Annotated in this window: 89 protein-coding genes, 1 pseudogene and 1 CRISPR repeat array (2 of these 91 cut by a window edge); of the genes and pseudogenes, 29 read left to right on the plus strand and 61 right to left on the minus strand. The window is 70.8% G+C overall.

Features of this window, described 5'->3' with window-relative positions:
- Together C7456_RS10555 and C7456_RS10560 are read right to left on the minus strand one after the other, a co-directional pair.
- Nucleotides 1-734, minus strand: the 5' end (the start) of a protein-coding gene (locus C7456_RS10555; protein WP_109723715.1) for a TonB-dependent receptor family protein. The gene continues 1,402 nt to the left of window position 1, outside the view; the window shows 734 of its 2,136 coding nt (coding positions 1-734); the start codon lies at nucleotides 732-734; the stop codon falls past the left edge of the window.
- A gap of 10 nt (nucleotides 735-744) precedes the next feature.
- Nucleotides 745-2,670 (minus strand): CocE/NonD family hydrolase, encoded by a 1,926-nt coding sequence (locus C7456_RS10560; protein ID WP_109723716.1) that lies wholly within the window; start codon nucleotides 2,668-2,670, stop codon nucleotides 745-747.
- A 353-nt stretch (nucleotides 2,671-3,023) separates the two neighbouring features.
- Between C7456_RS10560 and C7456_RS10565 the strand changes: the two genes are divergently transcribed.
- Nucleotides 3,024-3,443: a YchJ family protein gene (locus C7456_RS10565; RefSeq protein WP_211306307.1), complete on the plus strand. Its 420-nt coding sequence runs from the start codon at nucleotides 3,024-3,026 to the stop codon at nucleotides 3,441-3,443.
- A 59-nt stretch (nucleotides 3,444-3,502) separates the two neighbouring features.
- On the opposite strand, the gene C7456_RS10570 is transcribed toward C7456_RS10565, so the two are convergent.
- The 5 genes from C7456_RS10570 to C7456_RS10590 form a co-directional block, all read right to left on the minus strand.
- Entirely contained in the window at nucleotides 3,503-4,270 is a 768-nt protein-coding gene (locus tag C7456_RS10570) for an NRDE family protein (RefSeq protein ID WP_109723717.1), read from the minus strand.
- 199 nt (nucleotides 4,271-4,469) lie between these two features.
- The gene (locus tag C7456_RS10575; protein WP_109723718.1) at nucleotides 4,470-5,342 is read right to left on the minus strand and encodes a methylglyoxal synthase; all 873 of its coding nucleotides are present in this window, start codon (nucleotides 5,340-5,342) and stop codon (nucleotides 4,470-4,472) included.
- Between the two features lie 246 nt (nucleotides 5,343-5,588).
- Nucleotides 5,589-7,025, minus strand: a complete 1,437-nt coding sequence (locus tag C7456_RS10580; RefSeq protein WP_109723719.1) for an FAD-dependent oxidoreductase — start codon at nucleotides 7,023-7,025, stop codon at nucleotides 5,589-5,591.
- Nucleotides 7,026-7,188: 163 nt separating this feature from the next.
- Nucleotides 7,189-11,646 carry a glutamate synthase large subunit gene (gene gltB / locus C7456_RS10585; RefSeq protein ID WP_109723720.1) on the minus strand — a complete coding sequence of 1,486 codons (4,458 nt, stop codon included), beginning with the start codon at nucleotides 11,644-11,646 and terminating at the stop codon, nucleotides 7,189-7,191.
- 257 nt (nucleotides 11,647-11,903) lie between these two features.
- Complete coding sequence (locus C7456_RS10590) at nucleotides 11,904-14,663, minus strand: TonB-dependent receptor (protein WP_211306308.1); 2,760 nt, start codon at nucleotides 14,661-14,663, stop codon at nucleotides 11,904-11,906.
- A 417-nt stretch (nucleotides 14,664-15,080) separates the two neighbouring features.
- Here C7456_RS10590 and C7456_RS10595 point away from each other — a divergent pair, with 417 nt between their 5' ends.
- Complete coding sequence (locus C7456_RS10595; protein WP_109723722.1) at nucleotides 15,081-16,274, plus strand: murein hydrolase activator EnvC family protein; 1,194 nt, start codon at nucleotides 15,081-15,083, stop codon at nucleotides 16,272-16,274.
- A 92-nt stretch (nucleotides 16,275-16,366) separates the two neighbouring features.
- Entirely contained in the window at nucleotides 16,367-17,704 is a 1,338-nt protein-coding gene (locus C7456_RS10600) for a S41 family peptidase (RefSeq protein ID WP_109723723.1), read from the plus strand.
- A gap of 49 nt (nucleotides 17,705-17,753) precedes the next feature.
- Here the strand turns inward: C7456_RS10600 and tatC are convergent, their stop codons facing one another.
- From tatC to C7456_RS10620, 4 genes are read right to left on the minus strand one after another with little or no spacing between them, the layout of a single operon-like run.
- The gene (gene tatC, locus C7456_RS10605; protein WP_109723724.1) at nucleotides 17,754-18,503 is read right to left on the minus strand and encodes a twin-arginine translocase subunit TatC; all 750 of its coding nucleotides are present in this window, start codon (nucleotides 18,501-18,503) and stop codon (nucleotides 17,754-17,756) included.
- Nucleotides 18,490-18,993: a Sec-independent protein translocase protein TatB gene (tatB, locus tag C7456_RS10610; protein WP_109723725.1), complete on the minus strand. Its 504-nt coding sequence runs from the start codon at nucleotides 18,991-18,993 to the stop codon at nucleotides 18,490-18,492. The genes tatC and tatB overlap by 14 nt, the downstream gene beginning before the upstream one ends.
- A gap of 15 nt (nucleotides 18,994-19,008) precedes the next feature.
- Nucleotides 19,009-19,251, minus strand: coding sequence for a twin-arginine translocase TatA/TatE family subunit (gene tatA / locus C7456_RS10615; protein WP_109723726.1), 243 nt, complete (start codon nucleotides 19,249-19,251; stop codon nucleotides 19,009-19,011).
- A 60-nt stretch (nucleotides 19,252-19,311) separates the two neighbouring features.
- Nucleotides 19,312-20,001, minus strand: coding sequence for a lipid-binding SYLF domain-containing protein (locus C7456_RS10620; protein ID WP_109723727.1), 690 nt, complete (start codon nucleotides 19,999-20,001; stop codon nucleotides 19,312-19,314).
- 113 nt (nucleotides 20,002-20,114) lie between these two features.
- Between C7456_RS10620 and hemH the strand changes: the two genes are divergently transcribed.
- The 4 genes from hemH (at nucleotide 20,115) to C7456_RS10640 (ending at nucleotide 24,835) form a co-directional block, all read left to right on the plus strand.
- Nucleotides 20,115-21,194: a ferrochelatase gene (hemH, locus tag C7456_RS10625; RefSeq protein ID WP_109723728.1), complete on the plus strand. Its 1,080-nt coding sequence runs from the start codon at nucleotides 20,115-20,117 to the stop codon at nucleotides 21,192-21,194.
- Nucleotides 21,191-22,051 (plus strand): alpha/beta fold hydrolase, encoded by an 861-nt coding sequence (locus tag C7456_RS10630; protein WP_109723729.1) that lies wholly within the window; start codon nucleotides 21,191-21,193, stop codon nucleotides 22,049-22,051. Before hemH ends, C7456_RS10630 begins: the two co-directional genes overlap by 4 nt.
- 46 nt (nucleotides 22,052-22,097) lie before the next feature.
- Entirely contained in the window at nucleotides 22,098-22,895 is a 798-nt protein-coding gene (locus tag C7456_RS10635; protein WP_109723730.1) for a helix-turn-helix transcriptional regulator, read from the plus strand.
- A gap of 71 nt (nucleotides 22,896-22,966) precedes the next feature.
- Nucleotides 22,967-24,835, plus strand: a complete 1,869-nt coding sequence (locus tag C7456_RS10640; RefSeq protein WP_109723731.1) for an aspartyl protease family protein — start codon at nucleotides 22,967-22,969, stop codon at nucleotides 24,833-24,835.
- Between the two features lie 147 nt (nucleotides 24,836-24,982).
- Here C7456_RS10640 and C7456_RS10645 read toward each other — a convergent pair whose 3' ends face one another.
- From C7456_RS10645 to C7456_RS10675, 7 genes are all read right to left on the minus strand, one after another.
- Nucleotides 24,983-26,188 carry an ABC transporter permease gene (locus tag C7456_RS10645; protein ID WP_109723732.1) on the minus strand — a complete coding sequence of 402 codons (1,206 nt, stop codon included), beginning with the start codon at nucleotides 26,186-26,188 and terminating at the stop codon, nucleotides 24,983-24,985.
- Complete coding sequence (locus C7456_RS10650) at nucleotides 26,185-26,919, minus strand: ABC transporter ATP-binding protein (protein WP_109723733.1); 735 nt, start codon at nucleotides 26,917-26,919, stop codon at nucleotides 26,185-26,187. The genes C7456_RS10645 and C7456_RS10650 overlap by 4 nt, the downstream gene beginning before the upstream one ends.
- Nucleotides 26,916-28,481, minus strand: coding sequence for an alpha/beta hydrolase (locus tag C7456_RS10655; protein ID WP_109723734.1), 1,566 nt, complete (start codon nucleotides 28,479-28,481; stop codon nucleotides 26,916-26,918). Before C7456_RS10655 ends, C7456_RS10650 begins: the two co-directional genes overlap by 4 nt.
- A 162-nt stretch (nucleotides 28,482-28,643) precedes the next feature.
- A complete protein-coding gene (locus tag C7456_RS10660) occupies nucleotides 28,644-28,838 on the minus strand; it encodes a helix-turn-helix transcriptional regulator (RefSeq protein WP_211306309.1) in 195 nt (64 codons plus the stop codon).
- Nucleotides 28,835-29,236: a hypothetical protein gene (locus tag C7456_RS10665; RefSeq protein ID WP_109723735.1), complete on the minus strand. Its 402-nt coding sequence runs from the start codon at nucleotides 29,234-29,236 to the stop codon at nucleotides 28,835-28,837. The genes C7456_RS10660 and C7456_RS10665 overlap by 4 nt, the downstream gene beginning before the upstream one ends.
- Nucleotides 29,237-29,266: 30 nt before the next feature.
- Nucleotides 29,267-29,863, minus strand: a complete 597-nt coding sequence (locus C7456_RS10670; protein WP_109723736.1) for a hypothetical protein — start codon at nucleotides 29,861-29,863, stop codon at nucleotides 29,267-29,269.
- Between the two features lie 9 nt (nucleotides 29,864-29,872).
- Nucleotides 29,873-30,754 (minus strand): alpha/beta fold hydrolase, encoded by an 882-nt coding sequence (locus C7456_RS10675; protein WP_245889831.1) that lies wholly within the window; start codon nucleotides 30,752-30,754, stop codon nucleotides 29,873-29,875.
- Between the two features lie 434 nt (nucleotides 30,755-31,188).
- On the opposite strand from C7456_RS10675, the gene C7456_RS10680 reads away from it, so the two are divergent.
- From C7456_RS10680 to C7456_RS10695, 4 genes are all read left to right on the plus strand, one after another.
- Nucleotides 31,189-31,728 carry a fimbrial protein gene (locus tag C7456_RS10680; RefSeq protein WP_109723738.1) on the plus strand — a complete coding sequence of 180 codons (540 nt, stop codon included), beginning with the start codon at nucleotides 31,189-31,191 and terminating at the stop codon, nucleotides 31,726-31,728.
- Nucleotides 31,729-31,808: 80 nt separating this feature from the next.
- Nucleotides 31,809-32,552: a fimbrial biogenesis chaperone gene (locus C7456_RS10685; protein WP_109723739.1), complete on the plus strand. Its 744-nt coding sequence runs from the start codon at nucleotides 31,809-31,811 to the stop codon at nucleotides 32,550-32,552.
- A complete protein-coding gene (locus C7456_RS10690; protein WP_109723740.1) occupies nucleotides 32,549-35,323 on the plus strand; it encodes a fimbria/pilus outer membrane usher protein in 2,775 nt (924 codons plus the stop codon). Before C7456_RS10685 ends, C7456_RS10690 begins: the two co-directional genes overlap by 4 nt.
- The gene (locus tag C7456_RS10695) at nucleotides 35,320-36,273 is read left to right on the plus strand and encodes a fimbrial protein (RefSeq protein ID WP_109723741.1); all 954 of its coding nucleotides are present in this window, start codon (nucleotides 35,320-35,322) and stop codon (nucleotides 36,271-36,273) included. Before C7456_RS10690 ends, C7456_RS10695 begins: the two co-directional genes overlap by 4 nt.
- 6 nt (nucleotides 36,274-36,279) lie before the next feature.
- On the opposite strand, the gene C7456_RS10700 is transcribed toward C7456_RS10695, so the two are convergent.
- The 18 genes from C7456_RS10700 to C7456_RS10790 form a co-directional block, all read right to left on the minus strand.
- The gene (locus C7456_RS10700) at nucleotides 36,280-36,606 is read right to left on the minus strand and encodes a hypothetical protein (protein WP_139942823.1); all 327 of its coding nucleotides are present in this window, start codon (nucleotides 36,604-36,606) and stop codon (nucleotides 36,280-36,282) included.
- A 304-nt stretch (nucleotides 36,607-36,910) separates the two neighbouring features.
- Nucleotides 36,911-37,711 (minus strand): hypothetical protein, encoded by an 801-nt coding sequence (locus tag C7456_RS10705; protein ID WP_139942824.1) that lies wholly within the window; start codon nucleotides 37,709-37,711, stop codon nucleotides 36,911-36,913.
- Nucleotides 37,712-37,768: 57 nt separating this feature from the next.
- Nucleotides 37,769-38,311 carry a hypothetical protein gene (locus C7456_RS10710; RefSeq protein ID WP_139942825.1) on the minus strand — a complete coding sequence of 181 codons (543 nt, stop codon included), beginning with the start codon at nucleotides 38,309-38,311 and terminating at the stop codon, nucleotides 37,769-37,771.
- The gene (locus C7456_RS17340) at nucleotides 38,308-39,261 is read right to left on the minus strand and encodes a glycoside hydrolase family 19 protein (RefSeq protein ID WP_211306310.1); all 954 of its coding nucleotides are present in this window, start codon (nucleotides 39,259-39,261) and stop codon (nucleotides 38,308-38,310) included. Before C7456_RS17340 ends, C7456_RS10710 begins: the two co-directional genes overlap by 4 nt.
- A complete protein-coding gene (locus C7456_RS10720) occupies nucleotides 39,258-39,782 on the minus strand; it encodes a thioredoxin domain-containing protein (RefSeq protein WP_139942826.1) in 525 nt (174 codons plus the stop codon). The genes C7456_RS17340 and C7456_RS10720 overlap by 4 nt, the downstream gene beginning before the upstream one ends.
- A 107-nt stretch (nucleotides 39,783-39,889) precedes the next feature.
- Complete coding sequence (locus tag C7456_RS10725) at nucleotides 39,890-40,744, minus strand: TadE/TadG family type IV pilus assembly protein (protein WP_109723746.1); 855 nt, start codon at nucleotides 40,742-40,744, stop codon at nucleotides 39,890-39,892.
- Nucleotides 40,741-41,259 (minus strand): tetratricopeptide repeat protein, encoded by a 519-nt coding sequence (locus C7456_RS10730; protein WP_170120203.1) that lies wholly within the window; start codon nucleotides 41,257-41,259, stop codon nucleotides 40,741-40,743. The genes C7456_RS10725 and C7456_RS10730 overlap by 4 nt, the downstream gene beginning before the upstream one ends.
- A complete protein-coding gene (locus C7456_RS10735; RefSeq protein ID WP_109723748.1) occupies nucleotides 41,256-41,615 on the minus strand; it encodes a DUF192 domain-containing protein in 360 nt (119 codons plus the stop codon). The genes C7456_RS10730 and C7456_RS10735 overlap by 4 nt, the downstream gene beginning before the upstream one ends.
- Entirely contained in the window at nucleotides 41,612-42,502 is an 891-nt protein-coding gene (locus tag C7456_RS10740) for a type II secretion system F family protein (RefSeq protein WP_109723749.1), read from the minus strand. The genes C7456_RS10735 and C7456_RS10740 overlap by 4 nt, the downstream gene beginning before the upstream one ends.
- Nucleotides 42,499-43,353 carry a type II secretion system F family protein gene (locus C7456_RS10745; protein ID WP_109723750.1) on the minus strand — a complete coding sequence of 285 codons (855 nt, stop codon included), beginning with the start codon at nucleotides 43,351-43,353 and terminating at the stop codon, nucleotides 42,499-42,501. The genes C7456_RS10740 and C7456_RS10745 overlap by 4 nt, the downstream gene beginning before the upstream one ends.
- Nucleotides 43,350-45,056 carry a TadA family conjugal transfer-associated ATPase gene (locus C7456_RS10750; protein ID WP_109723751.1) on the minus strand — a complete coding sequence of 569 codons (1,707 nt, stop codon included), beginning with the start codon at nucleotides 45,054-45,056 and terminating at the stop codon, nucleotides 43,350-43,352. Before C7456_RS10750 ends, C7456_RS10745 begins: the two co-directional genes overlap by 4 nt.
- A gap of 328 nt (nucleotides 45,057-45,384) precedes the next feature.
- Nucleotides 45,385-46,731, minus strand: a complete 1,347-nt coding sequence (locus tag C7456_RS10755; RefSeq protein ID WP_109723752.1) for a type II and III secretion system protein family protein — start codon at nucleotides 46,729-46,731, stop codon at nucleotides 45,385-45,387.
- A gap of 2 nt (nucleotides 46,732-46,733) precedes the next feature.
- Nucleotides 46,734-47,504 (minus strand): Flp pilus assembly protein CpaB, encoded by a 771-nt coding sequence (cpaB, locus tag C7456_RS10760; protein ID WP_109723753.1) that lies wholly within the window; start codon nucleotides 47,502-47,504, stop codon nucleotides 46,734-46,736.
- Nucleotides 47,505-47,762: 258 nt separating this feature from the next.
- Nucleotides 47,763-48,437, minus strand: coding sequence for a hypothetical protein (locus tag C7456_RS10770; protein WP_109723754.1), 675 nt, complete (start codon nucleotides 48,435-48,437; stop codon nucleotides 47,763-47,765).
- Complete coding sequence (locus C7456_RS10775; protein WP_109723755.1) at nucleotides 48,421-49,305, minus strand: TadE/TadG family type IV pilus assembly protein; 885 nt, start codon at nucleotides 49,303-49,305, stop codon at nucleotides 48,421-48,423. The genes C7456_RS10770 and C7456_RS10775 overlap by 17 nt, the downstream gene beginning before the upstream one ends.
- Before the next feature lie 12 nt (nucleotides 49,306-49,317).
- Complete coding sequence (locus C7456_RS10780) at nucleotides 49,318-50,160, minus strand: hypothetical protein (RefSeq protein ID WP_109723756.1); 843 nt, start codon at nucleotides 50,158-50,160, stop codon at nucleotides 49,318-49,320.
- A gap of 7 nt (nucleotides 50,161-50,167) precedes the next feature.
- Entirely contained in the window at nucleotides 50,168-51,739 is a 1,572-nt protein-coding gene (locus C7456_RS10785) for a pilus assembly protein TadG-related protein (RefSeq protein ID WP_170120204.1), read from the minus strand.
- Between the two features lie 218 nt (nucleotides 51,740-51,957).
- Entirely contained in the window at nucleotides 51,958-52,242 is a 285-nt protein-coding gene (locus C7456_RS10790) for a pilus assembly protein (protein ID WP_109723758.1), read from the minus strand.
- Between the two features lie 321 nt (nucleotides 52,243-52,563).
- On the opposite strand from C7456_RS10790, the gene C7456_RS10795 reads away from it, so the two are divergent.
- Nucleotides 52,564-53,571 (plus strand): OmpA family protein, encoded by a 1,008-nt coding sequence (locus C7456_RS10795; RefSeq protein ID WP_109723759.1) that lies wholly within the window; start codon nucleotides 52,564-52,566, stop codon nucleotides 53,569-53,571.
- A gap of 22 nt (nucleotides 53,572-53,593) precedes the next feature.
- Here the strand turns inward: C7456_RS10795 and C7456_RS10800 are convergent, their stop codons facing one another.
- The gene (locus C7456_RS10800) at nucleotides 53,594-54,340 is read right to left on the minus strand and encodes an FAD-binding oxidoreductase (RefSeq protein WP_109723760.1); all 747 of its coding nucleotides are present in this window, start codon (nucleotides 54,338-54,340) and stop codon (nucleotides 53,594-53,596) included.
- Between the two features lie 96 nt (nucleotides 54,341-54,436).
- Here C7456_RS10800 and C7456_RS10805 point away from each other — a divergent pair, with 96 nt between their 5' ends.
- The 3 genes from C7456_RS10805 to C7456_RS10815 all read left to right on the plus strand — a co-directional run bounded on the left by C7456_RS10805 (nucleotide 54,437) and on the right by C7456_RS10815 (nucleotide 57,754).
- A complete protein-coding gene (locus tag C7456_RS10805; protein WP_109723761.1) occupies nucleotides 54,437-55,381 on the plus strand; it encodes an ABC transporter ATP-binding protein in 945 nt (314 codons plus the stop codon).
- Nucleotides 55,378-56,154 (plus strand): ABC transporter permease, encoded by a 777-nt coding sequence (locus C7456_RS10810; RefSeq protein WP_109723762.1) that lies wholly within the window; start codon nucleotides 55,378-55,380, stop codon nucleotides 56,152-56,154. The genes C7456_RS10805 and C7456_RS10810 overlap by 4 nt, the downstream gene beginning before the upstream one ends.
- A 190-nt stretch (nucleotides 56,155-56,344) precedes the next feature.
- On the plus strand, nucleotides 56,345-57,754 hold the full coding sequence (locus C7456_RS10815) for a sugar porter family MFS transporter (protein ID WP_245889833.1): 1,410 nt from the start codon (nucleotides 56,345-56,347) through the stop codon (nucleotides 57,752-57,754).
- 322 nt (nucleotides 57,755-58,076) lie between these two features.
- Here C7456_RS10815 and C7456_RS10820 read toward each other — a convergent pair whose 3' ends face one another.
- Genes C7456_RS10820 through C7456_RS10830 form a run of 3 tightly spaced genes read right to left on the minus strand, consistent with a single transcriptional unit; the run spans nucleotide 58,077 to nucleotide 62,506 of the window.
- Nucleotides 58,077-58,784, minus strand: coding sequence for a c-type cytochrome (locus C7456_RS10820; RefSeq protein WP_109723764.1), 708 nt, complete (start codon nucleotides 58,782-58,784; stop codon nucleotides 58,077-58,079).
- 10 nt (nucleotides 58,785-58,794) lie between these two features.
- On the minus strand, nucleotides 58,795-61,389 hold the full coding sequence (locus tag C7456_RS10825) for an MtrB/PioB family outer membrane beta-barrel protein (protein WP_109723765.1): 2,595 nt from the start codon (nucleotides 61,387-61,389) through the stop codon (nucleotides 58,795-58,797).
- Between the two features lie 22 nt (nucleotides 61,390-61,411).
- Nucleotides 61,412-62,506, minus strand: coding sequence for a DmsE family decaheme c-type cytochrome (locus C7456_RS10830; RefSeq protein ID WP_245889834.1), 1,095 nt, complete (start codon nucleotides 62,504-62,506; stop codon nucleotides 61,412-61,414).
- A 277-nt stretch (nucleotides 62,507-62,783) separates the two neighbouring features.
- Between C7456_RS10830 and C7456_RS10835 the strand changes: the two genes are divergently transcribed.
- The 3 genes from C7456_RS10835 (at nucleotide 62,784) to C7456_RS10845 (ending at nucleotide 65,784) form a co-directional block, all read left to right on the plus strand.
- Nucleotides 62,784-63,746, plus strand: a complete 963-nt coding sequence (locus C7456_RS10835; RefSeq protein WP_170120205.1) for a LysR substrate-binding domain-containing protein — start codon at nucleotides 62,784-62,786, stop codon at nucleotides 63,744-63,746.
- A 97-nt stretch (nucleotides 63,747-63,843) separates the two neighbouring features.
- Nucleotides 63,844-64,542, plus strand: coding sequence for a zinc ribbon domain-containing protein (locus C7456_RS10840; protein WP_109723768.1), 699 nt, complete (start codon nucleotides 63,844-63,846; stop codon nucleotides 64,540-64,542).
- Between the two features lie 324 nt (nucleotides 64,543-64,866).
- A complete protein-coding gene (locus C7456_RS10845) occupies nucleotides 64,867-65,784 on the plus strand; it encodes a DUF2167 domain-containing protein (RefSeq protein WP_109723769.1) in 918 nt (305 codons plus the stop codon).
- Between the two features lie 157 nt (nucleotides 65,785-65,941).
- Here the strand turns inward: C7456_RS10845 and C7456_RS10850 are convergent, their stop codons facing one another.
- From C7456_RS10850 to gspE, 13 genes and pseudogenes are all read right to left on the minus strand, one after another.
- Nucleotides 65,942-68,644: a bifunctional diguanylate cyclase/phosphodiesterase gene (locus tag C7456_RS10850; RefSeq protein WP_245889835.1), complete on the minus strand. Its 2,703-nt coding sequence runs from the start codon at nucleotides 68,642-68,644 to the stop codon at nucleotides 65,942-65,944.
- Between the two features lie 80 nt (nucleotides 68,645-68,724).
- Nucleotides 68,725-71,370: an ATP-dependent helicase HrpB gene (gene hrpB / locus C7456_RS10855; protein WP_109723837.1), complete on the minus strand. Its 2,646-nt coding sequence runs from the start codon at nucleotides 71,368-71,370 to the stop codon at nucleotides 68,725-68,727.
- Nucleotides 71,371-71,565: 195 nt separating this feature from the next.
- A complete protein-coding gene (gene gspD / locus C7456_RS10860; protein ID WP_109723770.1) occupies nucleotides 71,566-73,914 on the minus strand; it encodes a type II secretion system secretin GspD in 2,349 nt (782 codons plus the stop codon).
- Between the two features lie 3 nt (nucleotides 73,915-73,917).
- Nucleotides 73,918-74,658, minus strand: coding sequence for a general secretion pathway protein GspN (locus C7456_RS10865; protein ID WP_109723771.1), 741 nt, complete (start codon nucleotides 74,656-74,658; stop codon nucleotides 73,918-73,920).
- Complete coding sequence (gene gspM, locus C7456_RS10870; RefSeq protein WP_109723772.1) at nucleotides 74,655-75,299, minus strand: type II secretion system protein GspM; 645 nt, start codon at nucleotides 75,297-75,299, stop codon at nucleotides 74,655-74,657. Before gspM ends, C7456_RS10865 begins: the two co-directional genes overlap by 4 nt.
- Complete coding sequence (locus C7456_RS10875) at nucleotides 75,296-76,429, minus strand: type II secretion system protein GspL (protein ID WP_245889836.1); 1,134 nt, start codon at nucleotides 76,427-76,429, stop codon at nucleotides 75,296-75,298. The genes gspM and C7456_RS10875 overlap by 4 nt, the downstream gene beginning before the upstream one ends.
- Before the next feature lie 11 nt (nucleotides 76,430-76,440).
- Complete coding sequence (locus C7456_RS10880) at nucleotides 76,441-77,292, minus strand: type II secretion system minor pseudopilin (protein ID WP_245889837.1); 852 nt, start codon at nucleotides 77,290-77,292, stop codon at nucleotides 76,441-76,443.
- Complete coding sequence (locus tag C7456_RS10885) at nucleotides 77,289-77,990, minus strand: prepilin-type N-terminal cleavage/methylation domain-containing protein (protein WP_425454632.1); 702 nt, start codon at nucleotides 77,988-77,990, stop codon at nucleotides 77,289-77,291. Before C7456_RS10885 ends, C7456_RS10880 begins: the two co-directional genes overlap by 4 nt.
- 131 nt (nucleotides 77,991-78,121) lie before the next feature.
- Nucleotides 78,122-78,538 (minus strand): prepilin-type N-terminal cleavage/methylation domain-containing protein, encoded by a 417-nt coding sequence (locus C7456_RS10890; RefSeq protein ID WP_109723774.1) that lies wholly within the window; start codon nucleotides 78,536-78,538, stop codon nucleotides 78,122-78,124.
- A pseudogene (locus C7456_RS10895) lies at nucleotides 78,535-78,978 on the minus strand (GspH/FimT family pseudopilin); the annotation flags it as partial. The pseudogene C7456_RS10895 and the gene C7456_RS10890, both read right to left, overlap by 4 nt.
- Before the next feature lie 152 nt (nucleotides 78,979-79,130).
- On the minus strand, nucleotides 79,131-79,550 hold the full coding sequence (gene gspG, locus C7456_RS10900; RefSeq protein WP_281268517.1) for a type II secretion system major pseudopilin GspG: 420 nt from the start codon (nucleotides 79,548-79,550) through the stop codon (nucleotides 79,131-79,133).
- A 166-nt stretch (nucleotides 79,551-79,716) separates the two neighbouring features.
- Nucleotides 79,717-80,934, minus strand: coding sequence for a type II secretion system inner membrane protein GspF (gene gspF / locus C7456_RS10905; protein ID WP_109723777.1), 1,218 nt, complete (start codon nucleotides 80,932-80,934; stop codon nucleotides 79,717-79,719).
- A 228-nt stretch (nucleotides 80,935-81,162) separates the two neighbouring features.
- Nucleotides 81,163-82,896, minus strand: a complete 1,734-nt coding sequence (gspE, locus tag C7456_RS10910) for a type II secretion system ATPase GspE (RefSeq protein ID WP_109723778.1) — start codon at nucleotides 82,894-82,896, stop codon at nucleotides 81,163-81,165.
- A gap of 228 nt (nucleotides 82,897-83,124) precedes the next feature.
- On the opposite strand from gspE, the gene C7456_RS10915 reads away from it, so the two are divergent.
- Complete coding sequence (locus tag C7456_RS10915) at nucleotides 83,125-83,919, plus strand: TatD family hydrolase (protein ID WP_109723779.1); 795 nt, start codon at nucleotides 83,125-83,127, stop codon at nucleotides 83,917-83,919.
- 600 nt (nucleotides 83,920-84,519) lie between these two features.
- Here the strand turns inward: C7456_RS10915 and C7456_RS10920 are convergent.
- From C7456_RS10920 to C7456_RS10940, 5 genes are all read right to left on the minus strand, one after another.
- Entirely contained in the window at nucleotides 84,520-85,266 is a 747-nt protein-coding gene (locus C7456_RS10920; RefSeq protein ID WP_109723780.1) for a class I SAM-dependent methyltransferase, read from the minus strand.
- Between the two features lie 134 nt (nucleotides 85,267-85,400).
- Nucleotides 85,401-85,934, minus strand: a complete 534-nt coding sequence (locus tag C7456_RS10925; RefSeq protein ID WP_109723781.1) for a pseudouridine synthase — start codon at nucleotides 85,932-85,934, stop codon at nucleotides 85,401-85,403.
- 19 nt (nucleotides 85,935-85,953) lie between these two features.
- Nucleotides 85,954-86,823: a class I SAM-dependent methyltransferase gene (locus C7456_RS10930; RefSeq protein WP_109723782.1), complete on the minus strand. Its 870-nt coding sequence runs from the start codon at nucleotides 86,821-86,823 to the stop codon at nucleotides 85,954-85,956.
- A gap of 71 nt (nucleotides 86,824-86,894) precedes the next feature.
- The gene (locus C7456_RS10935; RefSeq protein WP_109723783.1) at nucleotides 86,895-87,557 is read right to left on the minus strand and encodes an NYN domain-containing protein; all 663 of its coding nucleotides are present in this window, start codon (nucleotides 87,555-87,557) and stop codon (nucleotides 86,895-86,897) included.
- Between the two features lie 91 nt (nucleotides 87,558-87,648).
- Complete coding sequence (locus C7456_RS10940) at nucleotides 87,649-88,563, minus strand: LysR substrate-binding domain-containing protein (protein WP_109723784.1); 915 nt, start codon at nucleotides 88,561-88,563, stop codon at nucleotides 87,649-87,651.
- Between the two features lie 107 nt (nucleotides 88,564-88,670).
- On the opposite strand from C7456_RS10940, the gene C7456_RS10945 reads away from it, so the two are divergent.
- Nucleotides 88,671-88,874, plus strand: coding sequence for a hypothetical protein (locus C7456_RS10945; protein ID WP_139942816.1), 204 nt, complete (start codon nucleotides 88,671-88,673; stop codon nucleotides 88,872-88,874).
- A 389-nt stretch (nucleotides 88,875-89,263) separates the two neighbouring features.
- Here the strand turns inward: C7456_RS10945 and C7456_RS10950 are convergent, their stop codons facing one another.
- Nucleotides 89,264-91,462 carry a beta-glucosidase family protein gene (locus tag C7456_RS10950; protein WP_109723786.1) on the minus strand — a complete coding sequence of 733 codons (2,199 nt, stop codon included), beginning with the start codon at nucleotides 91,460-91,462 and terminating at the stop codon, nucleotides 89,264-89,266.
- 88 nt (nucleotides 91,463-91,550) lie between these two features.
- On the opposite strand from C7456_RS10950, the gene C7456_RS10955 reads away from it, so the two are divergent.
- A complete protein-coding gene (locus C7456_RS10955; protein ID WP_109723787.1) occupies nucleotides 91,551-92,498 on the plus strand; it encodes an aldo/keto reductase in 948 nt (315 codons plus the stop codon).
- A gap of 81 nt (nucleotides 92,499-92,579) precedes the next feature.
- Here the strand turns inward: C7456_RS10955 and C7456_RS10960 are convergent, their stop codons facing one another.
- The gene (locus C7456_RS10960) at nucleotides 92,580-93,641 is read right to left on the minus strand and encodes a TraB/GumN family protein (RefSeq protein WP_109723788.1); all 1,062 of its coding nucleotides are present in this window, start codon (nucleotides 93,639-93,641) and stop codon (nucleotides 92,580-92,582) included.
- Nucleotides 93,642-94,154: 513 nt separating this feature from the next.
- A complete protein-coding gene (locus tag C7456_RS10965) occupies nucleotides 94,155-96,380 on the minus strand; it encodes an NADP-dependent isocitrate dehydrogenase (RefSeq protein WP_109723789.1) in 2,226 nt (741 codons plus the stop codon).
- Between the two features lie 373 nt (nucleotides 96,381-96,753).
- Here C7456_RS10965 and C7456_RS10970 point away from each other — a divergent pair, with 373 nt between their 5' ends.
- The 8 genes from C7456_RS10970 (at nucleotide 96,754) to cas2 (ending at nucleotide 112,981) form a co-directional block, all read left to right on the plus strand.
- Nucleotides 96,754-97,578, plus strand: coding sequence for an SWIM zinc finger family protein (locus C7456_RS10970; RefSeq protein WP_170120206.1), 825 nt, complete (start codon nucleotides 96,754-96,756; stop codon nucleotides 97,576-97,578).
- Nucleotides 97,579-98,163: 585 nt separating this feature from the next.
- A complete protein-coding gene (cas7g, locus tag C7456_RS10975) occupies nucleotides 98,164-99,378 on the plus strand; it encodes a type I-G CRISPR-associated RAMP protein Csb1/Cas7g (RefSeq protein WP_109723791.1) in 1,215 nt (404 codons plus the stop codon).
- Entirely contained in the window at nucleotides 99,378-101,018 is a 1,641-nt protein-coding gene (gene csb2, locus C7456_RS10980) for a type I-G CRISPR-associated protein Csb2 (RefSeq protein ID WP_170120207.1), read from the plus strand. Before cas7g ends, csb2 begins: the two co-directional genes overlap by 1 nt.
- Complete coding sequence (cas3g, locus tag C7456_RS10985) at nucleotides 101,015-103,990, plus strand: type I-G CRISPR-associated helicase/endonuclease Cas3g (RefSeq protein ID WP_109723793.1); 2,976 nt, start codon at nucleotides 101,015-101,017, stop codon at nucleotides 103,988-103,990. The genes csb2 and cas3g overlap by 4 nt, the downstream gene beginning before the upstream one ends.
- Nucleotides 103,980-104,921 (plus strand): type I-G CRISPR-associated protein, Cas3-extension family, encoded by a 942-nt coding sequence (locus C7456_RS10990; protein WP_139942817.1) that lies wholly within the window; start codon nucleotides 103,980-103,982, stop codon nucleotides 104,919-104,921. The genes cas3g and C7456_RS10990 overlap by 11 nt, the downstream gene beginning before the upstream one ends.
- A 286-nt stretch (nucleotides 104,922-105,207) precedes the next feature.
- The gene (locus C7456_RS10995) at nucleotides 105,208-110,865 is read left to right on the plus strand and encodes an AAA domain-containing protein (RefSeq protein WP_109723795.1); all 5,658 of its coding nucleotides are present in this window, start codon (nucleotides 105,208-105,210) and stop codon (nucleotides 110,863-110,865) included.
- An 80-nt stretch (nucleotides 110,866-110,945) separates the two neighbouring features.
- On the plus strand, nucleotides 110,946-112,667 hold the full coding sequence (gene cas4g/cas1g / locus C7456_RS11000; RefSeq protein ID WP_109723796.1) for a CRISPR-associated endonuclease Cas4g/Cas1g: 1,722 nt from the start codon (nucleotides 110,946-110,948) through the stop codon (nucleotides 112,665-112,667).
- Between the two features lie 23 nt (nucleotides 112,668-112,690).
- Complete coding sequence (gene cas2, locus C7456_RS11005; RefSeq protein ID WP_109723797.1) at nucleotides 112,691-112,981, plus strand: CRISPR-associated endonuclease Cas2; 291 nt, start codon at nucleotides 112,691-112,693, stop codon at nucleotides 112,979-112,981.
- A gap of 228 nt (nucleotides 112,982-113,209) precedes the next feature.
- A CRISPR array of direct repeats spans nucleotides 113,210-115,343; the repeat unit is 36 nt; unit sequence GTGATCCGGAGCGATTCGCTCCGGCCTCATTGAAGC; it runs 737 nt beyond the window's last position.

The following is a 115,343-nucleotide window of genomic DNA, read 5'->3' on the forward strand; positions in this document are numbered from 1 at the left end:
AAGCCGTCCAGCACCAGCACCAGCTGCCGCCCGCGGCCGGGGTCGAAGCCCAGCCGCGCGTGCGCGCTGCGCCGGTCCACCCGGCTGTGCGCGCGGTAGCCCCCGGCGAGGAACTGCGCGGCGGCGACGTTGTAGTCCAGCGCGCCGGCCGTGCCGCGCGTGTCGACGCTGTAGCGGAAGCTGTCGTGGCTGCCGCCGTCGACGCCCAGCACGGTCTGCGGCGTCGCCGTGCCCGGCGCGCTCCACAGCTGCACCACGCCGCCGGCCGCGTTGCCGTACAGCACCGAGAACGGCCCGCGCAGCACCTCCACGCGCTCGGCCGCGTCCAGGTTGAAGTGCGAGACCTGGCCCTGCCCGTCCGGCAGCGTGGCCGGCACGCCGTCCACGTACAGGCGGATGCCGCGCACGCCGAAGGTGGCGCGCGCGCCGAAGCCGCGGATCGAGAGCTGCTCGTCCTGCGCGTAGTTCTGCCGGTCGCGGGCGAGGATGCCGGGCACGCCGGTCAGCACTTCCGAGAGATTGACGCCCGGCAACCCCGCGTCCGCCGGCGCCGCCGACACCACGCTCAGCGCGGCGGGCAGGTCGAACGGCGGGATGTCCAGCCGCGTGGCGTTCACCTGCACCGCCGGCAGCGGCGCGGCCTGCTGCGCCGCCGCCGCGGCGCCCGCGAGCGCGAGCGGCACGGCCGCCGCCACCGTCAGGCGGCGGTCCCGTCGCGGCACGGGCGGGCGCATGCGCCCGCCCTCAGCGCTCCTCCACCACCGGCAGGCTGACGTAGCTGGCCTGCCCCGGCGCGTGCCACACGCGCTGCGTGGCCTTCACGTAGTCGCCGGGCCTGGCGTCGAAGATGTTGGGCACGAAGGTCTGCGGGTTGCGGTCGTACAGCGGGAACAGCGTGGACTGCACCTGCACCATGATGCGGTGGCCGGGCTGGAACACGTGGTTCACCGTGGGCAGGCGGAAGCCGTAGGCCAGCGGCGTGTCGGGCGTGATCGCCTTGGGCTCGGCGAAGCTCTCGCGGTAGCGGCCGCGGAAGATGTCCAGCGCGATCGGCAGCTCGTAGCCGCCCATTGCGGGATTCGACGGCACCGAGTCCGGGTACACGTCGATCAGCTTCACCACCCAGTCGCTGTCGCTGCCGCTGGTGGAGGCCACCAGGTTCACCTGCGGCGCGCCGCCCAGGTGCAGCGGCTTGGCGAGCGGCTCGCTGACGTAGGTGAGCACGTCCGGGCGGCCGTCGACGAAGCGCTGGTCGTTGAGCAGCCAGCGCGTCCACGCCTCGTGGTCGGCGAAGTGCACCGGGCGCGGCTGGTAGGGCACCGGCTTGGCCGGGTCGGAGACGTACTCGTCGTACTTCGCCTCGCCCGCGGCGGGCGCGGTGAAGGAGAGCCTGCCGCCGGCCTCCAGGTACAGCGGCCGCGGCTTCGAGGCGCAGCCCCGGTCGCACGACAGCGGCCAGTGCCGGTAGCGGTCCCAGTGGTTCTCGCCGGTGTTGTAGATCAGCACCGGCGGCGTGTCCGCCTTGGGCGCGCCCGCCACCAGGTACTGGTTGAAGAACGGCAGCAGCACGTCGCGGCGGAACTCCTCGGCGGTGTCGCCCTTCCACTGCAGCGGCCCCAGCGCGCTGCCGTCGTAGTTCACCTGGCTGTGCCGCCACGGGCCCATCACCAGGAAGTTCATGCTGTTGCCCTTGTCCTTCGGCTCCACCGCCTCGTAGCAGTGGATGGCGCCCCACATGTCCTCCTGGTCCCACAGGCCCTGCAGCCACAGGGTGGGCACCTTGAGCGGCTGCTTGGCCATCACCCTGTCCAGCGCCTGTTCCGACCAGAACGTGTCGTAGGCCGGGTGCTCGTGCAGCTTGCGCCAGAACGGCAGCTGCTCGAAGCCGTTGGCGCGCGCGTAGTCGCCCGCGCTGCCGGCGGCGAGGAAGTTGGCGTAGTCGTCGAAGCCCGCGCGCGGCACGCCGTCGCCCTTGCCCTTCTGCGCGGTCTGGCCGCGGATGTAGTCGAAGTTGGTCTGGCGGAAGGCGCCGTAGTGGAACCAGTCGTCGCCCATCCAGCCGTCCACCATCGGGCTCTCCGGCGCGGCCACCTTCAGCGCCGGGTGCGGGTTCACCAGCGCCATCACCACGGTGAAGCCCTCGTAGGAGGAGCCGAGCATGCCGACGCGGCCGTTCGACTCGGGCAGGTGCTTCACCAGCCAGTCGATGGTGTCCCAGGCGTCGGTGGAGTGGTCCACCTCGCTGGAGTTGAGCGGGCCGCGCAACGGGCGCGTCATCACGTAGTCGCCCTCGCTGCCGTACTTGCCGCGCACGTCCTGGAACACGCGGATGTAGCCGGCCCTGACGAACACCTCGTCGCCCTGCGGCAGGGTGTCGAGCATGCGCGGCGAGAGCAGCCGCTCGGCGCGGCCGCTGGCGTTGTACGGCGTGCGGGTGAGCAGGATCGGCGCGTCGTGCGCGCCCTTGGGGATCACGATGACGGTGTGCAGCTTCACCCCGTCGCGCATCGGGATCATCACCTCGCGCTTGACGTAGTCGTTGGCCGCGACGGGCGCGTCGAACTTCGCCGGGATGTCCGGCGTGAGCGGCGCGGTCTGCGCCGCGGCGAGGCCGGCCGACAGCGCGGCGGCAAGGACGGAAAGGACGAGCAGGGAACGACCGGACGGCATGGGCAAACCTCCGCTGCGGGACCGGCCGTTGCCGCGGCCGGCGGTGGAACATCCGTGGGGTGGGGAGCGCGTTCCGTGCAAGGCATCGATCGAGGAGAAACCCGCAGCCCTCGCCTGCTTGCCCGGGGGCCGCCACGGCCCACGGACCCGAAGGCCGTCATTCCAGCGCAAGCTGGAATCCAGCGGCTTCTTGCGACAACGCTCCGGATGCCCGCTCGCGCGGGCATGACGCCATGCGAGGCCCGGCCGGGGTTCCCTCCGGCACTTTACGCCAGCCCGCCGCGCCGCCCGACATGACTTCCGGCACGGTCGCCCCTTGCATTTGCGCGCCGGGCGGCGAGGATGGACGGGCCATGCACGGAACCGCGACCTTGCGCGCCATCGACACCCTCACCCCCTGCCCCTGCGGCAACCCCGCCGGCTACGCCAGCTGCTGCGGCCCGCTGCACGAGGGCGCGCCGGCGCCCGACGCCGAGGCGCTGATGCGCTCGCGCTACAGCGCCTACGTGCTCAAGCGCGAGGACTACCTGCTCGCCACCTGGCACCCCTCCACCCGGCCCGCCCACCTCAAGCTCGCCGCGCAGCAGCCCGTCCCCACCTGGCTGGGCCTCGACGTGAAGCGCCACGAGGCCGACGGCGACCGCGCCGTGGTCGAGTTCGTCGCCCGCCTGCGCTACGGCGGCGGCAAGGCCCAGCGCATGCACGAGGTCAGCCGGTTCGTGCGGGAGGACGGGCGGTGGTTCTATGTGGATGGGGAGTTCCCGGAGGGGTGAAGCGGAACCCGCTCCGGGTCTCGACTACCCAAATGACGGCACCCGGCAAGCCAGACCGCTTATCCGGGCAAACCAATTCCTGACGCCGACTCTCCCTCGAATATCCCCTCCGGCCCGAACCGCCGCTCCACGATCCGCCCCGCGCCGTCGTACCCGATGGCGACCACGGTGCTCGCCCGCGTGCCGTAGTGCTCGCCACGGATGAAGGCGCTCGACAGCATGCGCTCGCGCTCCAGTCCCACGCCGGTGTCGGGCAGCTCGGCGTCGGGCGGATGCGTCTGGTCGGCCAGCGCGGCGAACAGCGGGGCGAAGTCGTCCTCGCCGCCGGCGTCGAGCCAGGCCGCGAGGCGCCGCATCAGCAAGCGGGTCTTGGGCCACGGGGTGTTGAAGTCGGCGTTGGAGAGGCCGTGGATGCCGGGCGTGACGGCCTGCGCGCGCGGCTCGGGGCGGTTGCCGAGGTAGAAGGCGTCGCGGGCGTCGAAGGTGAGCAGGTTGAAGGGACGGTAGTCGGCGGCGGTGGCGAGCAGGGCCTGCGCGTGCGCCCGCGCGTCCGCCGCGCCGGCGAGGTAGTCGGTGGCGAGCAGGCCGCGCGAGGCGCCGCGCTGCGGATCGCGCGGGTCGCGCACGTTGGTGACCACCGCGCAGCGGCCGGCGTCGGTGACGCCGAGCCAGGTGCCGCCGGCCTCCAGGTCGCGGCCGCCGATGATCGGCAGGTCGGTCCAGCGCGCGAGCGGCGCGCTGGGACGCGCGTGGAACTCGTCGCGGTTGCCGGCCAGCAGCAGGCGCCAGCGCGGGTGGGCGTTCCAGGCGAAGGCGATCAGGCACATGGCGCAAGGAGAGCGTGACTGGGCATCGGCCAAGGGTAAGGCCATGCCCTGCGTCCGTCCCATACGGTCCACGAAGCGCACCGCTCACTCGGCTGCCAAGCCGGCCGTCCCGCCATGCGGCGTGCCGATTGACGCGGCTACCCTCCGCTGCCGATCGTCTGCCTGCCTCGCGCCTGGCCTACGTCTCCTGGCTCTGACGCTATCGCTTCGCCGTGCGCCGCCGCACCGCCTCGACCCAGCGCGCCGCCACGCGCGGCGAGGTGATGCACACGGCCTCGTCGGTGCGGGTGGTGACGGCGCGTTCCAGCAGCTGGATGTCGGCCTCGTGCTGGCGCGCGACCTGCGGGTCCTCGAAGAAGATCGCGCGCTGGCAGCGGCGCTCCAGCACCAGGTCGGCGATCTGCGCGTCGCCGCCCATGGGACCGCTGCGGTAGCGCTCCACCCACGGCGTGTCGCGCGGCCAGCCGCGGCCCCAGGCCAGCTCGTTGAGCTGCTGGCCGGTGGTGCCGGTGGCGATGCGCCGCGCATAGCGCGAGAGCACGTCGAAGGCGGCGTCGGCGAAGGCCAGCATGTCCGGCTTCATCGCGTCGTGGGCGATCAGCGCGACGGTCTGCGACTCCAGCGCATGGAAAACGTCGGCGGCGGGATCGGGGGCAAGGCCGGCGTGGATGCGCTCGGCCTCGATCCAGTCGCGCGCCGAGGCCACGGTGGAGACGAAGGGCTTGCCGTGGATCACGCACTGGCGCTTGAGCGCCACCGCCTCGGGGAAGATCGAGGAGGGATCGACCGGGTCGATCAGGTAGATCGCCCCGTCCAGCGTGCGGCCGCCGTCCAGGCCCACCACCTCGGCGACCAGCTTCATCAGGCCGCCCTCGCGGCCGTAGGGGTAGCGGCGCAGCGGCGCGTAGCCTTCCAGGTGGCCGCTGCGCAGGATGGCGTCGTAGGTGCGGCCCACCGCATGCAGGCCCAGCTCCAGCTCGCGGATGCCCGCCTCGCAGGCGCGCAGCCAGCGGAACAGCGCGGCGTCGGCGTGGGCGTGGTGGAGCTGGTTGGCGGCGAGGCCGAGGCGCATGGGCGGGTTCCGTGGTGCCGTGGTCGGATGGTTGCAGGATAGCTTGGGGGTGTTGCGTCTGAAGCCTTTGCGGGGCGGGCATCCGTCGCGGCCGGAGGCCCACAGGGCTTGCCGCAACCCTGTGGAAACGGCCTTCGGCCGCGGTGGCGGGGCGGCGAGGTAGGGCACCGTATCGCAAGAGTGGCCCCCACCCCGACCCTCTCCCCGAAGGGGAGAGGGAGTTACGCTGAGGATCGAATGGAGGCGTCAGGCGTGGGCGAGCGCGGGGGCTTCGACCCGTTGCAGCATCCGCACGATGGAGGCCGCCGCCTCGCGGCCGTCGTGCACGGCGCGCACCACCAGGTCCGCGCCGCGCACGTTGTCGCCACCGGCGAACACCTGCGGGTGGGTGGTCTGGAACGGCAGGCGGCCCTCGCCGCCGGCGAGCACGCGGCCGTCCTTGTCCACCGCGATGCCGAACTCGGCGAACCACGGCGCGGGGCTGGCGCGGAAGCCGAAGGCCTGGATCACCACGTCGGCGGGGAGGTCCGCCTCGCTGCCCGGCACGTTGCGCGGGGCCAGGCGGCCGCTGCCGTCGTCGTGCAGCTCGGTGGCCACCACGCGCACCGCGCCGACGCGGCCGTCCTCGCCGAGCAGCGCGACCGGCTGGCGGTTGAACAGGAACTGCACGCCCTCCTCGCGGCTGTAGCCCACCTCGCGCGCGGAACCGGGCATGCTGGCCTCGTCGCGGCGGTACACGCAGGTGACCGAGGCGGCGCCGAGGCGCACCGCGGTGCGGTTGCAGTCCATGCCGGTGTCGCCGCCGCCCAGCACCACCACGCGCTTGCCCTTGAGGTCGAGCAGCGGCGGCGGCGGCGCGTCGTCGAGCAGGCGGTCGACGTTGGCGATCAGGAACGGCAGCGCGTCGTGCACGCCGTGCAGCTCGCGGCCGGGCAGCTTGCCGTCCACGTAGGTGTAGGCGCCGGTGCCCACGAACACCGCGTCGTAGCTTTCCAGCAGCTCGCGGAACGGCAGGTCGTGGCCGATCTCCACGCCGAGGCGGAAGGCCACGCCCATCTCCTCCAGCACCGCGCGGCGCGTGCGCACCACCTGCTTGTCGAGCTTGAACGGCGGGATGCCGAAGGTGAGCAGGCCGCCGATCTCGCGCTGGCGGTCGTACACGTCCACCGCCACGCCGGCGCGGCGCAGGCGGTCGGCGCAGGCCAGGCCCGCGGGGCCGGCGCCGACCACGGCGACGCGGCGGCCGGTCTCGCGCACGCGCGACAGGTCCGGCCGCCAGCCCTGGCGGAACGCCTCGTCCACCACCCAGCGCTCGACGCTGCCGATGGTCACCGCGCCGAAGTCGCCCTGCTCCAGCGTGCAGGCGCCCTCGCACAGGCGGTCCTGCGGGCACACGCGGCCGCAGATCTCCGGCAGCGGGTTGGTCTCGTGCATCAGCGTGGCCGCCTCGAACAGGCGGTTCTCCTGCACCAGCTTCAGCCAGTTGGGGATGTAGTTGTGCACCGGGCAGGCGTGCTCGCAGTACGGGTTGCCGCAGTCGATGCAGCGGCCGGCCTGCGCGGCGGCCTCCGGCGGCGCGAAGTCGCCGGCGATCTCGCCGTAGCCGAGCACGCGGATCGCCACCGGCACGGTGCGCGGGGTCTGCCGCGGCAGGCTGAGGAACTGGAACAGCTTGTCGCTCATGGGGCGGCTCCGGGCTGTCCGGTGGAATGGAGGAGTTCGCGTGTGGCTTGATCGCGGCCGGAGGCCGCTCCCACCGGCGCATGGGTGGAAGGTTGCGGCAAGCGGCGGCCCCTCACCCCGGCCCCCTCTCCGGAGGGGAGAGGGAGCAAGGCGTGCGGCGCGCTCATGCGGCCCTCCGCAGTTCCTCGGCCAGCGCGTCGAGGCTGGCGGCCTTGGGCTTGACCAGCCAGAAGCGCTGCAGCAGGCCGCGGAAATCGGCCAGCAGGCGCTGCGCCCAGGCGCTGCCGGTCAGCTCGATGTGGCGGGCGATCAGGCCGCGCAGGTGCTGCATGTGGTGTTCCATGCCCTCCGGGCTGATCCGCACGATGTCCACCAGCTCGTGGTTGTAGCGGTCCACGAAGGCGCGCTCCAGGTCCAGCACGTAGGCGAAGCCGCCGGTCATGCCCGCGCCGAAGTTGAGGCCGACCCGGCCCAGCACCGCCACCACGCCGCCGGTCATGTACTCGCAGCAGTGGTCGCCGGCGCCCTCCACCACCGCCAGCGCGCCGGAGTTGCGCACGGCGAAGCGCTCGCCCGCGCAGCCGGCGGCGAACAGCTCGCCGCCGGTGGCGCCGTACAGGCAGGTGTTGCCGACGATCGCCGCGTCCTGGCTGGCGTAGCGCGCGTCGGCCGGCGGGCGCACCACGATGCGGCCGCCGGCCATGCCCTTGCCGACGCCGTCGTTGGCCTCGCCGACCAGCTCGATGTGCACGCCGCCGGCGTTCCACGCGCCCAGGCTCTGCCCTGCCGAGCCCTCCAGCCGCAGCGTGACCGGTTGCGCGGCCATGCCGGCATCGCCCCAGCGCCGCGCCACCTCGCCGGACAGGCGCGCGCCGATCGCGCGGTCGGTGTTGGCGATGGCGTAGCTGAAGCTGCCGCCGGTGCCCTGCGCCACCGCCTGCGCGGTGTCCGCGGCGATGCGCGCGGCCAGCGCGGCCGGGTCGCGCATCGGGTTGCGCGCGCTGGTGCAGGCAAAGTCCACCCGCTCGCCCAGCGCGTCGGGCGCGACCAGCGGCGACAGGTCCAGCTTGCGCTGCGCCGGCGTGGCGCCGGCCTGCTGCTCGAGCAGCTCGGCGCGGCCGACCAGCTCGTCCAGCGAGCGCGCGCCCAGCCGCGCCAGGTGCGCGCGCACGTCCTCGGCGACGAAGCGGAAGTAGTTCATCACCATCTCGGGCAGGCCCACGAAGTGCTGCCTGCGCAGCACCTCGTGCTGGGTGGCCACGCCGGTGGCGCAGTTGTTGAGGTGGCAGATGCGCAGGTACTTGCAGCCCAGCGCCACCATCGGTCCGGTGCCGAAGCCGAAGCTCTCGGCGCCCAGCAGCGCGGCCTTGACCACGTCCAGCCCGGTCTTCAGGCCGCCGTCGGTCTGCAGCCGCACGCGGCCGCGCAGGTCGTTGCGGCGCAGGGTCTGCTGCGTCTCGGCCAGGCCCAGCTCCCACGGCGTGCCGGCGTACTTGATCGAGGTGAGCGGGCTGGCGCCGGTGCCGCCGTCGTGGCCGCTCACCGTGATGAGGTCGGCGCCCGCCTTCACGACGCCGGCGGCCACCGTGCCCACGCCCGCGTGGCTGACCAGCTTGACCGAGACGAGCGCGTCCGGATTCACTTCCTTGAGGTCGTGGATCAGCTGCGCCAGGTCCTCGATGGAATAGATGTCGTGGTGCGGCGGCGGCGAGATCAGGCCGATGCCGGGCTTGGCGTAGCGCAGCCGCGCGATGGTCTCGTTGACCTTGTGGCCGGGCAGCTGGCCGCCCTCGCCGGGCTTGGCGCCCTGCGCGATCTTGATCTGCAGCACCTCGGCGTTGACCAGATAGGCCGGGGTGACGCCGAAACGGCCCGAGGCGACCTGCTTGATCCTGGACATCTTCTGGGTGCCGTAGCGCGCCGGGTCCTCGCCGCCCTCGCCGGAGTTGCTGCGCGCGCCCAGCCGGTTCATGGCGATCGCCAGCGCCTCGTGCGCCTCGGGCGAGAGCGCGCCCAGGCTCATGCCGGCCGAGTCGAAGCGGCGCAGGATCGCCTCCGCCGGCTCGACCTCCTCCAGCGGCACCGGCGGGCCGAGCGGGCGCGGCCGCAGCAGGTCGCGCAGCGCCGAGGGCGGGCGGTGGTCCACCGCGTCGGCATAGGCGCGGTAGTCCGCCGGGTCGCCGGTGCGCACCGCCTTCTGCAGCGTGGCGATCACCTCGGGGTTGTACATGTGGTACTCGCCGCCGTGCACGAACTTGTACAGGCCGCCGGCGGTGAGCGGCCGCGCCTCGTCCCAGGCCTCGGCGGCGAGCACGCGGGCGTCCGCCTCCAGCTCGGCGAAGCCGGCGCCGCCGATGCGCGAGGGCGCGCCGGGGAAGCACAGGTCCACCACCTCGCGCGCCAGGCCGACGATCTCGAACAGCTGCGCGCCGCGGTAGCCGGCCACGGTGGAGATGCCCATCTTGGAGAGGATCTTGAGCAGGCCCTTGCGCACGCCGCGCCGGTAGCTGCGGCCGATCTCGGCGAGGGTGCCCTCGCCGCGCTTGAGCCGGCCCTCGCCGCCCAGCTCGAACAGGCTCTGGTAGGCCAGCCACGGGTACACCGCGGTGGCGCCGAAGCCGATCAGGCAGGCGAACTGGTGCGGGTCGCGCGCGGTGGCGGTCTCCACGACGAGGTTGCAGTGGCAGCGCAGGCCGCGCTCGATCAGGTGCGCATGGATCGCCCCGGTGGCCAGCAGCGCGTGCGCGGGCAGCGTGTCGCGGCGCGGGTAGCGGTCGGTGAGGAAGACGATCTCGGCGCCGCCGCGCACGCCCTGCTCGGCCTCGCGGCAGAAGCGCCTGAGCGCCTTCTCCAGCCCCTCGCCAGGCGCGTAGCACAGATCGATGCGCACGGTGGCGTTGAGGTACTGCGGCAGCGCCAGGATCTGGCGCAGCTTGCGCTGCGAGAGGATCGGCGAGTTGAGCAGGATCTGCCGCGCGTTCTCCGGCCCCAGCGCGAACACGTTGCCCTCGCGGCCGATCTGGGTGACCAGCGACATCACCAGCTTCTCGCGCAGCGGGTCGATCGGCGGGTTGGTGACCTGCGCGAAGGCCTCGCGGAAGCGGTCGAACAGCGGGCGCACCTGGCGCGACATCACCGCCACCGGCGTGTCGTCGCCCATCGAGCCGGTGGCCTCGGCCTCGGTCTCGGCCAGCACCTTGAGCACGCTCTCGCGCTCCTCGCGGGTGAGGCCGTACAGCTTCTGGTAGCGGTGCAGCTCGTCGGCCGGCAGCGGCTCGGCGGCGAGGCTGGGATCGATCAGGTCCTGCTCCAGGTAGCTCACGCCCGCGCGCAGCCAGTCGCGGAACGGCGCGCGGCGGCGGTTGATCTCGTCCACGTCGGCGTCGCGCAGCAGGCGCGCCTGGGCGAAGTCCACCGCGATCATCTCGCCCGGCCCCAGCCGCCCCTTGGCGATGGTGCGCGCGGCGGGCACGTCCCACAGGCCGGCCTCGGAGGCCACGATCAGGTGGTTGTCGTCCGACAGCGCCCAGCGCGCGGGGCGCAGGCCGTTGCGGTCCAGCGCGCAGGCGGCGTAGCGGCCGTCGCACATCACCAGGCCGGCGGGGCCGTCCCACGGCTCGGTGTGCAGCGCGTAGTACTCGTAGAAGGCGGCCAGGTCCTCGTCGATGTCCTCGCGCGCGGCGTAGGCCGGCGGCACCAGGATGCGCATCGCGGCGAGCAGGTCCAGGCCGCCGGCGAGCAGCAGCTCCACCGCGTTGTCCAGGCTCTCCGAGTCCGAGCCCTGCTGGCGCACGAACGGGCCGATGTCGGACAGGTCGATCAGCGGCGAGCGCCACACCGCCTCGCGCGCGCGGATCCAGCTGCGGTTGGCGCGGATGGTGTTGATCTCGCCGTTGTGCGCCAGCAGGCGGAACGGCTGCGCCAGCCGCCACTGCGGCATGGTGTTGGTGGAGAAGCGCTGGTGGAACACCACCGCGTCGCTCTCCAGCGCCGGGTGGCGCAGGTCGGCGAACACGTCGCGCAGGCGGCCCGGCGTCGCCATCGCCTTGTAGCCCACCACCTGGCAGGACAGGCTGACCACGTAGAAGTGCGGGTCGTTCGCCAGGGTCAGCTCGGCGCGGCGGCGCGCGCGGAACAGCGTGCGCTCGAAGCGCGCCTCGTCCATCCCGGTGGGCGCGTCGACGAACACCTGGCGCACGCGCGGGCAGGCGGCGGCGGCCAGCGGGCCGCAGGCGGCGGTGTCCACCGCCACCTCGCGCCAGCCGGACACCACCAGGCCCACCGAGGCCAGCTCGGCCTCCAGCACGTGCGCGGCGCGGTCGTCGCCGGCCGGGTCGAGGAACACCAGCCCCGCGGCGAAGCGCGGCGCCGGCACGATGCCCGCCTCGGCGGCCAGCGCGCGCAGCCAGCGCGTGGGCCGGCGGACCAGCACGCCGCAGCCGTCGCCGCTGACGCCGTCGGCGTTGACGCCGCCGCGGTGGGAGAGTTTCGCCAGCGCCGCGAACGCGGTGTCGACCAGCGCCGCGCTGGCGCGGCCGTCGATCTGCGCGATCAGGCCGAAGCCGCAGCTGTCGTGCTCGAAGGCGGCGTCGTAGAGCGTCTTGGCGCCTGGCGTGGCCATCCTGTCTCCCCGGATGTGGATGTGCTGGGCGGACGCGGCCCCGCGACGCTCCCGGCATCGTGGTTCCGCGCGTGGTTCGCCCCGACTACAGCACACTTGCTGCGATGCGTCAAAGGGTGGCGAACGGACTGCTGGACGTCCAAACGCTTGCCTGCCGCGACAGCCACCGCGCCGGGCCGGCGGCCGGCCCCGAAACAGGCGGGGCGCGCCGGTCCGGCCGGCGCGCCCCGCGATGGCCGCCCGGGGGCGGCGGACGGCTACAGCTTGAGCTTCACGCCGAGGTTGTAGAAGCGCCCGACCACGCCGGCCTGCGCCCAGGTCGGGTTGTAGTTGGCGCCGGGGCCGGCGTAGTTGGCCGGGTCGAGCGGCGCCTTGCGGTCGAACACGTTCATCACCGAGGCGGTGATCTCGAAGTGCTTGTTGATCTCGTAGCTGCCGGTGAGGTCGAAGTCGGTGAACGAGCCGACGCGGCAGCTGACCGGCAGCACCGAGATGCAGTCGCCGGGGCCGAAGCCGATGTCCTCGGCGTAGTTGTCCATGCCGCTGGTGTGGTACAGCGTGCCGGTGACGGTGGCCGGGCCCCACACCAGCGTGTTGCTCCACGACAGGCGGGTGCGCGGCGTGCCGGCGCCGGAGGACAGGTTGTACGGCCCGTGCGTGCCCACGTACTGCTGGCGCGTGCCGTCCGGCAGGGTCAGCACCCAGCTGAAGATCTGCGTGCCGGTGAACTCGCTGAGGTACTTCACGTTGTCGGCGAAGTCGAAGTGCGCCTGCAGGTCCACGTCGATGCCGTCGGTCTTGAGCGAATTGGCGTTGATGTAGGTGCCGACCACCTCGATCGGCCGCGGCAGCGCGTCCGGGTGGGCCGGGTCGGGCTTGTCCGGGATCACCGTCACGCCGGGCGCCTGCGGCAGGCCGGCGTAGTAGTTGTCCAGTGCCGAGGAGGTGTCGGCCTGGGCGATCACGTTGGTCTTCTTGATGTTGTAGTAGTCGATCGAGGCGTTCAGCCAGTCGGTCGGCTGCAGCACGATGCCGATGGTGTAGTTGCGCGCCTTCTCCGGCTTGATGTCCTTGTTGGCCAGGGTGTACTCGGACAGGCCGTAGGGCTGCACGTAGGCGTTGTTGCCGTGCGCGGCGGCGAAGTCGTCGGGCGGCGTGTAGGTGACGAAGCCCTGGGTCGAGCTGGAGCCGTTCTCGGCGAAGCTCGGCGCGCGGAAGCCCTTGGAGTAGGTGCCGCGCAGGGCGAACCAGTCCACCGGCTTCCACTTGAAGCCGACCTTGGGCGTGAAGCCGTTGCCGGTGTCGGTGTAGTGGTCGAAGCGGCCGGAGGCGTCGACCTCCAGCGACTCCAGCAGCGGCGCGTCGAACTCCGCGTAGGCGGCGGCGACGTTGCGCGAGCCCTTGGTCTGCGCGTTGCCCAGCCCCTGGAACTCGAAGTCGGGGTTGAGCGTGGGGTCGTCCTGCGCCTCGTGGCGGATCTGCGCGCCCACCGCCAGGCCGAGCGGGCCGCCGGGCAGGTCCCACAGCTGGCGGTTGGCGGAGAAGTCCAGCGCGTCCAGGTCGCTGGTGGAGGTCTTCGAGTAGCCCGGCGCCAGCGCGGCGCGCACCGCGGCGCTGTTGGAGCCCGGGTTCACGAAGCTGTAGCTGCCGGTGGTGATCGCGTCGATCAGCGCCTGGTAGTTGATGAAGCCGTACTGCTTGGTGTCCAGCCAGGTGTGGTTGATGACGCCGGTGACGTCGTAGTTCCACTCGCCCAGCGCGCCGGACACGCCCCCGACCATCCGCGCGTTGTGGTTGTCGTAGTCGAAGCCGCTGGGGATGTCGCCGAAGGCGTAGTTGATCAGCGCGTACTTGCCCTGCGCGGCATACGGGTTGTTCGGGTTGAGGCTGCCATCGGCCAGCGTGGGCGGCAACGCGATGTTGTTGGTGTTGTTGGGCGTGCCGGTCTGGATCTGCCGCGGCCCGCCCGGCGCCTCGGTCTTGGCCTCGAAGTAGCTGGCGGCCAGGTAGGCGCGGGTGTCGTCGTTGAGCTTGACGGTGAAGCGGCCGTAGATGCCGCCCTGCTCCATCGCCGGCTGCGCCTGGCCGAACAGCGCCAGCGGGTTCTGCTCGCAGTAGCTGCCGTTGGCGTCGGTGCGCGCGATCGAGTCCGGCCCGCACGGCCGCAGCGGCTGCGACAGCGCGCCGGGATCGGGCACGCCGCTGGTGATGTCGCCGGGGGTGGCCAGCGTGCCCGGCGTCACCGAGCCGTACACCGAGCCCACGCCCAGCGCCGGCTGGCCGATGTTGTTGTTCTGCCCGCCGATGCGGGTGAGGTCGAGCGTGTTGTACGGGAAGCCGCGGTCGCGCAGCCAGATCGCGTTGTCCTTCTGGTACTGCACCGCGAGGTAGCCGTTGTGGCCGTCCTTCTCCAGGTCGCCGCCGCCGGCGAGGAAGGTGGCCTTGCGGGTGAAGCCGCCGCCGTGCTGCGAGGTGCCCACGTCCACCGTGCCCTCCACGCCCTGGTAGTGCGGCTTGAGGATCACGTTGACCACGCCGGCGATGGCGTCGGCGCCGTACAGCGAAGAGGCGCCGTCCTTCAGCACCTCGATGTGGTCCACCGCCGCCAGCGGGATGGTGTTGAGGTCCACGAACGAGCGCTGGCCGTCGTCGGCCACCGCGTAGTTGGCGCTGCGATGGCCGTCGATCAGCACCAGCGTGGAGTTCACCGTGAGGCCGCGCAGCGCCACGCCGGAGGCGCCGGCGGCGAAGCCGTTGGAGAACGCATTGGGGATCGAGCCGCTGTTGTCCGCCGAGATCGCGCGCACCACGTCGGACAGCGTGGTCAGGCCGCTGCGCTCGATCTGCTGGGCGGAGATGGTGGTCACCGGCGAGGGCGTCTCCACGTCGATGCGCGGGATCGCCGAGCCGGTGACGGTGATGGTCTGCAGCTGGGTGGCCTGCTGGCCGGTCTGGTCCTGCGGCGGGGCGGAGGGGGCATTGCCGGTCTGGGCGAGCGCGGCGCCTGCGGGGGACAAAAGCAAACCAGCAAGCGCCAAAGCGAGCTTGTTACGCTTCATCGTCGTGTCCTCGTTGTGGGTTGCAACGCATCCGGGAGCCGGAGGGGATGTCGCGCAGGCGGCGTCCGAACCCTCGGATGGGGGGAAGTTGCGGGGCCAGTCTTCCACCATTGCCAAAACATCACAAGCGCTTAAGCGCGCCTTGATTTCTTTTTTTGCGGGCGCGCCGCGAATGGCACGGGTGATGCTTCAAGTCGTTGCGTCGCAACAAGAAACCGGCGCGCCAAGCCTCGCTTCCCCATGGATCGCCTGGACGTCCATACGTCCATTTGCCCCTGCCCCGCCGGCGCGCCCGCCGCTCCGTCCGACCGGACCGCCGGCGCCGCCCCGCGGCGCCATCTCGCCGCAACCGCGACGGTCGGGGATAATCCCCGGATGCCACCCGTCCACGCCGTCCGCCCCCGCCCCGGCCTGCTGGCCGCCCTCCTCCTGACCGGCGCGCTGCTGCAGTCGTCCGCCGCCGCGCGGCCGGCCGAGCGCCAGGACAAGGCCACCGCGCAGAAGGAACTGAACGAGGTGCGGCAGAAGATGGAGGCGCTCAGCCGCGAGCAGGCGCAGACCGCCGCGCGCCGCGACAGCATGAACGCCGCCCTCGCCAGGCAGGCCGAGGCGCTGGCCGCCGCCGCCCGCGCGGTGCGCGAGACCGACGCCGCGCTGGCCGCCAAGCAGCAGCAGCTCGACCAGCTGCAGCGGCAGCGCGCCGAACTGCAGTCCCGCCTGGACGGCCAGCGCGCCGCCATCGCCGAGCTGCTGCGCGCCACCTACGCGCTGGGCCGCGGCTCGGACCTGCGCCTGCTGCTGGGCGACCAGGACATCGCGCAGATCGCCCGCGCGCTGGCCTATTCCAAGTACTTCCAGCAGGACCGCGTGCAGCGCGTGCAGGCGCTGATGGGCGACCTGGCCAGGCTGCAGGAGCTGGAAGCCTCGATCGACGCCGAGCGGCAGGCGTTGCTGGCGACGCGCGCCGAGCGCGAGCAGCGCGCGCAGGCGCTGGCGCAGCAGCGCGCCGCGCGGCAGAAGCTGGCCGCGCAGGTCGACGCGCAGTACAAGGACCAGGCGCAGCGGCTGGCCGCGCTGAAGCAGAACGAGGCCTCGCTCAACCAGCTGCTGGCGAAGATCCAGCAGGCCATCGACGAGGCCGCCCGCGAGGCGGCGCGCCACGCCCGGCCCAGCCCGGCCGCGCCGGGCGTGCCGTCCGGCAAGGGCACCGCGAACATCCGCGGCAGCCTGCCCTGGCCGGCCGCCGGGCCGGTCAACAGCTACGGCAACGGCGTGCTGATCCGCGCCCCGGCCGGCAGCGAGGTGCACGCGGTGGCGCGCGGGCGGGTGGTCTACGCCGCCTTCCTGCGCGGCTACGGCATGCTGATCATCCTCAACCACGGCGACGGCTGGATGAGCATGTACGGCAACAACGAGAGCCTGCTGCGCGGCGTCGGCGACCAGGTCGAGGCCGGCCAGGCGCTGGGCACCGCCGCGCCGCCGCTGGGCGACAACACCGGCGTGTACTTCGAGCTGCGCCGCAACGGCCGCCCGGTCGACCCGCGCAGCTGGCTGGCGCGCCAGCGTTGACGCCCGGCCCGCGTTGGGCGGAGCATCACCGGCACGGAATTCCGGCCGCCGCCGGCGGTCGAACCACGCAGCCTTTCCCCACGGAGTCCCCCATGCGCCTTACCACCTGCGGTCTGCTCGCCCTGCTGCTGGCGGCCCCGGCGCTGCCTGCGCAGACCGCGCCCGCGGCGGCCGCCAGCGCGCCGGCCGCGGCCGGCACGGCCGCCGGCAAGCCCGACCGGGTCGACCTGGACGACATCCGCAACTTCAGCCGCGTCTACGAGGTGATCCGCCAGGCCTACGTGGAGCCGGTGGACAACAAGACGCTGATGAACGCCGCGATCAGCGGCATGCTGAGCGGCCTGGACCCGCACAGCGAGTACCTCGACAAGGAGGGCCTGGCGCAGCTGGACGAGGACACCACCGGCCAGTACAGCGGCCTGGGCATCGAGGTGCTGCAGGTGGACGGCAGCCTGCGCGTGGTCGCACCGATCGACGACACGCCCGCCTCGCGCGCCGGCATCAAGCCGGGCGACACCATCGTCAAGATCGACGGCAAGGCGGTGGACGCGGACAACGCGGACGACATGTTCAAGCGCCTGCGCGGCGAGCCCGGCAGCAAGATCACGCTGACCGTCGTGCACGAGAACGGCGACAAGCCGGTCGACTACCACCTGGTGCGCGAGAAGATCTCGCTGACCAGCGTGAAGATCCGCCCGCTCGAGCCCGGCTACGCCTACATCCGCATCAGCCAGTTCCAGGAGGACACCGCCGACGACCTGGAGAAGAAGTTCGCCGACTACGCGAAGAAGAACGGCGCGCCCAGGGGCGCGGTGCTGGACCTGCGCTCCAATCCCGGCGGCCTGCTCACCGCCGCGGTGGCGGTGAGCGACGACTTCCTCGACGGCGGCACCATCGTCACCACGCGCGGCCGCCTGCAGGACGCCAACATGCAGTTCTCCGCGCACCCGGGCGACCTGCTCAAGGGCGCGCCGATCGTGCTGCTGGCCGACAACGGCACCGCCTCGGCCGCCGAGATCGTCGCCGGTGCGCTGAAGGACAACCACCGCGCGCTGATCATGGGCCGGCGCACCTTCGGCAAGGGCGTGGTGCAGACCGTGCTGCCGCTGGACGCCGACCACGCGGTGAAGCTCACCACCGCGCGCTACTACACGCCCAGCGGCACCTCCATCCAGGCCGAGGGCATCAAGCCGGACATCGCGCTGGCGGACCTGGCGGTGAACAAGGCCGAGAGCCCGGCCACCCTGATCACCTCCGAGGCGGACCTGAAGAACCACCTGGCCAACGAGGACGGTTCGGCCAAGGACATCGACAACGACGGCAGCGCCGAGAACGCCAGGCTCGCCACCGAGGACTACGCGCTGTCGCAGGCGCTGAACGTGCTCAAGGGGCTGGCGCTGGGGCGCGGCGCGCCTTCGCCCGCGCGCTGAGCCAGCGCGGCCGGAGGCCGCTCCCGCAAAAAAGAAAAGCGGTGGTCTCCTAGCCTTGGACCGCCGCCGGCCGCAGCAGCCAGCGCACCGCCAGCACGCCCAGCTCGTAGAGCAGGCACATCGGCACCGCCAGCATGATCATCGAGGTGATGTCCGGCGGGGTGATCACCGCGGCGATGGCGAACGCGCCGACGATGGCGTAGCGGCGCCCGCTGCGCAGCTTCTCCAGGTTCACCACGCCGACCGCGGCGAGGATCACCACCGCCACCGGCACCTCGAAGCACAGGCCGAAGGCGAAGAACATCAGCATCACGAAGTCGAGGTAGTGGGTGATGTCGGTCATCATCTCCACGCCCTGCGGCGTCACCGCGGTGAGGAAGCGGAACGCCGCCGGCAGCACCAGGAAGTAGGCGAACGCGCAGCCCAGGTAGAACAGCGCCAGCGCCGCCGCCAGCAGCGGCCGCGCCAGGCGCTTCTCGTGGCGGTACAGGCCGGGGCTGACGAAGGCCCACAGCTGGTACAGGATCATCGGCATGCTGATGAACAGCGCCGCGTAGAAGGCCAGCTTGAGCGGGGTGATGAAGGGGCTGGCCACCTCGGTGGCGATCAGGTGCGCGCCCTCGGGCAGGCGCGCCACCAGCGGCGCGGCCAGCTCCGCGTACAGGCGGTTGGCGAACGGCACCAGCGCCAGCAGCACCAGCAGCACGGTGGCGCAGGCCTTGAGCAGGCGCGAGCGCAGCTCGATCAGGTGCGAGAACAGCCCCTGCTGCAGGTCGAATTCGGGCTCAGGCGCCGCCATGCGTGGGTTCCTTGCGCGGCGCGGCGGCGGAAGCCGGCGGCGCGGCGGGGGCGTCGGCGAACAGGTCGCCGGTCGGGTCCGGCTCGTCCGGCGGCGCGATCGCGGCGGCGGCGTCCGGCTTCGCGGCATCCCTGCCACCGCCGGCATCGGCCGGCGCGGGCCCGGCCCCGGACAGCGCCTCGGCGGCCTCGGCGAACGGCGCGCTCACCTCGGCGCGGGTCCGCTCGGCCGCCTCGCGCACGCCGTGCACGGCCTCGCGCACCTGCGCCTGCGCGGCCTCGGCCTGCGCCGCCGCCTCGCGCGCGGCGCGGCGGATCTCCTCCACCTCCAGCTCGCGCTCGACCTCGGCGCGCACGCTGTCCCAGCCCTGGCGCACGCGGCGCAGCAGCGCGCCCGCGGTGCGCGCGGCGCCGGGAAGCTTCTCCGGCCCCAGCACGATCAGCGCCACCAGCGCCAGCAGCAGCAGCTTGGCGAAGCTGAGCTCGATCATCGCGCCACCGCGCGCTTACTTGGTTTCGCTGGAGTCGCGCTGACCCTGCTTGGCGTCGGCGCCGGCCGGCGGGTCGGCGCGCAGCTTCTCCTGCGCGGCCGCGTCCTTGCCGCCGTCCTCGTCGTCGTGCAGCGCCTTCTTGAAGCCGCGCACCGCCTTGCCCAGGTCGGGGCCGATCTTGGTCAGCTTGCCGGTGCCGAAGATCACCAGCACCACGACCAGCAGGATGATCCAATGCCAGAAACTGTCCAGACCCATGTTCAACCTCTGTCACGGCCCGCCGCCGATGGCGGGGGCCTCGATCGTCGTTAAGGGGAATCAGCGCGCAGTGTACTCCTCCAGGCGGTCGCGGAAGTCGACCACCGGGCCGGGCACGTTGCCGACGCCGCCCTCGAAGATGCGCCGCGGGGTGATGCCGGCGCCGTAGACCGCCGCGTTGGCGTCGTAGTCGATGCGCAGCGCCGAGCCGTCCAGCGCCACGCCGGCGAACAGGCCGCGCGAGCGCGAGTAGGAGTAGATCTCGGCCTTGAGCTGGCTGTCGGTGGCCGCGCTGGCGGTGCGCCCGACCGGGCCGGCGGCGGCGGCGGCGTCCGCGCCCAGGGTGAACTTGCCGTCGACGATGGAATCCACCCCGCGCTGGGTGCGGAACACCAGGATCACGTCGGTGGAGGACACGCCGGCCTGGAAGCCGATGCTGCCGCCGGTCATGGTGATGAAGCTGGGGTTGGACCAGGTGCCGTCGGCGGTCTTCACCGAGATCAGCCCCTCGCCGCGGCGGCCGCCGAAGATGAAGCCGGCCTTGACCAGGTCGGGGATCACCGCGATCGCCTTGGCGTCGCGCAGCAGGTCCTGCGGGATCGCCTTGTCCGGCGCGGCCATGATCTCGTTGAGCACGCGCACGGCGTTCTTCGCGCGCACCAGCGGCGGATCCTCCGCGTGCGCGGCCATCGCGGGCAGCAGCAGGGCGAGGGCGAGAAGCGACAGACGGCGCAGGGATGCTTTCAACATGGGTGACTCCACTCCAGTTCCCGGAAACGACGACGCGGCTGCGACCGCGCGACACGGCGCGCCGCGAAGACCTTGTGGCAGACTCTGCGGCTCGTCCCGCCGCCGCCGCCACGATGCCAAGCAGTCACTATACCGGCCCCGCCGGCCATTCCCACGACCGCCCGCCGGCCGAGACTGGCGTACTGCTGGTGAACCTGGGCACACCGGACGCGCCGACGGCGGCGGCGGTGCGCCCCTACCTGGCCGAGTTCCTCGCCGACCCGCGCGTGATCGACTACCCGCGCTGGCTGTGGCGGCCGATCCTGCACGGGGTGATCCTGCGCGTCCGGCCGCGGCGCTCGGCGCATGCCTATGGACGCATCTGGACGCCGCAGGGTTCCCCGCTGCGCGTGGGCAGCGAGGCGCTGGCCGCGGCGCTGCAGGCGGAGCTGGACCGGCGCCGGCCGGGCGCCGCGCGCGTGGCGCTGGCGATGCGCTACGGCCGGCCCCCGGTGGCCGCGCAGGTCGAGGCGCTGCAGCGCGCGGGCGCGCGCCGCCTGCTGGTGCTGCCGCTGTACCCGCAGTATTCGGCCACCTCCACCGGCTCGGTGATCGACGCGGTGGCCGATGCGTTCAAGCGCCTGCGCTGGCCGCCGGAGCTGCGCATCGTCAACGACTACCACGACGACCCCGCGCACATCGAGGCGCTGGCGCGGTCGATCGAGCGCTGGTGGGCCGCGCACGGCCGCGGCGACAAGCTGCTGCTGTCCTTCCACGGCATCCCCGAGCGCTACGTGCGCCTGGGCGATCCCTACCTCGACCAGTGCCAGGCCACCGCGCGCCTGCTGCGCGCGCGGCTGGGGCTGGACGAGGCAGCGCTGCAGGTCAGCTTCCAGTCGCGCGTGGGCCGCGAGGCCTGGCTTTCGCCCTACACCGACGCCACCGTGCGCCGGCTCGCCGGCGAGGGCGCGAGGCGGCTCGACGTGGCCTGCCCCGGCTTCGCGGTGGACTGCCTGGAGACGCTGGAGGAGATCGCCATGCAGAACCGCGACTTCTTCCGCGCGGCCGGCGGCGAGGAACTGCGCTACATCCCCGCGCTCAACGACGCCCCCGCGCAGGTGGCGCAGCTGGCCGGCCTGGTGCTGCGCCACGCGCAGGGCTGGCCCGGCTTCGCGGCGGACGGCGCCGCGGCCGGGGCGCGACCGCCCGCATGACGCCGCGCCCGGCCGCGCCGACCGAGCTCCGCCTCGCCCTGCCGCGGCTCGCGCTGGCCGCGCAGTGCTGGGGCGACGCCGGCGCGCCGCCGCTGCTCGCCCTGCACGGCTGGCTGGACAACGCCGCCAGCTTCGCGCGGCTGGCGCCGCGGCTCGCCGCGCGCTGGCGGGTGATCGCGCCGGACCTGCCCGGCCACGGCCGCTCGGACCACCTGCCGCCCGCGGCCGGCGGCTACGCCTTCGCCGACTACGTGCGCGCCGTGCTGGAGGCGCTCGACGCGCTGGGCCTGGCGCGCTGCGCCCTGCTCGGCCACTCGATGGGTGCCGGCATCGCCTCGCTGGTCGCCGCCGCCGCGCCGGGGCGCGTGGAGCGGCTGTGGCTGATCGAGGGGCTGGGCCCGCTCGGCGACGACGGCGCGCACACCCTGCAGCGCTTCCGCGAGGCGCTGGCCGCGCCGGCCGACGGCAAGCCGCTGCGCCGCTACGCCGACGTCGGGCAGGCGGTGCGCGCGCGCAGCGTCGCCGGCGGCCTGCGCGCGGAGCTGGCGCGACCCATCGTCGAGCGCGGCCTGCGCGAGGCCGAGGGCGGCGGCTGGCAGTGGCGCAGCGACCCGCGGCTCACCCGGCCCAGCGCGGTGCGCCTGGCCGAACCGCAGGTGCGCGCCCTGCTCGCCGGCATCGAGGCGCCCGCCGCGCTGCTGCTGGCGCGCCCGGCCACGCCCTACCTGCCCGAGGCGATGATGCGCGAACGCGCCGCCTGCGTGCCGCGCATCGCGGTGGCGCACCTGGACGGCGGCCACCACCTGCACCTGGAGCATCCGGCCGCGGTCGCCAGGTGGATCGGCGCGGCCGCCTGACCGGCGCCACATGCAGCCGCCGCCGCGCCGCCCTAGACTGCCCCCCATGCGGCACCTGCAACGCGCCAACTACGGACGGCCAGACCACCTGCGCCACACGGACGGCCTGCAGGTCTCGTCCACGCCCTACGCTGGCAACGGTGCCCTGCCCCGGCACGAGCACGACGAACCCTACCTGTGCCTGGTCGCGGCCGGCGGCTACCGGCAGGATTCGTCCGCGGGCGAGCACGACTGCATGCCGGGTCTGCTGCTGACGCATCCGCGGGGACACCGCCATTCCAACCGCTTCGGACCTGCCGGCGCGCGCTGCATCAGCATCTTCTTCGACGGCCAACCCGGCGGCGGCATTGCGCGGCTGCTCTCCGACCATCGCCGGTTCCGCCTGCCCGGCGCCGACCGGCTCGCCGCGCGAATCGAAGACGAGCTGCGCGCGACCGACGACGCGGCTCCGCTGGCCCTGCAGGCGGCCGTGCTGGAACTGGCGGCGCGGGCCTGCCGGATGGAAGGCGAGCAGCGCCCCGCATGGCTGGAGCGGGTGCGGCAACGCCTGCACGACGATCCGCTCGTCGCGCCGTCGCTGCACGAGCTGGCCGCACTGGCGGGCGTGCATCCCGCGCATCTGGCGCGCAGCTTCCGGCGAGTGCACGGCGTCCCGGTGGGCGAATACCTGCGCGGCCTGCGCGTCGAGCTGGCGCGCCGGGCATTGCGCGACGCGCGCCTCTCCATCGCCGAGGTGGCGGCCGCGACGGGCTTCAGCGACCAGAGCCATTTCGCGCGAGTGTTCCGGCGTGCCGTCGGGCTGACGCCGAGAGACTACCGGAGCCGGATGCAAGGCGCGTCCTGATCGGTCACGCGCGTGCTAGACCGCGCCGCTCGCCGCCGGTGAGCATGGGACTCCCCGCGAGGAGCTTTCCCATGACGCGATGCACCCGCCTTCTCCTGCTGCTGGCCTGGCTGCCGGGCCCCGCGCTGGCGGCCGACGACGGCGCGTCCCGGCTACTGGACATGCTGCGCCAGGCGCACGGTGGCGCCCGGTGGCACGCGGTGGGCGCCCTGCTGGCCGATGGGCGCGAGTCGAGCGCGGGGCTCGACGGCCCCTGGCAGTCCGTCGTCGACCTGCGCAGCGGCCGCTACCGCGCACAGGCGCGCAACGCGCTGTTCGCCACGGCGGAAGGCGCCGACGCGTCCGGACACTGGCGGCAGGACGATTCGGGCCTGCTGCATCCGCTCGACTCCGGGGAGGCGAAGACCGCCGCCATCGGCGAGGACTGGCTGCGCCGCTACGGCTTCATGAGCGACGCCGGCGCGGTGGCCTACCGCCGGCTGCCGGACGCGGAAGAGGCCGGCCGGCGCTATCGGCGCCTGGAAGCCACGCCGGCCGGCGGCCGCGCGCTGGTCCTGTGGATCGATCCGGCCAGCCATCGGGTGGATCGCGCGGTGTGGCGGCGCTCCTTCGTGACCGTCACCCGGCGCTTCGCCGACTACCGCGCGGTCGGCGGCCTGCAGTTGCCGTACCGCATCGCCACGTCAGCCGTCACCGTCACCGGCGCCAACGACGGCGAGAGCGTGGACACGGTGACCGGCTATCGCGTGCTCGGCACGGGGGCCGTGGTCGACACGCGGCGTCCCGACAACAGGGTGACCGACGTGGCGATGGCCGGCGGCGCCCGCGCCGCCGTCACGCGGATGCGCGTCGAAGGCGGCATGGTGCTGGTGGACGTGGCCATCGACGGCGGCGCGCCGATGCCCTTCATCCTGGACACCGGCGGCCATGCCATCCTCACCAGCGACGCGGCGCGCAAGCTGGGCCTGAAGACGCAGGGCGAGGGCGTCAGTGCCGGCTCCGGTCCCGGCTCGATGCGCACCGCCTATGCCCGCGTCGGCGATACCGCGCTGGGCGCCGCGCACGTGCGCGACCTGGTCTACCTGGTGATGCCCTATCCCTACAGCTTCTACGAGCGCGGCGAGGGCAAGGCGCCGATCGCCGGCCTGCTGGGACTGGAAATCTTCGAGCGCTTCGCGGTGAGCTTCGACTACGACAAGGGCCAGCTGCGCCTGCAGCCCTACGACCAGGGCGCCGCACCGCCGCAGCCCGACGGCGACGCGCTGGCGCTGAGCTTCACCGACGACATGCCGCTGGTCGCGGCCACCCAGGACGGCCATCGCGGCGTCTTCGGCATCGATACCGGCAACTCCGGCTACCTGCTGACCTTTCCGCAATGGGCCGAGCGCGAGGGCATCGCCGCGCGCTACGCTGCCGGTGCGCCCTTGCCCACCGGCGGCGTGGGTGGCCTGTTCACCGCGCACATCGCCCACGCCCGCAGCTTCACGCTGGGCCGGCAGCGGGTGGCGCCGCTGGTGGCCATGTTGACCCGCGGCGACGCCGGCGCGACCGGCAATCCCAGCGAGGCCGGCAACATCGGCCAGGACATCCTGGCGCGCTTCAACGTGCACTTCGACTACCGCCGCCAGCAGATGGTGCTGACGTCCCGCGCGAAACCCCCGGCGTGGCACTACGGCATGGCCGGCTTTCGCGCGGCCAAGCAGGCGGGACAGCCGGACCGCTACCAGGTCATCGACGTGACGCCCGGCGGCCCCGCGCAGCTGGCCGGCCTCCGGCGGAACGACGCGATCATGGCGGTGAACGGCAGGCAGGCCGCGACGCTGGGGCTGGGCGAGCTGCGCGACCTCACCAGCCACCTGCCGGAAGGCACGGCGGTGACGCTCACCCTGGCCGACGGCCGCGTGCTGGAAATGCGGGCGCGCGATCTCGCGGCCAAGTAGCGCCCCGGCGACGGGACGGGCACGCGACGGCACCGGGGCGGCCGGGGATGCCGTCACGCACGGCGCCCCGGCCACGGCCCGTCCGGACCCCGCACGTCCTCGGCCGCGATGCGCCTCGCCCTCCCTCGGCGGGCCCGTCCACGCGCTTCAGGCCGAGATCGCCAGCCGCTCGCTGCGGTACAGCTGCACGGTGGCGCCCGCGGCGAGCAGCGCGGCCAGCGCGGTGCCGCCGAGGCACATGGCCAGCGACTGCGGCGACAGGCCGTTGCCGCGCACCAGGTCGAGGATGCCGAGGTGCTGGCCGAGCAGCGGCACCGCGTACATCCAGCCCTGCGGCTTGAACGGCAGCATCATCAGCATGATGCTCGGCAGGAGCGGCAGCATCATCAGGAACGACAGGTAGGTCTGCGCCTCGCGGTAGCTCTTGGCGAAGGCCGCCACCATCGACTGCAGCGCCGCCAGCAGCACGATCATCGGCAGCTGCAGCAGCAGCACGCGCAGGGCGAAGCCGGGGCCGAGGTCGATCTCCATGCCCAGCTTCTCGGTGGGCACGAAGCCGCCGATCACGCCGAAGGCGAGCAGGCAGATCACCAGGCTGGCGGCGGAGAACGCGCAGATCGCCGCCAGCTTGCCGAGGAAGATCTTCCAGCGCGGCACCGGGTTGGCGAACAGCGGCTCCAGCGACTGCCGCTCGCGCTCGCCGGCGGTGAGGTCGATCGCCAGGTACATGCCGCCGATGAAGATGGTCAGCACGAACAGGTACGGCAGCATGTTGAACATCAGCACCGCGCGCGACTGCGCGGTGGCCTGGTCGCGCTTGGCCACCTGCACCGGCACCGCCACCGCGGGCGACAGCCCGCGCGCCACCAGCCGCATCGCGCCCTGCTGGCGCGAGTAGGTCTCCAGCAGCTTGGTGACGCGCTCCACCGGCGTGTCGGCGCCGCGCTGGGAGGAGTCGTAGATCACCTCCACCTGCACCGGCTCGCCCTTGCGCCAGGCCTTGGCGTAGCCGGGCGCGATGCGCAGCACCAGGTCGGCGTCCTGCCGGCGCACCGCCTCCTCCGGGTCCGCGACCGCCGGCTGCGGCACGATGCCGCCGGCCTTCAGCGCGTCGACCAGGTTGGGCGCGTACTGCGCGCCGATCAGCGGTACCGCGAGCGGCTTGTCGGCCTTGTCCAGCTGCTGGTTGATCGAGATGTTGACCAGCATGACGAACAGCAGCGGCGTCAGCAGCGGGCCGGTGAGGAAGGCGCTGGTGAGCGTGCGGCGGTCGCGCAGGTTCTCGCGCACCTCCTTGAGGAACACGGTGAGGAAGCCGCGCGCGCGGCGCAGGGGCTGGGTGGCGGCGTTCATGCGGCAAGGCCCTCCTCGCTGCCGATCAGTCTCACGAAGGCGTCCTCCAGGTTGGCCTGGCCGGTCTGCGCGCGCAGCGCGTCGGGGGTGTCGTCGGCGACCACGCGGCCGCGCGCGATCACCACGATGCGGTCGCACAGCGCGCCCACCTCCTGCATGATGTGGCTGGAGAACAGCACGCAGCGCCCTTCCGCCTTCAGATGCAGCATGAACTGGCGCAGCGCGCGCGTGGCCATCACGTCCAGCCCGTTGGTCGGCTCGTCCAGGATCACGTTGCGCGGGTCGTGCACCAGCGCGCGGGCGATCGCGGTCTTCACCCGCTGCCCCTGCGAGAAGCCCTCGGCGCGGCGGTCGGCGATGTCGGCCATCTCCAGCGCGGCGACCAGCGCCTCGCGGCGCGCGCGCAGCTCGTCCTCCGGCAGGCCCTGCAGGCGGCCGAAGTAGTCGATGTTCTCGCGCGCGGTGAGGCGCTTGTACAGGCCGCGCGCGTCCGGCAGCACGCCGAGCCGGCGGCGCACCGCCAGCGGATCGGCCGCCGCGTCGACGCCGTCCACCAGCACCTGGCCGCGCTCGGGCGCCATCAGCGTGTAGAGCATGCGCAGCGTGGTGGTCTTGCCGGCGCCGTTGGGGCCGAGCAGGCCGGTGATCTGGCCGTCGCGGGCGGCGAAGCTCACCCCGTCCACGGCCTTCACCGCGCCGAACGTCTTGTGCAGGTCCTTCACTTCGATCACGGCGTGGCTCCATTGAAGTCGATGAACAGCGGGGCGGGCTGCAGCCGGTCCAGGCAGGAGGCGTCGAGCTTCTTCGGTTCGAGGTCCTCGATGAAATGCTTGACCAGCTCCGGCGCGCAGCCGGCGCCGATCACGTTGTGCCCCTGCCCCTTCAGCACCAGGTGGCGCCCGTTGGGCAGGCCCTCGAGCACTTCCTCGCCGTAGCGCGGCGGCGTCACCGGGTCGTACTGGCCCGACAGCAGCAGCGCGGGAACGTCGCTGCGCAGCGGCCGGTGGAAGTCGGCCGGGCGCGCGCCCCTCGGCCACACCGAGCAGACCGCCTGCAGCGCGTCGATCATGCGCGTGCCGAGGATGGTGCCGGCGTCCTGCGGGCGCGGCGCCAGCAGGTCGGCGTCCTCGCTGCAGATCACCGAGGACTGCATGCCGCCGTTCATGGTGTCCGACAGGTCGCCCGAGAGCAGCTTGGCCTGGCCCAGCAGCGGGCCGACGTCGCCGTGCGCGGCCGCGTCGATCGACAGCGGCAGCAGCGCCGCGGTGAGCGGCGAATAGGCGAACATGCGCACCACGCTGGCCAGCGAGGCCTCGCTCAGCGTGCGCTGCACGCTCTGGTAGGTCTGCGGGTCGCGGAAGCTGACCTTGTGCGGGTTGGCGCGCAGCGCGTCGCGCAGCTGGTACAGCGTCTGGTACGGGTCGCCGAAGCGCGCCTTGCACTCCGGCTCGGCGGTGCAGCGGGCGAACTGCGCCTTCAGCGCGTCGTCCAGGTTGCGCGCGAAGTCCTCGCCCAGCACCAGGCTGTTCGGCGCCACGCCGTCCAGCACCAGGCTGCGCACCGCATCCGGGTGGCGCATGGCGTACTGCTGCGCCACGCGCGTGCCGTAGGAGATGCCGACCAGGTCGAGGCCGGGCGCGCCCAGCGCCTGGCGCGCTTCCTCCAGGTCCTGCACCGCCACCGTGGTGGTGTAGTAGCGCGGGTCGGCCCTGGCCTCGACCTCCTTCAGGCACTGCGCGGTCTCCTCGCGCAGCTTCGCCGGGTCGAACGCGGCGTCGCCCTCGGCGCCGTCGGGCGCCTTGCAGTCCAGCGGGTTGGAGCCGCCGGTGCCGCGCTGGTCCAGCAGCAGCACGTTGCGGTGCGCCAGCAGCGGCTGCAGCGCCGGCGCCACCTGCGGCCAGGTCTCGGTGGCCGCTTGGCCGGGGCCGCCGGCCAGCAGCACCAGCATGTCCTTCGCCGGCACCTGCGCCTGCGAGCGCACCACCGCCAGTTTCAGCCTGATGCGGCGGCCGTGCGGGTCGGCGCGGTTCTCCGCCACCTCGAACGGCGCGCACCAGGCCGCCGCGCTGAGGCCGCTGTTCGGCTGGCCCAGCTCGCAGGCGGTCAGGGTGAGGCGGCCGAGCCGCCAGGTGCGCGGCCTGGCCGGCGCCGCCGGAGCGGCGGGAGTGTCCGTCGCGGTCGCGGCGGATGCCTCGGCCGGCGGCTGCGACGGGTGGAACTGCTTCCACGCCAATGCGCCGATCGCCACCGCGAACACCGCGACGCGAAAGGCCGTGCGACCCTTGCTTGCCATCTCTCGCTTGCTCCTCATGCCCAGGTTTGTCCGGACCGCGACCGCCCGTGGCGGCGGCGGCGTGCCCGCGCGCGGGCCGGCGGCCCGCCCGCCGCCGTCACCGGCGGCGCGAACGGCGTTTCACTGCGTCTTCCCACTTCCCGTCTCCCATGCGTCCGGCGCTCAGGCGTCCGGCTCGAAAATCGCCTCGATCGGCCGCCCGAACAGCCTGGCGATCTTGAAGGCCAGCGGCAGGCTCGGGTCGTACTTGCCCGTCTCGATCGCGTTGACGGTCTGCCGCGACACGTCCAGCCGCTCGGCCAGATCGGCCTGCGACCAGCCCTGCTCGCCGCGCAGCTCGCGCACCTGGTTCTTCATGCACGCAGGTACCGCCGCATCACCCACCACTTCGCCAGGCCGTAGGTGGCGAAGAAGCACGGCAGCACCCACAGCGCCACCGCCGCCGCCGACCACCGCGGCCAGCCGCCGGCGCCCAGCACCAGCCCCAGCGTGAAGAAGCCGAAGCTGGTGGACAGGGCGGCGACCGCGATCGCCTCCAGGTCGATGCGCCGCTCCAGCTCGTCCTGCTCGCGCAGCACCCGCACGAAGGCGCGGATCGCCACCGCCAGCGGCAGCAGCGGCACCAGGGCGAGCAGCGCGCGCGGCGCGGCGCCGGGAATCAGGCGCGCCACGAAGCCGTAGGCGACCATCAGCGCCACGTAGACCGCCATCGCCGGCAGGAAGCGGCGCAGGTAGCGCCTGTGCACCTCACGCATCGCGCGTCCTCCACGGACTGGCCGGGCGGGTCACGGCAGCTTCCTTCGGCGCCGGAACAGCACGACCAGCGCGGCGACCAGCAAGCTCGCGCCCATGCCGCACAACATGCCCAGGCGGAACGGATCGCGGTCGCCCTTCCACCACGCCGCCAGGCCGACGAAGCCCATCAGCGCGGCGACCAGCAGCATCCGCCGCCACATCGGCGCATGCCCGTCGTCGCAGTCCGGCGCGCCGCCGTACAGGCGCGTCATCACCCACCAGCGCGTCGAACCGTAGACCATCACCAGGGCCGGGAACACCCAGATCAGAATCGAGCCGTCCAGCGCCACCACCTTGCCGGCGGCCAGGAAGCCGCCGACCAGGCTCAGCGCGCCGACCACCGCGGTCGCCGCGCCGAGCGCGACCAGGTGGGTGCGCTGCTCCAGCTCGTCGCTATAGCGGATGCGCAGGGCCATCAGGCCGATCACGTAGAGCATCGGCAGCACCGGGACCACCGCGAGCAGGAACTTGATTCCCGTCGCGGGCGTGCCGCGCACCAGCGGCCACACCAGCACCATCAGCGCGACATAGGCGCACATCGAGATGCTGGCGCGGCGGTCGTACTGCCTGGGCGTGAGGCGGCGCATGGCGGGCCCTCAGAGCGTGTCGAGGAAAGCGTCCAGCGTCTGCTGGAACTTCGCCGGCTGGTCGAGCATCACGAAATGCCGCGCCGGGCCGATCGACGCCACCCGGGCCTTCGGCGCGCTGGCCAGCAGGCTGCGGTAGTAGTCGGCCTTCTGCTGCTCGCTCATCGCCATCGGGCCGGCGGCGAAGTCCGGCGCGTTGTAGGGCGAGATCTCCAGCACCGGCAGGTCGGCGCGCTTGAGCGCAGCGCGCAGGTCCAGGCCGAAGTCCTCGGCCATGTACTGCGCCGTGGCCTTCGGGTCGCTCTTCGCGTTGAGCTTGCCGTAGACCTCGGCCTTGGCCGGGTCGAGCACGCCGATCTTCTGCATGTAGGCGATCTGCTGCGCCTGGAACTGCGCCGGCGTGGCCGCCCGCATCCGCGCCTGCATGGCCGCGGCCATCGCCGACCGCTGCGCGGCGGGCAGGCCCTCGCTGCCGGGGAACACCGGCAGGCCGTCCACCGCCACCACGCCGCCGAGCAGCTCCGGGTGCTCGCTGGCCAGCTTCAGCGCCAGCGTGCCGCCCAGGCTGTGGCCGACCAGCACCGGCTTGTCCAGGTGCCGCTCGCGGATCAGCCCGACCAGCGCGTCCCCGGCCTGGTCCAGGTAGTTGCCGCCGGCCGGCGGCGGCGTGCCGTCGAAGCCCGGCAGGGTCACCACGTAGACCGTGTGGCCGCCCCGCAGCGCGGCGGCCGTGTCCTTCCACACCCAGGCGCCGCCGCCCAGGCCGGGCACCAGGATCACCGGGCGGCCATGGTCGCCGTGGACCTCCACCTTCAGGTCCGCCGCCGTTGCGGGCAGCGCGGCGGCCAGCACCAGGCAGCCCGCCGCCAGGCGCGCCGCGAAACGCTTCATCGACTTCGACATCTCCCCGCCCTCTGTCAAGTGAACTTGACATGCAGCGTAGGGCCGCCCGGGAGCCATGTCAAGCATGCTTGACAAAAGACGTCCCGGTTCGGCCCAGGACCGGAAAACTTGAGCTCAAAAATGTGATCCAGTTTGCATTTATCGGCCCGGTATGCCGAAAATTGTCCACTCCTTCGGTCGCAGCGCGGGTCCAGCCTGCCGGTTTCCGACCGGCAAAAGCGTTGCAATTCAAGCCCATAGCCACTCATCGCGCCACATGGCACGAGGGTTGCTTTAGGCCCGGGGAGCGACTCGGGGTATCCGACAACACAGAAAAGTGTCGGGCGTCGGGCCCAGTACAGACGCAGTCGGAGGCCATGGCCTGCTTGTCCGGGAGCGCGTCGAAATCCGCTTGACCAACCACACGTTTCGAAGGACACGGTATGAACAAGATTCTCCTTTCTACTGCCCTGGTCGCCGGTCTTGGCATCGTCGCCCTGGCTCCGCGCACGGCCTCCGCCGTGGACGGCACCATCAACATCACCGGCACCGTCAACTCGTCCACCTGCAAGATCAACGGCGACAACGGCCCGGCCACCATCGACGTCGCGCTGCCGACCGTGTCGACCACGTCGCTGAACGCCGCCGGCGCCGTCGCCGGCCGCACCCCGTTCAGCATCGCGCTGACCGGCTGCGGCTCGCTGACCAAGGCCACCACCTTCTTCGAGCCGGGCCCGACCGTGCTGTCCGACGGGCATCTGAAGAACGCCTCCGGCACCGCCACCGGCGTGGAAGTCGAGCTGCTGAACAACGACTTCAGCTCCATCAACCTGGCCGGCGCCCCGGGTTCGCAGAACTCCCAGCAGGCCACCCTGGCCAGCGGCGCCGGCACGCTGAACTACTACGCCCAGTACTACGCGACCGCCGCCGCCGGCGCCGGCTCCGTGTCGACCAGCGTGCAGTTCACGATGCTTTACCAGTAAGTCGACAGGGCGCCGGAACCCACGGTCCCGGCGCCCTTGCGACCAGCTCGGCGGCCCCTGATCCCACCGAGGAAGCTCCCATGAAAAGGTTCGTCTGCGCCCTGGGCGCGGGCCTGCTGGCCCTGTGCCTGGGCGTTCCCCACGCGCAAGCCAACGTGCTGATCGGCGGCACCCGCGTGGTGTTCCCGGCCAAGGACGGGGAAGTCACCGTCCGCCTGACCAACGACAACGACCACCCGGTGCTGGTGGAGTCCTGGATCGACCGCGGCGACGTGCATTCCACGCCCGAATCGGTCGACGTGCCGTTCCTGATCACGCCCCCGCTGTTCCGCATGGAGGCGAAGAAGGAGCAGAGCCTGCGCATCGTCTTCACCCACGAGCAGCTCCCGGCCGACCGGGAATCGCTGTTCTGGCTCAACGTGCTCGAAGTCCCCCCGAAGCCCACCGGCCCGCAGACCGAAGGGCAGAACATCCTGCAGCTGGCGCTGCGTTCGCGGCTGAAGCTTTTCTACCGTCCGGCCGGCCTGCCGGGCGACCCGCTCAAGGCGCCGGGCGAGCTGGCCTGGAAGGTCGTGGCCGACGGCAAGGGCTATGCGCTCGAAGCGCACAACCCCACGCCGTACCACGTCACGATCTCCGAGCTGTCCGTCGCCGCGGGCGGCCGCAACGCCACGGCCGAGATCGGCATGGTCGCGCCGCTCTCCGACCTGCGCCTGCCGCTGCATGACGCGGCGCAGAAGCCGGCGCCCGGCAGCGCCGTCACGTACACCGCGATCAACGACTTCGGCGCGGCCGTCAGCTTCAAGGGCACGGTCGCGCCGTGAACGCCGTGCGCGCCACGCACGGCCGCACGGACGTCCACGGCCAGGCCGTGGGTGCCCGCGCGCTGCTGTGCATGGCGATCGCCGGCGCGCTGCTCGGCTGGCACGCGCCGTCCCGCGCGGCCGACGCCGCCGCGGCCACGCCGGCCGCGACCGGCGCCGACGCCTCGTCCGGCGCCGACGCCAGCTTCGACCGCAACCTGCTGCCGGGCGCCGGCAGCAACACCAGCGACCTCTCGCGCTTCGAGCGCGGCAACCTGGTGCTGCCGGGCGTGTACCGCACCGACATCTTCCTCAACAACGGCTGGGTGGGCCGCGCCGACGTGCGCTTCGCCGCGCCGCGGCCGGATGCGTCCGCCGTCCCCTGCCTGAACAAGGCGCTGTTCGAGCAGCTGGGCCTGCCGCTGCAGAAGCTGTCGGCCGAGCAGCAGGCCAGGCTGGCCGACCCGAACGGCTGCGCGCCGATCGGCGAGCTGATCCCGGCCGCCACGGCGAGCTTCGACCAGCCCAACCTGCGGCTGGACGTGAGCATCCCGCAGGCCTGGCTGGGCGCGCGGGCGCGCGGCTACGTCAGCCCCGAGAACTGGGACGCCGGCGTGCCCGCGGCGCTGCTCAACTACAACGTCAACAGCTACCGCAACCGCAGCAACGGCGTCACCCAGACCTCGACCTTCGCGGGCTTCAACGCCGGCCTCAACGCGGGCCCCTGGCACCTGCGCCAGGATTCCACCTTCGTGATGCAGTCCGGTTCCGCCGGCACCCGTTCGAGCCACCACTGGCAGAGCATCGACACCTACGTGCGCCGCGACCTGCCCTCGCTGCGCGCGCAGCTCACCCTGGGCGACTCCTACACCAGCGGCGACCTGTTCGACAGCGTGAGCATCCGCGGCGCGCAGCTGGCCACCGACGACCGCATGCTGCCCGACTCGCTGCGCGGCTACGCGCCCACCGTGCGCGGCGTGGCGGAGACGAACGCCAAGGTGACCATCCGCCAGAACGGCATCGTGCTGTACGAGACCACGGTGGCGCCGGGGCCGTTCGTCATCTCGGACCTCTATCCCACCGGCTACGGCGGCGACCTCGAAGTGGCGGTGACCGAGGCCGACGGCCGCGTGCGCAGCTTCGCCGTGCCCTATGCCTCGGTGCCGCAGCTGCTGCGTCCCGGGCTCAGCCGCTTCGCGGTGGCGGCCGGCGAGCTGCACGACGCCTCGATCCACGCGCACCCGGCCATCGTGCAGGGCACGATCCAGCACGGCTTCACCAACCTGCTGACCGGCTACGCCGGCGTGGTGGCGCTGAACGGCTACGGCGCCGTCCAGGTCGGCACCGCCCTCAACACCCGGTACGGCGCGCTGGCGGTGGACCTGACCGACGCGCGCACCGAGATCCCCGGCCAGTCGACGCAGAACGGCCAGAGCCTGCGCCTGAGCTACAGCAAGATCCTGCCGGACACCGACACCTCGCTGACCCTGGCCACCTACCGCTACTCCACCAGCGGCTACCTCGGCCTGCGCGACGCGATGACCATGCGCGACATCGCCAACGGCTACCGCTACGTGGACCCGGCCACGCTGACCACCATCGACGGCGTGGCCGTCTCCAACCTGCTGACGCCGGACCAGCTGCGTGCGCTGCAGGGCGTCAACCAGGGCGCCTTCGCCACCTACACCAGCCAGCTCGACCGCCAGCGCAGCCGCTTCGACATCAGCCTGAACCAGCGGCTGGGCCAGCGCGGCGGCTCGCTCTACGTCACCGGCTCGGCGATCGACTACTGGAACCGCAAGGGCACCGACGTGCAGTTCCAGGCCGGCTACAACAACACCTTCCGCCGGCTGAGCTACACCGTCTCGGCCACGCGCACGCGCAACGCCTACTCGCGCATGAGCAACGAGCTGTTCGTGAGCTTCACGCTGCCGCTGGGCGACAGCGTGCACGCGCCGATGTTCGGCGGCAGCCTCACCCACGACAACAGCGGCCACACGCTGGACCAGGCCACGGTGAACGGCACGCTGGGCGTGGACAACCAGTTCAACTACGGCGCCACCGTCTCGCACGACAACGGCGTCGGCAACGGCGGCAGCAGCGGCGGCAACGCCGGCACCGTCTACGCCGGCTACCGCAGCCCCTACGCGCAGTTCAACGGCAGCGTCGGCGCGGGCAGCGGCTATTCGCAGGCCTCGCTGGGCGTGGCCGGCGCCGTGGTGGCGTACGCCGGCGGCGTCGTGTTCGGCCAGCCGACCGGCGACACCATCGCCGTGGTCGAGGCCCCGCAGGCGAGCGGCGCGCGCGTCGTCAACGCGGCCGGCGTGCGCGTCGACCACTTCGGCCACGCGCTGGTGCCCTACCTGACGCCGTACAACCTCAACACCATCCAGCTCGACCCCAAGGGCCTGCCGCTGACGGTGCAGCTGGAGGCCACCAGCGCGCAGGTCGCGCCGCACGCGGGCGCGGTGGTGCTGCTCAAGTTCAAGACCGAGAGCGGCCGCACGGCCATCGCGCGCGTGCGCCGCGCCGACGGCAGGCCGCTGCCGTTCGGCGCCGAGGTGGTGGACGCGCAGGAACAGTCCGTGGGCGTGGTCGGCCAGGCCGGGCGCATCCTGCTGCGCGGCGTGAAGGACAGCGGCCGGCTCACCGTGCGCTGGAGCGCCGAGGACGGCCAGCCGATGCGCTGCGCGTTCCCCTACCAGCTGTCCGCGCCGGCCAAGGGCCAGGCGCAGACTTACGAGAAGATCGAGGCGACCTGCACGCCTGTCGCCGACGGAAGCCGCTCATGAAACCGCTGCGCTACGCCTGCCTGCTCACTCTGCTGCTGGTGCTTTGGCCCAAGGCGACGCTGGCGAGCTGCACGATGTCCGGTGGCACGGAGACCGTCAGAATGACGATCAGCTCGCCCATCACGCTCGATCCGAACGCGGCGGTAGGTACGGTGCTGGCCACCTCGCCGGTCGTCTCGCCCAGCCCAAACACCACTCAGGTCTCCTGCTCGGGCAGCACCACCATCGGTGTCATCAATCTGGTGGGTTCGCAGCCGAGCGGCAGCTCGACGATCTATCCCACCGGCGTCTCGGGCGTCGGCTACCGCATCCTGCATCCGGACTCGAGCTACTACCTGCCGCCCTGGGGCTACGACTCGATCGATTCGGGCACCTACGAACTCTCGGTCGGCTCGGCCCTGCAGTTGGTCAAGACCGGCCCGATCACGAGCGGTGCGACGCTCAACGCCGGCACGCTGGGCTATTGGCAATACGGCGGCCGCCGCACCAACCTGCGCGCGGAGGATTTCGTCCTCGCCAACTCCGTGACGTTCGTGGCGCCAAGCTGCACGGTGACCACGCCGAACATCGCGGTGACGCTGCCCACGGTGTCCAACACCGCGCTCGCCGGCACCGGCGCCACGGCCGGCGCCACGGCCTTCACGATTGGGCTGAACTGTCCCAGCAGCGCAGCCGGGCGCACGATGGCGATCCAATTCGACACCGCCCAGTCGTTCTCCGGCGCGAACGGCGTGATCATCCCCACCGCCGGCACGGCCAGGAACGTCGGCGTGCAACTGGTGGACAGCAGCCTGTCGCCCACCGTCGTCTTCGCCCACCCCGTCACGGTAGGCACCACGCCCAGCGGGCTCTACAACCTCACCTACTACGCCCGCTACTACGCGACCGCCGCGTCGGTCACCCCGGGCAACCTGACCGCGACGGCCACCTTCACCATCAGCTATCCGTGAGCCGGCTCATTCGTAGGTCTGCGTGACCAGCTTCGGCTCGGCATTCAAGTAACCGGCGAAGTAGCCGATCAAGCGGTCGGAGGACAGCGCGCTCCCCTCCGTGACCGACAGTACGTAGGACTGTGCGGCCTGGCCGGGAGTGGCATCGGCCTGTTCGGTGCAGCGGTAGTGCCGTGCGCCCAGGTTCTGCGCCTCGTTGATGCGTCCGGCCCCGACGCTGCAGGTGGGTTCGACGATGGCGCCGCTGAAACCGATGCTCCCTCCGTCCGCATGCGCCAGCGGTGCGGCCATGGCCAACGCCAACATCCCCGCCACCGCAACGATTCGCCTCATGGCCATGCCCTCCAGCTCCACTTCGGAAGCTCTCGGTCTGCCTATCGGCGGCCGAGGGGACCTGCTTGACGGCTTACGCCGGCGCAACCGCCGGATTTGCGATGGGCGTCACATTTTTGACGCGGCCGGCCGGACGCGGCCCAGCCCGTCGGAAGCTATCGGCAGGAATGCCGCCGGTTTGACCCCTTGGTTCCGAATGTCGACGGGGCCCATATCGGCCAGCTGGGTTCGGCGGCTCCTGTCGGGCCAGTGCGCCCTTCGCCAGGCACGCCGTCCATGGACCACTTGCGCGGCACGGTGCCGGCTACCTGCTGACCGCCGGTTCGCCGGCGCGCTCGCGCTCGAACAGTGAAGGATCGAGCGGCCCGAAGGCCAGCGCAACGGTCTCCATGCGGTAGTCGTGCCCGCCCAGGTCGCGCCCCCTGAAGGCAAGCAGCAGACCCGTTTCGGCGTCGAGCCAGAACTCGCCGCTGTCGGTGCCCATCGGACCCTCCTGCCCGGCATGGCGGTAGCGCCAGCCCTTCGCCGGTCGGCCGGCGACCGTGCGGCCGTCCGCGGGAGCGCAGGACAGGTCCGCCTGCCAGCAGGGCCGTTGCGGGTCCAGGCGGACGACGCGGCCGATGCGGAAGCCGTCCGCGGGCAGCCACGCCCGCGACGGTTCCCGCTGCAGCCAGCTGTGCCGGCCGTCGCTCAACCATCGCCCGCGGAGCTTCGGGCCCGCCTCGAAATCGATGCGCGCGCGGTCGCCGTCGAGATAGATCGTCTCGGTCATGGCGCCCTGGATGGCGTCGCCGGTCAGCACGGCGTCCTGGCGCACGGGCGGCATGTCGGCAGCCCGCGCGACGGGCGGTGCCACGCACAGAACCGCCACGAATGCGGCTTGGAGAAGCAGGGCCCGCATCCGTGCCAGCCGGCGCACCGGAGCAAGGGCAGGTTTCGGGGCAGCCGTTTCATCGGGCGTGGTGCTCGGCAAGGCTCGGTCGCGGCGCCTGGCCTTCGCGGGGCGAGCATCGAGAAAGGAATGCCTCATCTCGTTGTCTCCGAAGATGATTGCATCACTGCCGCCGAAAGGCTTGGGGCGGAGGCGCGGAAACCGCCGCGGCACGCGACAAATTCTTCTGGCGCACTGCCCTTCCGACCCACGCAGACGGCGGCAGCGACTCTAGTTCTTCATCGCATCCACCAGCTTGCGCACTTCCGCTGGCGTCTTGCCGGAAAAATGCGTCGGCTCGCCATCCGCCTGTCCCTCGACGCCCGTCATGGCGTCGCTGTTCGCGATGGTCTTGTCGGGGACCAGGCCGCCCTTGCCGTCCTGCCCATAGGCATAGACCTGGTACAGCGTGCCGTAGGTCCCCTCGCCGCGGTGGTTGACCGCCCACGAGACGATGACGAACAGGCGCGGCTGGCCGCGCAAGGGATAGGGAAACGCCGCCTCCACTTTCGGTGGCGCGCCCTCGAACGAATACCTGTCGATCCTCGACTTGCTGCATGCGCCGTTCGTCGCGCGATACAGCACCACATCGACCGGATAGTCGGCATCGGACGACGGCTCGAAAGCGACGACGCCATCGGCATAGACCCCCGAAGCGTAGACCTGATGGGCGGCATCCGCCTTGGGGCACGCCGGCGTGGAAACGGACGCCGATGCGGCCATCGGCGCCGCGCCGAGGAACAGCCACAGGCATACTCGATTGAACACTCTCATGTCTCCTGCGTGGCACCGAGCAGACAGGCCACCGCGTTGTATCGCTTCTTGCGGTCGTCGTAGCCGTTGGTCCCGCCATTGACGGCCTCGGTGACGTCCTTGACGGTGCCGGTGTCGGCGGTTGCGTTGATGCCGTGGGCATCCCAGAAATAGAAGGCCGATTCTACGGCGTATTCCGTATTGTCGGCGACCAGTTCGGGATGATCGATGAAGGACTGCTGGTCGTCCGGGTTGAGCGCGTTGTGCCGGTCCTGGAAGCCCTGATAATTGGTCCTGCCGGTAAGCTGGATCAGGCCGCGCCCCCGGTATTTGTAGCCGTCGCCGCTGGCTTCGTCGCCATTGCCATTGCGGTTGGCGTAGACGTAGTTGCCCAGGTTTTCGGCGTTGTGCTCGTAGTCCGACTGCTGCGTCCAGAGCTTGTCCCGCAACCTGCCCTTGGTGCAGTCGTCCTGCGCCGCGCTGTAGTTCTTCGGCCCGCCCTTGCAGCCGAAGATCTGGTGCATGCGCTTGGCACTGTAGCTGAGCGACTCGGTGGTGGCCTGGAAACCGCTCTCGTGGCCGATCTGGGACAGGAAATGGGCCATGCGCGCGGGTGTGTTCACTGCATATTCCCTGGCGAACTTGTTCAGATAACCGAGCACGGCCTCGTGGGTGGCGGAGCTGCCGTCCGGATCGGCCGCTTCCAGCATCTGCATGGTGATGAAGGTGCAGTTGTGCGCGTCTGCCCAGTCGTCCTGCGCTTTCTGCGTCATGAAGCACATCTGCGGGTCTGCGCACAGATTGCGTGGCTGCGCGCATTGCTGTTGCGCCGCGGCCCGCACCGGCAGGGCAGTACAGAGCACCAGCATCGCGAGAAGTGCCATGAGCCGCCGCAGCATCGCCGCCCTCCCGCCGTCGGCGTTCCATCCCGTTTTTCCGGGTCCATCCAGCGTAGACACGCCCATCTTCATTTCCTTCCTTCCGTCGGAGACTCTCCACCGTAGGATTTCAGCGGCCCGGCGGCCCTGCCCAGCACGCTCCGCACAATGTCGGGCGCCGCTCCACCCGTGAGCAGAGTCGCGCCGTGCGAGTCCCTCACCAGGTACATCGGCGTATAGCCGCCCCAGTTTCGCCACTGGCGCTGCAGGGCCAGGTTGGACGCCTGCAAGCCCTGCGTCGCCCCTGCCGGCACTCGGTATCCGCCATGATGGGCATGGAAGTCGTACTGGCGGAAATTGGCGTCCAGCGCGGCGCGCGGGTCGCCGGCGTGCAGGATCGCCGCCGCGAGACGCGCACTGTCTTCGCGGAAGTAGGCGATCGGCACCCAGCGTACGGCGATGCCGCGGGCCTCTTGCCGCAACAGCGCGTATAGCCGTGCGCAATACGGACAGTTGGCATCGAAGATGATCTGGATGGAGGGTTTTGCCCCGGGCGTCCCGCCCATCACGACGCCTTCCGCCGCCTCGGCCAGCTGCCAGGTGGACGGTGGCATGCTCCTGAATTGCACCTCCTGTGCGTGGACCGGTACCCCAGCCAGGCACCAGGCGACCACCGCAAGAGCCGCCAGCCGGCGGAGCTTCCTAGCCATGAGCCATCGATTCATGACGTGCATACCGGATGATCGCCACCGCCGCCGCCATCGCCGCCCCCGTTGTCGCCTCCACCCTGGTCGCCTCCGCCACCCGCACCACCGCCCGCGTCTCCATCGCCGCCGCTTCCATCCCCGCTGCCGCTATCTCCACCCCCTCCGCCGGTGCCGCCACCGGTGTCGCCAGCGCCACCGCCCCCGGAATCGTCACCGCCACCCCCATGCGCAGCGGCATCGGCCAGCAGGTTGCGGTCGCGGATCGGCGTTTGCATGCGCACGATCGCCTGGGATTCGATGTCAAGGCTGTAGACCTCGTGCCCCTTGGCCAGCGAACGCACCGGGTCGAGCCTGCCGATCAGGCGATCGATCACCGGCACGATCAGCGGGTACTTGTAGGTGACGCGGATCTTCAGCAGGTTGGCGTCCTGTACCGTCATGCCGCTGCGCGAGCCGGTGCCGGCGGACCGGAACGGCAGGCTGTCGTTGGGGATTGCCTCGGTGCCGTCGAACTGCTTGACCTTCCAGTCGTCGAATGCCGCGCGGGTCGGGCTGACGACGTCGATGTCGGCGGCGCCGGCGCGCACGTCGACCTGCGCATCCAGGTAGGCACGGGCCAGCCCCTCGTTGTCCGCGCTGTGGCTGTACAGCGGCAGCAGGCCGCGGATCAGGCCGGCGCGCAGCGCATCCGTCTCGGCGAACCCGGTGGCACCGCTGCGCGCGGCCTCGAGTGCCGCGTAGTCGACGACTGCCTTGGCGCGGTAGAACAGGATGGCCTGGAAGATGCCCAGCAGCAGCGCGCCGAACACCGGGATCACCACGATGGTCTCGACCAGGCTCTGCCCGCGCTGGCGACGGCGCGCGTTCATGGCGAGGCTCCCGCGCCTCTTGCCCGCTCGGCGGGAGCCGGCGGCGCCTCGGCGGGGGCGGCCTTCCTGCCCGTGGCCGCGGACCGGCCCAGCCTGGCCAGGTCGCCCGCCATCGCCAGGCTGTCGTCGCGCAGCGCGTCGTCGTGCCTGGCGGCCTGCGCGCTCTGCGCGAACGCGGCCTGCGCCTGGCGCACCAGCATCACGCCCAGGTTGTGCCAGGCCTTGGCGTTCGAGCCGTCGTGCTGCAGCACCCGCTGGTAGGCCTCGATCGCATCCTGCGGCTGGTCCAGCTTCGCGTAGATGTTGCCCAGGCGGAACCAGACGCCGTCGTCGTCGGGCAGGTCGCGCAGCAGGTCGCGGTAGCGGTAGAGCGCCTGCGTCATGTCGCCCTGCTCGTAGGCGGCGGCGGCCTGCCGTTCCAGCGCCAGCACCGCGGCCGGGTCCCGGTGGCGGGGCGCGGAGGCGCAGCCGCCGAGCGCGAGCAGCAGCAGGACGGCCGCGCATCGCGGCCTCACGGTTCGCTTCTGAGCCATTGCCATTCCTCCCCACGCACGGGCCCGAGCGCGGCGATGCCGCCGGGCGCCATTTCCACGGTCTGGTGCGCGCCACGGCCCAGGCGCATGCGCCAGGGCCGCACGCCTTCGCAGCAGTCGAGCACGCGCCCGCCGCGATCGAGAAAGACGATGTCCAGCGGATAGCCCATGCCGGCCGTGTGCACGCTGCCGCAGGGCACCAGCCACAGGGCCTGCCGCGCGCCGTCGGCCAGCCGCGCGCGGCCGAGCAGGCCGCGCATGCGGCTCCACGGGCGGTCGGCGCGCCAGGCCAGCGGCACGATGGGCACGCCGCCGCGCAGGATCACGCCGCGCCTCACAGGATCCCCTCCTGCTTCATGCGCAAGTAGATGAAGTACGCCAGCACCAGGAAGATCAATGGGAAGAAGAACATCACCAGCGGCAGCATCATCTTCACCGGCGCCTCCAGCGCGAGCTTCTCGGCGCGCAGGAAGCGCTCCTCGCGCCGCTGCGCGGCCTGCGCGCGCAGCGTGGCGCCCAGGCTGGCGCCCACGCGGTCGGCCTGGATCAGCGTGCCGGTGAAGCTGGAGATCTGCGACATGTCCATGCGCTCGGACATGCGCCGCAGCGCCTCCGCGCGCGGCAGGCCCGAGCGCACGTCGCGCAGCAGCCGCGCGAACTCCTGCGCCAGCGGACCGCTCGGCCCCTTCTGCGTGGCCTGCTCGATACCGCCGGTGATGTTGAGCCCGGCCTCCACCGCCATGGTGATGAAGTCCAGGTACACCGGCAGGTCCTTGATCACCTGCCGGCGGCGGCGGTTGCGCCGCTCGCTCAGCCACAGCGTGGGGTAGAACCAGCCCAGCACCGCGCCGAAGGCCAGCATCAGCAGGTACAGCATCGCGCCGCCCTTGCCGAGCATGGCGAGCAGCAGCCAGAAGAACGCCGCCGCGAGCAGCGCGGCGACCACGCGCAGGCCGTACAGCTGCTCGGGGCTGAGCACGAAGTCCTGCCCCGCGGTCTGCAGCTCGCGGTGCGCCTTCTCCAGCTTGTCGGGCTTCAGCCGCGGCCCCAGCACGTAGGTGGCCGCGTTCACCAGCGGCCACAGCAGGCGCAGGCCGAACGGCAACGGGTCCTGGTAGTGGCGGTCGGCCTCCGGCACCTCGCGCATGAAGCCGTAGACGGCCCAGAACGCCAGCGCCACGCAGCCGGCCACGCTGAGGGCGAGCAGGACGACGGCGACGCTCATATGTCGATGCTCGTGATCTTGCGGCACATGCGGTAGCCCAGGTACTCCATCACCGCGGCCACGCCCATCACCGCCCAGCCCATCGGCGTGTGGTACAGGTCGTGCATCGTTTCCGGGTAGGCGAAGCTCAGGAAGGCGATCAGCCCGACCGGCATCATCGCCATCACGATGCCCTGCAGCCGGCCCTGCGCGGTCAGCGACTTCACCTTGCCCTCCATGATCAGGCGGCGCCGCAGCGTGTCGGAGAGGGAGGCCATGCTCTCGGCCAGGTTGCCGCCGATCTCGCGCGAGATGCTCACCGCGGAGACGAACAGCGTGACGTCCTGCACCGGCACGCGGTCGTTGAAGTGGCCGAGCGCCTCCTCCAGCTTCACGCCCATGCGCTGCTCGCGCAGCACCAGCGCGAACTCCTGCGCCAGCGGGGGCTCGACGTCGCGCGCCAGGCTCTCCAGCGCCGGGGTGAAACCGAGGCCGGCGCGCATGCTGCCGGCCACCATCATCAGGCCGTCGGGCAGCTGCTGCTGGATGCGGTCGATGCGGCGCTGCTTGAGCCATGCGTAGACTTTCTTGGGCAGCACCGCCACCAGCACCAGCGCCAGCACCACCAGCAGCAGGTTGCCGGTGGCCAGCCACAGCAGCAGCGGCACGGCCACCAGCGCCACGGCGTTGGCGCGCCACAGGTTGGCCGGGTCGATGAACAGGAACATGTCGGCGAGGTTGAAGCGCGCCTGCTCGGTGAAGGTGTTCTGGTAGCGCCCCCAGAACACCACCGCGCCGCGCGCGAGCAGGAAGCCGGCGAGCGTCACGCTCAGGAACACCACCGCGGCGACGGCGACGAGGTTGCCGTTCATGCTTCGCCGTCCGGCTGGAAGATCGACAGGTCCACCGGCACGCCGCGCTCGGCCAGCTCCTCGTAGAACTCCGGCACCGCGCCGGTGGCGGTGAAGCGGCCGCGCACCCGGCCGCCCTCGCCGCCCTGGTCGCGGGCGCGGAACACGAACAGGTCCTGGGTCTGGATGGTGCCGCTTTCCACGCCGGTCACCTCGCAGATGTGGGTGATCTTGCGCGAGCCGCACGGGAAGCGCCGCTGGTGGATGATCAGGTCCACCGCCGAGGCGATCTGCTCGCGCACCACCGTCATCGGCAGGTCCATGCTCGACATCAGCACCATCACTTCCAGGCGCGACAGCGCGTCGCGCGGCGAGTTGGCGTGCGCCGTGGTCAGCGAGCCCTCGTGGCCGGTGTTCATCGCCTGCAGCATGTCCAGCGCCTCGCCGCCACGGCACTCGCCGACCACGATGCGGTCGGGACGCATGCGCAGCGCGTTGCGCACCAGGTCGCGGATGGTGATCTGGCCGCGCCCTTCCAGGTTGGGCGGGCGCGCTTCCATCGCCACCAGGTTGGGCTGGCTCAGGCGCAGCTCGGCGGCGTCCTCGATGGTGACGATGCGCTCCTCGTCCGGGATGAAGTTGGACAGGATGTTGAGCAGCGTGGTCTTGCCCGAGCCGGTGCCGCCGGTGACCACGATGTTCTTGCGCTCGCGCACCGCCACCTGCAGGAACTCCAGCATCGGCTCGTTGATCGAGCCGAACTGCAGCAGGTCCTGGCCGGTGAGCTTGCGCTTGCTGAACTTGCGGATGCTGATGCTGGGACCGCGCAACGCCACCGGCGCGATCACCGCGTTGACGCGCGAGCCGTCCGGAAGGCGCGCGTCCACCATCGGCGAGCTTTCGTCGATGCGCCGCCCCAGCGGCGCGACGATGCGCTCGATCGCCGCCAGCACCGCCTTGTCGCCGGTGAAGATCACCGGCGAGCGCTCGATGCGGCCGGCGCGCTCGATGAAGATCTCGTCGGCGCGGTTGACCATGATCTCGGTGACGCTGTCGTCGGCGAGCAGGTCCTCCAGCGGGCCCAGGCCGATCGCCTCGTCCAGCACCTCCTTGGCCAGGCGGCGGCGGCTGATCGACTTGGGCAGCGCGGCGGCGAACTCGCGGTCGATGATCTCCTCGATCAGCGCCGCGGTCTTCTCGCGCAGCTCCTCGTCGCTCATGCCGCGCACGTCGACGCGGCGCAGGTCCATCTGCTTGACCAGCGACTGGTGCACGCGCTGGCGCCATTCGAGCATGTCCGGCGAGGTGCGCGGAGCGGGAAGGTTCACCACGGCGTTGCCGGCGCCCGCTTCGGGCCAGGGTGTTGGCGCCCGCGTCGAATCGCCCGAGGCGTTGGCGGCCTGGCGCGGCACCTGGATCGGCGCGGCGGCCTGGTCCACCAGCACGCGCAGGCGGTAGTCGCCGATCGCCACGATGTCGGCCCGGTGCAGCGGGCCGTGCTCGTTCTGCACGCGCGTGCCATTCACCGTCACCGGCGCGCGCCCGCCCAGCACCTCCACGAACACGCCGCCGTTGCGGATGCGCAGCATCGCGTGCTCGCGGGCGATGTTCCAGCCCTGCAGCACGACCAGGTTGTCCTCGCCGCGGCCGATGCCGCAGGTCTCGTGCAGGCAGCGCACCTGGCGCGGGTCGCGGTTGGGGGTCTCGATCAGTACCTCGAACATCGTCTTGCCTCTGCCTTAGAGCCTGTCCATGGTCTCCCCATGCCCCGCGCCGGGAGCTGTTTGCGCGCAGGCCAAGGAAGAACGAAGGAACGCGGGGAGGCGCCATGGATGGCGCCGGCTTGGGGGAGCGAGGAGTGGACGTCCGTCCACGACTGAGTGATGACGCGGGCCTGCGGGCAAACAACCCCGGCCCGGAGGGCTGTCACCGAGTGGCCGCCAGGCGGCAGCGCGTGGCTTGGCCTGCCGGCCAGGCAAGCCGGCGCCACGCCCTACCGCCTGGCGGCCACTCGATGACGACGCGGGGCATGGGGAGACCATGAACAGGCTCCTAGTCCACCACGTCCGCGCCGGCCGTCTTGCGCATGTCGTCGCGCAGGTGGTCGCTCTTCTCGATCAGCGCGCGGTTGGACGGCGAATCGGCATCGACCACCACGGGCGTGACGAAGATCACCAGGTCGGTGCGGTTGCTCTGGAAGTTGCGCGAGCGGAACAGCGCCCCGAGGATCGGGATCTGCCCCAGCCCCGGCACCTTGTCGAAGGTCTTGGAGGCGGTGGCATCCACCAGCCCGGAGATCACGATGGTCTGTCCCTCGTGCACGTTCACCTCGGCGCTGGCGCGGCGGGTGATGAAGCCGGGATAGCCCTGCACGTTGATGCTGGGATCGATGCGGCTGATCTCGGTCTCCAGGTTGGTGGCGATGTCGCCCTGGCTGTTCACCACCGGCTCGATGTGCAGCTTGATGCCGTACTGCTTGTACTCGACCGTGGTCTCGCCGAAGGCCTGGGTGATCGGGATCGGCACCTCGCCGCCGACCAGGAAGTCGGCCACGCCGCCGCTGCGCGCGGCGAGCTGGGGCGTGGCCAGCTCCCAGGCGTTGCCGGTCTGCATCATCAGGTTGATCTTGGAGGTGATCGAGGTGGTGATGCCGAAGTAGGAGGCCGTGCCCGGCACCCGCAGCGGCAGGCCGTCGCCGCCGCCGGGGAAGGTGCCGGCGAAGCCGCCGGAGGTGATCCGGTAGTACGGATTGGTCTGCCAGTCGTGCACCAGGCCGCCGCTCGGGCCGTCGATCATGGTGTCCCACTTGATGCCGATCTCGTTCATGGCCTTCTTGTCGAACTCCATGATGCGCACCTGCATCATCACCATCGGCTTCATCTCCACCGCGTTGGCGGTGGTGAAGTCGACCACCTGCGGGTAGAGCTTCTTGATCGCCGCCACCTGCGCCATGTCCGCCGGCGACAGGTTGCTGCCGGTCAGCACCACGCTGCCGGCCACGCTGTTCACCGAGATCGCCGGGCTGCGCTCCAGCAGCCGTTTCACCAGCTCGGCGGCCTGGTCGCTGTTGCCCACGCCCACGTGCACCGCCACGCTACGCTGGCTGCCGTCCTGCATCCACAGCTGCAGCGAGGTGTCGCCCGGCTTCTGCGCGATCAGCACCAGCTCGCGGCTGCCGAGCGCCTTGACCTCGAGCAGCTTGCCGTCGCCCACCGCCACGCGCTTGAGCGGACCGGGCGCGCTCTGCACCAGCGCCTGGCCGACGTACATGTTGACCGCGTCGGGGATGGCCGGCGCCTCCGCGCGCGCCTCGCGCACCGGCGCCAGTGCCGCGCCCGCCCCTGCCAGCAGGGCCGCCGTCGCGATCCATGCCCACTTCCGTGATGCCTTCCAAGCCATGCTCAGCCGCTCCCGCCCACGATGAATTCGATGCCCGTGCCGCGCACGCGCCGCCCCATGCGCAACAGGTCGGCCTTGCTCAGCGTCTTGAGGTCGAACGGCCCGCTGCTGCCCGCCGGCCGCAGCATCACCAGCAACTGGCCGATCTTCTTGGCGATGCCCACCCGCTGCGCGTCGGCGGGGGTGAGCTGCAAGGTGATGTTGGAATAGCTGTCGTCGTCCTTGTCGCCGCCGCGCACGCCCTTGGCGTGCCTGCCGGTGGCCAGCACCAGCACGTCGCTGAGCAGCGGACGGACGCTGTCGCTGTCCTCGCCCGAGGTCAGCATCAGCACGTCGATGTGGTCGCCCGGCACGATCAGGCCGGAGATCGAGCTGGCCTCGTCCACCTGGATGGTGTAGGCCACGTTGCCGGGCGTGATGATGTTGGAGAAATGGTCCGTCACCGTCTCCACCGCGCTGGCCGGGATCGGCGCGCCCTGCGCCAGCGGCGCGCGCAGCAGCTGGCCCATGTAGCGGCCGTAGGTGTCCGGCGTCAGCGCGTCGGCCGGCACGAAATCCGCCGGCACGTCGCGCGAGGCCACGTCGTCGGCGGTGAGCGTGGCACCCGCCTTGAGGTCGTGCACCGGCACGACCACCTGGCGCGTCTGCTCGGCCGGCCGCGCCGTGCGCGCCGCCACCTGCGAGTTGATGTAGTGCACCGCCATCAGGCTGGCGGCGATGCCCAGCACCACGGCCACCGCGAGGTAGATGAGGTTGCGATTGACTTTCGGCATGTCCGTGTTTCTTCCTTCAGATCCATGAAGCGGAAAGCGCGTAGACGAAGCTGGTGTAGGCCTCGCGCAGCTTATCCAGCAGCTCGCTGATCGCGCTCTTGTCGCCTGGCGGCACCGGCACCAGCAGTATCAGCACGAGGCACCCCGCGACGACCGCGTACTCGACCAGCGCGCCGCCGCGCTGCCCGTGTCGCGCGCCGCGCCGGCGCCTGCCGTGCCGCCCGTCCCCCATCGCCGCCATACCGTTCCTCCCGCCGCTCATGGCTGCTGCACGTTGATCACCACCTGCGACTGTCCGTCGCCGGCGCGCGCCACCACCAGGGTCATCTTGCCGTCGCCGCGCGCATAGCTGAGGACGCAGCCGTCGTCGGTGCAGCGACCGTCCGCCGCCGGCTTCCAGCCATCGCCGGCCAGCCGCTCGCGGAAGAAGCTCGCGTTCTGCTGCGGGGACAGCGAGTTGCGCATGGCCACGGTGCGCGCCGGCACCGGGTCGTCCGGATAGGCGATGTCGTTGAACACCTTCGATCCCATCGGCCGCGGCAGGCCCTTGCCAAGCTCCGGCTGCTTCGGCGCAGAAGCGACATCGACGATGCCGATGTCGCCCTTGCTGCCGGAGCCGGCGGCGCTGACCTGCACGGTGACGAAGTAGTCGCCGTCTCGATGGCCGATCACGGTGGCGTCGCCGACCTTGTTGACCACCACCTGGCCGTTCCAGGCCTTGCGGTAGTAATCGACGATGTCCTGCACGCCCTGCGACGAGCGGAAGACCCGCGCCCGCATGTCCAGCCCGTTGAAGACGATGCGCTCGGCAACCGGCTCGGCCTGCGTGCCCGCCGGCAGCGGCGGCTCGGGCCAGCCGAACAGCCCCGCGCTCGCCAGCGCCGGCAGCAGCAGGGCCGCGGCGGCCAGGGCCAGCTCAGCGCACGTCTTCATACTTCACCAGCTTGTCGGCGGGGACGACGTCGGGCGCGGTGCGGCCGAGATGGAAGTTCTTGAGCCCCGGCGTGAACACCTTGTCCACGATGGGGATCTCGCCCAGCACGTGGACCACGCCGTCGATCATCTTGTCGGACGAGTTGCCCAGCCAGCTGGTCGGCACCAACGGGCGGATCACGTTGCGTACCGCGCGCGGCGACGCGCCACCGGCCGGGTCGCCATCCGACTTCTCACCGCTCCCCGCCGCGTCCCAGGCATCGGCCAGCAGCACCGTCCTGGCGGTGAAGCTGGGTTGCAGACTGTCCAGCGGATCGAGGAAGGCGAGCGGGCTGCCGTCGCGTCCGGTCAGCTTCTCCGTCTTCGTGGCGACTTCCGCGGTGACCAGTCCCTTGTCGTTCGGCGGGAAGTTGCCCAATGCACCGGCGACCTTGCCGACCATGTTGACGCCCTGGTCAAGGAAACTGGGCGCGGCCTCCTGCTTGTAGACCGTCAGCTGCAGGTCGCCCGGCTTGACCAGCTCGCCGCCGGCGAAAGTGGTGAGCATGGTGTCGGCGAAAGCACCGGGCGTATGGTCGTCGCTGCGGATCGCAGCCTGCGGATCGCCGAAGATGCGCCCGCGCAGCGCCTCCTGCACCGCGTCCTGGTCGGGCAACCCCTTGCCGCTCAGGCTGTGGTCGACGGTGGCGGCCCACGCCGCCTGCCGGGCGGCCGCCTGGGCCTGCTGCTTGACGTGGATGTACTGGCCGAGCACGGCGATGCCAGCCGCAAGCGGCACCAGCACGATCAGCGCCACCGCCATCTCGACGAGACTCTGGCCGCGCTGCCGGCCTGCCGTCCCTGCCCTCTTGCCTGGCCCGCTCGCCATACGCGCCTCCGCTCACTTGTCCGCAAGGCCGGATGGCTTGTCGAACACGTGCCGATCGAACGGCTGGCCGACGGTCATCCGCTGCGTGGTCAGGTACTGGCCGTCACCCCGATCGACCGGCTCCATCCGCAGTGCCAATGCGTAGTCGCTCCAGCTCACCACGCCGACACCGGCGCTGGCGCCGAAGCCCCACTGATCGCCGCCACTCCACACGCAGGATTCGCTTGTCGCGTCCTTGAAGCGGCGGCATGGCTGGCCGGCTTCGGTACCGGCCCCCTGCGACTGCGCCATGGCAGCGCCGTAGCCCTGCTGCTGCAGCTGCGCCTGCACCTTCGCGCGCAACGCCTCGTCGTCGTCGGCTGGCACGGCCGCGGCCCGCGGCTGCAGCCGGACGTTGGGATCGAAATGGCTGGTGTGCGCCGTCAGGTCGATCAGCTGCGCTCCTTCCGGCCCGACGATCGCCATATCCGACTGACGCACCGGCGAGAACTGGCACATGGAGTCCGGCTTGAACGTCCAGTGGTCCGAACGCACTGCCAGGCGCTGTCCGGCATACCAGAGCTGGTAGTAGGTGCGTCCCAATTTCCGGGCGACGTCCTCGTCCAGGGGCTTCTTCGGAACATTCGGGATCGCCTGGCAATTCGTCCAGGCAACGCGGTAGTTCTTTTCGTCCACCACCGCCCCGTCCTTGCGCAGCTCCTCGGTCTGCTCCACGTGGATCGGCGGGAGGTCCAGCGCCGAAGACGGCCCGGGGGCGGCCTGGCTGGCCGCACCCCTTCCGCAGGCCGTCAGTGCCAGCGAGAGCAGCAGGATGGCCGGGCCAACGGATAACGGATGTTGCGTAAGGATCTTCATGGCGTCGTCAATGGGAACCGGGCAGGCAGGGCGCCGCTGAGCCGTACATCACGGCCACTTCCTGGCGCACGGCGCAGGGCGTGTCGACCAGCCGTGCCTGCCAGTACGGGCTGAACAGGCTGCCCAGCTCGCGCCTGGAATCGATGGCGCGCGGGAACAGTTCGCGCGGCCTGCTGAAGTAGACCTGCGCGGAGGACAGGGCGGTCATGTCGTCCGACACGGCCTTGTCCGGCGCCTGGAAATCCGGCGGCCCACCGATGCCCTGCACGTTGTTGGCGGTGCGCACCGTGTTCATCGGCTGCTCGATCAGCACGGTGAACACCGGCCCCACATCGAGCGCATCGACGCCGTTCTGCGCCGCGCCGTAGCCGTTCAGATAGGGCACGGTCGCCTTGTTCGCGGCAGTGTCCTGGTAGTTGTCGGGCAGGCCCACGTGTGCGCCCGCACTGGAGGCGTAGTTGCGCAGCCAGGCCTTGTCCTGGCCACCCATCGCCGGGCTATTGAGCGCCATCGAACCGGCCGAGCCGTTGTCGATGCCGCCGTCGTAGCGGGTGTAGTGGCCGCGGTCGATGTCGTAGGGCGAATCCCAGCCACGGCCGTTGTTGATGCCAGGACTGGCCACCGAACGGAACGAGCCGGACGTCTTGTCCACCGCCGCACCGCCGCCCCAGGCCATCGGCACGTCGAACTTGATCGCGCAACCGGCGAGAGGGAAGCAGAACATCCTCGCCTTCGCGTCCAGCGTGTCGGTGCCGACCCAGCTGCGGTAGTTGACCAAATCGGTGCCACCGCGCTTGAGCAGGCTGAACGAACCGAAGCCGAAGTTCAGGCTGATGCCGTCGCTGCGGCTGCGCGAGAAGCCGTCGCGCGCCTCCATCACGACGTTCGCGTAACGGTCGCCCGCGCTGCTGGAACGCGGCCGCGTGCCACCGCCGATGGTGTAGGTGCTCGCGTAGTCGCGCGCCTGCAAGACGCCCTGCTCGAGCAACCCCAGACCGCGGGCGCCGATCTTGCCCTGGCCGTCGGTATTGCGTCCGGCAAGGTCGGTGGCGAGCTTGAGCGCCTCCTGCGAATCCACGCTGGCGATCAGCCAGGAAGCCTTGGCGTAGACCTCGTTCAACGCCGCGATCGCGGTCACGCCGGCCGAGAAGCCGGCCTGCATGGCGTCGCGCACCTCCTGCACCACCTGCTTCACCTCGTTGAGCGCGCTGACCACCTCCTGCAGCGCCGCGCCGATCTCGGCCAGCACCACGGTCACGTCGAACACCACGGCGATCGCCTGCACCGCGTCCTTGAAATTGTCGGTACCGCGCAGCGCGAAGTTGGTCCACGAGTACCAGCTGACCATCTGCGCCACGGCCACCTCGTTGGCGACCGTGGCGCGGTTCATGTAGGCGATCAGGTTGTAGGCGCGCGCCTGCTGCACCGCCACGCTGTAGGCGGTGGCGTCGGCCGCGTTGACCAGCTGCACCTTCTTGCTGACGGACTGCCCGGTATTGAACAGCACGATGACGCCGAGGCAGAGCACGACCAGCGCCACCACAGCCAGGATCAGCGCCTGTCCTCCCTGCCGGCGCAACGATGCGACGTGCAGGTCAACGCACGTTGGAATAGGGCGGCCGCCGGATTCAGACTGCCGGCCCTGAATAGCGATGGATCCAGCCACGATCGTCCCTCCGCCACGGCATCCATGGCCATGGCAACGCCACACTGCAATCTCATCAGACAGACCGAACCGCTCCCTCGGCGCGACGCACGAAGCGTCGCACCGACGGGATGAGAGCGGCCAATCAGGCGTTACTGCGCAGTCTGGTTGTTGTAGCTGCTGAGGGTCTTGTCCTGGGTACCTTCGGCGTGTGCGCTATTGCCTTCATTCTTGGCGCGATTGATATCTTCGGTAGCGCTCTGGCCGGAAAGCTCCCTGGCCATACCGCCGATCTGCGCACGGGCGGTGCCGCCGAAGTAGGTGACGGCCGCGATGGCCGCGATGGCGATGAGCGCGGTGATGATGATGTACTCGGTCATGCCCTGGCCGCGCTGCAGGACACGGGCGCCGTTGCGGCGGTAGACGTTCACTTTCATGGCTTTTTCCCCAAACGTAAAGAAAGTCCCTTCCCGCCGAGGACATCACGATGTCCACAGAGCGGGTCCCTACTTGGAAAGCCCCCCTGTATGGCCGCAGGCCATGCATGCCGCCACGCAATTTCGTTCCGCTCTTGCGCGCAGCGCCACCGAAGTTAGCAAATTCGTGTGCCTGTTTCGTGACGCCATGCGTTTTCAAACGCCAAAACGCGATTTCCATCACAACGCGAAAAATGCGGTGCACGGGGAGGTAGGGGGATGCGCAGCCAATCGCGTTAAAGCTCTTTCGTCCCGGACGCGACAAATGAAGGAGAAACCCGCATGACTGGCTTCGCGAAACGTTCCCGCCTCGCGCTGAAGTGCCTGCTGGCGGCCGGCCTGGCCACAGCCTTCGCCGTCCCGGCGACCCATATCGCCGCGACGGACGTGCCGGGCAGCCACGACAGTCCCATCGTCTCGCGTTTCCGGGGTTCGGTGATCGTCGGTTACCAGGCACTGGACTATGGCCGCATGGATCTGCCCATGGGCAAGTACGAACACGGCAAGCTGCCCACCGAGGCCATCGAGGGGCGCATTACCCGCATCGCCTATGTCGCGCCGGAGGGCAAGGAGGCACTGGAGGTGTTCCGCAATTTCCAGCAGGCACTGGCCGTGGCGGGTTTCCAGACGCGCTTCGAGTGTCATGGCAGCGACGGCGCCAACGGTTGCGGAGACGGCTTTGAGTTCGCCAACGCGGTAACGACACCCCTGTTCGACCCATTGCACGCCCGCAACGTCATGGTTCAGACGCTCAATGCCGTCAACGGCAATGTGCATGCAATTACCGCCCGGCTGCAGCGACAAGGGGGGCCGGTCGACGTAGCATTACTGGTCAGCAAGAGCGATCGGAACCCCACCGGCATCCTGCTGCAGATCTGCGAAAGCAAGGCGATGGCCACGGCCCAGGTGACGGTGGACGCCAAGGCCATGAGCGAAGGCCTGGCGCAGGCCGGCCACATCGCGCTGTACGGCATCCGCTTCGCCACCGACAGCGCGGCGCTCGACCCGGCCTCGAAGGATACCCTGGCGCAGATGGCCGCGCTGCTGGCCAGGCAGCCCTCGCTCAAGGTCTACATCGTGGGCCACACCGACGACACCGGCAGCCTGGCGCACAACCTGGCGCTGTCGCAGCAGCGCGCCGAGGCGGTGGTCAAGGCGCTGGTGGACGACTACCGCGTCGCGCCCGCGCGGCTGGCGGCCAAGGGCCTGGCCTCCTTCGCGCCGGTGGCGAGCAACCGCGACGAGGCCGGGCGGGCGAGGAACCGCCGCGTGGAACTGGTCGAGCAGTGACTCGCGCGGCACCGCCCGGCGGTCAGCGCGAGGAGACGTACTTCTCGCGCCGGATCTGCGCCACCGGCAGCCCGAAGTCCTTGAGCGCCGCGAAGGCCGCGTCGACCATGTTGGGGTTGCCGCACAGGTAGGCGATGTCGCGCTGCGCGCTCGGCGCCAGCTCGGCCAGCACGCTCTGCACGTGGCCCGTGCGGTCGCCGGGGCGCGGCACCGCGCGCGGCTGGCGGCTCAGGCAGGCGTGGAAGGCGAAGCCGGGATGCGCCTGCGCGAAGGCCTCGAACTCCTCGCCGTAGAGCAGCTCCTGCTCGTTGCGCGCGCCGTACAGCAGCACCGCCTCGCGGCCGCCCTGGGCGAGCCACCGCGCCAGCTGCGGCAGCATCGCGCGGTAGGGAGTGACGCCGGTGCCGGTGGCCAGCAGCAGGTAGCGCGGATGGGCGTCGCCCGGCTGCAGGCAGAAGCGGCCGTAGGGGCCGCTGGCCTGCACCGTCCCGCCGTGCCGCAACCCGCCCAGCAGGCGGGTGGCCGCGCCGCCTTCGACGTAGCTCACCGCGATCTCGATGCGCTCCACCGGCGCGCTGCCGTCGCCCACGGTGGCGATGGAGTAGCTGCGCTTGGTCGGCGTGCCGTCGTCGTAGTGGAAGTGGACCTGCAGGAACTGGCCCGGCACGAACGCCAGCGGCTGGCCGTCCTCGCGCTCGAAGGCGAGGTGGCGCACGGTGGGCGCCAGCATGCGGCTGTCGGCGAGGCGCAGGGTGAAATGGTCGGCCATGGCGGATTCCGGGGGAAACGGTGCGTGCGTCCGGCGGAACCGGTCGGCGGCGGATGGCCCGCTATAATAGAAGGCTCGTCCCCCCTGGTGCAGCCCATGAGCACTGTCCCCGCGCTCGTCGTCGACAACCTGCGCAAGACCTACGGCAACGGCGTGGAGGCGCTCAAGGGCGTCAGCCTCACCGTGGAGCAGGGCGACTTCTTCGCCCTGCTCGGCCCCAACGGCGCCGGCAAGAGCACCCTGATCGGCATCCTCTCCTCGCTGGTGAACTCCACCTCCGGCGACGCGCGCATCTTCGGCGTGTCGGTGAACCGCCAGCGCAACGAGGCGATGAAGCTGATCGGCCTGGTGCCGCAGGAGATCAACTTCAACCAGTTCGAGAAGCCGTTCGACATCTGCGTGAACGAGGCGGGCTTCTACGGCATCCCGCGCAAGATCGCCGCCGAGCGCGCGGAGAAGTACCTCAACGAGCTGCGCCTGTGGGACAAGGCGCGCGACCAGGCGCGCATGCTCTCCGGCGGCATGAAGCGCCGCCTGATGATCGCCCGCGCGATGATGAACGAGCCGAAGCTGCTGATCCTGGACGAGCCCACCGCCGGCGTGGACATCGAGATCCGCCGCTCGATGTGGCAGTTCGTCAGCGGCATCAACGCGGCCGGCACCACGGTGATCCTCACCACGCACTACCTGGAGGAGGCCGAGCAGCTGTGCCGCAACATCGCCATCATCGACCACGGCACGATCGTGGAGAACACCTCGATGAAGCGGCTGCTGGCCAAGCTGGACGTGGAGACCTTCGTGCTGGACGTGACGCACGCGCCCGAGCAGCCGCCGGCGCTGCCGGGGGTGACGGTACGGCGCATCGACGAGCACACGCTGGAGGCGGAGATGGCCCGCTCGCACGACCTCAACTCGCTGTTCGCGGCACTGTCCGCGCAGGGCGTGACGGTGACCTCGATGCGCAACAAGACCAACCGGCTGGAGGAGCTGTTCGTGCGCCTGGTCGAGAACGGCCGCCTCGGCCAGGAGCGCGCGGCATGAGCGGCTCGCCCAACCTCGTCGCGCTGTACACCATCGTGCGGCGCGAGATCGCGCGCATCCTGCGCATCTGGACGCAGACGCTGATCCCGCCGGCGATCACGGTGACGCTGTACTTCGTGATCTTCGGCAAGCTGATCGGCAGCCGCATCGGCCCGATCGCCGGCGGCTTCAGCTACATGCAGTACATCGTGCCCGGCCTGGTGATGATGAACGTGATCACCAACAGCTACGGCAACATCTCCAGCTCGTTCTTCGGCGCCAAGTTCCAGCGCTCGGTGGAGGAGATGCTGGTCTCGCCGATGCCCAACTGGGTGATCCTGCTCGGCTACGTGCTGGGCGCGGTGGCGCGTGGCCTGGCGGTGGGCCTGCTGGCGCTGCTGATCGCGCTGTTCTTCACCTCGCTGCACGTGGTGCACCCGCTGATCACCTTCCTGTCCGTGCTGCTCGGCGCCACCATCTTCTCGCTGGCCGGTTTCGTCAACGCGATGTACGCCAAGAAGTTCGACGACGTCGCGCTGGTGCCGACCTTCGTGCTCACCCCGCTCACCTACCTGGGCGGCGTGTTCTACTCGATCAGCATGCTGGGCGAGCCGTGGCAGACGATCTCGCGGATCAACCCGATCGTGTACATGGTCAACGCCTTCCGCTACGGCGTGCTGGGCGTCAGCGACGTGCACGTGGGCGCGTCCTTCGTGGTGATGCTGGTGTTCGTGGCCAGCCTCGCGGCCTTCGCCCTGTTCCTGCTCAAGCGCGGCATCGGCCTGCGCTCCTGAGCGCCGGCGCCGCCCTCTCCCCCGCCGCCTTGCGCCGCAACAACACGCGGCGCGCTGCTCCGCTAACCTTGCATCGCAGCATGCGGGGCGCGGCGCTGCATACGTATTCAGGCATGCGCCGGCGCGCACGGCAGCGCAGAATCGGGCGCTTCCACAAGAAAGCCACGAGGGGAACGCGATGGGGGTCGTGATGGGCAACGACGGACTGGAGCAGCGCGCCACCGCGCGCGTGGTGCTGATCGCCGCGGCGGCGGCGCTGGGCGGCTTCCTGTTCGGCTTCGATACCGCCGTGATCAACGGCGCGGTGGACGCGGTGCGCGCCGGCTTCGGCCTCGGCGCCGGGCAGATCGGCCTGGCGGTGTCGTGCGCGCTGCTCGGCTCGGCGCTGGGCGCCTGGTACGCCGGCCCGCTCGCCGACCGCTTCGGCCGCGTGCGCACCATGCAGGTGGCGGCGCTGCTGCTGGCCGCCGCGGCGCTGGGCTCGGGCCTGGTCACCGGCATGTGGGACCTGGTGCTGTGGCGCATGGTCGGCGGCATCGGCGTGGGCGTGGCCTCGGTGATCGCGCCCACCTACATCGCCGAGGTGTCGCCGGCGCACGTGCGCGGGCGGCTGGGCTCGCTGCAGCAGCTGGCGATCGTGCTCGGCATCTTCGTCGCCCTGCTCAGCGACGCCTGGCTGGCCGGCAGCGCCGGCGGCGCGGCGAACCGGCTGTGGCTGGGCCTGGAGGCCTGGCGCTGGATGTTCCTGGTGGCGGTGGTGCCGGCGCTGGTCTACGGCGCGGTGGTGCTGGGCGTGCCCGAGTCGCCGCGCCACCTGGTCGCGCGCGCGCGCCTGCCGGAGGCGCGCGAGGTGCTGCGCCAGGTGCTGGACCTGCGCGACGAGGCCGCGCTGGACCGCAAGCTGGTGGAGATCGAGCACAGCCTGAAGATGGAATACCGCCCGCGCCTGGCCGACCTGCGCGGCCCGCGCTTCGGCCTGCTGCCGGTGGTGTGGATCGGCATCCTGCTGTCGGTGTTCCAGCAGTTCGTGGGCATCAACGTGATCTTCTACTACTCCTCCACGCTGTGGCACTCGGTGGGCTTCAGCGAGGCGGACTCGTTCACCATCACCGTGGCCACCTCGATCGTCAACGTGCTGGTGACCCTGGTCGCCATCGCGCTGGTGGACAAGGTGGGCCGCAAGCCGCTGCTGGTGGTCGGCTCGGCCGGCATGGCGCTGACCCTGGCGCTGATGGCCTGGTGCTTCTCGCAGGCCAGCGGCAGCGGCGCCGCGCTGGCCCTGCCGGCGCCGTGGGGCCCGGTGGCGCTGGTGGCGGCCAACGCCTACGTGGTGTTCTTCGGCGTGAGCTGGGGCCCGATGGTGTGGGTGCTGCTGGGCGAGATGTTCCCCAACCGCATCCGCGCGATCGCGCTGGCGGTGGCCGCGGCGGCGCAGTGGCTGGCCAACTTCGTCATCACCAGCACCTTCCCCGCGCTGGCCGAGCTGGGGCTGGCCTTCGCCTACGGCCTGTACGCCGCCTTCGCGCTGATCTCGCTGGTGTTCGTGGTGTACGCGGTGCGCGAGACCAAGGGCATGGAGCTGGAGGAGATGCGGGACTGATCGTCGCGCCACTCCCGGCTTGCGGAACCGCTCCCTCTCTCCCGAAGGAGGGAGCATGGCTTGCGGTGTCTGCCGGTCATCGCACCTCCTCTCCCCGCCGGGGAGAGGAATGAGGTGAGGGGTGGGGCTCGCGGCGGCGTCTCGCTCAAGCGACGGCATGGATGGTTGGCCCGTCGCCAGGGCGACCCCTCACCCCGGCCCTCTCCCCGGAGGGGAGAGGGAGCACGGCTTGCGATGGCGGTCGACCATGTGCCGCCTCTCCCCGGAAGTGAAGAGGGAGCTCCGCTTCGAACGTGGGGGCGGTAGCTGTCGAGCGGCCTGCTCAGCGGGTGGAGAGATAGGCGCCCAGCGCCTGCACGTCCTCGTCGCCCAGCGTCTGCGCCACGCCCTGCATCACGCGCGCGTTGCTGTTGTCGGCGCGCGCGCCGCTCTTGTAGTCGCCCAGCGCCTTGGCCAGGTAGATCGCCGACTGCCCGCGCAGGTGCGGGAAGCTGGCCCAGGGCGGCTGCGGCTTGCCGTTCGGCACGGGCCGCGGTCCCTGCGCGTCCGCGCCGTGGCAGCCCTGGCACGGCGGTATGCCGTTGGCCGGGTCGCCGGCCGCATAGAGCTGCGCGCCGCGCGAGCTCTCGTCGGCCGGCCCCGCCGGCTTGGGCGCCAGCGAGGCGTAGTAGGCGGCCAGGTCGCGCATGTCGGCATCGCTCAGCGGCGCGGCCTGGCCGCTCATCACCGGGTCCCGGCGCTGGCCCTCCTTGAACTGCTTCAGCTGCACGTAGAGGTAGGTGGCCGACTGCCCGGCCAGGTTGGGAAAGGTGGGCGCGACCGCCACGCCCTGCGGGCCGTGGCAGGCGGCGCACACGGTCGCCTTGCCGGCGCCCGCCTGGGCGTCGCCCCGTACCGGCGCCTGGCGGCGCAGGTCGGCGAAGGGGGCGGCGGGCGCGGCGGCGCTGGCGGCCGTCGCCGCGTCCTGCGCCCGGCCGGCCGCGGCGACGGCCAGTGCCATGGCCAGCAGCAGGATCGATGTGCGCGTCATGGCGTCGTCCTCACAGCTTCACGTTCAGCATCACGCCGACCACCGTCACGCTGTAGTGCAGCTGCGGCCCCTCGTCGGTGTAGATGCGGTGGTCGTAGACCAGCGTGTCGTCGAAGCCCAGGTAGTGCCAGTCCAGGAAGCTGCCGCTCTGGTACTGGCCGAACAGCCGCACGCCCACGCTGCGCGTCACCGGGAAGCCCAGGCTGGCGCTGAACGTGCTGGAACGGTAGTGGTTGTTGGGGAAGGCGTCATCGGGCGTCAGCGCGGCCGCGTCCGGGTGGGTGAGCGCGGCGGTGGAGGCGTAGGCGTAGTCGAGCTTGGACAGCGACTGCGTGTAGTTCCAGCCGAGGTCCAGCCGCACCCTGCCGAAGTCGTGCGAGAAGTTGACGCCGGCGTTGTAGTCGCGCTCGTTGTCCAGGTCGTGCCAGTAGTTCTCCAGCGGGTACAGCGGGCCGCCGAGGGACGGGTCCTCGCTGCCGGCCGCGCCCACGATGGCCTCGTTGTCGGCCACGTTGGCGAACTTGAGGTGGGTGCTCTCGGCGCCGACGTAGACGCTGGCGTTGGTGCGCGGCGAGGGCTGCCAGTCCCACTCGCCGGTGAAGCCGGTGGTGCGGGTGTTCTGCCGGCCGACCTGCGCGTCGTACTGGTCGCGGCTGCCGTAGAAGGTGGCCGACACCGTGCTGCTCTCGCCCAGCGGGTAGAGCAGGATCACCCGCGCCTTGCTCTCCTTGCGGTCGCTCATGTCGTACTTGCGCATGGCGTCCACGGTGAAGGCGGTGGGCGCGATGCCGTCGGCCGGCACGTAGCCCGGCAGCGAGGCGGAGTAGTACGCCTCGTACGGGTCGTAGTCGTAGTGGCCGCCGGTGCGGTCGGCGTACTCGATGCTGGCGCGCAGGGTGGCGTCGCCCAGCGACTTGCTGACCCAGCTCAGCTTGAGGCGCTGCTCGTCCAGGCGCTTGCGCTCGCGGTGCTTGGGCTCGTTGTGGTCGAAGGTGTAGACCAGGTTGAAGCTGTTGTCGCGGCTGGCGTTCCAGTCCACGCCCAGCTCGAACAGGGTGTCGTCGTAGCCGAACGGGATGTTGGCGATCTGCACGTTCGACGTGCTGTAGTAGCCGTTGTCGAAGATGCCCACCTCGCCCGGCACCACGCTGCCCTGCGAGCCGTTCTCGGAGATGTAGCCGTACTGCCCGGTGAGCGGGTTGTAGGCGAGGTAGCGGGTCTTGTTGTCCTCCTTGTAGTAGCGCAGGTCGGCGTGCCAGCCGAAGGCGCTGCTGGGGTGGAAGCTGAGCTTGGCGTCGAACAGGCCGGTGTCGATGCGCGCGTGCGCGCTGCTCTCCGACAGCGCGGCGGTGGTGTTCCAGTCCGCGCAGGGGATCAGCTGCTGGAACGGCCCGCCGGCGAAGCCCAGCGTGCCGGTGCAGTTGACCGGCGGCAGCAGGGTGTCGTTCTGGCGCATGGTGCCGTAGGCGGCGGCCAGCGACAGCTCGCCGTGCCACTTCAGCTCGCGCGACAGCTCCAGGCGCAGGTTGTGGTAGTCGTTGTCCGGCTCCAGCGAGAACTGGCCGTCGGTGACCAGCCCGGCGTTGGGCAGGCCCACCACGTTGGTGATCAGGAACGGGTTCTGGTAGTTCAGGTGGTCCTTGTGGTCGCGGAAGAACGAGCCGGTGTAGACCGCGTTGAAGCGCCACAGCTTGCCCACGTTGCGCAGGCCGAGGTTGACGTCGGTGGTGGTGAAGTCGATCGGCCGCACCGTCTCCAGCACGCCGCCGTTGCCGCCGTAGGGTGAACCGGTGCTGGGGAAGGCGAAGCTGAAGAACATCGGCCCGCCCCACAGCCGCGTGCCGTTGCGCTCCTCGTTGGTGACCGAGGCGTAGCCGATCCAGTGGCGGTACAGCTCGCCCTCCAGGCTCAGCCCCTCGCGCGTGCGGGTGAGGCCGATGCTGCGCCGGGGCGCGTCGCGCGAGGCCTGCTGCACGGCGGCAATGGTGCTGTCGCCGGGCGTCAGGCCCGACGGCAGGGTGAGGTCGGTGCTGCCCACGCCGTTCCACACCGGATAGGCGCTGGTGGACACGGTGTGCGGGATGTCGCGGTAGAACGCCTCGATCTTGTAGCTTCCGTAGCGGCCGGCGCGCAGGCGGTAGTACTGGTCGTCGGCGCTGAGGCGGCTGCCGCGGAACTCCACGTAGCCGCCGGTCTTCCTGTTGTCGAAGCCCAGCGCGAACAGGCCCAGCGCGGCGCCGTTCTTCCAGTCGGTGTACTGGCGGAAGAACTCCGCGTTCCTGTCGCCGTTGACGTGGATGTAGCCCAGCTCCAGCAGGCCCCAGTAGGTCCAGTCGCCGCCGCCGAGCGGCCTGGTCGGCGGGCCGTACGGGTACGGGTACAGCGCGCCGCTGGGCGTGCGCAGCTGCCCCGGGTGCAGCCAGGACATGCCCTCGTCGCCGGGCGCCATCAGCGGCGTCCAGCCGCGCGGGTCGAGGCCGTTGCCGTATTGCAGGTCGCCCACGCGCATGCTGTCGCTGCCGTCGCCGGCCACGGCGGGCAGGGCCATGCAGCAGCCGGCCAGGCCGAGCAGGATGGCGAAGGGCATCGGCTTGATCGTGCGCATCGTCCGCTCCTCCTCCGCCCGGCTACTTGTGGAAGCGCGACCCGGACGGGTTGTTCGAGCCGTGGATGTTGGTGTGGCAGGTCAGGCAGGCCCGGCCCATCAGCCGCTCGTCCGGCGTCGACCCGTTGCCGAGGTTGGTCGGCACCTGCAGGTCGTTCGGGTGGCGCGTCATGGTGTGGCACTGCTGGCACAGCATCGGCAGCGGCGCCACCAGCAGGGTCTGCTGGTTGGAGCCGTGCGGGTCGTGGCAGTTGAGGCAGCTCTCGCGCACCGGCGCGTGCTCGAACAGGAACGGCCCGCGCTTCTCGGCGTGGCAGGTGTAGCAGGTCTCGTTGACGGTGTCGGTCTTGAGCAGCGGCCGGGTCAGCGTGCCGTGCGGGTTGTGGCAGTCCACGCAGGACATCTGCCCCTCCGGCAGCGGCATGTGCGAGCGCCGGTTGAACTTGGCCATGATGTCCTTGTGGCAGGTGGCGCAGACCTCGTTGATCGAGGGCTTGGCCAGCACGCCCTCCGGCGACAGCCGCGCCATCGGGTTGTGGCAGTCGCTGCACGACAGCCCGCGCTCCTGGTGCACCGAGCCGATCCAGTGCTGGCGCGCGCCGCCGGCATGGCAGCCCAGGCACACCTCCTGCTGGGTCTGCGGCGTGGTGGCCGAGCCGTGCGTGAAGGCGATGATCGAGCCCGGCGCGGTGGGGTTCTTGGCGTGCTCGGAGCCGGGACCGTGGCAGCTCTCGCAGGCCGCCTGCGGGCCGGTGTTGGCCGCGCCGGCGCGGAACGAGGCCACGTGCAGCGAGTGCGAGGCCTGCACGTTCTCCAGCGAGTGGCAGGCCACGCAGGTCTTCGCGCCGATCGCCTGCGCGTCGGGCGCCAGCGGGTTGTGCGGGATCGGCGCGGCGTCGAACGGCGTGGCCGGGCTGTCGTTCACCGGCGCCAGGTGCGGATCGGCGTTGCGCGCCGCGTTGGCGCCCATGTCGGTGGACGGCAGCATGCGCGCGATGTCGTCCTGGCTGAGGCTGCCGCCGGACGACGACGCCGTTCCCGGCGAGGCCTGCTGCTGCGCCCGCGCGCCGCCCGGCAGCACCAGCAACCCGCCGAGGGCCGACGCGACGGCAAGCACGACCGCGAACGAAAGCGGTAGGACACGCATGGCTGCACAACCCCTTGGCTTTGCGTGAGCGATGCGGGCCAGCCCCCTGGCCCGCGCGCCGCCACGGCGGCGACATCGCGGCCGCAGTATTCACCCAAGGCGGCGGGTGCGTTAAGTCGCCGCACCTCAAAATGAGTGTCCAGAATCGCCGAACAATGGCACGCTTCGCCGCGCCGCAGCATGGGTGCCGCGCGCATTGAGCTAGCCTGCGCCATGCGTTGCGATGGCGGCAGGAGGATGCGCGTCCATGCAGGACTTGAACGACATCTACTACTTCGTGCAGGTCGTCGAGCTGGGTACCTTCACCGCGGCCAGCAAGGCGCTGGGCGTGGCCAAGTCGCAGCTCAGCTTCCGCATCGCGCGGCTGGAGGAGAACCTCGGCGTGCGGCTGATCCAGCGCACCACGCGGCGCTCGCACGTCACCGACATCGGGCAGCTGTACTACCAGCAGTGCCTGCAGATCCTCGCCGCGGCGCAGCAGGCGCAGAACGTGATCGAGGAGGCCCAGGCCGCGCCGCGCGGGCGCATCCGCGTGGGCTGCCCGGTGCTGTTCGGGCAGCTGCTGCTGGCGCCGGCGCTGGTGCAATACCTGCGCCGCTATCCCGACGTGCACGTGGACGTGGACACCTGCGACCACGACGCCGACGTGGTCGCCAGCGGCTTCGACATCGCCTTCCGCGTGCGCCAGTCGGTGAAGGACTCCAGCCTGGTGGTGCGCAGCTTCGGCATGGACCCGCAGATGCTGGTGGCCAGCCCCGCGCTGCTCAAGCAGCTGGGCCGGCCGCAGCGGCCCAAGGACCTCAAGCGCCTGCCCAGCGTGGGCGCGGTCAGCACCGAGGGCCGGCACTTCTGGACGCTGATCGGGCCGGACGGTCGCTCCATCCAGGTCGAGCACCATCCGCGGCTGGCCACCGACGACCTGCACCTGCTGTTCCAGGCGGTGACCGGCGGCATCGCCATGGCGCAGCTGCCGGCCTGGCTGTGCCACGACGCGATCGGGCGCGGCAGGCTGGTGCCGCTGCTCGGCGCCTACACGCTGCCGCCGGGCAACGTGCACGCGGTGTATCCCTCGCGCCACGGGCACACGCCCGCCGTGCGCAGCTTCATCGAGTTCATGGCGGCGGAGCTGCCGCGCGCCCTGCAGGTGCTGCAGCGCGCCCCCGAGGGGCGCTACGAGGAACTGGAGGCCGCGGTCGCCGGCTGCGCCTGAACCGCCGCCGACGCGCGGCGCGCCGGCAGCCTTCAGGCACGCCGCGGCGGGCCGGCATAATCGGCGCTCCGACCGCCAGCCGAGGGAACCGCCGCGCATGCGCGAGGACCTGCACTTCTCCGACAACTACCGCGACCTCAGCCAGCAGTACGGCACCGGCGCGGGCTTCCAGTTCGAGTTCTACTGCGAGTGCTGCCGCGACACCTGGCGCTCGCCGTTCGAGCCCTACCGCAGCGGCCAGGCCTCCGGCTGGATGCGCGAGATCGGCAGCTTCGCCAGCAACCTGCTCGGCGGCCTGGGCAGCGGCCTCGACAACGCGGTCGAGGGCCTGGCCAAGGCCGGCTGGGGCAACGCGCGCGACGAGGCCTTCAAGCGCGCGATCGAGGCGGCGCAGGCGCACTTCCACCGCTGCGCCAAGTGTCACGACTACGCCTGCGACCGCTGCTGGAACGCCGACAGCGGCCTGTGCCAGCGCTGCGCGCCCGACCTCGCCGCCGAGGTGCAGGCCGCCCGCCTCGACGGCCGGCTACAGGCGGCCACCGAGAGCGCGCGCGAGTTCGGCAAGGGCCAGGCCGCGCAGGTGGACGTGCGCGGCGAGCGCCAGCTGGTCTGCCCGGCCTGCGGCCACGAGACGCGCGGCGGCAGGTTCTGCCCCGCATGCGGCCAGGCGCTCGCCGCGCCGGCCCGCTGCGGCGGCTGCCGGGCGCCGCTGCCCGCCGGCAGCCGCTTCTGCCCCGAGTGCGGCGCGCCCGCCGGCCGCGCCGGCGCCGTGCCGCCGCCCGCGCCGTCGTCCTGAGAGCCTGTTCAAAGTCTTTACTTTCAGGTTTCCGCTGCGTTCCCATGCCCGTCATCCCTGCGAAAGCAGGGATCCAGTGTCTGTAGGCGCGCCGGGTCGAAAGTCGCTGGATGGCCAGCCCTTCGGCTTTGAAAAGCGCCTCCTGCTTTCGCAGGAATGACGGAGAGGGAATGGCCGGACCGGCGGTAGATCGTGAACAGGCTCCGAGACGCCCGCCCGCCGCCGGCGGCGGGCGCCGTGGTACAAAGCCCTGCCGGCCGCGCCATGGGGGAGCGGCCGTGCCGCGCCGCACCGGCGTGCCTCAACGGACGACAAGGAACATCCATGACACGCAAGTCTTTCCTGCCAGCGCTGGGGCTGCTGGCCGCCTTCGCGCTGGCCGCTTTCGCGCCGACGCTGCACGCCGACGAAGGCAAGGACCGCCAGGCGCAGGTCGAGGCCTTCCTCGGCTCGCTGCACCTGCAGACCGGCAAGGTCGCCATCCCCGCGGCCAAGGCCTCGCTGGACCTCGCGCCGGGCTACGGCTTCCTGCCCGCCAAGGACGCCCAGCGCGTGCTCAGCGGGCTGTGGAACAACCCGCCCGACGACGGCGTGCTGGGCATGATCCTGCCCAGCCGCGACCCGCACGTGCTGCTGGACGAGGACAGCTGGGCGGTGGTGGTCACCTACACCGGCGAGGGCTACGTCTCCGACGAGGATGCCGCCAAGATCGACTACGACGACATGCTCAAGGACATGCAGAAGGCCAACCGCGAGGAGAACCCCGAGCGCCTCAAGCAGGGCTATCCGGCGGTGGACCTGCTCGGCTGGGCCGAGCCGCCGCACTACGACAGCGCCTCGCACAAGCTGTACTGGGCGCGCGACCTGAAGTTCAGCAAGGCCGACGGCAGCGAGGGCGGCCGCACGCTCAACTACGACATCCGCGTGCTCGGCCGCCAGGGCTACCTCTCGCTCAACGCGGTGGCGCCGATCGGCCAGCTCGCGCAGGTGCGCGCGGACATGCCGCAGGTGCTGGCGATGACCGAGTTCGATCCCGGCCAGCGCTACACCGACTACAACCCGGGCACCGACCGGCTGGCCGCCTACGGCATCGGCGCGCTGGTGGCCGGCGGCATCGCCGCCAAGGCCGGGCTGTTCGCCAAGCTCGGCGTGCTGCTGCTGGCGTTCAAGAAGTTCGTGGTGCTGGGCATCGCCGCCATCGGCGGGCTGTTCGCCAGGCTGTTCAAGCGCAGGCGGGCCTGAGCGCCCCCCCGTTCAAGGGCTTCCGGGGCAGGAGCGCCAGGAACGATCGCGGCCGGAGGCCGCTCCCACAGAGGCTCCGCAAGCCTTGGGGGAAGCGGCCTCCGGCCGCGATGCCCGGCCCCTCGCCCCGCTCCGGCCATGCCGCGCCGGCGCCCGCTCAGCGGCGATGGAACGGCACCAGCTCGGGGTAGTGCAGGCCGAAGCCCTGGGCCAGATCGATGCCCAGCGCGGTGAGCTCGGCCACGATGTCCTCCCCGTTCACCCACTCGGCCGCCACCTGCAGGCCGAGGCGGTGGCCGATGTCGCACACCGCGCGCACCATCGCGTGGCTGACCTGGTCGGTGAGCATGTCGCGGATGAAGCTGCCGTCGATCTTGATCAGGTCCACCGGCAGGTTCTTGAGGTAGCTGAAGGAGGACATGCCGGCGCCGAAGTCGTCCAGCGCCACCTTGCAGCCGGCCGCGCGCAGGCGGCCCATGAAGCGCGCCACCTTGGAGAGGTGGCGCACCGCCACGGTCTCGGTGATCTCGAAGCACACCCGCCCCGGCGCCACGCCGTGCTGCGCCAGCAGCTCGACGATGCGCCCGGCCAGCGCGTCGTCCTCGACGCTGGCGCCGGAGAGGTTGATGGTGGCCACCTCCAGCGCGGCGCCGGCCGGATGCAGGCAGTCGAAGTTGGCCAGCGCGGTCTCGATCACCCAGCGGTCGATGGTCGGCATCAGGCCGTAGTTCTCCGCCGCCGGCAGGAAGGTGCCGGGCAGCACCAGCCGGCCGTCGTCGTCGCGGAAGCGCAGCAGCAGCTCGATCCGCGGCCCGCGGCCCGGCTCCGGCACCAGCGGGCGCAGCTCCTGGTAGGCCAGCACCAGCCGCCGTTCGTCCACCGCCCAGCGCAGGCGGTTCACCCATTCCATCTCGCTGCGCCGGCGCAGGGTGCGGTCGTCCTGCTCGGAGTACAGGTGCACGCGGTTGCGCCCCTGCTCCTTGGCCAGGTAGCAGGCGGCGTCGGCCTGCGCGAACAGCTCGTCGCGCGCCAGGCCCGGCCGGTCGATCATCACCACGCCGATGCTGGCGGTGATGGTGTAGCTGCGCTTGCCCCATACGAACACGTAGCCGTCGATGCGCTGGCGCAGCAGCTCGGCCATGCGCGCGGCGCCCTCGCGGTCGCCGATGCCGGCCAGCAGCAGGCCGAACTCGTCGCCGCCCAGCCGCGCCAGCACGTCGCCGGCGCGCAGGTGCTGGCGCAGCAGCACCGCCAGCTGGGCCAGCAGCTGGTCGCCGGCGGCGTGGCCGGAGGTGTCGTTGATCAGCTTGAACTGGTCCAGGTCGATGTACAGCAGCGCGCAGGCGGACGCCGCGCCGACCTCGCCGAGCGCGCGCTCCAGGCGCCGCTCGAACTCCGGGCGGTTGTACAGGTCGGTGAGGCTGTCGTGGCTGGCCTGGTAGCCGAGCTGCTCGGTCAGCTCGCGCAGGCGCGAGATGTCGGCGGCCACCATCACCAGCTGGCGGCGGCCGTCCAGCTGCATCGGGGCGAGCGAGACGTTGGCCCAGAACTGCGCGTCCGCGCCGGCGCGCAGCAGCGCCTCGACGCCGTCGACCGCGGGGGTCTCCGCGTGCGCCAGCTTCAGCTGCTGCTCCGGGTCGACGAACACGTCCGCCAGCCGCATGCGCCCGACCGCGCCGCCCAACCGGGCGCGCGCGGCCTGGTTGGCGTACACGACCCGGCCCTCGTCGGCGTCGGCCAGCAGCACCAGCGCCGGCAGCATCTCGTTGAGCGCGCGGAAGCGCTCCTCGCTCTCGCGGTAGCGCTGGCTCATCCGCCAGCCGGCCTGCAGCGCGCGCCGCCGCGTGTCGCCCAGCAGCCAGGCCAGCACCCCGAGCAGCACGCTGATGATCGCACCGGGCAGCAGCACGGACTGCTGCCACGGCGGCGGCGGCAGGCCGGCGTCGAACGGCGCCATCACCAGCAGCCACTCGCGGCCGCCGTAGGGCAGCCGGCGCTCGAAGCTCAGCCCGCGCTCGGCGACCAGCGCCGGTATCGGCCGGCCCGGGGCGGAGTCGAACAGCGGCTGCGGCTGGCCGCCGGTGACGTCGGCGAGCTGGACGTGCATGCGCGCGGCGGCGTCGGCCGGCAGCGCGGTGCGCACCAGGTCGTCGACCAGGAACGACAGCCCGATCGTGCCGATGACGCGCGCGCGCCGCTGCTCCACCGTCCGCGGCGGATCGCCGGGCGAGTAGATCGGCAGCCGCATCACCACGCCCATGCCCGGATGGCGCCGGGCCACGTCCTGGATCAGGTGCATCGGGCCGGACAGCGTGCCGCGGTCGGTGTCGCGCGCGCTCAGCGCCGCGGCCAGGTTGCCCGGCTGCGCGGCCAGGTCCAGCCCCAGCAGCTGCGCGTTGCCCTCGCGCGGGGCGGCCATGCGGGTGACGTAGTGCTCGCCGTCCGGCCGCGCCTCGCGCGGCGCGTAGGCCAGCGCGAGCAGGCTCGGGAACAGCTCGCGCGCATGCAGGTTCTCGTAGAGCCGCTCGAACTCCACCGGGGTCACGTCGTCGGAGGCGAGGAACACCGTCTGCACCGAGCGCACCAGCAGCTCGGTGGACTGCAGCTGCCGGAGCAGCTGGGTCTGGCTGCGGTCGACCACCACGGTGAGCTCGGCCTGGTAGCGCTCGGCCTGCTCGACGCGCTGGCGCTGGTACAGCGCCAGCGCGACGGCCAGCGCGCCGGCCAGGACCAGCACGCCCCAGAGCCAGGTCGGCCAGCGCCCGGGATGCGGCAGCGCGAGCTCGTCGCCGGCGGCGAAGGCGCTGGCGCGCTCCCCGGGCGTGATCGCCTGTCTCCGCGATTCGCTGACCGCTCTCACCCAGCCCCCTTCCCCGGGCCCCATCCAGGCCCAGGCGACGTGCATAGCACAGCCGGCATCCCGGCACCAGCGCCGGGCGGTCAGCCGGCGCGCGGCTTGGCGCGGTGCGTGGGCGTGGCCGTCCACGGGTCGTCCGGCCACGGATGCCTGGGATAGCGGCCCTTCAGCTCCTTCTTCACTTCCGGGTAGGTGCGTTCCCAGAAGCCCCTGAGGTCCTGCGTGACCTGGATCGGCCGACCCGCCGGCGAGAGCAGGTGCAGCGTCACCGGCACGCGGCCGCCGGCCACGCGCGGCGTGTCGGCCAGGCCGAACAGCTCCTGCAGCTTCACCGCCAGCACCGGCGGCGCGCCGGGCACGTATTCGAGCCGGCGCGCCTGGCCGCTGGGCACCACCAGGCTGTCCGGCGCCTGCGCGTCGAGCGCGCGGCGCTGCTCGTAGTCGAGCATGGCGGCCAGCGCCTGCGAGAGTTCCTCCGCCGCCAGCGCGTCGAGGCGGCGCTTGCCGGCCAGGTGCGGCGCGAGCCAGTCCCCCAGCGTGGCGAGCAGGCGCGCGTCGGACAGGTCGGGCAGGCCCAGCTCCGGCATCCAGCCGCGCAGCGCCTGCACGCGCAGGCGCAGGCGCTGCGCCGCCTCGCTCCACGGCAGCGCGTCCAGGCCGCGGTCGCGGACCGCGGCGATGAGCGCCGGCAGCGCGTCCTCCGGCCGCACCGGCACGCTGCGCCGCTCCAGCACGATGGCGCCGAAGCGGCGTTCCTCGAACGCCTCCGCCGCGCCGCGCGCCTCGTTCCAGCGCGCCACGCGCTCGCGCGCGAAGCCGTGCGGGAGCTCGGCCTCCAGCACGCGCGGGTCCAGCGGCGCGGCGGCGAGGATCAGGCTGTCGCGCGCCTCGTGGCGCAGGTCCAGCGCGACCAGCCAGGGCTCGCCGAGCAGCGCGGTCTGCTCGGCGAGGCACGCGCCGCGCCCGCTGGCCAGCGTGTAGCGCAGCGGGTTGGCCACGTCGCGCCGCGCGACGCGGTCGGGGAAGGCGTGCAGCAGCAGGTCGCCGACGGCGTGGCTGTCGGGCACGCCGCTGGCGGCGGTGCGCACGTCCAGGCGCCGGCGCCAGCCCTTGGCCGCCTGCTCGATCGCGGCCAGCGCGCCGGCGTCGGCCTGCACGCCGGGTGTGCCGCCGCCGCGGCGGTCGCGCCAGGCGTGCAGCGCGGCCACGCGCGCGCGGAAGTCGTCGCTGCGCGCGGCCTCGCCGCGCAGCGGCGAGCGCGCCTCCATCAGCGCCAGCAGGTCGGCCACCAGCGCGAGGCGTTCCGGCGGCGCGCGCAGCGCGGCGGCGCCGAGCCGCGGCGTGGCGCCGAGCTCCAGCATGCGCCGGCCCAGCGCGGTGATGCGGCCGTCCGCGTCCAGCGCGCCGAGCTGTGCGAGCAGCTCGCGCGCCTGCGCCAGCGCGCCGGCGGGCGGCGGGTCGAGCCAGAGCAGCGCGGCGGCGCCATCCGCCGTGACGCCCCACGCGGCCAGTTCCAGCGCGAGGCCGGACAGCTCGGCCTGCACGATCTCGGCGGTGCGCGAGGGCTCCAGCCGCCGGCTCTGCGGCCACAGCCGGTAGGCCGCACCCTCCGCCACGCGGCCGGCGCGGCCGGCGCGCTGGTCGGCCGAGGCCTGCGAGACGAACACCGTCTCCAGCCGGGTGAAGCCGGTATTGGGATCGAAGCGCGGCTCGCGCGCCAGGCCCGAGTCCACCACCGCGCGGATGCCCGGCAGCGTGACGCTGGACTCGGCCACGTTGGTGGCCAGCACCACGCGGCGGGTGCCGGGATCGGCGGGGGCCAGCGCGAGCTGCTGCTCGGCGAGGGAGAGCTCGCCGTGCAGCGCGACGATCTCGATCTCCATGCCTTCCCTTCTCCCGTCGGGAGAAGGTGCCCCGGCAGGGGCGGATGAGGGTCCGGTCGAAGCAGAACGTCCCGCTACGGTCGAACCCTCACCCCCAGCCCCTCTCCCGACGGGAGAGGGGAGCGAAGCGGACTGCTGCGCCAGCAGCGCCTGCGCCCGCGCGATCTCGCGCCGGCCCGGCAGGAAGGCGAGCACGTCGCCCTCGTTCTCCGCCAGCGCCTGCCGCACCACGCGCGCCAGGTGCTGCTCGGGGCTTTCCTGCGCGCGCGCCGGCGGGTGCTCGATGCGCACCGGGAAGCTGCGGCCGGGGCTGGAGAGGCGCGGCGCGTCCAGCCAGCGCGCGATGCGCTCGCCGTCCAGCGTGGCCGACATCACCACCAGGCGCAGGTCCGGGCGCAGCGTGGCCTGCACGTCCAGCGCCAGCGCGGCGCCGAGGTCGGCGGCCAGGTGCCGCTCGTGGAACTCGTCGAACAGGATCGCGCCGATCCCGGCCAGCTCCGGGTCGTCCTGGATCAGCCGGGTGAGGATGCCCTCGGTGACCACCTCGATGCGCGTGGCCGCGCTCGTGCGCGACTCGAAGCGGATGCGGTAGCCCACCGTCCGCCCGAGCTCCTCGCCGAGCTGGCGCGCCATGAACTGCGCCGCCGCGCGCGCGGCGATGCGGCGCGGCTCCAGCATCACGATCTTCCGCCCTTCCAGCCACGGCGCGTCGAGCAGCGCCAGCGGCACCTGGGTGGTCTTGCCGGCGCCCGGCGGCGCCTCCAGCACCAGCCGCGGCGCGACGGCCAGCGCGGCGCGGATCCCGGGCAGCAGCGGGGTGATGGGGAACGAAGGCGGCGCGGTCATCGCGCCCATGATAGCGGCGCGGGCACGGCCCCCCGGCGGGCGTCGACCCACGGAAGCCACGGACGCTGCGGCGAGTCCGCCCCTCACCCCGGCCCTCTCCCCGGAGGGGAGAGGGCGTCACGGCGCCGGACCTTGCGTGCGGCTCGACGCTCGTCGCCCGCGCCACGGGAATGCGAGTCGGCGCGCTCCCTGCTCCTAGGGCTTGGCCGCCGCTCCCGTTTCCCTGCTTCCCGCCCGCAGCGGCGCCAGCGACTCGAACTTGCGCTGGTACTCGTCCGTGACCTGGCGCGCCTCCTCGCTGCTGCTGATCACGCGCGGCGTGATCAGCACGATCAGCTCGGTGCGGTTGCGGCTGCGGCTGGTGCTGCCGAACAGGCGGCCCAGCACCGGGATGCGGTTGAGGCCGGGGATGCCGGTGTCGGTCTGGCCCTCGTCCTGCTGGATCAGGCCGCCGAGCAGCACGGTCTGCCCGCTCTGCACGGCCACCTCGGTCGTCATCGCGCGCTGCGACACCGAGGGGTTGCCGTTGGTGGCGTGCGTATAGTCCGGCGTGCTGACGATCTGTTGCACGTTGAGATAGACCAGGCCGCCCGGGTTCACCCGCGGCTGCACCGCCAATTGCACGCCGGTGTTCAAATAGGTGACCGAGTTGTAGGTGTTGTCGGTGCCGATGGCGGACACGCTGGTCTGGTTGATCGGCACCTGGTCGCCGACATTGAACATGGCAGTCTGGTTGTTGAGCACCACCAGCGACGGCGCCGACAGGGTCTTGGTATTGCCGCTGACTTCCAGCGCGCGCAAGGCCACCTGCAGATTGTGGTTCACGAAGGAATAGAAGAACCCGTCGCCAGGCGAAGTCGATGAGCCCGGGTTATAAGTAGCGCCGCCCTGGCCCAGCGCCCATTGCTGCTGGTTGCCGGGCTGGCCGGGCGTGTAATTGCCGTTGCTGTCGACCGAGCCGCCGATCAGCCCTTCCAGATACCACTGCACGCCGAAGCTGAACTGCCCGGTGAGCTTGACCTCCAGGATGCGCGTCTCGATCTGCACCTGCAGCGGCACGTTGTCCAGGCGCTTGATCGCCGTCTCGATCTCGTTCCACTGCGAGGGCCGCGTGCGCACCAGCAACTGGTTGTTGGCGTCCACCGAGCTGATCCGGGTGACGCCGTCGGACGAGCTGTACTGCTGGTCGGCGCTGGCGCCGGTCGCGCCGCCGCCGCCCGCGGCCAGGCCGCCGCCGTTGACGAAGCCGGTGCCCGTCGTCCCCGCGTCGCGGCCTCCCCCGGCGGTGCCGCCGAGCCCGCCGGCCGACGTGCCGTTGAGGCCGCCGTTGCCGGCATTGCCGAAGCCGCCGGCGCTGCCGAAGCTGCCGGCCAGGCTGCCCATGGCTGCGCCGCCGGCGCCGCCGGTACTGCCCAGCGTGCCCGAGGTGAGGCCCGGCCCCACCTGCCCGCCCTGCTCCGAGCCGCCGCCGGCGCCGTTGGCATAGATCTGCGCCAGGTAGCGCGCCAGGTCGGAGGCCTTGATGTTGCGCACGTCGTACACGTACAGCTGCGGCTCGTTGCCGCCGCCGCGGTCGATGCGCGCGATCCACTCGCCCACCTCCTGCAGGTAGTCCGGCTGCGTGCTGATCACCACCAGCGCGTTGGTGCGCTCGATCGGGATGAAGCGCAGCATGCCGGCCAGCGGCGTGTCGCCGCTCTTGCCGAACATGGCGTCGAGCTTGGGCATCAGCTCGGTCACGTTGGCGCGCTCCAGGCTGAACACGCCCACCGACATGCCGCGCAGCCAGTCCACGTCGAAGGTCTGCACGGTGCGCTGGTAGTTGGCGAGCTCGTCCGACGTGCCGGACAGCACGATCAGGTTGCGCGCCGGGTCGACCAGCAGCACCGAGTCCGGCCGCGCGAACGGCTTGATCAGCTTCTGCATCTCCGCCGCGCCGATGTAGCGCAGCGGGAACAGCCGCGCCTGCAGGCCGCCGACCGGCGCGCTGGCGCCCAGCCCCGGCACCAGGTTGCCGGCCACCGCTTCCTTGGCCGGCATCACCACGTAGCCGTCGCCGCGCTGCACCAGCGCGTTGCCGGTCCAGGACAGCAGGGTCTCCAGGATCGGCAGCGCCTGGCTGGAATCCACCGGCTGCGCGGTGGAGAAGGACACGTTGCCCTGCACGCCGGGCACGATGGTGTAGTTCTTCTTCAGCAGGTCGCCCAGGATCGCCTTCACCACCGCCTGCACCGGCTGGTTCTCGAAGTTGAGGGTGACCGCGCCGTCGCCGGCGGCCGGCGCGCGCGGCGCGGCCAGCGGCGTGGGGCGGATGAAGCGGCCGCTGCCGTTGCTCAGCTGCGGCCGCGTGGCGCCCTCGGCCGGCGCGGCGTTGCGGTTGTTGAGCGGCAGCGGCGCGGGCGCGGGCAGCTCGGTGCCGGCCATGGCCTCGCGCTGGAGTTCGCCGTTGTCCTGCGGCTGCGGCAGGCTGGCGCAGCCGGCCAGGCAGACCAGCAGGGCGGCCAGGCCGGCACGGGCGAGCGGGAGCTTGAACAGGCGGGACATGGATCAGCGATCTCCTTGATGGTTCCCGGCCGCCTGCGCGGCCCGGCGTTTCTCGATGAGGGCCTTGAGCTGCTGCACGCGCGCGGCCTGGGTGGCGGCCTCGTCCTGGCGCGGGCGTTCCTCGCGGTCCGGGCTGTCGCCGCCGGCGACCACCCGCATCGGCACGGGCCGGCCCACCGGCCTGACCAGCTCCGCCGGCGGCGGCGCGGCGGCGCCTCCGGCCGGCGGCGGTTGCGGCACCGGGCCGCCGGCGCGGCTGGGCGCGTCGATCGGCGCGCCGGCGGGCAGTTCCATCTCGACGCGCCCGCCGGCGCCCTCGAACACCGCCCCGCGCGGGCGGACCTCGACCAGGGTGCTGCTGCCGTCCGGCAGCGCGGCGCCCTCGCGCACGCGCACCTCGGTGCCGTCGCGGCCGCGCAGCAGCGCCATGCGCAGCTGCGGGGTGAGGATGATGCCGGTGAGCTGCAGCTCGCCCAGGTTGCCGTTGCCGGCGGCGGCGCGCGCCACCGGCCGCCGCGACGGGTTGAACAGCGGGCGCGTCCACACCTCGGCGAACTGCTGCAGCGGCGGCGCCGGCGGCAGCGGCCGCGCGGCGTGCGCGTCGGGCGGCGCCGCGGCGGCGCGCGGCGGGTCCCAGCGCACGCCGCGGCCGAGCCCGGCCAGCAGCGCCAGCAGCAGCAGGCCGAGCAGCGCGGCGAGGATCGCCAGCGGCGGCGTGAGCCGGCGTTGCGCGGCGGCGTTCACGGCGCACCTCCCTGGCCCTGCGGCGGCTCCGCCGGCGGCGCGCCGCGCGCGGGGCGCACGTAGCCGGACAGCGCGAACTGCACCTCCAGCGGCACGCCCGCGCCCTTCTCCTGCGCGGCCACCGGGTTGCGGTAGATGCTGAGGTCGTCGACGAACAGGTACGGCGTGCCCTGCTCCAGGTCGTACAGCACCGCGGCCAGCGGCTCGATGTCGCAGCGCATGCTGATCGTCACCGCCACCTTGCGGTAGGGCTCGCCCGGCGCCGGCGGCGGCGAGGGGACGGGCATCTTCTGGGTGACCTCGCAGCCGCCGTTCTGCGGATGCGCGGCGGCCACGTCCACCGCGCGCTGCATCAGCCCGGCGCTGGCCGCGGCCGGGTCGTCCTCCGGCAGGAACGCGGCGCTGGCGGCCTGGCCGGCGCCGAGCGCGGCAATGCGCTTCTCCAGCAGTGGCTTCTCGGCGATGGCGGCGGCGTAGCGGCTGTGCGTGTCGCGCAGGTCGTCCATCTCCGCGGCGATCGCGCGCAGCGGCGCCACGAACCACCAGTGCAGCAGCAGCAGGTAGGCCAGCGCCAGCGCCAGCAGCAACAGCAGCACCGCGGCGACGCGCTGCTCGCGCGGCTTGAGGGCGGGCGCCTTCATGGCGTGCCTCCCGCGGCGGGTTTCGCCGCCGGCGCGGGCGGCTGGCGCAGCTGCGCCAGCATGTAGAAGCGGTCCTTGCCGCTGCCGGGGTCGGGCTGGATGCTGCCCTGGAAGTTGGGGTCGGCGATCAGCGGCGAGTCCTTCAGCGCGTCGATCAGCTTCACCGCCTGCTGCGCCTGGCCCTGGAAGCCGAGCTGGCCGCTGCCGTCCAGGCTGAAGCGCTCCAGCCAGGCCGACTCCGGCAGCCGCCGGGTGAGCTCCTGCAGCAGCGCGAGCCGGCTCACGCTGCGCTGCTTGCGCTGCACCAGGAAGCCGGCGGCGCCGACGTTGTCCTGCCACTGCTGGCGCAGCGCCGCCACCTGTTGCGCCTGCGCGCGCATCGACTCGACCTCGGCGCGCATCTGCTCCAGCGCCTGCTCGCGGTTGTGCAGCCACTGCGCCAGCACCAGCGCCAGCAGCGCCAGGCAGGCGGCGCCGAGCGCAAGGTTGAGGCGCAGCCGCGGCCGGCGCCGGCGCGGCGCCTGGCCGGGCGGCAGCAGGTCGACGCCGAGGCGGCCGCCGCCCTCGGCCACGTCCACCGCGTCCACCGCGATGCCGGCCTCGCGCAGCTGCGCCAGCAGCGGATCGAGCGTGGCGCGCGGCACCGCCACCAGCTCGGCCGCCAGGCGGCCGGGCGCGGCCGGCGCGGCGAGCTCGCGCACCGCGTAGTGCACCTGCTCGGCGCGGAACGGCGTCTGCCGGTCCATCTCGAAGGCGCCGACCCGGGCGAGGTTCTCGGCGGCGGCCCCGGGCAGCGAGAGCGTGCGGCGCAGCACCTGCCCCGCGGGCAGCAGCAGGGCCAGGCGCAGGTCCTCCGCGTCCACGCCGCGCACCGCGGCATCCAGCGCGGCGCGCTGCTCGCCGGCCGGCGCGTCGGCCGGCCAGGCGGCGACGACGGCGCCGCCGCGCAGATGCCAGTGCGCACCGTCGCGCTCGAGCAGGAACCACGCGGCGCCGCCGCCGAAGCGCCGCCGCCAGCCGGCCGGCAGCAGCGCGGCCAGCTCGCCGCCCCACCAGCGCAGGAACCCCGGCAGCGGCGACGCGCGCCAGGCGCGCCGCGCGCGCTCCAGCGGCGGTCGCAACGTCTGCATCGCGCCGTTACTCATCCCCCGTCACCCTCCTGCCAATGCAATACCGCGTACGGCTGCGCCCCGGACCTGCCCCCCTGCAGGCGCACCGTGGCGCGCAATACCGCGCGCGTGCCGTCAGCCAGCGTGGCCTCGGCGCGGATACTATGCGTGACCCCCGTCGCCACGGCCAGCGAAGCCGCGCGGTCCGGGCGCTGCCGCCGCGCAAGGATCTGCGCGATCTGTTGCGGCGTCATGCCGGGCACCGCGGCCAGCGCCAGCGCCGAGGCGCTGCCCGGATCGGGCGCGGCGCGGCCGGACCAGATGGTGATGTCGCCGGCGATGCGCCGGTACAGCGCCGGCGTCATGCCGGGCACCTGCTGCAGTTCCTCGATGCTGGCGAACGGCGCGTGGCGCGCCGGCGCGCTTCCGGCCAGCCCGGACGCATCCAGGCCGGGCTGCGGCGGGCTGCGCCAGGCCGCCACGGCCGCCGCCAGCCGCTGCGCGTCCGCCGCCGGCATGCCCGCGGCGCGGAAGAACGCCTGCAGCGACTCCGGCGTGGCGGCGTCGAGGTCGAGCTTGCCGCCCTCGTCGACCGCGCTGACGCTGACGCGGGCATCGTCGAAGCGCAGCTCGTAGCTGCGCCCGTCGGGCACCCAGCGCCGCTGCGGCTGCGGGTCCTGCAGCGCGTAGACCGCCTGCGCCAGCCCGGCCTCGGCGGCGTAGTGCGCCCGCGTCTGCGCGAACTGGTAGCGCGCCTGCAGGCCCTCGGTGCGCGCCAGCGCGGCGTAGCCGCCGAGCAGGATCGCCAGCAGCGTGCACGCCCACAGCACCACCAGCAGGGCGATGCCGCGCTGGGTGCGGCCGGCGGGGCGGCGCGCGCTCACTGCCGCATCCTCTGGATGCGCAGGCCCTGCAGCAGGCCGGGCCGGGTCAAGCTGGCGCTGACGTCCACGCGCAGCGGCGCGTCCAGCCGCGGCCAGCGCTCGGGCGCGGGCGGGGTCAGCTCGATGCGCACCAGCGAGGGCAGCAGGCGGCCGTCCGGCCAGCTGCCCTGCCAGTCGCCGGGACGGCCCTGCGCGTCGATGCCGCGGTAGCTGAAGGCACCCTCGCGCACGTCGTCGAGCAGCACCTCCGGCCGTCCTTCCGGCTTCGGCGGCTGGCCGTCGAACGGCAGCGCGGCGAAGCGGATCTCCAGCCGCTGGCCGCCCCGGCCGTTGTCGACCAGCGCCAGCGTCTGCACCTGCGGGCCGAGCTTGCCGAGGTAGCCGGGCAGCGGCGCGACGAAGCTCAGCTCGTGCGGCGTGCCCTTGAAGTACAGCGCGTCGCCGCGGTCGTCGCGGCCGATCGGCTGCGCCATCGCCTGCGCCAGCTCGCGGCGCAGGAACTCCTGCGCGGAGCGGATGCGGTCCAGCCGCTCGATCGCCGCGCCGCCGGCCTGCACGCTCTGCGTGGCGGTGCGGATGCCCGAGTACACGCCCAGCAGCAGCAGCGCCAGCAGCGCGAGCGCGCCGAGCACCTCGAGCAGGCTGAAGCCGCGCGGGGGCGACGGCGACTTCCGTGGCAGTGCCTCCTGTGGGAGCAGCCTTTGTGGGAGCGGTCTCCGTGGGAGCGGCCGCCGGCCGCGATGCCGGCTGGCTCGGACAGTGCGGCCATCGCGGCCGGCGGCCGCTCCCACGGAGATTGCTCCCGGAGGAGGCCTGAAGACCGGCGCGCTCACGGCGCATTCCCGTTCGCCGGCGCGGACGCCACGCGCAGCGTGCTGAAACGCGCCACCCGCTCGCGCCCGGCCGCGCCCCAGGACACGGCCAGGTCCAGGCGGTACAGCACCAGCGGGCTGGCCGGCCCCGGCGGCGCGTTCGCTTCCTGCGCCGGCCGCCACGGCCGCACGTCGAGCTGCCAGCGGTACCGCCCGTCGAAGCGGCCGCTGCGGCTGCCCGGCTGCAGCGGTTCCAGCACGAAGGCGCCGTCGAGCAGGCTGCGCGCCCACAGCGCGGCGCGGCTGTAGTCGGCGGCGCTGCCGCTCAGGCGGATCGCGCCGCCGGCCACCTGCATCAGCGCGGCGAAGGCGATCGCCAGCAGCAGCATCGCCGCCACCACTTCCAGCAGGCTGAAGCCGCGCGCGCGCCTCATCGCGCGGCCACGCCGTCGGTGACGCTGACCGCGCCGGTCAGCCAGGCCACGTTGACCTGCCAGCGCCGCGCACCGCGCTGCAGGGTGATGTGGCCGCCGGTGGAGCTGCCGTCGGGAAAGAAGCGGATGCGGCCGGTGTGGCCGTCGGGCTGGTCCTCGCGCGCGCTGGTGATGGACACGCGCATGCCCTCGGGCAGCTTGACCTGGCGCCCGCCGGCGGCGCGGTAGCTGGCGTCGCGCACGTCCAGCTCGAAGCTCTGCTCGCCGCCCTTCACGATCGCCTGCGCGCGCGTGGCGCGCAGCGCGGCGGCCAGCTCGCCGCTGGCCGCGCGCACGCGCGCGCCGGCCAGCCCCTGCGTCACCGACACCGCCACCGCGGCGGCGGCGATGCCGATCAGCAGGATCACGGCGAGGAGCTCGAGCAGGGTGAAGCCGCTGGCGCGCGGGGCGCGCCGGGAACGGGGAACGGGGAACGGGGAACGGGGGGGCGCGGCGCAAGAGCGTGCGACGCCGGAACGGGAACGGCGGCGCGGCATGCACGCGCTCCGCGCGCACGCCCGTTCCCCGTTCCCCGTTCCCCGTTCCCCCGTCATTACTGCCAATTCCCCACGTCGGCGCTGTACCCCTCGCCGCCGGGCTGGCCGTCCTGGCCGTAGAACACCAGGTCGAAGCTGCCGTGCTCGCCGGGGTACTTGTAGCCGAAGTCGTGGCCCCACGGGTCCTTGAGGTCGGACGGCTTGGCGTAGGGGCCCTGCCAGTTCGCCGCGTTCGAGGGCTTGGCCACCAGGTCGCCGAGCTGCGCCGGCGGCGAGCCGTTGTCCAGCGCGTAGTTCTCGATCTTCTGCGAGAGCGTGGTGAGCTGCGCCTTGCCCGCGCCGTACTTGCCCTTGTCCACGTTCTTGCCGACCTGGCTCACCACCACCGCGCCGATGATGCCGATCAGCACGATCACGGCGAGCATTTCGAGCAGGGTGAAACCGTTGGCGCGCGGAGCGCGCCGGGAACGGGGCACGGGGCACGGCGAACGGGGATGCGTGCGGGTGGCTGGTGTGCCGCGCCATCGCACCCATTCCGGCGACATGCGCTCTTGCGCCACGGCCCCCCGTGCCCCGTGCCCCGTGCCCCGTGCCCCCCATGTCCTCATCCGCATCCTCATCGTCATTCACTCCGGCCAAAAGTCACTGGATATTGCTGGTCAGGCTGAGCAGCGGCAGCAGGATCGCCGCCATGATGATCGCCACCAGCACGGTCATCGCGATGGTGAGCGCGGGCACCAGCGCGGCGAGCAGGCGGTCGATCGCGCGCTTGCTCTCCAGCTCGAAGGTGTCGGCCACCTTGAGCAGCATCGCGTCGAGCTGGCCGGCCTCCTCGCCCACCTGCACCATCTGCAGCGCCAGCCGCGGGAAGCGCTGCGACTGCGCCAGCGCCAGGCCCAGCCCCGAGCCGCCCTTGACCTGCTCGGCGGCCTGCGCCAGCGCCTCGTCCAGCGCGCGGTTGGAGGTGACCTGGCGCGCGATGCCCAGCGCCGACAGCAGCGGCACGCCGTTCTTCAGCAGCGTGCCCAGCGTGCGCGCGATGCGCGCCGTCTCCACCCTGGTCAGCAGCGGCCCGGCCACGCGCAGGCCCAGGAGCTTCGCGTGCCAGGCCAGCCGCGCCGCCGGGTCGCGCAGGCGCGCGCGCCAGTAGAAGACGCCGGCGACCACCAGCAGCACCAGCAGCCACCACCACGATTGCAGGAACTGGCCCAGCGCCAGCACCGCCCGGGTGATGAAGGGGATCGGCACCTGCATGTCCTCGAAGATCGGCACGAACTGCGGCACCACGTAGGCCAGCAGCAGCACCAGCGAGCCGAGCACGCCGACCAGCAGGAAGGCCGGGTAGATCAGCGCGTTGACGATGCTGCCCTTGAGCTGCTGCGCGCGTTCGAGGTAGTCCGCCAGGCGGCGCAGGGTGTCCTCCAGCGCGCCGCCGCTCTCGCCCGCGCGCACCAGCGCGACGTACAGCCGCGGGAACACGCCGTGCTCCTCCTCCAGCGCCTGCGACAGCGGCGCGCCGCCGCGCACGCGCTCGCGCACGCGCTCGACCAGCTTCCTCGCGCGCTCGCCCTCGGGCAGGTCGAGCAGGATGCCCAGCGCGCGGTCCAGCGGCTGGCCTGCGCCGAGCAGGGTGGCCAGCTGGTGGGTGAACTGGGCGAGCTGGTCGCCGGCGAACGGCCCGCGCCGGAACAGCGCGGCCAGCCCCGAGCCGCCGCCGCCGGCGTCGGCCGGCTTCGCCTCCAGCGGCGTATGCCCCTGGTCCTGCAGGCGGCCGACCACCTCCTCGACGCTGGCGGCCTCCATCTGCCCCTGCAGCAGTTCGCCGGCGGCGCTGACCGCCCGATATACAAACAGACTCATAGGGCCCGCCGCCCCCGGCTTCCGGCAAGCTCGACCGCACGCGAACCCGCACGGCACGTTTGCCCCCTCTCCCCGCCGGGGAGAGGGTTGGGGTGAGGGGCGGGTGCTCGCGATAGTACGAACAGACTCATGGGACCCGCCGCCCCCGGCTTCCGGCTAGCGCAAGCCCATGCGACCCCGCCCGGCACGTTTGCCCCCTCTCCCCCTTGGGGAGAGGGAGCAATGGCGTCAGCCCTCCTGCGTGACACGCAGCACCTCCTCCAGCGTGGTGACGCCGGCCAGCGCCTTGGCGATGCCGTCCTCGTACATGGTGCGCATGCCCTCGGCGCGCGCCTGGCGCTCGATCTCGCCGGCGTCGGCGCGCTGCATCACCAGCCGGCGCAGCGCGTCGCTCATCACCAGGAACTCCATGATCGCGCGGCGGCCGCGGTAGCCGGTGGGGTTGGCCGCGCTGGGGACCGGCTTCCACAGCCGGATCGGTCGCCCTTGCGCGTATTTCTCCAACTGGAACTGCTCGACCACCTCGGACGCGGGCTCGTAGGGCACCGCCGTGGCCGGGTCGAGCCGCCGCACCAGCCGCTGCGCCAGGATGCCGTTGACGGTGGAGCCCAGCAGGTAGTCCTCCACGCCCATGTCGAGCAGGCGGGTGACGCCGCCGGCGGCGCTGTTGGTGTGCAGCGTGGACAGCACCAGGTGGCCGGTGAGCGCGGACTGGATCGCGATGCGGCAGGTCTCCAGGTCGCGCATCTCGCCGATCATGATGACGTCCGGGTCCTGGCGCATGATCGAGCGCAGCGCGTTGGCGAAGTCCAGCCCGATCTGTGGCTTCACCTGGATCTGGTTGATGCCCTCGAGCTGGTATTCGACCGGGTCCTCCACGGTGATGATCTTCACGTCCGGCGTGTTGATCTTCGACAGCGCCGTGTACAGCGTGGTGCTCTTGCCCGAGCCGGTGGGGCCGGTGACGAGCAGGATGCCGTGCGGGCGCTCCAGCACCTCCACGAAGCGCTCGCGGAAGGCGTCGGTGAAGCCCAGCTCGGCGAAGTCGAACGCCACCGTCTCGCGGTCCAGGATGCGCATCACCACCGACTCGCCGAAGCTGGTCGGCACGGTGGACACGCGCAGGTCCAGCTCCTTCCCCTGCACGCGCAGCTGGATGCGGCCGTCCTGCGGCAGGCGGCGCTCGGCGATGTTGAGCTTGGCCATGATCTTCACGCGCGAGATCACCGCCGCGGTGGACGAGGCCGGCGGCGCCTCCACCTCGTGCAGCACGCCGTCGATGCGGTAGCGCACCTTCAGGCGGTTCTCGAACGGCTCGATGTGCACGTCCGAGGCGCGCTGCTCCACCGCGCGCTGCAGGATCAGGTTGACCAGGCGGATCACCGGCGCCTCGGAGGCGAGGTCGCGCAGGTGCTCCACGTCCTCCTCCTCGGCGGCGCTGCCGTCGAGGTTCTCCACGATGGTGCCCATCGCCGAGCGGCCGGCGCCGTAGTAGCGCTCGATCAGGTCGTCGATCTCCGAGCGCAGGCCGATGCGCAGGCTGACCGGCTTGCCGGCGGCCAGCTCCACCGCGTGCAGCGGGTACGGGTCGGCCGGGTCGGCCACCACCAGCGCCAGGCCGTCCTCGCCCTCGCGCACCGGCACCACGTGCTGCTGCTTGAGGAAGCGCACCGACAGCTCCAGCTCCGGCGGCGCCAGCTCCGGCGCCTCGGCGGCGGCCAGCAGCGGCGCGCCGAGCAGCTCGGACCAGGCCTGCGCCAGGTCGCGCTCGGACACCAGGCCGAGCCGCGCCAGCAGCGCGGTGAGGGTGCCCTCGGGGGCTTCCTCGTGCAGCCGCCGGGCCCGGCCCAGGTCGCTGTCCTTCAGGCTGCCGCGCGACACCAGCAGCGCGCAGACGGCCGCCTCGCGGTCGCCCAGCGCCGTCCCCGCCCCGTTGGCCGCCGGCTCCGACACTGCCGACATGCATCCACCCCGTTGACCGCGTATATAGGAAAGACATCCCGCTGCCGACGCCCCCTCGCCGGCAAAGAGGCCCATAGTTAGCACATCCGCCCGAACGAACGCGAGTCGGGGGCGACGCCGGTCACGAAAAGGCCGGCGCCGGGCGCCCCCGCCCGCGCCGCGCGGCGGGCGGGTGACGCGCGGCCGCGGCCGCCCGGATAATGGCCGGTCCCGCAGCGGAGACCGCGCATGCAGCTCGTCGACATCGGCGCCAACCTCACCCACGAATCCTTCCGCCACGACCTCGACGCGGTGCTGGAGCGCGCCCGCGCGCACGGCGTGACGCGGCTGGTGGTGACCGGCGCCTCGCGCGAGGGCAGCGAGCACGCGCTGGCGCTGGCGCGCGCGCATCCGGGCCTGCTGTGGGCCACCGCCGGGGTGCACCCGCACCACGCGGTCGACTACGACGAGGCCACCGACGCGCGCCTGCGCGAGCTGGCGCAGGATCCTGCGGTGCGCGCGGTGGGCGAGACCGGGCTGGACTACCACCGCAACTACTCGCCGCGCGAGGCGCAGCTGGAGGCGTTCGAGCGCCAGCTCGCCATCGCGGCGGAGCTGGGCAAGCCGCTGTTCCTGCACCAGCGCGACGCGCACGCGGACTTCCTGGCGCTGCTCAGGCGCTACCGCGACCGCGTGCCCACCGCGGTGGTGCACTGCTTCACCGACACCGGCGAGGCGCTGCGCGACTACCTGGACCTGGACTGCCACATCGGCATCACCGGCTGGATCTGCGACGAGCGGCGCGGCACCCACCTGCGCGAGCTGGTGAAGGACATCCCCGCCGGCCGCCTGCTGATCGAGACCGACGCGCCCTACCTGCTGCCGCGCACGGTGCGCCCGCATCCCTCGCACCGGCGCAACGAGCCGATGTACCTGAAGCACATCTGCGAAGAGATCGCGCGCGACCGCGGCGAGAGCGCGGAGACGACCGCGGCGCACAGCACGGCGGCGGCGGTGGCGTTCTTCGGGTTGGCGGAGGGTTGAGGCCCGCGGGGGGCCTTCGCGCATCCTCTCCCCGAGGGACACGCACAACTTGCGGCAGCGGCTGGCCGTTGCGCCTCCTCTCCCCTTTGGTGAGAGGAATGAGGTGATGGGACGGGGCTCGCGGCAACGCCTTGCCCAAGTGAGGGCAGGATGGTGGCTTGGCGCTGGTACGTCCCCTCACCCCAACCCTCTCCCCGGCGGGGAGAGGGCGCACGGCTTGCGGCGACCGGCCATTGCGCCTCCTCTCCCCTCCGGGGAGAGGAATGAGGTGAGGGGACGGGGCTCGCGGTAGCGCCTCGCTCAAGCGACGTCAGGATGGTGACTTGGCACCAGGGCGGCCCCTCACCCCAACCCTCTCCCCGGCGGGGAGAGGGCGCACGGCTTGCGGCAGCGACCGGCCATTGCGCCTCCTCTCCCCTCCGGGGAGAGGAATGAGGTGAGGGGACGGGGCTCGCGGTAGCGCCTCGCTCAAGCGACGGCAGGATGGCGGCTTGCCGCCAAGGCGGCCCCTCATCCCAACTCTCTCCCCGGAGGGGAGAGGGAGCAGGCTTGTCGGAACGCCGGTCCATCGCACTGTTTGCCCGGCGCGAGGCGGAAGCCTCAGTCCACGCGGCCGGCCAGGGCGAAGAACGGCCAGCGCACCGCGCGCACCCGCGCGGGATCGCCCCAGGCCGCGGCCAGCTCCGGCGCGACTGCCTCCACCGCGTCGACGCCGGTGCGCTTCAGGTGCCGCTGCGCGGCCGACCACGAGCGCAGGTAGGCGAGGAACTGGTCGAGGTTCCAGTCCGCGCGCATCAGGAAGCTCGGCGCCCCGACGCGCGCGAACGGGAACGGCAGCGTGCGGTAGCCCGCGTCCACCAGCGCGCGCTCGGGCGGCCAGTCGCCGCCCAGGGTGTCGGCGTAGAGGCGGCGCTCCACCGCGTCCACCGCACGATCCACGCTGCAGTTGCCGTAGGCGGACACGGCCAGCAGCGCGCCCGGCCGCGCCACGCGGCGCACCTCGGCGTAGAAGACCGGCAGGTCGAACCAGTGCAGCGCCTGCGACACGGTGACCAGGTCGGCGCTGGCGGCGGCGAGCGTGCTGCGCTCGGCCGGTTCCACGCGGTACTCGATGCGCTCGTGCGCGGACGCCTGCGCGATCTGGCCGGCGCTGGGATCGGTGGCCACCACCCGTGCGAAGTGCGCGGCCAAGCCCACGCTGGCCTGGCCGTTGCCGCAGCCGGCGTCCCAGGCCAGCCCGCGCGCGGGCGCCTGCCCGGCCAGCCAGTCGAACCAGTCGGCCGGCGGCAGCGGGCGCGCGTCGCGGTACAACTCGGCGTGGGCGGAGAAGTGGTCCTTGAAGTCCATGGGGATTCCGGACGGGTGGGAGGTGCTGATTATCGGCGTTTGGGGAAAGCGTGGGCGGCGAGGGATTTTTTCGCGGCCGGAGACCGCGATGCCTTTACCCGAAAACCCGGAACATCTCCGGCATCGGCGCCACTTCACCCCAGCACGCGCGTCTCGCCCGGCGCCAGGCCGTCCAGCGCATACGGCCCGATCCGCACGCGGATCAGCCGCAGGGTCGGAAAGCCCGCCGCGGCGGTCATCCGCCGCACCTGGCGGTTGCGGCCCTCGCGCAGGGTGATCTCGATCCAGCTGGTGGGAATGCTCCTGCGGTAGCGCACCGGCGGGTCGCGCGGCCACAGCCACTCCGGCTCGGCCGCGCGCGCGGCCTGCGCGGGCAGGGTCGGGCCGTCCTTCAGCAGCACGCCGCGGCGCAGCGCGGCGAGCGCCTCGTCGCTGACCTCGCCGTCCACCTGCACCAGGTAGGTCTTGGGCTGCTTGTGGCGCGGGTCGGTGAGCCGGTGCGCCAGGCGGCCGTCGTCGGTGAGCAGCAACAGGCCCTCGCTGTCGTGGTCCAGCCGTCCGGCCGGATAGACGTCCTTCTGCCGCACGTAGGCGGCCAGCGTGGGCCGGCCGTCGCCCGCGGTGAACTGGCACAGCACACCGTAGGGCTTGTTGAGCGCGACCAGCACCGGCGCCGCCGCGGCAGGCTCAGCGCGCGGAGGCGGACGATGCCGGTGCCTGCGGCTTGACGAAGCGCAGCGTCATGCGGTCGGACTCGCCGATCGCCAGATACCTGGCCTTGTCCTGCTCGCCCAGCGCCAGCGTGGGCGGCAGCGTCCACACGCCCCTGGGATGGTTGCGGTCGTCCTTCGGGTTGGCGTTGACCTCGCTCTGCCCGTCCAGCACGAAGCCGGCGTCGGTGGCCAGCTTCACCACGTAGTCGACCGGCAGGTAGCCGCTGTCCTTCACCGCCTCCAGCTTCGCGCCGGGCGCGGCGCGGTGGTCGACCACGCCGAGCACGCCGCCGGGCCTGAGCACGGCGTAGAACGCCTTGAACATCGCCGCCGCGGTGCCGGCCTCGGCCCAGTTGTGCACGTTGCGGAAGGTGAGCACCACGTCGGCCGAGCCGGGCGGGCCGAACACCGGCGCCTTCGGGTCGAAGGTGACGATGACGGCCTTGCCGTACACCGCCGGGTTGGCGGCGAAGCGCTGGCGCAGCGCGGCCTCGTCGCGGCGCGCCTCGCCGCCGCCGCCGGCCTGCACCGCCGCCACGTAGCGGCCGTCGTCGCGCAGCAGCGGGGCGAGGATGGCGCTGTACCAGCCGGCGCCCGGGGTGATCTCCACCACCGTCTGGTCCGGCCGCACGCCGAAGAAGTCCAGCGTGGCCTTGGGGTGGCGCCAGGCGTCGCGCGCGCGCTCGGCGGCCGGGCGCCACGGCCCGGCCAGCACGCGGTCGAGCTGGCCGGCGGTGTACTCGCTGGCGCTGGTGGGCGGCACCAGCGCGCCGGAGGGCTGGTCCTGCGCGGACGCGGCGCCCGCGAGCGCCAGCCCCAGCAGCAGCATGGACGGATACCGCATGGGAACTCCCTTTTCCTGTCAGGCCTGGCGGCCAGACTGCCGCCGGCCGCGTGTAGCGCGGGTGGAAGGCGTCAGAACGGCCGCGGGCACACCGACTGCAGCCCGTCGATGTGCTCGTGCAGGTCCGGCGCGATGCCCTGCCACATCGGGTCGAGGATGAAGTCGATGCCCTCGTAGCGGGCCAGCTTGGCGGCCGGGATGAAGTCGCCGTCGCCGGCCACCAGGATGATCTGGTCGACCAGCTTCTTGTGGGTGAGCGTGGCGATGTCGATGCCGATCTTCATGTCCACCTGGGTCTGGCGCATGTCCGGCTCGAAATGCTCGTCGTTCAGGTCCTCCCACTCCAGCTCGGCGTCGTGCAGCTGCTGGTAGACGTTGCGCTTCAACTGCCACTCGCCGCGGTCGGCCAGCCGGCCCAGGCGCAGCGCCAGCTTGCGCTGGCGGCGCAGCTGGTCGTGCAGGTCGCGGCGGAAGCCGGCGGCGTTGGTGCGCGCGAAGTCGAAGGTCTCGCCGCTGATCGGCTTGGTCAGGGTCTTCTCCAGCGGCGGGCAGTCGTAGAAGAAGATGCGGTAGAGCGCGTCGCGCGGGCGGTCCAGCGCCTTGAGGTGCTCCAGCGCCATGCCGAACACGGTCTTGGCCACGGTGCGGGCGTCGTTGGGATCGCGGTCGGCCCACACCTTGCGGTAGCGCGCAAGGAAGAAAGCGCCGTCGACGAGGATGGCGGTGCGTTGCATAGGACGTCCTTATGGTGGGTGTTGCGGGATGTTGGAACGCCGCCGGGCGGCGGCGCGGTGCGCATTCTACGCGAGCGCGGGCCCGCCGCGCTCAGCCGGCCGGCACCGCGTGCGCCTCGGCCAGCTGGCGGCGGTAGGCGGCCGCCTCGTCCAGCAGCCAGGCGCGGAACGCCTGCACGCCGCGGTGCTCGCGCGAGCGCGGCGGGCAGACCAGGTGGTAGGCCTCCTTCACCGCCAGGTAGCGCTGGCCCAGCACCACCAGCCGGCCGGCCTCGATCAGCGAGCGCGAGGTGACCATGCGGCCCAGCGCCACGCCCAGCCCTTCCAGCGCGGCGTGGCGCAGCGCGTCGGTGTTGTCGAAGTGCGCCACGTAGCGCGGCGGCGGCGCACCGCCGAACTGCCCGAACCATTCGCGCCAGCGGTCGCCGGGGTCGCCCAGCAGCGGCCAGCGCGCCAGCTCGTCCGCGCCGACGCCCCGCGCGCGCATGCGCTCGACCAGCGCCGGCGTCGCCACCGGCGCCAGCCACTCGCCGAACAGGCGCTCGCAGCTCAGGCCCTCCCAGTCGCCGCGGCCGTAGCGCAGCGCGGCGTCCACCGGCTCGCGCGCGAAGTCCACCAGCGCCGAGCCGGTCTGCAGGTTGAGCTCCAGCTCCGGGTGCGCCGCCACCAGCTTGGGCAGCCGCGGCATCAGCCAGCTGGACATGATGCCGGAGCTGGCGCTCAGGGTGAGCGCGTCGTGCCGGCGCACGCGGTAGCGCGCCAGCGCGCGCTCGATGCCGTCGAAATGCTCGCCCACCGATTCCAGCAGGCAGCGGCCTTCCACGGTGAGCGCCACGCCGCGCGGGCCGCGCTCGAACAGGCGCCGCTCCAGCCGCTCCTCCAGCTGGCGGATCTGGTGGCTGAGCGCGCTGACGGTGAGGTTGGCCTGCGCCGCCGCGCGCGACAGGTTGCCCTGCCGGGCGACCAGCACGAACTGCTGCAGCAGTCCCAGCGGAACCCGACTCATCTTGAATATCCCTCAAGCCTGGCTTGCGAATATATCGCTTTTTCGGGTCATGGGCCGGCGCTAGCTTGAGCGACGCAACATGCCCGCACCCCATGGACATCCCCGCCATGAGCTCGCCCTGGACCGACCTGCTGTTCCTGCACGGCTACATCCACGACCCGGCGCTGGCGCGCCGCCTGGCGCGCACCGGCGACGCCGCGCCGGGTCTGGGCCGCAAGGCGCCCGCCGGCGCCGCGCCGGCGCGGCCGGACCGCGCGCCGGTGGCGCGGCCGGCGTTGCGGCTGGCCGCCGAGTCGCCCGAAGGCGGCTGAGAGCCAGCCGGGGAAGAGCGCCAGGAAGGCCAGTTGGATGAACCGCAGGCGGGTGTGGAGATGGCACTCGGCCGCTGGCGGTCCCGCGTCAGGCCGATCGCGGGCGGAGGCCGCTCCCACAGGAGCCGCGCAAGCCTCGTGGGAGCGGCTTCCGGCCGCGATGCCCCGACCATCGCCCCGCTCCCGCTCCCCGCCATGCCGCGCCGTCGCGGACCGGCATCCATTCCTTGACGCTCTTTGCTTGGCCCGCGCGCGATCGGCCCCCGTGGTCACGAGGAGCGCGTGGACAGGCTCCGAGGCACGCCGCAGCCGCCGGCTTCCGCGCGCGACGCGGCCGCGCAACCGGCGAGAGCGGAAGCGGGAACGGCGTCCCCGCCCCGCCCTGCCGCTCACTCGCGCGCCGGCAGCTGCACGTGCACCGGCTCCGCCAGGTCGGTCGCCGAGCGGCCCACGTACAGCGCGTAGTCGCCGCCGCGCAGCACCCAGTGCCGCTTGGCCGTGTCGAAGTCGGACAGCAGGCGCGGCTCCAGCGCCACCTCCACCGTGCGCGCCTGGCCCGGCTGCAGCGCCACCTTGGCGAAGCCGGCCAGCCGGCGGATCGGCGAGCCGGGCACCTGCGCGTACACCTGCACCACGTCGGCGCCGGCGCGCTTGCCGACGTTGCGCACTTCCACGCTGACCCGCGGCAGCCCGTCCTTCAGCGCGACCTTCGGCGCGCCGTGCTCGAAGCGCGTGTAGGAAAGCCCGTAGCCGAACGGGAACAGCGGTTCCAGCCCCTGGCGCTGGAACCAGCGGTAGCCGACGTCGGCGCCCTCGATGGCGTAGTCCACCGAGGCCGGCGGCGGCGTGCCCGGCGCAGCGCCCGCGCCTTCCAGCACCGGCCGCGGCAACTGCGCCAGGTCGCGCGGCCAGGTGATCGGCAGGCGCCCGGAGGGGTCGGCCCTGCCGAACAGCAGGTTGGCGATCGCCTCGCCGCCCGCGCTGCCCGGGTACCAGGCCGCCAGCACCGCGCCGACGCGGTCCAGCCACGGCATCGCCACCGGGCTGTTGGTCTCCAGCACCACCACGGTGCGCGGGTTGGCCTTGGCCACCGCCTCGACCAGCGCATCCTGATGGTCAGGCAGCGCGAGGTCCGCCGCGTCCACCGACTCGGCCGCCCACTGCTGCACGAACACCACCGCCACCTGCGCCTTCGCCGCCAGCGCCGCGGCGGCGGCCGGGTCGTCGCCCGGGGCGAAGTCCACCCTGGCCTTGCCGGCCAGCGCGCGGATCGCCGCCAGCGGCGCGGACGGGTGGTACACCACCGGGCCCGGCCAGGTCTCGGGCTTGAGCCCCGGCACCGCGTTGCCGCCGCGCGGGATCACCAGCGAGGAACCGCCGCCGGCCAGCACGCCCTTGTCCGCGTGCGCGCCGATCACCGCGATGGACGCCGGCCGCGCCAGCGGCAGCAGGGCATGCTCGTTGCGCAGCAGCACCGCGCCGGCCTCCTCGGCGCGCCGCGCCACGCCGAGGCTGGCGCGCTCGTCGATCGGCGCCTTCGCCGCCGGGTGGTCGAACAGCCCGGCGGCGAACATGCTGCGCAGGATGCGGTGGACCATGTCGTCCAGCCGCGCCGGCTTCACCTCGCCCCTGGCCAGCGCCTCCTTCAGCGGCGCGTCGAAGAACACCTGCGCGTCGAACACGTCGCCGGCCGACTCCTGGTCGAGGCCGGCGTTGGCCGCCTTGGCCACGCTGTGCACCGCGCCCCAGTCGGACATCACGAAGCCCGGGTACTTCCAGTCGCCCTTGAGCACCTGGTTGAGCAGGAAGTCGTTCTCGCAGGCCCAGTCGCCGTCGACCTTGTTGTACGAGCACATCACCGAGCCGGGCCGGCCGCGCTCGATCGCCAGCTCGAAGGCGAGCAGGTCCGACTCGCGCGCGGCACGCTCGCCGATGCGCACGTCGATGGTGTTGCGCGCGGTCTCCTGGTCGTTGAGCGCGTAGTGCTTGATGGTGGAGAGCACGTGCCTGCCCTGGATGCCGCGGATCGCCTCGCCGACGAGGGTGCCGGCCAGCAGCGGGTCCTCGCCGGCGTACTCGAAGTTGCGGCCGTTGCGCGGCTCGCGCTGCAGGTCGATGCCGCCGGCCAGCAGCACGTTGAAGCCCTTGGCGTGCGCCTCGCCGCCGATCATCGCGCCACCGGCGTAGGCGACCGCCGGGTCCCAGCTGGCCGCCACCGCCAGCCCCGCGGGCAGCGAGGTGGCGCCGTCGCCGGGGCGCACGTTGGCGGGGTTGGCCACGCCCAGCCCCGCGTCGCTCTCCTGCAGCGCCGGGATGCCCAGCCGCGGGATGCCCGGCACGTAGCCGGCCGAGCCCAGCGCGCCGGCCGGCATCGGCCGGCCCTTGGCGGCATCCGGCTGGGCGAACACGCTGCGGACCAGCTGCAGCTTCTCCTCCAGGGTGAGCTGCGCCTGCAGCGCGTTCGCGCGCGCGTCGGGCGGCTGCGCGGCGTCCATCCAGGGCCGCGTCGCCGCCACTGCGCCGACGCAGCCCAGCAGCGACGCCGCGAGGGCGGCGGTGCGCAATGCGTGCCTGGACTTGCCTTTCATGCAACCTCCCATATGGTCTGGACGATGGCGCCGCGCGCGGACACGGGCGCGAGCCTCCGATCATACCCACCCCGCTGCGGAGAGACCCATGCACAAGCGCAGACTCGGCCGTTCGTCCCTGCATGTCGCGCCGCTCGCCTTCGGCGGCAACGTGTTCGGCTGGAGCGTGGACGAAAAGCGCTCGTTCGAGCTGCTCGACGCCTTCGTCGACAACGGCTTCGACCTGATCGACACCGCGGACGTCTATTCGGCCTGGGTGCCGGGCAACCGCGGCGGCGAGTCGGAGACCATCGTCGGCAGGTGGCTGAAGGCAAGCGGCAAGCGCGACCGCGTGACGCTGGCCACCAAGGTCGGCAAGTGGGTGGAGCACAAGGGCCTGGCGCCGATCAACATCCGCGCCGCGGTGGAGGGCTCGCTCCGGCGCCTGCAGACCGACCGCATCGACCTGTACCAGGCGCACGAGGACGATCCCTCGGTGCCGCTGGCCGAGACGCTGGGCGAGTTCGGCCGGCTGATCGAGGAAGGCAAGGTGCGCGCGATCGGCGCCTCCAACTACGACGCCGACCGCCTCGCCGAGGCGCTGAAGGTCTCCGCCGCGCACGGCCTGCCGCGCTACGAGAGCCTGCAGCCGGAATACAACCTGGTCGCCCGCGCCGGCTACGAAAGGGAACTGGAGCCGCTGGCGCGGCGCGAGGAGCTGGGCGTGATCGGCTACTACTCGCTGGCCAGCGGCTTCCTGAGCGGCAAGTACCGCAGCGAGGCGGACCTCGCCAAGAGCGCCGCGCGCGGCGGCGCGGTGCGGAAGTACCTCAACCCGCAGGGCCTGGCGGTGCTGGCCGCGCTCGACGAGGTGGCCGCCGCGCACCGCGCCACGCCGGCGCAGGTGGCGCTGGCCTGGCTGATGGCGCGGCCCGGCATCACCGCGCCGATCGCCAGCGCGACCAGCGTGGAGCAGCTGCTGGAGCTGCTCGGCGCGGCGAAGCTCGCGCTGTCGCACGAGGAGATCGCGCGGCTGGACGCGGCCAGCGGCGGCTGATGGCGGCCTGAGTCGGCGGACTCTTTCGTCCGGGACATCGCGGCCGGAGGCCGCGAAAACCGGGCGCCCGGCCTGGCCCGGCTACCGCCCGACGCTCCCCGCCGCCGCCGGCGCGTCCTCGCCATCGTCCTCGTCCGGCGCCTCCACCGCATAGCCGGCGGCCTTCAGCTTGGCGAGATAGCCGTCCGCGTCGAGCACCTCCTCCATCGGCAGCATGGCGAAGCTGCTGCGGTCGATCGTCAGCGCGCGCCGCGCCGCGACCAGCCAGCCCGCCTCCACGCGCGCCGGCACGTCGCTGATGCCGAGCTGCCGCGCGAAGCCGGCCTCGGACAGCGCCGCGGCGCAGGCGTCGCGGTAGCGGCTGTCCGGCAGCCGGCGCAGCGTGGCGATGTCGCCGGTGGCCCAGGCGGCGGCGCGCTGCGCGATCGCCGGCAGGTCGCGCTCGATGCTGTCCAGCGTGCGCGCGAAGCACTCCACGTCGTCCGGCCCCGCGGCCTTGAACGCCTTGATCGCCGCGCGCGGCTCCTTGATCTCCAGCGTGTAGTCGGTGGACGTGACGCGCACGCCGTGCTGCCTGGCGATCGCCGCCACCGCGTCGCCGACCTGGCCGCCGCCGCGCAGGCCGCTCTTCTTCAGTGCCTGCTTGTACAACTCCATCGCGGCGAAGATCGGCCGCCAGCGCTCGATGCCGCCGTCGCGGCCGATGTATTTCGCCTTCAGCGCCGCCCAGCGCGCGTACAGCGGCGCGGGCAGCACCTCCTGCAGGGTCTTGCCGTCGGCGTTCTTGCGCGCGCTGTAGGCCGAGGGCAGCAGGAACAGCTTGCCGAAGAAGCTGGTGTCCACCTTGAGCTTCACCCGCGGCGGCTGGATCAGCTCCTGCGCGCCGGCCAGGGTCTGCGCCACCTCGTCCGAGCGCCACTGCACGCTGGCCGGCAGGTTGGCCATGGTGCCCAGCACCCACAGCACGTGGTCGCCCTTGCTCACCTTCCACAGCCCCGGCCCGGGCTGCACGCCGCTCACGCTGACCGCGGGCAGCTCGGTGACGGCGGCGGTGGACGGCGGCGCGGGGGCGGCGGTCTGCGCGAATGCCGGCGACGCGAGCGCGAGCGCCAGCCACAGGAGGGACGATCGGACCAGGAGCATGCGCGGGATTCCTTGGGACATGAAAGCGGGCGGTTCCTTGGCATCCGGCCGATGCGGACCATCGACCGTGTTCAACAGTCATTCCAGCGCGGTGGCGCGGGCACGGCATGCCACCGGCACCGCTCCCGCATCGCCGGCGGATGCCGGGGCGCAGGCGGCGCAACCCGCCCCATTCGGCGGCCGGCCTTCCTGTCATGCCGGCGCAGGCCGGAATCCAGTCCAAACATGCCCCGCGAAGCGGACAAAAACCCATGTCGCATGTTCCGCGCGCCATGCGCGCCGGATGACTGGCTGCACCCCTTTCGGGGCCGCCTGCTGCGCAGACGCTCTGCGCCACGCGCTCGTCCGGCCTGCGCCGGATAACGGTGGAACGGGGAGATTCGGCGACGCGCCATTGGGACCTGAAAACGCGCGCAGGGTTCCGGCCGCGCGGCATGGCGCCCGTCCGCCGACGCCGCGCCATCCCGAGGCCACGGACGCACGCGGCGCCCGTGGCCGTCTTCCCCGCGCCCCTTACAGCGCCGCCAGCGCGGCGTTGAAGGTCGCGCTCGGCCGCATCGCCCGGCCCACCTTGGCCAGGTCCGGGTGGTAGTAGCCGCCGATCTCCACCGGCTTGCCCTGCGCGCCGTTGAGCTCGGCCACGATCCTCGCCTCGTGCTCGGTCAGCGCCTTGGCCAGCGGGGCGAACCTCGCCTTCAGCGCCGGGTCGTCGTCCTGCGCCGCCAGCGCCTGCGCCCAGTACAGCGCGAGGTAGAAGTGGCTGCCGCGGTTGTCCAGCTCGCCCACCTTGCGCGCCGGCGACTTGTTGTTGTCGAGGATCTTGCCGTTGGCCTGGTCCAGCGTCTTCGCCAGCACGCCCGCGGCCCGGTTGCCGTAGCGGTTGGCCAGGTGCTCGAAGGAGGCGGCCAGCGCGAGGAACTCGCCCAGCGAATCCCAGCGCAGGTAATCCTCCTCCAGGAACTGCTGCACGTGCTTGGGCGCCGAGCCGCCCGCGCCGGTCTCGAACAGGCCGCCGCCGGCCATCAGCGGCACGATGGACAGCATCTTGGCGCTGGTGCCCAGCTCCATGATCGGGAACAGGTCGGTGAGGTAGTCGCGCAGCACGTTGCCGGTCACCGAGATGGTGTCCTGGCCCTGGCGGATGCGCTCCAGCGACAGCTTCGTCGCCGCCACCGGGTCGAGGATGCGGATGTCCAGGCCGCTGGTGTCGTGGTCCTTGAGGTAGCGCTCCACCTTGGCGATCAGCTGGCGGTCGTGCGCGCGCTGCGGATCGAGCCAGAACACCGCCGGCGTGCCGGACAGGCGCGCGCGGGTCACCGCCAGCTTCACCCAGTCCTGCACCGGCGCGTCCTTGGTCTGGCACATGCGCCAGATGTCGCCGGCCTCCACCGCGTGCTCCAGCAGCACGCGGCCGGCCTCGTCGGTCACCTTCACCGTGCCGTCGGCGGGGATCTGGAAGGTCTTGTCGTGCGAGCCGTACTCCTCGGCCGCCTGCGCCATCAGGCCCACGTTGGGCACGCTGCCCATGCTGGCCGGGTCGAACGCGCCGTGCGCCTTGCAGTCCTCGATCACCGCCTGGTAGACGCCGGCGTAGCTGCGGTCGGGGATCACCGCCTTGGTGTCCTGCAGCTTGCCCTCGGCGTCCCACATCTTGCCGGAGTCGCGGATCATCGCCGGCATCGAGGCGTCGATGATCACGTCGCTGGGCACGTGCAGGTTGGTGATGCCCTTGTCGGAATTCACCATCGCCAGCGGCGGGCGGCTCGCGTACTGCGCGCGCACGTCGGCCTCGATGGCGGCGCGCTGCTCGGCCGGCAGCGTGGCGATGCGCGCGTAGAGGTCGCCGATGCCGTTGTTGGGGTCGAAGCCCGCCTGCTTCAGCGCGTCGGCGTGCCTGGCCAGCGCGTCCTTGTAGAACTCGCCCACCACCACGCCGAACATGATCGGGTCGGACACCTTCATCATGGTGGCCTTCAGGTGCAGCGAGAACAGCACGCCCTGCTTCTTGGCGTCCTCGATCTGCGCGTCGACGAAGGCGGCCAGCGCCTTGCGGCTCATCACCGCCGCGTCGATGATCTCGCCGGCCTTCAGCGCCGTCTTCTCCTTCAGCACCTTGCGCGAGCCGTCCTTGCCGAACCACTCGATCTTCACCGTGGTCGGCTGCTCCACCACCGTGGACTGCTCGCTGCCGTAGAAGTCGCCGCCGTCCATGTGCGCCACGTGGGTCCTCGAGTCCTTGCTCCACGGGCCCATCCTGTGCGGGTGCTTGCGCGCGTAGTTCTTCACCGAGAGCGGCGCGCGGCGGTCGGAGTTGCCCTCGCGCAGCACCGGGTTCACCGCGCTGCCCTTGACCCTGTCGTAGCGCGCCTTGACGTCCTTCTCCTTGTCGTCCTTCGGCTCGTCCGGGTAGTCCGGCAGCGGGTAGCCCTGCGACTTAAGCTCCTTGATCGCGGCCTTCAGCTGCGGCACCGAGGCGCTGATGTTGGGCAGCTTGATGATGTTGGCCTCCGGCGTGGTCGCCAGCCGGCCCAGCTCGGCCAGATCGTCGGCCATCTTCTGGCCGTCCTTCAGCACGTCGGGGAACTGCGCCAGGATGCGCCCGGCCAGCGAGATGTCGCGCGTCTCCACCGCGATCCCCGCGGTGCCCGCGAACGCCTGCACGATGGGCAGCAGGGACTGGGTGGCGAGGAAGGGGGCTTCGTCGGTGAGGGTGTAGATGATGCGGGGGGACTGGGACATGGCGTGCTTCGACCTCGTGGGCGGCATAGGCTCGGTCTCGGTCCGCCCATGGCGACCGGTGTCGTAGCTACCGGCCGCCCCGGCGCGACCGGGAAGGTGAATCGGACCGCCGCAACACGGACGGCGCGCAGGACCTGCGCGGCCGCATCCATGCTCGACGTCCGGACATTGTCGCGTTTTCGCTCCCCGACCGAAAGCGGAAGCAGCCATGTCTCCTATGCCTGGCGATTCGTCCGCAGGACGTCGACGGCGACCATTTCCGGCCAGATGCGGCCGCTCGTCCCGGCGCCGGAAGACCGCCAGGATATCGATCCCCTCGCCCACTGCGCACCATGCCCACCACCGAACTCCCGCAATGGCTACAGCAATGCGAATGGCGATCGACGAGCGCGCGCTGCAGCGCGGTCTCGACTACGCCAGGCGCGGAAAAGTACTCGACCTGCGGCCCTCCCCGGACGCAAGCGGCATCCTGCTGGAGGGTTCCGTATCCGGCAGCGGCAAGTGCGTCTACGAATGCCGCATCCGCATTTCCCGGCACGAGCGCCACCTGCTGATGGAAACCGGTTGCAGTTGCCCGGTCGGGGGCGACTGCAAGCACGCCGCTGCGATGCTGCTGGGCATGGCGGGCAATATCGCGGCGCCGGCACAGGCTTCCTACCGTCCCTTCGCCCGCGCCGCCCGACTGGCGGACAATCGCGGCCATGCGAGAGGCCGACGCCGAATTATCCTCATGGAACCAGTGGCTGGCTTCACTCGACCGTATCGTCCAAACGGCCCCGCCGGCGGAACCGGAGCGACGCTTCGGCATTCTCCTGCGCGACGGCCAGGGGGACAGGCTGCTGGCACTATCGGCCTGGCTGCGCCCTTCGAAAAGTCGTGCCGCCCACCAGTCATGGGTCGACCCGCAATCGCTGCGGGCGAACGAACGCTTCGGCCCCGTGCCCGCGCCACCGGACGGCTGGCCGGAACCGACGGCCACGATACTGGCCCTGTTGCTCGCCGCACCATCCGCACCCCTGGGCGGCCTGGCGTGGGTCGTGATCCACTCCATTCCATCCAGGCCGAGCGCGCCCTGGAATATCCGCTGACTCATTACCCGGTCTGGTCCGAGCGCGGCATCCAGCCGCTGGAACGCGGCCCCACGCTTGGCCCAGGCCGTGTTGGAAGGCGGCGGGGCCAGTACGAAGTTGAGGTTTGACGAGGAAGATCTGGAAGCACTGTTCGGACGAACAAGTAATAGAGAGCGGCGAACTGTGAGTTCGCCGCTCTCTGGCTTTGTACTTGCAGATTCACTTCATCTTCTGAGCATGACTTTCGCCTCCAACCGGCATTGGCGCTCAGATCAAAAGGATTGCCAACCGACGCGAAAGCGATATGCTATGCGAGCCGTGAAACTACATGGCAACGCGCGAAACCATCCGAGCGTTGAGTCGCGCACTCCTTAGCTGTGTCTAGACCACAGCAAGGTTCAAAAATTACTTTCTTGAAAGCAACAGTTATCTCTTCTCATACAACCTTGACATCTAAACACTCAAGCTTAAAGATACTCTCCCACCAAAATCTGTCAAGCCCGGTAGGACGGGGGTATACAGCCACCTCGGGCAACCTGAGCCTGGGCCTCATTGAAGCTTGAACGCAACGGTTCACCTCTTCGCCAAAAGCGAACATCCCCGCAAGTCATTGCGGGCCTCATTCGTCCCGCAATCCCGTCTCATGATGGGAGACACACTCCTCCTAAGCTGCATGGGCACGTATGGCGCCATCACTCACCAGGGGAATCAACATGAACGACAAGCTCACGCTCGATCTCGTCCGCAATGCCGTCGCCGGTTCGGCTGCGGCTTTCCGTTGCCGTCAGAAGTTGCAGCCGGCCGGCGGCGAAGGTAGCCCGGTGTTTCCCGCCACCTACGAAGGCGGCAAATACGCAACAGAGGAACGTCGCATCCCCGGGCGCGAAGCACCGGTGCCATGCGTGGTATTGAACTCCGTGCAGTCAGAAGCCAACCACGTCGAGCTTGCACTGCTCGATGCGTGGGACGACAAGGAGATTCCGCTGCCGGTGATCACCGTTGATTTCGCGGGGCAAGGCTTGCGCCGCGACCTCCGCGTGACCAGCCTGGAAGCGCCGCACCGCATCGCCGACGCGCTATTGCGCGACAGCCTGCTGGACGGAATTGAGTTTCGTAAGTCTGTACATGGCAGCAAGATCGATCATGTCGACCTGCGTAATGCGACCGCCCTGTTCGAACTGTGTCCCACCGCACTCGTGTTTGGACTGTGGGATTCCACCGGTCCACGCGGCGGTCTCGGCGCGAAATTCGCGCGCGCCTACGTATCCGAAGTGGTCGGCATCGATGCGGTGCCGGGCAAAAAGACCGCGAGCCGCATCGATCCCGCCGAGGTCCGACTCGGCGCTGGTCCGGTGTACCTGCGGGCCGACGGCGGCTGGACGCTCGACGAGAAAGAGGCGGCCAAGGAGAAGGGCAAGCCCGTCAAAGCCGGAAAAGACGGCAAACCGTCCGAAGTCAACCACGGCAATGTGACGCCAAGCATCAGCGATGGCGGCTTCACGATCGCCTATGCGCTGCGTACAAGTACGCTGTCACTGCCCGCGCTGCGCCGCCTGCGTTTCCCGATCGACGGCCAGCGCGACCCCGCGCGTGATCGTGCCGCGCAGACCGCGCTGGCCGCGCTCGCATTGTGCGGATCGACGCTGGCGCAATCCGCCGGCAGCGACCTGCGTTCGCGCTGCCACCTGGTACCGGTGGAAACCTCTCGCTGGGAGTTGCTCGACATGCCGGGCGAGGAGCCGAAGTCCTATGTGCTCGATCGTGCCGGCGCGATCGCGCTGTATCGCGAAGCCGTCGAGGCGGCCAAGGCCGCCGGCCTGCCATGGCTCGACGAGCCGCTCGAACTGGTGCCGTCGCCGCAGCTCGCCGCGCTGGTGCGCAAGAGCCAGGACCTGGCGATCGCCACGACCGAGGCGGGAGAAGGCTGATGATCGCCATCGGCATCCGTTACCTGAACGGTTGGTCGATGGCGGCAACGGCGGACGGATCGGACAAGTCGACGGCCGAATGGCCGCCGCACCCCGACCGCTTGTTCATGGCCCTGGCCGCCGCCCACTTCGAAACCGACCGAGATTCCACCGAACGCGCGGCGCTGCTGTGGCTGGAACAGCAGGCGGCCCCCGGGCTGCACGCAAGCATGGGCCAGGACGTTTCGCACCGCGCCATCGTCACACACTACGTACCGGTCAACGACGTCGTCCCACCGCGCACTACGGAGAACGCGACCGCCAAACAAGTTGCCGAAGGACTGCTGCTGTTGCCGGAACGACGGCTGCGTCAGGCGCGGCAATTCCCGGTGGTCGTGCCGCAAAACGACACCGTATATTTCATCTGGCCGGATGCCGAGCCCGACGAAGGCATCCGCACGGCACTGGCCGCGCTGTGCGCCAAGTTGACCTGTCTTGGCCACTCGGCCTCGCTGGTACAGGCCTGGATCGAACCGGAGCCGCCGGATCCGACGATGCGACCCACGAAGGGCGCGGGGCTGCCCCTGCGCGTGACGGAAACCGGCCGGCTGGCCCAGCTCGAACAGGCTTACAACGAAAGCGAACGCCTGGCATGGATCGCACTCGAAAGTGCCATAGCCAGTGCCAAGGGTGCGGCCAGGAAAAAACTGCGTGAGGAACAGGAGACGCGTTTCGGCAAAGGTGCTCCACCGTCACGCCGCCCGCCACCGGCGACTTCCATCGCGTATGCATCCATCACACCCGAACAGCCGGTCATTCCGCATACGATCTTCAGCGATCGCCTGCTGATGTTCCGGCAGATCCCGCGCCAGCCTTCCCGCGAAGACCCTGGCAGGCCGCCGAAAGATCGCGGCGAAGCCGCCGACAAGCGGCTATGGCTCGACAACATGCCGCTGCTAATGGCCGCATGGCGTCATACCGTCATGGCACACAGCCAAATACAGCCGCCGCCGGAATGGCTGTGTGGCCACCGCGCCGATGGCACTCCGACGACGCAGCCGCATCTCGCGGTACTGCCGATCGCAAACGTCGCCAATCCGCATGCCCAAGGCCACGTGATGGGCGTCGCGCTCGCCATCCCGCGCGACGTACCGGGCCATGAGGTCGGTCGCTGCCTGGGGCCGCTGTTCGATCTTGATTCCGACGGCAATCCGAAACCTCTAACGATCTACCACGGTCACGACTTCGACATCGATGTCGTCTTCGACCTTGGCGAGTCGGAGCGCGAGGCGTTCCGGGCGCAGCGCTGGTGTGGTGACGCCGGTGGTGCGACCGTGTGGGCCAGCGTCACGCCGGTCGCGCTCGACCGGCACAGCAAGCGCAGTCGTTTCGACGATGAAACGAGGGAGCAGATCGCCCATGCCTGCACGCGCATTGGGCTGCCGCGCCCGAAGAAGGTCCAGATCTCCTCCACCGGCTTCCTGACCGGCGTGCCTCATGCCCGTTCCGTGCCTGCCCTGCGTCGCAAGGACGGCAGCGCGCGCCAGCAGGTACACGTCTGCCTGGAATTCCCGGAGGCGGTGCGTGGCCCGATGCTGATCGGCGCCGGCCGCTTCCGTGGCTATGGTCTGTGCATGCCCTACCGGAGGGACAAGGCATGAGCCTGACGCCAGAACGGTTCGAGGAATTCTTCGCGGCACTGCATCCCGGACAACAGGCGTTCCCATGGCAAAAGCGGCTATGCCATGCCGTCATGCGGGGCGAGTGGCCCCACACGTTGTCACTGCCGACCGCGACCGGCAAGACCTCATGCATCGACATTGCGCTGTATGCGCTCGCGGCCGGTGCACCACGGGCGCCACGGCGCATCCTGTTCGTGGTCGACCGGCGCGTCATCGTGGACGAGGCCTTTGACCACGCCAACGACATCGCGCAGCGCCTTCGCACCGCGGATGACGGCATTCTTCTCGAAGTCGCCGATGGCCTGCGCGAGCGCCGCGGCGTCGACCCTGGTGGCGATACCGATCCACTCGCCTGCTTCCAGTTGCGCGGCGGCACCTATCGTGACAATGCCTGGGCGCGCACGCCAAGCCAGCCGACGGTGGTCTGCTCGACCGTGGATCAAGTCGGCTCGCGCCTGCTGTTCCGCGGCTACGGCGTGAGCGACTACCTGCAGCCTCTGCACGCTGGACTCGTCGCCAACGACACACTGATCCTGCTTGATGAAGCGCATTGCTCCAACCCGTTCCGGCAGACATTGGAAGCGATTGCCCGGTATCGGACGGCGTTCGGATCAGCCGTCCCGACGACACCATTCGCGTATGCATTGCTGTCGGCAACACCCCGAGCCACGGGCGAGGACAATGCTGAAACACTTTCGTTCGAGCTGGATGCCGCGGACGAAGCAAACGACACGCTGGGACGCCGACTTCGTGCACGCAAGCCGGCGCGGTTGATCGAACTCGGGGAGCGCACGGCCACCGACCCGTTTGCCGTCCGCCTAGCCGAACAGGCGGAATCCCTGGCCAAAGCCGGTGCGAATCGCATCGGCATCATCGTCAATCGCGTGCGCAGCGCACAGCTCGTGTTCGATCGCCTAACCGCTCCTTCGTCGCAAAAGGCGCTGTTCATCGGCCGCATGCGCCCGCTCGACCGCGACGCGAGTATGCGGCAATGGCGCGACGTACTGCGCAGCGGCTCCACTGCATCGCCGGACAAACCGGTGTACGTCGTGGCCACCCAATGCATCGAGGTGGGCGCCGATCTCGACTTCGACGCCTTGGTCACCGAATGCGCCAGTCTGGACGCATTGCGTCAGCGCTTCGGGCGCCTGTACCGCCTCGGCGAACCCGAGGGCGTCGACCCGCAAGCGTATCCACCAGGCGTCGTTGTCATCACGAAGGACAGCCTGAAAGACGATGACCCAATCTATGGATCTGCCCTGCGCGGCACCTGGGCCTGGCTCGGGGAACAAGCCGATGAGCAGGGCCGTGTCGATTTCGGCATCGCGGCGATGAAGCCACGGCTCGAAGGTGGTGCACCGGCGCAGACCCTGGTTGAGGCAATCGACGCACCGGTCATGCAGCCCGCCTATCTTGATCAGTGGGTACAGACCAGTCCGAAACCCGAGCATGAAGCGGAGCCTTCGCTGTTCCTGCACGGAGCGCGCGACGAATCACCGGACGTACAGGTGTGCTGGCGCGCCGATCTTGACCGGGACAAGCCCGAAACCTGGGCCGATGTGGTGGCACTGTGCCCTCCCAGCGTCGGCGAGTGCATGAGTGTGCCGCTGGTGCAGTTCCAGCGCTGGATGCGCGGTGAAAAGGACATGGCCGCGGGCGATGTCGAAGGCTTCGATGCGCCGGACGATGTCACCGTAGACGACGACACGACGACTGACCGAAGCGTGCTCGTCTGGCGTGGCGACCAGAGCTTCGTTGCTGGCGAACCTCGGCACATCCGTCCTGGGCACACGCTGGTCGTCCCGGCGACGCGACGTGGCTGGAATTCACTCGGCTACGTGCCACAGGCGGACGCGACGAACATCGACCTGGCCGAGCAGGCCATGCTGCAGGCGCGTCGGCGACTCGTCATGCGCGTGCATCCGGCATTGCTCGACCGGTTTCCAGAAGGCCCACCGCGCCAGCGGCTTGCCGACCTCCTCAAGCAACAGGCCGACACCGAAGAAACCGATCCGGACGCCGGGGATGTGCTCGATGCGCTGACCGATGCCTTGGCGTCTTTTGCCACGGGCGTAAACGGCGACTGGCGCACCATCGCTGCACGCAGCCTTCGTACACAACAAGGACGTTCATCGTTCCGCGTCAAGAAGTACCCCGGGTCGAAAGATGCTCCCGGCAAGGGCTGGATCATCGAACGCAAGCACCCGCTTCCACTTCGGCTCATGCCGAACTTCAGTGAAGCTTTCCATGTTGGCGACTTCACCACCGAGGACGACAGTTCGTCGTTCACCACCGTGGTACCACTGAAAAAGCACCTCGCTGGCGTTGCTGATTTCGCACGTGCCTACGCGACGGCCTGTGGATTGCCGGCTGTTCTCGTCGACGACATCGCGCTCGCGGCAAGCCTGCACGATCTCGGCAAGGCCGATCCACGTTTCCAGTCTATGCTGCGCGGCGGCGCACCAGCCTTCGCCTCGGGCAAGCTCGATGGCCTGCTCGCGAAATCGAATGGCGCGCAGGATCGACGCTCCCGCGATCGCGCCCGCCATCGTTCGGGCTATCCCGAAGGCGGCCGTCACGAATTATTGTCGCTGAAACTCGCGCAATCGAGCGACGAAGTGAAAGCGCAGGCGCACGACCTCGACCTCGTATTGCACCTGATCGCCAGTCACCACGGCCGCTGTCGCCCGTTCGCGCCCGTTGTCGAGGATGCTCAAGGCTGCGAACTGGTTCTGGCCGATAACGGCCGTTCGTACCGGCACTTCGGACCGACTGGCACCGAACGCATCGACAGCGGCATTAGTGATCGTTTCTGGCGGCTCGTACGCAAGTATGGGTGGTGGGGGCTAGCCTACCTCGAAGCGATCCACATGCTTGCCGACCACCGGCGCAGCGAGTTCGAGGAACGAACCGCCAGCGAACCGGAACAGGAGATAGGCGATGGCGAATGACATCCTGCTGCACGGCATCGACGGCGCGAATCCGCTTGGCTTCCTCGCCGCAATTGGAACCCTGCGCGTACTATCGCTCGATTCGGACGATGTCCGATTGCGATGGATGAAGCATGAAAATGCCTGGCGTCCCGTCCTGGCGATGGAGACCGCGCTCGAAGAACACGCTTTTGTCGAACACCTGTCTGCAAAGTTGGCCGCTTCGGTACCTTCCGAAGTCTTCGCGCTGGGCGACAACCCTTCCGTTCCACTCGGTGTCTTCCGCCCCTATGCGCAGTCCTGCGCGCAAGCGTCCCTGGATGGCGACCGCACTCGTTCGGATTTTGCCACGGCATTCGCTGGCGAACATCCCATCGACAAGGAAGGCAAGGTTCCGGATACCGCGCTGCGCACGATGAGCGGCGCCGGGCACCAGCACTTCCTCAAGTTCATGCGCAACTTCATCGAACAGGTGCAACCGGAACATCTGCGCAAGACGCTATTCGACCACTGGCGCTACGACGACCCTGTGCAAAATATGACCTTGCGCTGGGATCCGTCCGACGACAACCGCTATGCCTTGCGCTGGTCCGACCCGAGCGGGGACCCGGATCGCAAGTCGATGGGCTCGATGTGGGGTGCCAACCGCTTGGCGATCGAAGCTTTGCCCTTGTTCCCGACACTGCCTACGTACCGGCAACTGGAAACGGTCGGTTTCCATACGCAAGGCGCACGTAAGACGCACTGGAGCTGGCCGATCTGGGATGTGTTCGCGGGGGTGGATACGGTGCGCTCCCTGCTCGACATGGCCGACGTGCAACGCAGCGACCGTGCCAGGGTGCAGCCGAAGGGGCTCAGCGCCCGTGGGATTGCTGAGGTCTACCGCAGCCGGCGGCTGACCACCGGAAAATTCCGCAACTTCACGATGGGCTCCCCCGTCCCGCATGCCTGAAAGGCCAAGCTTGCACGCATTCGAAGGCATGCCGTATAGGGCATGCCTGATAACTTCCTCTCGTACTGAAGCGCGCTAATAGAGCGTCGACGCACAGGGTGGCCGAATGAGCCATTCCCGATCTCCGCTGATCCAACTTGCCCACGTCGCCCTCCCCTGCTAGAACGGGCACCAGGCCGGCACAGGGGGGCCGGCGAGGAGTAGCCAGTAGCCATGGATACGTTATCAACGACGATTTGGTCATCGGCGACCAGCACGGGGGGCCGGCGAGGAGTAGCCAGTAGCCATGGATACAGGGAAGATCGCGACTGCCGCGCGCGTGCGCGTGGCGCTCGAGATACCGCTGCTCGATCGCCTCGCCCAGGACGCAAGGGTGGCCCTGATGGGCGTGCAATGCGCGCCACCCGAACCAGAAGCCGTGCGGCGCCAGTTGCTCGGGCGCGCGGTGCGGCTCACCGAGACGATGGCGCCAGCCGCCACTGCCGCCGCGAACGAGATTCGCGATGCGTTTGGCCTGCAGGCCGCCGTGGAAATCTACCAATCGGCCGGGCGCGAGAACGCCGCGATGCACCTGCTGCGCGAGCCGATCCTAATGGAGATCCAGGGACGCCTGCTGTCCCTGCTCGACAATGGCGCTCTGCGTGCCGTGATCGGTCACGAATTCGGCCACTTCATCGCGCACGGGCCGGATTCCCCGCACGCCCACGTCAGCGCACTGGCGACGTATCTTGCCGCCGCGGAAGATGTTCCGGGAGAAGTCGCACTGCTCGCCTCGATGCTGTCGATGGCGCGCGAACTGACCGCCGACCGCTACGCCCTGCTCGCCACCCGCGATCTCGACGCCCTGCTGCGCCTCGAGATGGTGGCGACCACGGGCCTGCCGGCCGAGGCCCTCGGCGGTGACACTGCGGGATACCTCGCGCAATGCCGCGAGCTGGTGGAAAGCTGCCTGGCCGATGGTGACGGCGCGCAAGGCGTCACGCACCCCGAACACGGCGTACGCGCCTGGGCAGCGTGGCTCTTCAGCGAATCCGATCTGTATCACGAACTGACCGGATGCGGCCCCGCCACGCGGGCCATTGCCGACGTCGATGCGTTGATCGAACGCGTGTTGCGTCGACCCGGTCTCGACGGCACGTTCCAATACCTGGAACCACCGCCGGCGGAGCTGCATGAACTGGCATTGGCATCGGCCGTGCTGGTCGCCATGGCCGACGAACTGCTGAGCGACGACGAGGCGGAGATTCTGGAAAGAACCTTCGCGCCGCTGGTACCCGATTGGCGCCGCCTGCTCGATCCGGATGAAGCGGCGCGCCGCGTCGAGGCGCTCGCGCCCGTTGCGAAAGCCTGGGGGGCGGCTTTCCTGAGGCCGCTATTCAACCTTCTTCATCATGTATTGATGGCCGACGGCGTGGTGGACGCACGGGAACTCATACGCGTGATCGAGATCGGCCGCCTGCTCGATGGCGAGGAGCTGTTCGGTTCGCTGATGCGCCCGGTCATGCGGCGTATCACGGTCGAGCGGCGCGAAGAAACAGCAACCAAACCCCTGCCCATCCGCACGCAAGACGCGCTTCCGGCGCTGGATGCCTATCTCGCCGCGATCGCTCGGCGGCGCGGCGCGCAAGTCACACTTCGCCGCCTGCTGCGCATGCTTGGCGGCACCGACCGCAACGACGGCGTGCTTGTCCAGATCGCCGCAGCGCTGGATCGCGCCGCACTCATGACCAAGGCCGATCTTTCCACGATCGACTTGGACGACGATTTCATCCTGACGCCCAGACACGCCGCGCCGACCGTCCCGCAGCAACCGCTGCCGACACGCGATGCGCTGCGCCGCGCGATCCGTCGCCTGCGCGATGAACTGGTCAGCGGCGACGGACACAGTCCCTCCGTGCGCCTGCGCGAAATCCGTACCGGGCGCGCATTCGATCTCGCCGCGTTGTCGCGCGTCTCGGTCGGGCACGGCGACCGCTGCCTCGCGCTCGCACATGAAGGGCGCCGCGTGACACTGGTACAAGGCGAGCAGGCCGGTCAATCGAAGGACGCGGCCATCCTGCTCCGCCAGCTCGTCGAACTGCGGCGGGAACACCTCGCCCGACGCGAGGAAACCGGCGCACGCGACCTGTACCTTGGCACCGGTTTTGTGCGCGGCGCAATAGAGGGTTATGTGGTGCGCGCGCCGTTGTTGCTGCATTCGGTGGAGCTTGAACCGGAGGGCAGCGGCGGCATGGCGCTGGTGCCCGTGCGTGACGAGCCTCCCGCCGCCAACCAGGCACTGTTCCGACTCATCCATCTCAAGGCGAATCTGCCGTTTCCCGACGATCTTGCGCACCGGCTCGATGCCCTGGCCGCGGATGCCAGCGCGGGTGCGCCCGCGCTAGCAGAGCACCTGCGCCAGATCGGCGTGGACCTGTTCGAGGTCGATGGCGACCTGCATGTGCTTGACCCGCTCGACGACGACGTGCCGGCCTGGACGGGCCGGCGGCTGGAGCTCGAAGCCTGTGCTGTCATCGGCTTGTTCCCACAATCCCGCTCCGAACTGCTGCACGACTACGAACAGCTGCTTGCCGATCTCGACCGACCGAACGCGGACGTCGGTGCCCTGCTCGGCTGTGCGAACGAACTCTTGCCGGCCTCGCTGCGGCAACCCGGCGCACCAGCCCCCTCCGCAGCCGTGCCGTCGGCGCCTGCGCTGGTGATCGGCGCAGATCCATCGCAGGTCGAAGTCGTGCGTATGGCCGGCGCCTTGCCGGCCCTCGTCATCGACGGACCGCCCGGCACCGGCAAGAGCCAGGTGATCGTGAACCTGGTCGCGGACGCATTGTCCCGCGGCGAGCGTGTCGCCGTCGTGTCGGAGAAACGCGCCGCGCTGGACGTGGTGGCGAACCGTCTGGCCGGCATCGGCTTCAGCAAGCTCGTGGGTGTCGTCCACGACGTGGCGGACGACCGCAAGGCGCTGTTCCGCAAGATTCACGCGCGACTGGAGCCGAAGGCGGAAGAACCTGATCCGGCTCCCACAATAGAAGCCAATGATCCCGCGCCGCTGGCCGAGCTGCTGCGCTCGCGCATCGCGCATGCGCGTTTCACGACCTCGGGCGAACCGACGCTGGGGCAGCTTGCCACTTTTGCGGCGGGTATCGCGGCCACGGTGCCGCCGAACATGCCACCGCTAGCCGACGTTCCCGCCGCGTCCGCGCTGAAGCTGGCACGTGCGGTGGCGGCTTGCCGCCCATGGGCAGACCTGCTGGCACCGGACAGTCCATGGCGCCCGACCGAAGGCAGGTCACGGCAATCGCTGGCCCCGAGTTCGCGCGAGACTCGTGCGTCGTTCGCGCAGGCGCTGGGCCACGCCGTGCAAACGGCCGAGTCCGTGGAAGTGCTGGCCGCGCGCCAGCACGTCGATCCGGCATTGTGTGCGCGGCAAGTCGACGCCATCCTGACCGGCAACAAGGCCTTGCAGTCGCTCAAGCAGACCGATGCGCTGCGTACGGCGCTGCTGGAAAACCGGGAGGATCTGTGCGGTCCGCTACTTGCCCTGCACGCGGAGTGGATGAGCGAATCTGCCGCCTGGCAGGCACATCCCGCGCCGGTACGGGTAAGCGCAAGCCCCGAATTCGCACAGGCCGTGCACACCATGCTGGCGCGCGGTACTTCGCTGCTGCGTTTCCTGTCACCGGACTGGTGGAAGGCGCGAGGAGCCATTACACGACAATTGCCCTGCGTCTGGCCCGATGCGTTGGGTCGCCGCATCGACACAACCCTGTTGCGCGATCTGCATCAGCGCTTGAGGCTCGCCGGGCTGTGGGTACGAGCCGACGCCGTCCTGGCGGAGACAGGATTGAGCCGCCATTTGAACGGCGATGCAAAGCGGATCGCACAGGCGCTTCAGGACGTGGCCGAAATCACCGATTCCGTGCGAACCTTGCGGCGCATACGCGGCGCGCTGGAATCGCTCGATGCGTGGTTGCCGCAGGATGCAGGCGCATGGCAAAAGGCCGTACTCGAGCGCTTCGCCGCCGCGCAGGCGTGGCGCAAGCACCGCGCCGCGATCGATGAGGCCGCCCGAATTTTCCACCACATCGATACCCGCACTCCGGTGACCGATTTGCACGACCTGCACCAACGCTTCATCGAACAATCCGACCGCGTGGCCGAACTGGACATATGCCTGGCCGAAGCCTGCGCCATCGACGGCTGCGGCGGCTCGATCGTCGCCGCCTGCGCCGACGCAAACACGCATCAATGGTCGGATCTCGTGCTGAAGGCGTGGGCCATTGATCGCGTGAAAGCTGCCGGGAACGACCTGCCGGCACACCTGCGCAGTGGCCACGTCGACGACAACGCGACCGAGCGTCTGAACGAAGCGCTCGAAACACAGGCGCTCGTTACCCGCCGTCGTATCCTGGAACGCGCGAATTCAACGCCGCTGCTCAAGGTGGCCGCCACCGGGAAATACGTGCGCCGGACACCGGAACAGGCCGCCCGCGAAAAGCTCCAGCACGAGACCGCGAGGCAACGCGGCCTGCCACCGCTGCGTACCTTCGTGCGCAACCATGTCGAACAGGGTCTATTCGACGCGCTTCCTGTCTGGCTGCTGTCGCCGGAAACACTGGCCGTACTATTTCCGCGCAAACCCGTGTTCGACATCGTCATCTTCGACGAAGCCTCGCAATGCACTGTCGCGAACGGCTTCCCCGCCTTGTTACGTGCGCGTCGCGTGGCCATCGCGGGCGACGATCGACAGATGCCGCCTACGTCCTTTTTCAAGGCCGCGCGCAACGACGGCGAGGACGAAGCGAGCAGGCAAGGCGAACCCGCTGACTTTCTGGAATCGGAATCGCTTCTCACCCTCGCGCGGCAACGCATGCCGTCGCGACGCCTCGATTGGCACTACCGCTGCCAGGATGAAGACCTGATCGCATTCTCCAATCATGCCATGTATGGCGGTTCGCTGATGACCTGTCCCGCATCGGCCAGGCCGCCGGTGCCACCGGCCATGCGCTGGGTGGCCGTGCCGGATGCCCGCTACGAGGATGGACGCAACGACGTCGAGGCCGAGAAAGTGGTCGATCTCGTCCACGAGCTGCTGGGCAGGTTGCAGCCGCCGACCATCGGCATCATCACGTTCAACCTATCGCAGCGACTTGCGGTGCTCGACGCCATTGACAAGCGGCGCGCCTCGGATGGCGAGTTCGCCCAGCGCTATGCAGCCGCGGAGGCGCACGAGCAGCTCGACGACCGCCCCTTCGTCAAGAACATCGAGAACGTGCAGGGCGATGAACGCGACGTGATCCTATTCACGCTGGGCCACGCGCCGGTGGAGCGGGTGCACAAAACGCGCGGTGTGCAGCGCTACGTGCCGGCCCGGTTCGGTCCGCTCGGGCAGCGGGGCGGCGAGCGGCGACTGAACGTCGCCGTATCGCGTGCGCGTGAGGAAGCTATCGTCGTCGCCTCGTTCCACCCGGATCAATTGAGCGTAGCACGTGCGAAGAACGACGGCCCACGCCTATTCAAAGCTTATCTCGAATACGTGCATCAATTGTCGTCCGGTGCGCGCACGCTTGCGGCACGTACGCTCGATCTCGTACGCACGCCATCGGACGCCGCAATGCCGACGGCAGCCACTCTCGCCCTTCCAGGTTTCGTACCGTTGGCCGGGCAAGTGGCCGAAGCGCTGTTGGCGCGCGGCATCGAAGTATCCATATATGTCGGCGCTTCACGCTTCAAGGTGGACGTTGCGCTCGAAGGCAGCCTCGACGGAAAGACGTACCAGGTCGCCATCCTGTGCGACGAAGGCGACGGCGACGACGGCGCTTACCGCCGTACGCAACGCGCAGCCGCACTTCGGCGACGTGGTTGGCGCGTCGTGCACGTCGACGGCGTTGAATGGCTGTTCGACCGCGAAACCGTGCTGACACGGATCGGAAGGGCGATGTCGTAGCCGTTCGCTCTGCGCTTGAAAGCGCGGGACAGCCAAGGCATCAGGACGATGACGGTCCGGCTACTTACGGAGAGGCGCAGATGGAGCCCAAGCAAGCGGAACTGGAACTGCCATTCCCTGAACTGGGCGGCGACCAGCCGCTGATCCCGGTGCGCATGCTCAACGAGCATGTGTACTGCCCACGACTTGCCTATCTCGAATGGGTGCAGGGCGAGTGGGCCGATTCGGTCGACACCGTGGACGGCCGTCACAAGCACCAGCGCGTAGACAAACCTTCCGGCGACCTTCCCGACGCTGACATTGCCGCAGAGGGACAGGCCGAGATTCATGCCCGCTCTGTCACATTGTCGTCCAACACGCTTGGATTGATCGCCAAGCTCGACCTGATCGAAGGCGAAGGCAATGTTGTCATACCGGTGGACTACAAGCGCGGCAAGCGCCCGCATACCGCGCGTGGTATCTATGATCCTGAGCGCGTGCAGCTTTGCGCGCAGGGACTGCTGCTCAGGGAGCATGGCTACATTTGTGAAGAAGGCGCCATCTACTACGTCGCCAGCAAGGAACGGGTGAGCGTCGCCTTCGACGAGGATCTGCTCGCCCTTACCCGCAACGCCATTGCCGAGTTGCGCGCGATGGCCGCCGGCGGACGCATCCCCGAGCCACTGATGGACAGCCCGAAATGCCCACGCTGTTCGTTGGTGACCATCTGCCTGCCGGACGAGGTGCAGTTCCTGCGGCGCGCCGAACTGTCGCCGCGGCCGCTGGCCGTGCCACATCACGAGGCCCTGCCGCTGTACATCCAGCATTACAGCGCCAAGCTTTCCAAGAAAGGGGAAACGCTGGAGGTGACCGACAAGGAAGGCCGCATACTAGCCACTGCTCGGCTTGGCGAAGTTTCGCAGGTGGTAATCCAGGGCAACGTCTACGTCACCACACCATGCCTGCAGGAACTGATGCAGCGTGATATCCCCGTGAGCTGGCATAGCTACAGCGGTTTCTTCTTCGGACATACTCAGGGCAACGGCCACAAGAACGTCGAATTGCGCACTGCGCAGTACCGTGCCAGCTTCAACGAAAGTACCTGTCTGCGAATCGCACGCGGACTTGTCGCCGCCAAGATCGCCAACAGCCGCACGCAGATCCGGCGCAACTGGAAGCCAGATGAAAAACCCGAGCGCCTGCTGACCGACCTGAAGCGCATCCGCCAGCAGGCCGAACGCGCCGAGAACCTGGAAATGTTGCTCGGCATCGAAGGCCACGCCGCTGCGCTGTACTTCGGCCACTTCCAAAAGACCCTCAAACCGGTCGCGATCGAGGACGAATCGCTGCTGGCCTTCGACTTCACCCAGCGCAATCGACGCCCGCCCTCCGATCCGGTCAATGCCATGTTGTCGTTTGCTTATACCATGCTGGCCAGAACTTGGACGACCACGTTGAGTGCCGTGGGATTCGACGCATTCCGCGGCTTCTATCACCAGCCGCGCTATGGCCGTCCTGCCCTGGCGCTGGACATGATGGAGCCATTCCGACCACTGTTGGCTGATTCGGTGGTCATGCAGGTCATCAATAACGGCGAAATACATCCCAGCGACTTCGTCAGCGCTGCAGGCAGCGTCAACCTTGATGCCTCTGGGCGCAAGCGCTTCATTGCCGCCTTCGAACGGCGGCTCAGCCAGGAGATCACGCACCCGTTGTTCGGCTATCGACTCAGCTATCGCCGGTTGCTGGAATTGCAAGCGCGGTTGCTTGGTCGTTTCCTGCTCGGCGAGTTGGACGACTATCCGAACTTCACCACTCGCTAGCTTTCGCACGCCGTGAGACGACCATGGACGAGCATCTGTACTTGGTGACCTACGACATCCGCGACGACAAACGTTGGCGCCGCGTATTCAAGCTCATGAAAGGATTTGGCGAGTGGCTACAGCTTTCCGTCTTCCAATGCCGCCTGAGCCGCCGTCGTCATGCCGAAATGCTGCAACTACTGGACGGTATCATCAACCGGCGCGTCGATGCCCTGTTGGTCATCGACCTGGGACCTGCCGACAAAGTCAAGCCCCGCGTGGTGAGCCTCGGAGACAAATTCGTACCCATCGAACGTGAGCCAATCATCGTCTGAGCACAGATTTGCGGGCAATCGCTGCTTCGCCTCACTTCTGCGAGCGCTTCGGTGATGGCGCGAAACGCTCCTACCGCTCGCAGGAATATTATCTTTGATAATCAGTATACTACCCGAACTTGGTGTATCATGATGTCAATCTTTGTTGTGTACACTGATGCCGTTGCAACACAGCGCTCGAGCTGTCGGAACGACAGCGTTCTTGAAACAGTGACTTGCGAGAGGGCTGTGATCCGGAGCGATTCGCTCCGGCCTCATTGAAGCCCAGGCGAGGTCTCAATCAATGCGCTCGGCTCCAGCTGTGATCCGGAGCGATTCGCTCCGGCCTCATTGAAGCCGGACTGGTCGTTGCGCCGGCGAATGCCGCCTACGCCGTGATCCGGAGCGATTCGCTCCGGCCTCATTGAAGCCTGAGGAAACGGGGGCAATGCTGGACGCGATTTGCATGTGATCCGGAGCGATTCGCTCCGGCCTCATTGAAGCGGCGCGGGTGATGAAAAAATGGATACCGGGGGCACAGTGATCCGGAGCGATTCGCTCCGGCCTCATTGAAGCTGTGAGAACAGGGGACTTAATCCTGATACCACAGAGAGTGATCCGGAGCGATTCGCTCCGGCCTCATTGAAGCTACCCCTCCGCCGGCTCGAACGAGAACGACCGCTACGGTGATCCGGAGCGATTCGCTCCGGCCTCATTGAAGCCCCCAGACCCGGCCGGTCTTGCTCTTCCACTGCTGGGGTGATCCGGAGCGATTCGCTCCGGCCTCATTGAAGCTACAACGCCCCCGTACCGCTGAATCCCATCCGCCGCAGTGATCCGGAGCGATTCGCTCCGGCCTCATTGAAGCGCGAGACCTGGGCAAAGGTCGCTGAGATCGCCCGCGGTGATCCGGAGCGATTCGCTCCGGCCTCATTGAAGCACCGACCTGATCCGTCTCGGCGTCGGCGTATTCGTCGGTGATCCGGAGCGATTCGCTCCGGCCTCATTGAAGCGACGGCCAGCGGCTCCTTTTCCTCGCCGACTTGAAGGTGATCCGGAGCGATTCGCTCCGGCCTCATTGAAGCCACGTATGGCGCGCCCCATGGGCGCGCTAGTTTCGGTGATCCGGAGCGATTCGCTCCGGCCTCATTGAAGCGAGGTGGGCGCCCCGTACATCTTCGAGGTGGCCCAGCAGTGATCCGGAGCGATTCGCTCCGGCCTCATTGAAGCATATTGCTCATGGTCAGTACTCCAATCGGTGTCGGGTGTGATCCGGAGCGATTCGCTCCGGCCTCATTGAAGCATAAGCTGATGCAGACGGATACCGCGGCCGCGGAAAGTGATCCGGAGCGATTCGCTCCGGCCTCATTGAAGCCAGTATCCGTCAAGTCATGGATACTACGCGCACCGGGGTGATCCGGAGCGATTCGCTCCGGCCTCATTGAAGCTGAGCGCCGGAGAAATCTCCATTTTTGGGTCACGGCGGTGATCCGGAGCGATTCGCTCCGGCCTCATTGAAGCTAAAGATAGCGGCTTTTCCTATTTGCCTACGCTCGCGTGATCCGGAGCGATTCGCTCCGGCCTCATTGAAGCCACTGGTTCTCGGCGTTCTGCTGATCCTGAAGCACGCGTGATCCGGAGCGATTCGCTCCGGCCTCATTGAAGCGGTTGTAGATGTCGTCGAGGGGCGAGAACAGGCGGCGGTGATCCGGAGCGATTCGCTCCGGCCTCATTGAAGCATCCTGATGTCGGCGACGCGCACAGGATCGGCGGTCGGTGATCCGGAGCGATTCGCTCCGGCCTCATTGAAGCGCTCATCCCCCTGCGGGGGAGTTCCCCCTCCGAATCGTGATCCGGAGCGATTCGCTCCGGCCTCATTGAAGCGGCGACGTGCGCGTGCTGCACGCCCTTGAGGGCGGCAGTGATCCGGAGCGATTCGCTCCGGCCTCATTGAAGCTGGAGGGTCTGGTGCTCGTAGTCGAGCACCGCCGGATGTGATCCGGAGCGATTCGCTCCGGCCTCATTGAAGCGAGTGTCGAGGCCACGGTAGCCATGAGCGATTCGGCCGTGATCCGGAGCGATTCGCTCCGGCCTCATTGAAGCCCGATATTCTCGTCGTCGCCCCACCGCTGGAAGGCGGTGATCCGGAGCGATTCGCTCCGGCCTCATTGAAGCGTCGTTTGCCGCCCGCACGATGCGACGCGCAAGGGAGTGATCCGGAGCGATTCGCTCCGGCCTCATTGAAGCAGAGGTGGTCAGGAAAAGATCGGCTCGATGCCGTGGGTGATCCGGAGCGATTCGCTCCGGCCTCATTGAAGCCTCGCGTTGCCGCTCACACCCGGCTCCGGATCGCCGGTGATCCGGAGCGATTCGCTCCGGCCTC

The sequence above is a fragment of the Fulvimonas soli genome, assembly GCF_003148905.1.
GTDB lineage: Bacteria > Pseudomonadota > Gammaproteobacteria > Xanthomonadales > Rhodanobacteraceae > Fulvimonas > Fulvimonas soli.

Coding starts and splice junctions, on each gene's coding strand:
- C7456_RS10560 (WP_109723716.1), bottom strand. CDS start 2,670: ATGCCGTCCGGTCGTTCCCTGCTCGTCCTTTCCGTCCTTGCCGCCGCG.
- C7456_RS10565 (WP_211306307.1), top strand. CDS start 3,024: ATGCACGGAACCGCGACCTTGCGCGCCATCGACACCCTCACCCCCTGC.
- C7456_RS10570 (WP_109723717.1), bottom strand. CDS start 4,270: ATGTGCCTGATCGCCTTCGCCTGGAACGCCCACCCGCGCTGGCGCCTG.
- C7456_RS10575 (WP_109723718.1), bottom strand. CDS start 5,342: ATGCGCCTCGGCCTCGCCGCCAACCAGCTCCACCACGCCCACGCCGAC.
- C7456_RS10580 (WP_109723719.1), bottom strand. CDS start 7,025: ATGAGCGACAAGCTGTTCCAGTTCCTCAGCCTGCCGCGGCAGACCCCG.
- gltB (WP_109723720.1), bottom strand. CDS start 11,646: ATGGCCACGCCAGGCGCCAAGACGCTCTACGACGCCGCCTTCGAGCAC.
- C7456_RS10595 (WP_109723722.1), top strand. CDS start 15,081: ATGCCACCCGTCCACGCCGTCCGCCCCCGCCCCGGCCTGCTGGCCGCC.
- C7456_RS10600 (WP_109723723.1), top strand. CDS start 16,367: ATGCGCCTTACCACCTGCGGTCTGCTCGCCCTGCTGCTGGCGGCCCCG.
- tatC (WP_109723724.1), bottom strand. CDS start 18,503: ATGGCGGCGCCTGAGCCCGAATTCGACCTGCAGCAGGGGCTGTTCTCG.
- tatB (WP_109723725.1), bottom strand. CDS start 18,993: ATGATCGAGCTCAGCTTCGCCAAGCTGCTGCTGCTGGCGCTGGTGGCG.
- tatA (WP_109723726.1), bottom strand. CDS start 19,251: ATGGGTCTGGACAGTTTCTGGCATTGGATCATCCTGCTGGTCGTGGTG.
- C7456_RS10620 (WP_109723727.1), bottom strand. CDS start 20,001: ATGTTGAAAGCATCCCTGCGCCGTCTGTCGCTTCTCGCCCTCGCCCTG.
- hemH (WP_109723728.1), top strand. CDS start 20,115: ATGCCAAGCAGTCACTATACCGGCCCCGCCGGCCATTCCCACGACCGC.
- C7456_RS10630 (WP_109723729.1), top strand. CDS start 21,191: ATGACGCCGCGCCCGGCCGCGCCGACCGAGCTCCGCCTCGCCCTGCCG.
- C7456_RS10635 (WP_109723730.1), top strand. CDS start 22,098: ATGCGGCACCTGCAACGCGCCAACTACGGACGGCCAGACCACCTGCGC.
- C7456_RS10640 (WP_109723731.1), top strand. CDS start 22,967: ATGACGCGATGCACCCGCCTTCTCCTGCTGCTGGCCTGGCTGCCGGGC.
- C7456_RS10645 (WP_109723732.1), bottom strand. CDS start 26,188: ATGAACGCCGCCACCCAGCCCCTGCGCCGCGCGCGCGGCTTCCTCACC.
- C7456_RS10655 (WP_109723734.1), bottom strand. CDS start 28,481: ATGGCAAGCAAGGGTCGCACGGCCTTTCGCGTCGCGGTGTTCGCGGTG.
- C7456_RS10660 (WP_211306309.1), bottom strand. CDS start 28,838: ATGAAGAACCAGGTGCGCGAGCTGCGCGGCGAGCAGGGCTGGTCGCAG.
- C7456_RS10665 (WP_109723735.1), bottom strand. CDS start 29,236: ATGCGTGAGGTGCACAGGCGCTACCTGCGCCGCTTCCTGCCGGCGATG.
- C7456_RS10670 (WP_109723736.1), bottom strand. CDS start 29,863: ATGCGCCGCCTCACGCCCAGGCAGTACGACCGCCGCGCCAGCATCTCG.
- C7456_RS10675 (WP_245889831.1), bottom strand. CDS start 30,754: ATGAAGCGTTTCGCGGCGCGCCTGGCGGCGGGCTGCCTGGTGCTGGCC.
- C7456_RS10680 (WP_109723738.1), top strand. CDS start 31,189: ATGAACAAGATTCTCCTTTCTACTGCCCTGGTCGCCGGTCTTGGCATC.
- C7456_RS10685 (WP_109723739.1), top strand. CDS start 31,809: ATGAAAAGGTTCGTCTGCGCCCTGGGCGCGGGCCTGCTGGCCCTGTGC.
- C7456_RS10695 (WP_109723741.1), top strand. CDS start 35,320: ATGAAACCGCTGCGCTACGCCTGCCTGCTCACTCTGCTGCTGGTGCTT.
- C7456_RS10700 (WP_139942823.1), bottom strand. CDS start 36,606: ATGAGGCGAATCGTTGCGGTGGCGGGGATGTTGGCGTTGGCCATGGCC.
- C7456_RS10710 (WP_139942825.1), bottom strand. CDS start 38,311: ATGAGAGTGTTCAATCGAGTATGCCTGTGGCTGTTCCTCGGCGCGGCG.
- C7456_RS17340 (WP_211306310.1), bottom strand. CDS start 39,261: ATGAAGATGGGCGTGTCTACGCTGGATGGACCCGGAAAAACGGGATGG.
- C7456_RS10720 (WP_139942826.1), bottom strand. CDS start 39,782: ATGCCACCGTCCACCTGGCAGCTGGCCGAGGCGGCGGAAGGCGTCGTG.
- C7456_RS10725 (WP_109723746.1), bottom strand. CDS start 40,744: ATGAACGCGCGCCGTCGCCAGCGCGGGCAGAGCCTGGTCGAGACCATC.
- C7456_RS10740 (WP_109723749.1), bottom strand. CDS start 42,502: ATGAGCGTCGCCGTCGTCCTGCTCGCCCTCAGCGTGGCCGGCTGCGTG.
- C7456_RS10745 (WP_109723750.1), bottom strand. CDS start 43,353: ATGAACGGCAACCTCGTCGCCGTCGCCGCGGTGGTGTTCCTGAGCGTG.
- C7456_RS10750 (WP_109723751.1), bottom strand. CDS start 45,056: ATGTTCGAGGTACTGATCGAGACCCCCAACCGCGACCCGCGCCAGGTG.
- C7456_RS10755 (WP_109723752.1), bottom strand. CDS start 46,731: ATGGCTTGGAAGGCATCACGGAAGTGGGCATGGATCGCGACGGCGGCC.
- cpaB (WP_109723753.1), bottom strand. CDS start 47,504: ATGCCGAAAGTCAATCGCAACCTCATCTACCTCGCGGTGGCCGTGGTG.
- C7456_RS10770 (WP_109723754.1), bottom strand. CDS start 48,437: ATGAAGACGTGCGCTGAGCTGGCCCTGGCCGCCGCGGCCCTGCTGCTG.
- C7456_RS10775 (WP_109723755.1), bottom strand. CDS start 49,305: ATGGCGAGCGGGCCAGGCAAGAGGGCAGGGACGGCAGGCCGGCAGCGC.
- C7456_RS10780 (WP_109723756.1), bottom strand. CDS start 50,160: ATGAAGATCCTTACGCAACATCCGTTATCCGTTGGCCCGGCCATCCTG.
- C7456_RS10790 (WP_109723758.1), bottom strand. CDS start 52,242: ATGAAAGTGAACGTCTACCGCCGCAACGGCGCCCGTGTCCTGCAGCGC.
- C7456_RS10795 (WP_109723759.1), top strand. CDS start 52,564: ATGACTGGCTTCGCGAAACGTTCCCGCCTCGCGCTGAAGTGCCTGCTG.
- C7456_RS10800 (WP_109723760.1), bottom strand. CDS start 54,340: ATGGCCGACCATTTCACCCTGCGCCTCGCCGACAGCCGCATGCTGGCG.
- C7456_RS10805 (WP_109723761.1), top strand. CDS start 54,437: ATGAGCACTGTCCCCGCGCTCGTCGTCGACAACCTGCGCAAGACCTAC.
- C7456_RS10810 (WP_109723762.1), top strand. CDS start 55,378: ATGAGCGGCTCGCCCAACCTCGTCGCGCTGTACACCATCGTGCGGCGC.
- C7456_RS10815 (WP_245889833.1), top strand. CDS start 56,345: ATGGGCAACGACGGACTGGAGCAGCGCGCCACCGCGCGCGTGGTGCTG.
- C7456_RS10820 (WP_109723764.1), bottom strand. CDS start 58,784: ATGACGCGCACATCGATCCTGCTGCTGGCCATGGCACTGGCCGTCGCC.
- C7456_RS10825 (WP_109723765.1), bottom strand. CDS start 61,389: ATGCGCACGATCAAGCCGATGCCCTTCGCCATCCTGCTCGGCCTGGCC.
- C7456_RS10835 (WP_170120205.1), top strand. CDS start 62,784: ATGCAGGACTTGAACGACATCTACTACTTCGTGCAGGTCGTCGAGCTG.
- C7456_RS10840 (WP_109723768.1), top strand. CDS start 63,844: ATGCGCGAGGACCTGCACTTCTCCGACAACTACCGCGACCTCAGCCAG.
- C7456_RS10845 (WP_109723769.1), top strand. CDS start 64,867: ATGACACGCAAGTCTTTCCTGCCAGCGCTGGGGCTGCTGGCCGCCTTC.
- hrpB (WP_109723837.1), bottom strand. CDS start 71,370: ATGACCGCGCCGCCTTCGTTCCCCATCACCCCGCTGCTGCCCGGGATC.
- gspD (WP_109723770.1), bottom strand. CDS start 73,914: ATGTCCCGCCTGTTCAAGCTCCCGCTCGCCCGTGCCGGCCTGGCCGCC.
- gspM (WP_109723772.1), bottom strand. CDS start 75,299: ATGAAGGCGCCCGCCCTCAAGCCGCGCGAGCAGCGCGTCGCCGCGGTG.
- C7456_RS10875 (WP_245889836.1), bottom strand. CDS start 76,429: ATGCAGACGTTGCGACCGCCGCTGGAGCGCGCGCGGCGCGCCTGGCGC.
- C7456_RS10890 (WP_109723774.1), bottom strand. CDS start 78,538: ATGAGGCGCGCGCGCGGCTTCAGCCTGCTGGAAGTGGTGGCGGCGATG.
- gspF (WP_109723777.1), bottom strand. CDS start 80,934: ATGAGTCTGTTTGTATATCGGGCGGTCAGCGCCGCCGGCGAACTGCTG.
- gspE (WP_109723778.1), bottom strand. CDS start 82,896: ATGTCGGCAGTGTCGGAGCCGGCGGCCAACGGGGCGGGGACGGCGCTG.
- C7456_RS10915 (WP_109723779.1), top strand. CDS start 83,125: ATGCAGCTCGTCGACATCGGCGCCAACCTCACCCACGAATCCTTCCGC.
- C7456_RS10920 (WP_109723780.1), bottom strand. CDS start 85,266: ATGGACTTCAAGGACCACTTCTCCGCCCACGCCGAGTTGTACCGCGAC.
- C7456_RS10930 (WP_109723782.1), bottom strand. CDS start 86,823: ATGCGGTATCCGTCCATGCTGCTGCTGGGGCTGGCGCTCGCGGGCGCC.
- C7456_RS10935 (WP_109723783.1), bottom strand. CDS start 87,557: ATGCAACGCACCGCCATCCTCGTCGACGGCGCTTTCTTCCTTGCGCGC.
- C7456_RS10940 (WP_109723784.1), bottom strand. CDS start 88,563: ATGAGTCGGGTTCCGCTGGGACTGCTGCAGCAGTTCGTGCTGGTCGCC.
- C7456_RS10945 (WP_139942816.1), top strand. CDS start 88,671: ATGAGCTCGCCCTGGACCGACCTGCTGTTCCTGCACGGCTACATCCAC.
- C7456_RS10950 (WP_109723786.1), bottom strand. CDS start 91,462: ATGAAAGGCAAGTCCAGGCACGCATTGCGCACCGCCGCCCTCGCGGCG.
- C7456_RS10955 (WP_109723787.1), top strand. CDS start 91,551: ATGCACAAGCGCAGACTCGGCCGTTCGTCCCTGCATGTCGCGCCGCTC.
- C7456_RS10960 (WP_109723788.1), bottom strand. CDS start 93,641: ATGCTCCTGGTCCGATCGTCCCTCCTGTGGCTGGCGCTCGCGCTCGCG.
- C7456_RS10965 (WP_109723789.1), bottom strand. CDS start 96,380: ATGTCCCAGTCCCCCCGCATCATCTACACCCTCACCGACGAAGCCCCC.
- C7456_RS10970 (WP_170120206.1), top strand. CDS start 96,754: ATGGCGATCGACGAGCGCGCGCTGCAGCGCGGTCTCGACTACGCCAGG.
- cas7g (WP_109723791.1), top strand. CDS start 98,164: ATGAACGACAAGCTCACGCTCGATCTCGTCCGCAATGCCGTCGCCGGT.
- csb2 (WP_170120207.1), top strand. CDS start 99,378: ATGATCGCCATCGGCATCCGTTACCTGAACGGTTGGTCGATGGCGGCA.
- cas3g (WP_109723793.1), top strand. CDS start 101,015: ATGAGCCTGACGCCAGAACGGTTCGAGGAATTCTTCGCGGCACTGCAT.
- C7456_RS10990 (WP_139942817.1), top strand. CDS start 103,980: ATGGCGAATGACATCCTGCTGCACGGCATCGACGGCGCGAATCCGCTT.
- C7456_RS10995 (WP_109723795.1), top strand. CDS start 105,208: ATGGATACAGGGAAGATCGCGACTGCCGCGCGCGTGCGCGTGGCGCTC.
- cas4g/cas1g (WP_109723796.1), top strand. CDS start 110,946: ATGGAGCCCAAGCAAGCGGAACTGGAACTGCCATTCCCTGAACTGGGC.
- cas2 (WP_109723797.1), top strand. CDS start 112,691: ATGGACGAGCATCTGTACTTGGTGACCTACGACATCCGCGACGACAAA.